Annotated in this window: 106 protein-coding genes and 4 pseudogenes (2 of these 110 running past the window's edge); 56 read left to right on the forward strand and 54 right to left on the reverse strand. The window is 62.3% G+C overall.

What is annotated here, in order from left to right:
• Positions 1-1,364: the 3' portion of a phage integrase family protein gene (locus ACOCMH_RS12560; RefSeq protein ID WP_427308497.1), read on the forward strand. 505 nt of this gene lie to the left of the window's left edge; 1,364 of the gene's 1,869 nt are visible here — the last part of the coding sequence; the start codon falls outside the window, past its left edge; the stop codon is at positions 1,362-1,364.
• A 1,982-nt stretch (positions 1,365-3,346) separates the two neighbouring features.
• Here the strand turns inward: ACOCMH_RS12560 and ACOCMH_RS12565 are convergent.
• The gene (locus ACOCMH_RS12565; RefSeq protein WP_183300929.1) at positions 3,347-4,318 is read right to left on the reverse strand and encodes a ParB/RepB/Spo0J family partition protein; all 972 of its coding nucleotides are present in this window, start codon (positions 4,316-4,318) and stop codon (positions 3,347-3,349) included.
• Positions 4,315-5,526, reverse strand: coding sequence for a ParA family protein (locus ACOCMH_RS12570; RefSeq protein WP_183300930.1), 1,212 nt, complete (start codon positions 5,524-5,526; stop codon positions 4,315-4,317). Before ACOCMH_RS12570 ends, ACOCMH_RS12565 begins: the two co-directional genes overlap by 4 nt.
• 1,159 nt (positions 5,527-6,685) lie before the next feature.
• On the opposite strand from ACOCMH_RS12570, the gene ACOCMH_RS12575 reads away from it, so the two are divergent.
• Positions 6,686-8,086, forward strand: coding sequence for a replication initiation protein (locus tag ACOCMH_RS12575; protein WP_427308500.1), 1,401 nt, complete (start codon positions 6,686-6,688; stop codon positions 8,084-8,086).
• A 65-nt stretch (positions 8,087-8,151) separates the two neighbouring features.
• Here the strand turns inward: ACOCMH_RS12575 and ACOCMH_RS12580 are convergent, their stop codons facing one another.
• The 13 genes from ACOCMH_RS12580 to ACOCMH_RS12640 all read right to left on the reverse strand — a co-directional run bounded on the left by ACOCMH_RS12580 (position 8,152) and on the right by ACOCMH_RS12640 (position 21,691).
• Positions 8,152-9,879 (reverse strand): ATP-dependent helicase, encoded by a 1,728-nt coding sequence (locus ACOCMH_RS12580; RefSeq protein ID WP_427308502.1) that lies wholly within the window; start codon positions 9,877-9,879, stop codon positions 8,152-8,154.
• A 374-nt stretch (positions 9,880-10,253) separates the two neighbouring features.
• Positions 10,254-11,120 (reverse strand): ATPase, encoded by an 867-nt coding sequence (locus ACOCMH_RS12585; RefSeq protein WP_354673980.1) that lies wholly within the window; start codon positions 11,118-11,120, stop codon positions 10,254-10,256.
• Positions 11,121-11,181: 61 nt separating this feature from the next.
• Positions 11,182-11,799, reverse strand: coding sequence for a DUF4400 domain-containing protein (locus ACOCMH_RS12590; protein WP_427308504.1), 618 nt, complete (start codon positions 11,797-11,799; stop codon positions 11,182-11,184).
• Between the two features lie 3 nt (positions 11,800-11,802).
• Complete coding sequence (locus ACOCMH_RS12595; protein WP_354673978.1) at positions 11,803-12,093, reverse strand: hypothetical protein; 291 nt, start codon at positions 12,091-12,093, stop codon at positions 11,803-11,805.
• Entirely contained in the window at positions 12,068-12,574 is a 507-nt protein-coding gene (locus ACOCMH_RS12600) for a hypothetical protein (RefSeq protein ID WP_354673977.1), read from the reverse strand. The genes ACOCMH_RS12595 and ACOCMH_RS12600 overlap by 26 nt, the downstream gene beginning before the upstream one ends.
• Positions 12,575-12,582: 8 nt before the next feature.
• Positions 12,583-14,439 carry a conjugative transfer system coupling protein TraD gene (gene traD, locus ACOCMH_RS12605; protein ID WP_427308507.1) on the reverse strand — a complete coding sequence of 619 codons (1,857 nt, stop codon included), beginning with the start codon at positions 14,437-14,439 and terminating at the stop codon, positions 12,583-12,585.
• Entirely contained in the window at positions 14,439-15,695 is a 1,257-nt protein-coding gene (locus ACOCMH_RS12610; protein ID WP_427308509.1) for a TraI domain-containing protein, read from the reverse strand. Before ACOCMH_RS12610 ends, traD begins: the two co-directional genes overlap by 1 nt.
• Positions 15,695-16,744 (reverse strand): type IV secretion system protein, encoded by a 1,050-nt coding sequence (locus ACOCMH_RS12615; protein WP_427308511.1) that lies wholly within the window; start codon positions 16,742-16,744, stop codon positions 15,695-15,697. The genes ACOCMH_RS12610 and ACOCMH_RS12615 overlap by 1 nt, the downstream gene beginning before the upstream one ends.
• Complete coding sequence (locus tag ACOCMH_RS12620; protein ID WP_427308512.1) at positions 16,741-17,478, reverse strand: conjugal transfer protein TrbJ; 738 nt, start codon at positions 17,476-17,478, stop codon at positions 16,741-16,743. The genes ACOCMH_RS12615 and ACOCMH_RS12620 overlap by 4 nt, the downstream gene beginning before the upstream one ends.
• A gap of 10 nt (positions 17,479-17,488) precedes the next feature.
• Positions 17,489-19,945, reverse strand: coding sequence for a VirB4 family type IV secretion system protein (locus ACOCMH_RS12625; RefSeq protein WP_427308514.1), 2,457 nt, complete (start codon positions 19,943-19,945; stop codon positions 17,489-17,491).
• Entirely contained in the window at positions 19,939-20,268 is a 330-nt protein-coding gene (locus ACOCMH_RS12630; RefSeq protein ID WP_115666829.1) for a VirB3 family type IV secretion system protein, read from the reverse strand. Before ACOCMH_RS12630 ends, ACOCMH_RS12625 begins: the two co-directional genes overlap by 7 nt.
• 2 nt (positions 20,269-20,270) lie before the next feature.
• Positions 20,271-20,618: a TrbC/VirB2 family protein gene (locus tag ACOCMH_RS12635; RefSeq protein WP_427308516.1), complete on the reverse strand. Its 348-nt coding sequence runs from the start codon at positions 20,616-20,618 to the stop codon at positions 20,271-20,273.
• A 20-nt stretch (positions 20,619-20,638) separates the two neighbouring features.
• Entirely contained in the window at positions 20,639-21,691 is a 1,053-nt protein-coding gene (locus ACOCMH_RS12640) for a CpaF family protein (RefSeq protein WP_427308518.1), read from the reverse strand.
• 414 nt (positions 21,692-22,105) lie between these two features.
• Here ACOCMH_RS12640 and ACOCMH_RS12645 point away from each other — a divergent pair, with 414 nt between their 5' ends.
• The 10 genes from ACOCMH_RS12645 to pilO2 are packed head-to-tail and all read left to right on the forward strand — an operon-like array spanning position 22,106 to position 31,612.
• Positions 22,106-22,813 (forward strand): VirB8/TrbF family protein, encoded by a 708-nt coding sequence (locus ACOCMH_RS12645; RefSeq protein WP_427308520.1) that lies wholly within the window; start codon positions 22,106-22,108, stop codon positions 22,811-22,813.
• Between the two features lie 16 nt (positions 22,814-22,829).
• A complete protein-coding gene (locus tag ACOCMH_RS12650; RefSeq protein WP_427308522.1) occupies positions 22,830-23,726 on the forward strand; it encodes a TrbG/VirB9 family P-type conjugative transfer protein in 897 nt (298 codons plus the stop codon).
• On the forward strand, positions 23,726-24,955 hold the full coding sequence (locus ACOCMH_RS12655) for a TrbI/VirB10 family protein (RefSeq protein WP_427308524.1): 1,230 nt from the start codon (positions 23,726-23,728) through the stop codon (positions 24,953-24,955). Before ACOCMH_RS12650 ends, ACOCMH_RS12655 begins: the two co-directional genes overlap by 1 nt.
• Positions 24,948-25,742: a transglycosylase SLT domain-containing protein gene (locus ACOCMH_RS12660; protein ID WP_258874814.1), complete on the forward strand. Its 795-nt coding sequence runs from the start codon at positions 24,948-24,950 to the stop codon at positions 25,740-25,742. The genes ACOCMH_RS12655 and ACOCMH_RS12660 overlap by 8 nt, the downstream gene beginning before the upstream one ends.
• Positions 25,739-26,959 carry a pilus assembly protein PilL gene (locus ACOCMH_RS12665; protein WP_427308526.1) on the forward strand — a complete coding sequence of 407 codons (1,221 nt, stop codon included), beginning with the start codon at positions 25,739-25,741 and terminating at the stop codon, positions 26,957-26,959. Before ACOCMH_RS12660 ends, ACOCMH_RS12665 begins: the two co-directional genes overlap by 4 nt.
• Complete coding sequence (locus ACOCMH_RS12670; protein WP_240990378.1) at positions 26,956-27,396, forward strand: lytic transglycosylase domain-containing protein; 441 nt, start codon at positions 26,956-26,958, stop codon at positions 27,394-27,396. The genes ACOCMH_RS12665 and ACOCMH_RS12670 overlap by 4 nt, the downstream gene beginning before the upstream one ends.
• Positions 27,397-27,424: 28 nt before the next feature.
• Positions 27,425-27,931, forward strand: coding sequence for a toxin co-regulated pilus biosynthesis Q family protein (locus ACOCMH_RS12675; RefSeq protein WP_427308528.1), 507 nt, complete (start codon positions 27,425-27,427; stop codon positions 27,929-27,931).
• On the forward strand, positions 27,928-29,586 hold the full coding sequence (locus tag ACOCMH_RS12680) for a type II secretion system protein GspD (protein WP_427308530.1): 1,659 nt from the start codon (positions 27,928-27,930) through the stop codon (positions 29,584-29,586). The genes ACOCMH_RS12675 and ACOCMH_RS12680 overlap by 4 nt, the downstream gene beginning before the upstream one ends.
• Positions 29,587-29,602: 16 nt before the next feature.
• A complete protein-coding gene (pilP, locus tag ACOCMH_RS12685) occupies positions 29,603-30,349 on the forward strand; it encodes a type IV pilus biogenesis protein PilP (protein ID WP_427308532.1) in 747 nt (248 codons plus the stop codon).
• Positions 30,350-30,352: 3 nt separating this feature from the next.
• Positions 30,353-31,612: a type 4b pilus protein PilO2 gene (pilO2, locus tag ACOCMH_RS12690; protein WP_427308534.1), complete on the forward strand. Its 1,260-nt coding sequence runs from the start codon at positions 30,353-30,355 to the stop codon at positions 31,610-31,612.
• On the opposite strand, the gene ACOCMH_RS12695 is transcribed toward pilO2, so the two are convergent.
• Entirely contained in the window at positions 31,591-32,622 is a 1,032-nt protein-coding gene (locus ACOCMH_RS12695) for a hypothetical protein (protein WP_427308536.1), read from the reverse strand. The genes pilO2 and ACOCMH_RS12695 overlap by 22 nt on opposite strands.
• Between ACOCMH_RS12695 and ACOCMH_RS12700 the strand changes: the two genes are divergently transcribed.
• The 5 genes from ACOCMH_RS12700 to pilV are packed head-to-tail and all read left to right on the forward strand — an operon-like array spanning position 32,588 to position 36,757.
• The gene (locus ACOCMH_RS12700) at positions 32,588-33,415 is read left to right on the forward strand and encodes an ATPase, T2SS/T4P/T4SS family (RefSeq protein ID WP_427308538.1); all 828 of its coding nucleotides are present in this window, start codon (positions 32,588-32,590) and stop codon (positions 33,413-33,415) included. The genes ACOCMH_RS12695 and ACOCMH_RS12700 overlap by 35 nt on opposite strands.
• Positions 33,416-33,432: 17 nt before the next feature.
• Complete coding sequence (locus tag ACOCMH_RS12705) at positions 33,433-34,452, forward strand: type II secretion system F family protein (protein WP_258874813.1); 1,020 nt, start codon at positions 33,433-33,435, stop codon at positions 34,450-34,452.
• Positions 34,453-34,485: 33 nt separating this feature from the next.
• Entirely contained in the window at positions 34,486-34,986 is a 501-nt protein-coding gene (locus ACOCMH_RS12710) for a type 4 pilus major pilin (RefSeq protein ID WP_116342907.1), read from the forward strand.
• 36 nt (positions 34,987-35,022) lie between these two features.
• Positions 35,023-35,502 (forward strand): hypothetical protein, encoded by a 480-nt coding sequence (locus ACOCMH_RS12715; RefSeq protein ID WP_427308540.1) that lies wholly within the window; start codon positions 35,023-35,025, stop codon positions 35,500-35,502.
• Positions 35,503-35,509: 7 nt separating this feature from the next.
• Positions 35,510-36,757: a shufflon system plasmid conjugative transfer pilus tip adhesin PilV gene (pilV, locus tag ACOCMH_RS12720; protein ID WP_427308542.1), complete on the forward strand. Its 1,248-nt coding sequence runs from the start codon at positions 35,510-35,512 to the stop codon at positions 36,755-36,757.
• 534 nt (positions 36,758-37,291) lie between these two features.
• Here the strand turns inward: pilV and ACOCMH_RS12725 are convergent.
• The 5 genes from ACOCMH_RS12725 to ACOCMH_RS12745 form a co-directional block, all read right to left on the reverse strand.
• Entirely contained in the window at positions 37,292-38,512 is a 1,221-nt protein-coding gene (locus ACOCMH_RS12725; RefSeq protein ID WP_427308544.1) for an ISL3-like element ISRta1 family transposase, read from the reverse strand.
• A 148-nt stretch (positions 38,513-38,660) separates the two neighbouring features.
• Positions 38,661-39,689: a CAP domain-containing protein gene (locus tag ACOCMH_RS12730; RefSeq protein WP_427308546.1), complete on the reverse strand. Its 1,029-nt coding sequence runs from the start codon at positions 39,687-39,689 to the stop codon at positions 38,661-38,663.
• A 178-nt stretch (positions 39,690-39,867) separates the two neighbouring features.
• Positions 39,868-40,203 (reverse strand): hypothetical protein, encoded by a 336-nt coding sequence (locus ACOCMH_RS12735; RefSeq protein ID WP_116386364.1) that lies wholly within the window; start codon positions 40,201-40,203, stop codon positions 39,868-39,870.
• A 16-nt stretch (positions 40,204-40,219) separates the two neighbouring features.
• Positions 40,220-41,395, reverse strand: coding sequence for a FlhC family transcriptional regulator (locus tag ACOCMH_RS12740; RefSeq protein WP_427308548.1), 1,176 nt, complete (start codon positions 41,393-41,395; stop codon positions 40,220-40,222).
• Between the two features lie 12 nt (positions 41,396-41,407).
• Positions 41,408-42,616 carry a hypothetical protein gene (locus tag ACOCMH_RS12745; protein ID WP_427308550.1) on the reverse strand — a complete coding sequence of 403 codons (1,209 nt, stop codon included), beginning with the start codon at positions 42,614-42,616 and terminating at the stop codon, positions 41,408-41,410.
• A 654-nt stretch (positions 42,617-43,270) separates the two neighbouring features.
• Here ACOCMH_RS12745 and ACOCMH_RS12750 point away from each other — a divergent pair.
• The 6 genes from ACOCMH_RS12750 (at position 43,271) to ACOCMH_RS12775 (ending at position 47,134) form a co-directional block, all read left to right on the forward strand.
• Positions 43,271-43,576, forward strand: a complete 306-nt coding sequence (locus ACOCMH_RS12750; RefSeq protein ID WP_427308552.1) for a hypothetical protein — start codon at positions 43,271-43,273, stop codon at positions 43,574-43,576.
• 97 nt (positions 43,577-43,673) lie between these two features.
• The gene (locus ACOCMH_RS12755; RefSeq protein WP_115683965.1) at positions 43,674-44,102 is read left to right on the forward strand and encodes a hypothetical protein; all 429 of its coding nucleotides are present in this window, start codon (positions 43,674-43,676) and stop codon (positions 44,100-44,102) included.
• Positions 44,103-44,104: 2 nt separating this feature from the next.
• On the forward strand, positions 44,105-44,896 hold the full coding sequence (locus ACOCMH_RS12760; RefSeq protein ID WP_240990376.1) for a hypothetical protein: 792 nt from the start codon (positions 44,105-44,107) through the stop codon (positions 44,894-44,896).
• 12 nt (positions 44,897-44,908) lie between these two features.
• The gene (locus ACOCMH_RS12765) at positions 44,909-45,430 is read left to right on the forward strand and encodes a single-stranded DNA-binding protein (protein ID WP_427308554.1); all 522 of its coding nucleotides are present in this window, start codon (positions 44,909-44,911) and stop codon (positions 45,428-45,430) included.
• Positions 45,431-45,751: 321 nt separating this feature from the next.
• Positions 45,752-46,825 carry a primase-helicase zinc-binding domain-containing protein gene (locus tag ACOCMH_RS12770; RefSeq protein ID WP_427308555.1) on the forward strand — a complete coding sequence of 358 codons (1,074 nt, stop codon included), beginning with the start codon at positions 45,752-45,754 and terminating at the stop codon, positions 46,823-46,825.
• Positions 46,826-46,924: 99 nt separating this feature from the next.
• On the forward strand, positions 46,925-47,134 hold the full coding sequence (locus ACOCMH_RS12775) for a hypothetical protein (RefSeq protein WP_427308557.1): 210 nt from the start codon (positions 46,925-46,927) through the stop codon (positions 47,132-47,134).
• A 64-nt stretch (positions 47,135-47,198) separates the two neighbouring features.
• On the opposite strand, the gene ACOCMH_RS12780 is transcribed toward ACOCMH_RS12775, so the two are convergent.
• The 3 genes from ACOCMH_RS12780 to ACOCMH_RS12790 all read right to left on the reverse strand — a co-directional run bounded on the left by ACOCMH_RS12780 (position 47,199) and on the right by ACOCMH_RS12790 (position 50,342).
• A protein-coding gene (locus tag ACOCMH_RS12780) for an IS3 family transposase (RefSeq protein WP_427308559.1) occupies positions 47,199-48,568 on the reverse strand; the annotation gives its coding sequence in 2 pieces (ribosomal slippage) (positions 47,199-48,085 and positions 48,085-48,568; 1,371 coding nt in all).
• Positions 48,569-48,654: 86 nt separating this feature from the next.
• On the reverse strand, positions 48,655-48,780 hold the full coding sequence (locus ACOCMH_RS12785) for a hypothetical protein (RefSeq protein WP_260154515.1): 126 nt from the start codon (positions 48,778-48,780) through the stop codon (positions 48,655-48,657).
• A 560-nt stretch (positions 48,781-49,340) separates the two neighbouring features.
• A complete protein-coding gene (locus ACOCMH_RS12790; RefSeq protein ID WP_115666855.1) occupies positions 49,341-50,342 on the reverse strand; it encodes a PRTRC system protein D in 1,002 nt (333 codons plus the stop codon).
• A 1,109-nt stretch (positions 50,343-51,451) separates the two neighbouring features.
• Here ACOCMH_RS12790 and ACOCMH_RS12795 point away from each other — a divergent pair.
• A complete protein-coding gene (locus tag ACOCMH_RS12795) occupies positions 51,452-52,603 on the forward strand; it encodes an integrase domain-containing protein (RefSeq protein ID WP_427308561.1) in 1,152 nt (383 codons plus the stop codon).
• A 124-nt stretch (positions 52,604-52,727) separates the two neighbouring features.
• Positions 52,728-53,006 (forward strand): HU family DNA-binding protein, encoded by a 279-nt coding sequence (locus ACOCMH_RS12800; RefSeq protein WP_427308562.1) that lies wholly within the window; start codon positions 52,728-52,730, stop codon positions 53,004-53,006.
• Between the two features lie 56 nt (positions 53,007-53,062).
• On the opposite strand, the gene ACOCMH_RS12805 is transcribed toward ACOCMH_RS12800, so the two are convergent.
• The 9 genes from ACOCMH_RS12805 to ACOCMH_RS12845 all read right to left on the reverse strand — a co-directional run bounded on the left by ACOCMH_RS12805 (position 53,063) and on the right by ACOCMH_RS12845 (position 60,029).
• Complete coding sequence (locus tag ACOCMH_RS12805) at positions 53,063-53,977, reverse strand: DNA/RNA non-specific endonuclease (RefSeq protein WP_427308564.1); 915 nt, start codon at positions 53,975-53,977, stop codon at positions 53,063-53,065.
• Positions 53,978-54,028: 51 nt separating this feature from the next.
• Positions 54,029-54,619 (reverse strand): hypothetical protein, encoded by a 591-nt coding sequence (locus ACOCMH_RS12810; RefSeq protein ID WP_427308565.1) that lies wholly within the window; start codon positions 54,617-54,619, stop codon positions 54,029-54,031.
• Positions 54,620-54,674: 55 nt separating this feature from the next.
• A complete protein-coding gene (locus ACOCMH_RS12815) occupies positions 54,675-54,947 on the reverse strand; it encodes a hypothetical protein (protein WP_115683957.1) in 273 nt (90 codons plus the stop codon).
• 41 nt (positions 54,948-54,988) lie between these two features.
• Positions 54,989-56,023: a phage Gp37/Gp68 family protein gene (locus ACOCMH_RS12820; RefSeq protein WP_427308567.1), complete on the reverse strand. Its 1,035-nt coding sequence runs from the start codon at positions 56,021-56,023 to the stop codon at positions 54,989-54,991.
• A complete protein-coding gene (locus ACOCMH_RS12825; RefSeq protein ID WP_427308569.1) occupies positions 56,020-56,319 on the reverse strand; it encodes a hypothetical protein in 300 nt (99 codons plus the stop codon). Before ACOCMH_RS12825 ends, ACOCMH_RS12820 begins: the two co-directional genes overlap by 4 nt.
• A 137-nt stretch (positions 56,320-56,456) precedes the next feature.
• The gene (locus ACOCMH_RS12830; protein WP_427308571.1) at positions 56,457-56,891 is read right to left on the reverse strand and encodes a DNA translocase FtsK; all 435 of its coding nucleotides are present in this window, start codon (positions 56,889-56,891) and stop codon (positions 56,457-56,459) included.
• Positions 56,881-58,119, reverse strand: coding sequence for a DUF1173 family protein (locus ACOCMH_RS12835; RefSeq protein WP_427308572.1), 1,239 nt, complete (start codon positions 58,117-58,119; stop codon positions 56,881-56,883). The genes ACOCMH_RS12830 and ACOCMH_RS12835 overlap by 11 nt, the downstream gene beginning before the upstream one ends.
• 9 nt (positions 58,120-58,128) lie before the next feature.
• Positions 58,129-59,589, reverse strand: coding sequence for a 3'-5' exonuclease (locus ACOCMH_RS12840; protein WP_427308574.1), 1,461 nt, complete (start codon positions 59,587-59,589; stop codon positions 58,129-58,131).
• Complete coding sequence (locus tag ACOCMH_RS12845) at positions 59,586-60,029, reverse strand: hypothetical protein (RefSeq protein ID WP_427308576.1); 444 nt, start codon at positions 60,027-60,029, stop codon at positions 59,586-59,588. The genes ACOCMH_RS12840 and ACOCMH_RS12845 overlap by 4 nt, the downstream gene beginning before the upstream one ends.
• A gap of 162 nt (positions 60,030-60,191) precedes the next feature.
• On the opposite strand from ACOCMH_RS12845, the gene ACOCMH_RS12850 reads away from it, so the two are divergent.
• The 6 genes from ACOCMH_RS12850 (at position 60,192) to ACOCMH_RS12875 (ending at position 63,243) form a co-directional block, all read left to right on the forward strand.
• Complete coding sequence (locus tag ACOCMH_RS12850) at positions 60,192-60,704, forward strand: hypothetical protein (protein WP_427308577.1); 513 nt, start codon at positions 60,192-60,194, stop codon at positions 60,702-60,704.
• A gap of 159 nt (positions 60,705-60,863) precedes the next feature.
• Complete coding sequence (locus tag ACOCMH_RS12855; RefSeq protein ID WP_427308579.1) at positions 60,864-61,073, forward strand: hypothetical protein; 210 nt, start codon at positions 60,864-60,866, stop codon at positions 61,071-61,073.
• A 77-nt stretch (positions 61,074-61,150) separates the two neighbouring features.
• A complete protein-coding gene (locus tag ACOCMH_RS12860; protein WP_427308580.1) occupies positions 61,151-61,510 on the forward strand; it encodes an AbrB/MazE/SpoVT family DNA-binding domain-containing protein in 360 nt (119 codons plus the stop codon).
• Positions 61,510-61,875 carry a type II toxin-antitoxin system PemK/MazF family toxin gene (locus ACOCMH_RS12865; RefSeq protein ID WP_427308582.1) on the forward strand — a complete coding sequence of 122 codons (366 nt, stop codon included), beginning with the start codon at positions 61,510-61,512 and terminating at the stop codon, positions 61,873-61,875. The genes ACOCMH_RS12860 and ACOCMH_RS12865 overlap by 1 nt, the downstream gene beginning before the upstream one ends.
• 311 nt (positions 61,876-62,186) lie before the next feature.
• Positions 62,187-62,447, forward strand: a complete 261-nt coding sequence (locus tag ACOCMH_RS12870; RefSeq protein ID WP_427308584.1) for a hypothetical protein — start codon at positions 62,187-62,189, stop codon at positions 62,445-62,447.
• 10 nt (positions 62,448-62,457) lie between these two features.
• Positions 62,458-63,243: a hypothetical protein gene (locus ACOCMH_RS12875; RefSeq protein WP_427308586.1), complete on the forward strand. Its 786-nt coding sequence runs from the start codon at positions 62,458-62,460 to the stop codon at positions 63,241-63,243.
• Between the two features lie 127 nt (positions 63,244-63,370).
• Here the strand turns inward: ACOCMH_RS12875 and ACOCMH_RS12880 are convergent, their stop codons facing one another.
• Positions 63,371-64,531, reverse strand: coding sequence for an IS30 family transposase (locus ACOCMH_RS12880; protein ID WP_427309210.1), 1,161 nt, complete (start codon positions 64,529-64,531; stop codon positions 63,371-63,373).
• 50 nt (positions 64,532-64,581) lie between these two features.
• Here ACOCMH_RS12880 and ACOCMH_RS12885 point away from each other — a divergent pair, with 50 nt between their 5' ends.
• The gene (locus ACOCMH_RS12885) at positions 64,582-64,752 is read left to right on the forward strand and encodes a hypothetical protein (RefSeq protein WP_427308587.1); all 171 of its coding nucleotides are present in this window, start codon (positions 64,582-64,584) and stop codon (positions 64,750-64,752) included.
• A 22-nt stretch (positions 64,753-64,774) separates the two neighbouring features.
• Here ACOCMH_RS12885 and ACOCMH_RS12890 read toward each other — a convergent pair whose 3' ends face one another.
• Entirely contained in the window at positions 64,775-65,404 is a 630-nt protein-coding gene (locus ACOCMH_RS12890) for a hypothetical protein (RefSeq protein WP_427308589.1), read from the reverse strand.
• Positions 65,405-65,792: 388 nt separating this feature from the next.
• Between ACOCMH_RS12890 and ACOCMH_RS12895 the strand changes: the two genes are divergently transcribed.
• The 3 genes from ACOCMH_RS12895 (at position 65,793) to ACOCMH_RS12905 (ending at position 67,927) form a co-directional block, all read left to right on the forward strand.
• Entirely contained in the window at positions 65,793-66,161 is a 369-nt protein-coding gene (locus ACOCMH_RS12895) for a hypothetical protein (RefSeq protein WP_427308590.1), read from the forward strand.
• 99 nt (positions 66,162-66,260) lie between these two features.
• Positions 66,261-67,682, forward strand: coding sequence for a helicase-related protein (locus ACOCMH_RS12900; protein ID WP_427308592.1), 1,422 nt, complete (start codon positions 66,261-66,263; stop codon positions 67,680-67,682).
• Positions 67,679-67,927: a hypothetical protein gene (locus tag ACOCMH_RS12905; RefSeq protein ID WP_427308594.1), complete on the forward strand. Its 249-nt coding sequence runs from the start codon at positions 67,679-67,681 to the stop codon at positions 67,925-67,927. The genes ACOCMH_RS12900 and ACOCMH_RS12905 overlap by 4 nt, the downstream gene beginning before the upstream one ends.
• Before the next feature lie 211 nt (positions 67,928-68,138).
• Here ACOCMH_RS12905 and ACOCMH_RS12910 read toward each other — a convergent pair whose 3' ends face one another.
• The 8 genes and pseudogenes from ACOCMH_RS12910 to ACOCMH_RS12945 form a co-directional block, all read right to left on the reverse strand.
• Complete coding sequence (locus ACOCMH_RS12910; protein WP_427308596.1) at positions 68,139-68,960, reverse strand: tetratricopeptide repeat protein; 822 nt, start codon at positions 68,958-68,960, stop codon at positions 68,139-68,141.
• Positions 68,957-69,850: a Ku protein gene (locus tag ACOCMH_RS12915; protein WP_427308598.1), complete on the reverse strand. Its 894-nt coding sequence runs from the start codon at positions 69,848-69,850 to the stop codon at positions 68,957-68,959. Before ACOCMH_RS12915 ends, ACOCMH_RS12910 begins: the two co-directional genes overlap by 4 nt.
• A gap of 32 nt (positions 69,851-69,882) precedes the next feature.
• Positions 69,883-72,414: a DNA ligase D gene (gene ligD, locus ACOCMH_RS12920; protein ID WP_427308600.1), complete on the reverse strand. Its 2,532-nt coding sequence runs from the start codon at positions 72,412-72,414 to the stop codon at positions 69,883-69,885.
• A gap of 67 nt (positions 72,415-72,481) precedes the next feature.
• The gene (locus tag ACOCMH_RS12925; protein WP_427308602.1) at positions 72,482-72,703 is read right to left on the reverse strand and encodes a DUF2188 domain-containing protein; all 222 of its coding nucleotides are present in this window, start codon (positions 72,701-72,703) and stop codon (positions 72,482-72,484) included.
• Positions 72,704-73,230: 527 nt separating this feature from the next.
• A complete protein-coding gene (locus ACOCMH_RS12930; RefSeq protein WP_427308604.1) occupies positions 73,231-74,217 on the reverse strand; it encodes an acetoacetate decarboxylase (ADC) in 987 nt (328 codons plus the stop codon).
• 170 nt (positions 74,218-74,387) lie between these two features.
• On the reverse strand, positions 74,388-75,203 hold the full coding sequence (locus ACOCMH_RS12935; RefSeq protein WP_427308606.1) for a type 1 glutamine amidotransferase domain-containing protein: 816 nt from the start codon (positions 75,201-75,203) through the stop codon (positions 74,388-74,390).
• 54 nt (positions 75,204-75,257) lie between these two features.
• Positions 75,258-76,493: an NADH:flavin oxidoreductase/NADH oxidase family protein gene (locus ACOCMH_RS12940; protein ID WP_427308608.1), complete on the reverse strand. Its 1,236-nt coding sequence runs from the start codon at positions 76,491-76,493 to the stop codon at positions 75,258-75,260.
• Positions 76,494-76,812: 319 nt separating this feature from the next.
• Positions 76,813-77,647 (reverse strand): annotated as a pseudogene (locus tag ACOCMH_RS12945) (alpha/beta fold hydrolase).
• Positions 77,648-77,859: 212 nt separating this feature from the next.
• On the opposite strand from ACOCMH_RS12945, the gene ACOCMH_RS12950 reads away from it, so the two are divergent.
• From ACOCMH_RS12950 to ACOCMH_RS12990, 9 genes and pseudogenes are all read left to right on the forward strand, one after another.
• Positions 77,860-78,312, forward strand: coding sequence for a MerR family transcriptional regulator (locus tag ACOCMH_RS12950; protein ID WP_427308610.1), 453 nt, complete (start codon positions 77,860-77,862; stop codon positions 78,310-78,312).
• A gap of 369 nt (positions 78,313-78,681) precedes the next feature.
• A pseudogene (locus tag ACOCMH_RS12955) lies at positions 78,682-79,924 on the forward strand (saccharopine dehydrogenase family protein).
• A gap of 80 nt (positions 79,925-80,004) precedes the next feature.
• Positions 80,005-81,071: pseudogene (locus ACOCMH_RS12960) on the forward strand (phosphotransferase family protein).
• Positions 81,072-81,073: 2 nt separating this feature from the next.
• Positions 81,074-81,265 (forward strand): annotated as a pseudogene (locus tag ACOCMH_RS12965) (histidine phosphatase family protein); the annotation flags it as partial.
• A 76-nt stretch (positions 81,266-81,341) separates the two neighbouring features.
• Positions 81,342-81,662 carry a histidine phosphatase family protein gene (locus ACOCMH_RS12970; protein ID WP_427308612.1) on the forward strand — a complete coding sequence of 107 codons (321 nt, stop codon included), beginning with the start codon at positions 81,342-81,344 and terminating at the stop codon, positions 81,660-81,662.
• 125 nt (positions 81,663-81,787) lie between these two features.
• Complete coding sequence (locus tag ACOCMH_RS12975) at positions 81,788-82,540, forward strand: SDR family oxidoreductase (RefSeq protein WP_427308614.1); 753 nt, start codon at positions 81,788-81,790, stop codon at positions 82,538-82,540.
• 58 nt (positions 82,541-82,598) lie between these two features.
• Positions 82,599-83,081, forward strand: a complete 483-nt coding sequence (locus ACOCMH_RS12980) for a MerR family transcriptional regulator (RefSeq protein ID WP_427308616.1) — start codon at positions 82,599-82,601, stop codon at positions 83,079-83,081.
• 92 nt (positions 83,082-83,173) lie between these two features.
• Complete coding sequence (locus ACOCMH_RS12985; protein ID WP_427308618.1) at positions 83,174-83,641, forward strand: (2Fe-2S)-binding protein; 468 nt, start codon at positions 83,174-83,176, stop codon at positions 83,639-83,641.
• Positions 83,638-85,935: a molybdopterin cofactor-binding domain-containing protein gene (locus ACOCMH_RS12990; protein WP_427309211.1), complete on the forward strand. Its 2,298-nt coding sequence runs from the start codon at positions 83,638-83,640 to the stop codon at positions 85,933-85,935. The genes ACOCMH_RS12985 and ACOCMH_RS12990 overlap by 4 nt, the downstream gene beginning before the upstream one ends.
• A gap of 112 nt (positions 85,936-86,047) precedes the next feature.
• Here ACOCMH_RS12990 and ACOCMH_RS12995 read toward each other — a convergent pair whose 3' ends face one another.
• Positions 86,048-86,674, reverse strand: a complete 627-nt coding sequence (locus ACOCMH_RS12995; RefSeq protein ID WP_427308620.1) for a tyrosine-type recombinase/integrase — start codon at positions 86,672-86,674, stop codon at positions 86,048-86,050.
• 334 nt (positions 86,675-87,008) lie between these two features.
• On the opposite strand from ACOCMH_RS12995, the gene ACOCMH_RS13000 reads away from it, so the two are divergent.
• The 10 genes from ACOCMH_RS13000 to ACOCMH_RS13045 all read left to right on the forward strand — a co-directional run bounded on the left by ACOCMH_RS13000 (position 87,009) and on the right by ACOCMH_RS13045 (position 97,812).
• Positions 87,009-89,012, forward strand: coding sequence for an AMP-binding protein (locus ACOCMH_RS13000; RefSeq protein ID WP_427308622.1), 2,004 nt, complete (start codon positions 87,009-87,011; stop codon positions 89,010-89,012).
• Complete coding sequence (locus ACOCMH_RS13005; protein WP_427308623.1) at positions 89,012-89,800, forward strand: enoyl-CoA hydratase-related protein; 789 nt, start codon at positions 89,012-89,014, stop codon at positions 89,798-89,800. The genes ACOCMH_RS13000 and ACOCMH_RS13005 overlap by 1 nt, the downstream gene beginning before the upstream one ends.
• Before the next feature lie 190 nt (positions 89,801-89,990).
• Complete coding sequence (locus ACOCMH_RS13010) at positions 89,991-90,881, forward strand: HpcH/HpaI aldolase/citrate lyase family protein (protein WP_427308625.1); 891 nt, start codon at positions 89,991-89,993, stop codon at positions 90,879-90,881.
• A gap of 20 nt (positions 90,882-90,901) precedes the next feature.
• The gene (locus tag ACOCMH_RS13015; RefSeq protein ID WP_427308627.1) at positions 90,902-91,357 is read left to right on the forward strand and encodes a MaoC family dehydratase; all 456 of its coding nucleotides are present in this window, start codon (positions 90,902-90,904) and stop codon (positions 91,355-91,357) included.
• A 23-nt stretch (positions 91,358-91,380) separates the two neighbouring features.
• Positions 91,381-92,574, forward strand: coding sequence for an acyl-CoA dehydrogenase family protein (locus ACOCMH_RS13020; protein ID WP_427308629.1), 1,194 nt, complete (start codon positions 91,381-91,383; stop codon positions 92,572-92,574).
• Between the two features lie 59 nt (positions 92,575-92,633).
• Positions 92,634-93,776 (forward strand): CaiB/BaiF CoA transferase family protein, encoded by a 1,143-nt coding sequence (locus ACOCMH_RS13025; RefSeq protein ID WP_427308631.1) that lies wholly within the window; start codon positions 92,634-92,636, stop codon positions 93,774-93,776.
• 54 nt (positions 93,777-93,830) lie between these two features.
• Positions 93,831-94,403 (forward strand): AraC family transcriptional regulator, encoded by a 573-nt coding sequence (locus ACOCMH_RS13030; protein ID WP_427308633.1) that lies wholly within the window; start codon positions 93,831-93,833, stop codon positions 94,401-94,403.
• A gap of 69 nt (positions 94,404-94,472) precedes the next feature.
• On the forward strand, positions 94,473-95,657 hold the full coding sequence (locus ACOCMH_RS13035; protein ID WP_427308634.1) for a CaiB/BaiF CoA transferase family protein: 1,185 nt from the start codon (positions 94,473-94,475) through the stop codon (positions 95,655-95,657).
• 230 nt (positions 95,658-95,887) lie between these two features.
• On the forward strand, positions 95,888-96,679 hold the full coding sequence (locus ACOCMH_RS13040; RefSeq protein WP_427308636.1) for an SDR family NAD(P)-dependent oxidoreductase: 792 nt from the start codon (positions 95,888-95,890) through the stop codon (positions 96,677-96,679).
• A gap of 113 nt (positions 96,680-96,792) precedes the next feature.
• Positions 96,793-97,812, forward strand: a complete 1,020-nt coding sequence (locus tag ACOCMH_RS13045) for a Bug family tripartite tricarboxylate transporter substrate binding protein (RefSeq protein WP_427308638.1) — start codon at positions 96,793-96,795, stop codon at positions 97,810-97,812.
• A 41-nt stretch (positions 97,813-97,853) separates the two neighbouring features.
• Here ACOCMH_RS13045 and ACOCMH_RS13050 read toward each other — a convergent pair whose 3' ends face one another.
• From ACOCMH_RS13050 to ACOCMH_RS13065, 4 genes are all read right to left on the reverse strand, one after another.
• Positions 97,854-98,804: a LysR family transcriptional regulator gene (locus ACOCMH_RS13050; protein ID WP_427308640.1), complete on the reverse strand. Its 951-nt coding sequence runs from the start codon at positions 98,802-98,804 to the stop codon at positions 97,854-97,856.
• Between the two features lie 161 nt (positions 98,805-98,965).
• Positions 98,966-100,108 (reverse strand): CaiB/BaiF CoA transferase family protein, encoded by a 1,143-nt coding sequence (locus ACOCMH_RS13055; protein ID WP_427308641.1) that lies wholly within the window; start codon positions 100,106-100,108, stop codon positions 98,966-98,968.
• 16 nt (positions 100,109-100,124) lie between these two features.
• Positions 100,125-101,450 carry an acetyl-CoA hydrolase/transferase family protein gene (locus ACOCMH_RS13060; protein WP_427308643.1) on the reverse strand — a complete coding sequence of 442 codons (1,326 nt, stop codon included), beginning with the start codon at positions 101,448-101,450 and terminating at the stop codon, positions 100,125-100,127.
• A 6-nt stretch (positions 101,451-101,456) separates the two neighbouring features.
• Positions 101,457-102,533 (reverse strand): porin, encoded by a 1,077-nt coding sequence (locus ACOCMH_RS13065; RefSeq protein ID WP_427308645.1) that lies wholly within the window; start codon positions 102,531-102,533, stop codon positions 101,457-101,459.
• Positions 102,534-103,348: 815 nt separating this feature from the next.
• Between ACOCMH_RS13065 and ACOCMH_RS13070 the strand changes: the two genes are divergently transcribed.
• Both ACOCMH_RS13070 and ACOCMH_RS13075 read left to right on the forward strand, forming a co-directional pair.
• Positions 103,349-104,284: an alpha/beta hydrolase gene (locus ACOCMH_RS13070; RefSeq protein WP_427308646.1), complete on the forward strand. Its 936-nt coding sequence runs from the start codon at positions 103,349-103,351 to the stop codon at positions 104,282-104,284.
• A 531-nt stretch (positions 104,285-104,815) separates the two neighbouring features.
• Positions 104,816-105,256, forward strand: a complete 441-nt coding sequence (locus ACOCMH_RS13075; RefSeq protein ID WP_427308648.1) for an acetyltransferase — start codon at positions 104,816-104,818, stop codon at positions 105,254-105,256.
• A gap of 160 nt (positions 105,257-105,416) precedes the next feature.
• On the opposite strand, the gene ACOCMH_RS13080 is transcribed toward ACOCMH_RS13075, so the two are convergent.
• From ACOCMH_RS13080 to ACOCMH_RS13105, 6 genes are all read right to left on the reverse strand, one after another.
• Positions 105,417-106,547: an ATP-binding protein gene (locus ACOCMH_RS13080; protein WP_427308650.1), complete on the reverse strand. Its 1,131-nt coding sequence runs from the start codon at positions 106,545-106,547 to the stop codon at positions 105,417-105,419.
• Between the two features lie 298 nt (positions 106,548-106,845).
• A complete protein-coding gene (locus ACOCMH_RS13085) occupies positions 106,846-107,274 on the reverse strand; it encodes a hypothetical protein (protein WP_427308651.1) in 429 nt (142 codons plus the stop codon).
• A 599-nt stretch (positions 107,275-107,873) separates the two neighbouring features.
• Positions 107,874-109,061, reverse strand: coding sequence for an adenylate/guanylate cyclase domain-containing protein (locus ACOCMH_RS13090; protein WP_211983472.1), 1,188 nt, complete (start codon positions 109,059-109,061; stop codon positions 107,874-107,876).
• Positions 109,058-110,539: a hybrid sensor histidine kinase/response regulator gene (locus tag ACOCMH_RS13095; protein ID WP_427308653.1), complete on the reverse strand. Its 1,482-nt coding sequence runs from the start codon at positions 110,537-110,539 to the stop codon at positions 109,058-109,060. Before ACOCMH_RS13095 ends, ACOCMH_RS13090 begins: the two co-directional genes overlap by 4 nt.
• Before the next feature lie 297 nt (positions 110,540-110,836).
• Complete coding sequence (locus ACOCMH_RS13100) at positions 110,837-111,475, reverse strand: c-type cytochrome (protein ID WP_211984284.1); 639 nt, start codon at positions 111,473-111,475, stop codon at positions 110,837-110,839.
• A 6-nt stretch (positions 111,476-111,481) separates the two neighbouring features.
• A protein-coding gene (locus ACOCMH_RS13105; RefSeq protein WP_427308655.1) for a flavin monoamine oxidase family protein crosses the window boundary here: on the reverse strand, positions 111,482-112,269 show its 3' portion. The gene runs 778 nt beyond the window's last position; the window shows 788 of its 1,566 coding nt (coding positions 779-1,566); its start codon lies off the right edge, out of view — the gene reads right to left on this strand; the stop codon is at positions 111,482-111,484.

Raw genomic sequence — 112,269 nt, forward strand, 5'->3', positions numbered from 1 at the left:
AGGGCCATGCCGCCACCCTGGGCCCGCTCGTGGTCGCTGACGACACGCCGCAAACAGCGTTGGTTGAACTGGACCCGGATCTCGGCCGCAATCTGGTGCCGCTGGAGCAGGTTGGGCGGGTGGTGTCTGCGCTTGACGGCAGCCAGGGCCGCAATCGCGCGCCGGGCTTTTGTCTCATCGCCGCGCGCAATGATCTGGAGGCCATCCACGCGTACCTCTACCGGTTCCGCGACCGGGACAAGACGGCCCGTGCCTATCAGAAGGAATTGGAGCGTTTCCTGCTCTGGTGTGTGGGCGTGCGCCGCACCGCGCTCTCCAGCGTGAGCGCCGAGGATTGTGAACGCTACAAGGATTTCCTGGCACAGCCGGATCCGTCCTGGATCGGCCCCAAGGTCCCTCGGACCTCGTCGCGTTGGCGCCCCTTTGCGGGCGTGCTTCAGCCGCAATCCCAGCGCTACGCGGTGCTGGTACTGCGGGGTTTTTTTTCCTGGCTGGTGGGCGTGCGCTACCTTGGGGGCAATCCCTGGCTGCTGGTGCAGGACCCATTGACGGCGCGCCGCGAGGTACCGCTCGCGGTCGAAAAGGCGTTGCCAGCGCGCCTCTGGGATGCGCTCGCTCGGCCGGATGGCATCCTTGATCAGCTCTGCGCCAAGTGGCCAGCGTCGTTGCTGGCGACGACGCTGGCCGCTCCACTGACCGCAAACGATGCCGACGCACCGGGAGCGCAGTACCGTCTGGCACGCGCGGCGGTGCTGCTGTTGGGGTCGACCGGCGCGCGCCGGGAGGAGGCCGCCCGCGCGCTGCGTTGCCACCTCAAGCCTGTGCCGGAGCACGCCGGCATGCCCACCGGGCTTTGGGAGCTGGCGCTACTCGGGAAGCGCAACAAGTGGCGCACGGTTTTTCTTCCGCAGCGAGTCATTGCGGCATTGCGCGCCCACTGGAACGACCGAGGTCATGATTTCGAGGACGGAACTCAGTCGCTGTCGCTAGTGTCGCCCGTGGTGGTGCCCTCCACTCCCACGGCACAGGCGAAGCACCTCAGCCTGGAAGACAGCCAGCCGGCTTTGACGGGCAAGGGATTCTCGCCGGACGGGCTGTACCAGGTGCTGACCGTAACGCTGCTGCGCATAGCCGATGATGCCACGCTGCCACTGGTAGATGCTGAGCGTATTCTGCTGCGCCAGGTATCGCCCCATGCGCTGCGGCATACGTTTGCCACCCATGCGGTCGCCAACGACATGCCACCGGATGTCCTCCAGCGGCTGTTAGGCCACGTCTCGCTGCAGACGACGTCGTTGTATGTGCGTGCGGAGCGGGCCCGCAGCCTCACGGCCGTAGCAAAACTTTTCCCAGATTCGGAGTAGGCACGGCGCCGCGGTGTCCCGATTTGGGAATCGGCACCCACCGCGATTTCCGTCGAGCGACTGTCCCAACTTGGGACAACCCCCTGCAGCAATTCATTCAGAAGCGCCTCTCAGCCTTGCGCACAAGGGCCCGAGGGGTCCTTGCGCGTGAGCCCCGGACGCCTTCTATAGACGCGGTGCAAGTAAGCGCGTATTAAAGGGAAGGCGGCATGTCGGTGAGAAGGGCTCAAGCTCATCGGAGTGTCCCAACTTGGGAAAACTGGCCCATGGATGATCAGATCTCTTCTCCCCGGCGGCCGCGCGTTGAGCGGCCCTTCCGCAGTGGGCTATTGGAGAATGCTTCTCCACGCGGCCTCGCCGCGACGCCCGTACAACTTGGGACGGCCTTGACCGGAGTCGTTTGCCCGCAACTGTCCCAAGCCGGGACACCGCGCCCCTCAAATTCGCCATGATTCTTCCTTCAGAGGCGGGGTGACTGTGCGGATGGTAGGCCTCTATCTTGGCTGGCCCAGGCTACCGTGCACTGTTGTTGATGCGAAGCTATCCCGACTTGGGGCAGTGTCTCCTCGGCGCCGCCGAAAGCGACGCCATAACGGTACGCCGGTGGCAACTCCAGAGGTTGGCCCACTGCACTCAAATCTTTGTCCTTTTCCGCGCGCGACGGCCTGGCGGCACTGCTGACATAAAGACGTGGGCGCGGAGCGTTATCGTCATATCCGAGACTCGACATCGCGCCGTCCCAACTTGGGACATCTGAGGCTCACGACCCCTACGGGGAGCTCCTCCCAGTAGTGCCCACGTCGATGCGTTGATTTGGGGAGATTGCCGCAGTCATGAGGGCGAGCTCAGGGGCTTCGTCCCAACTTGGGACAGTCTTACGGCGACGCACTCGTCCGAAAGTGCCGCAACCAACCAGGGAGAGGAGGATGGCGCGGCACAATGGCCTCATGTCATCGACCCGGGGCGCCGCGCTCTCCAAATTTGGGACAGTCGCTGGCGAAGCCCAAGCTCCTCCCATAGATCCTCTATGCCAGGCCGCCAACACCGGGCACCGCCCGTGCACTAAGATTCCTGGCTCTTCGCCCACTCACCAAGATCTGTCCCAGCTTGGGACAGATTCGCGCACGCGCGCCTGTCGCCCCGTCCGCCGACACGCCTGCCCGATAGTCAAAAGCCTCCGACCAACGGGGGGCCGACTCTGGAATGCCCGCGCAAAGCGTTTGGGAGCTGACAATGCAAGCCGTCAGTTACACCGTCGGACTGCGGTCTCCGACCGTAGCCTCTGGATAATTGCCTCGTCACGATCGACGGTCTGGTGTGCTTAACGGAATCCGGGCAACGACGCCGGGTAACGATGCGACTGTCCCAAGTTGGGACGGTCGGGAACGAGCGCCTTGTGACTGCGCATTGAACGCGCCACGGCGCACCAGACAACGACGGAAGGTGTCACTGCGGACGAGTGTCAATCCACAAGCGGCGGAGATCTCTCTGGGGCAATTTGGGCGCTGACCGCTCAAGACTAGGGCGCAACATGGAGCAGCCCCGCCCTTAACTCACTCGCCCTGAGGTGTCCTAGCGTTAGCAACTACGTGACACTGTCCCAAGTTGGGACGCCTATACCAAGTCGATGCGCAATTCCGGCGACATCCCCGTGAATCTTCCGCGCGGGAACATGGAAATAAGGCAATGCTTCTGCCCGTCTCGAGCTTCAGGCCGTCTGCTGGGCAATGCGTGAAGGAGGCATGGGTGTCCAACGCCTGCTGCGTTCGCCCCCTTGAATGCGGGTGAGGACACCACTTTTTCCCTGCTGCTTAGGGCGCCGTGGTACACACCGGTCCCGACTTGGGACACTCTGTAGGCGACCCTTTTCAACATTACGCCGGAAAAGCCGCTCGACCGAGCGTTGGAATTGGTGGTCGATGCGTCAAGCGGTCAACAAAAAACCCGCCTTCGGCGGGTTTTTCTTGTCACGTTCGCAGCGCTTACTTCGGCTGGTGATGGAACGTCTCGCTGATTAGTTGGCGAATCTGGGTCTCGAGGGCTTCGCTAAGAACATTGCCCTTGATCTTAACAGTAAAGCCATTGACGTCCTTCGTGATCGAGCCAGCATGTTCCTTTCCGGAAAAAAACTTGTCAATGCTGCGCTCGCTCGCTGAACTCGCAGCCTCAGCCCGACGGGTTGCTAGCGCCTTGATCGCACCTGCCGCCTTGCCCTGATCCATCTTGCCCGACGCCACCAGCGGCCAGATTTCCTTCGCTGCGGCATCGCCGGCCTCGCCGTACTTGCGAATCGTCATGACGATGGCTTCGGCAGCTGTCCCACCAAGCAGGTTCGGCTGAAGGTCGAGATCCCGAATGATATAGTCAGGCAGCTGTGCGAAGCTAAGGAAACGATAGAGGCCGCTTCGCGAAAGCCCAAGGGCTTCAGCCAGGCGGGCACGAGAGGGAAACTCCTTCTCCGTTTGCCGAATGGATAGCGCAATCTCATAGTCAGACAGATCATCACGGCTGACGTTTTCCACGAGCGCCAGCACCGCCATATCAGCGTCCGACGGCTCGGCGACTACCGCCTTGATGGTATCTGCGCCGAGCATCTTGTGAGCTCGCCACCGACGTTCACCCGCGACGATCTGATAGCCTGATTCGGCGCGGCGTACCACGATGGGTTGCATCAATCCCACTTCCCGGATCGACTCAGCCAGGTCCGAGAGCTTCGAATCGTTGAACACCCGTCGGGGTTGCCAGGGGTTCGGGCCGATCTCAGCGACAGCAATTTGCGAAGCGACCCCGGCGGCTTCGAGTTCCTGCACCCGCATCTGTGCGACAGCCAGCGCTCCGGCCAGTCCCGGAGCCGTTTGGGTACGCTCGTTGCGCTTGATCTCGTCCTTCTGAATCGCCGACGTCTTGCGGATACCAGCGGTCTTAGCCAATAGCTGCTCTCGCATATTGCTCATTGCGCGCTCCTCCATTTTTCTGCATAGATTTCATCCAGCCATCGGCAATAGTCCACAATCGGCTGGCGCACCCGCTGCAGCGATTTCGCAGCGCTATGGGTACTGCTCACATCAAATACGGTCGAGAAGGCCAAAGCCCCGGTGCTCATCACGGAGCTGGCGGGCACTTCAATCGAATGCAGCCAGCTTTCATAAGCGCTCTGGGCCCATGCCCGAACTATGGGCGCAGACGATGTGCGCCCATAGTCGACTTTGGAGAGCAGCAGCGACACGAAGTCGTATTTCTTGTCTGCTTCGTACTTGATAAAGCTCTTGGAAACATCCGAGAACAACCGCCAGAACGACAGCGAACTAATGAAGTCGAGGTTCTCCGGGACCATCGGCATCACCATCGCGTCGGCCGCCATGAGCGCATTCAAGTTCAGATACGACAACGAAGGCGACGTGTCCATCAGGATATAGTCATAGTGCTTTCGTAATGGCTCCAGCCCTTCCCTCAGCACTGTCCAGAAACGGAAACCCGGCTTTACCTTTTGCATGGCAGGCAAATGGAACTCTGCTCCGATCAGCTCGGTATGTGCCGGAATCAGATCCAGACCGTCCCAATAGGTCGACTGCACCTGGCCCAGCAAGCCACCTTCAATTTGCTGGTCATAGATATAGGGCAGCACGGAGTCGTCCGGTGAAACGTCCTTCTCGGCGTACAACCCACACAGCTCCGAGAGCGAAGCCTGCGGATCCAGGTCCACCACCAACACTTTCCGGCCGCGCAGCGTCAGCCCTTGGGCGAGGCACATCGTGGTCGTGGTTTTGGCCGACCCACCCTTCAGCTGGGCCGTGATGATAATCTTGCCTTGGGGCTCCCTCGTTCCAGTGACCAACGGCGTCTGATACACGTCCGAGACCTTCTGCACCCAAATGCGCGCCTCTTCGAGCGTAAAAGTCCGCGTGCGCCCGGTCCCCGCGGCAGTGCCTGGCGGCAAGTCACCATCTCCCTTGGTGGCGAGGTACTGCACCTGGGAATGCGAGATGTTGCACATCTCGGCAATCTCCCCGGTTTTATAGACTGGAGCGGTTTTTCTTGGGCGGGGCGCGAGTATCGTCTCGCGAAGCTCATCCGTGAAAATCGTGACCTTTTCCGCGAACTGGGATATCTGCTCAAGCGGAACAGTTCGATCAACGGCAGGAAGTTGGCTTGTTTTCACCATTCTGAGGTTTTTCCACAAAATTCCGGAAACCTCAGAATACAGGAAACGGTTGAGCAACGCCTTATAAACCGCTGTTTTCTAAGCCAACTTTCCCAAAAAGCTACAGTTTTGCTGAAATCTTAGGCAGTTATAAGGCGTCTTCCCCTCCACAAGGACCGCAAGGTGCCTACATATCTTCCCTTGCGACGCAGGACCCTGCACAAATGACCTCACCATCAGAGGCGCGAAGACCCGACACCGTCGCCCGTATGCCGTAAAGCCGGAAGCACCATTGCAGAATTCTGCACAAGCAACCTCACCTTGACCTCTGCCAGATCGGCGATGGCGTCCGCGCGCAAGATTTGCGGAACCCGAGGCAGGGTTTCCTCACCAGATGCGTTAATCGTGCTGGCTCCGCCAATGCAGCGGCCTTCCCATAAAGGTGAGGTTGATTGTGCTTGCGAAAGCGGTGCGCACAATTAACCTCACCAGTTGTGCCCGCAGGTCTTGCACAATGGACCTCACCTATACGGCCGCACATAGAACCTCACCTTCAATTGCTGGCGGAGGTTTGGCATTGCGGCATGCGAAAGGGCATCAATCGAATTCATGCAACGGCCATTCGCGCCCCGTGTTGACGTCCGAGAGTAGTCCCTGGAATCCCCCAACATGACGGATGGGCGGTGGTTCTGCCGAGCCGTCTCCTCGGCTTCAGTTCCGGGACCTCTGAAAGCTCATGTTTGTTTGGTTTTTTTTGAAGTAAACAACCCAACTAACAAACAGGAAAAACAAATTCCCTTTGGGGTCAACCGCTTAGGCCCAGTAAGGTGAGGTGCAATGTGCCAAAAGTGAGGTTTGTTGTGCCGCAGATGTGCGGTTAGTTGTGCTGCGATGGTGAGATGCATTGTTATCCAAGGTGCGGTTCCTTGTGAAAGCGCGGCGATGGTGAGGTAAGTTGTGCGCAGCCTGTGGATATGTCTGCTGGCCCTCGGCTACAAGCTGAGCGCAGCAATCGACCCGGCCGTGCCCTGGTGAGATCCTTTGTGCGTGAGGTGAGGTTCATTGTGTTAGCGTCGCAACGGTCCCGCTAACGGACGACTAAGGTGAGGTTCATTGTGTTGAGCCACCTCACCATGACGTGATAGAGTCTGCCGAGCCTAAAACAAGCGGGATCACAAGTATGGCGGCCGAGAATCCAACGGAGGTGAAAGCGAGGACCACGCCTCGGCAAATGGCGCTCGCGTTGTTCGAAGATATGTTTGACCTCGGCACGTCCATTAGCGAGGCGAACCGAGAAATCGGATATCAGCGCAACAATTTCTTCACGGAAATTGTCAACATGGGCCTCGCGGCGCGACGTTTCCTGGATGCCGCCTACTTTATCGTTGCGCAAGAACCCGAGGCCGTTGACCAGTACGACGTTGAACTGAACTATTTCAAATGGCTGATGCGGTATGACAGCCGTAACCTGAAGCATCTGCGCACCATCGCCGATGAAGCCCAAAACGCGAAGATTCGCGTGACCAACACGCCGTCGGACCGTGAACCGGCAGCGGATGACATTTGGGTGCAAGTGCAGTTGATCGGCATGGTAGCGATGCATCGTGGTCGTATCCGCTTCGATGTGCACCACAGCCTCATCCCGCATATACGGGATCCACGCAAGTCGCACTGGCTAAGCTTGCGGATTTCGACAGCTTTCACCCGCAGTTTGGCGCGAGCCATCTACGACAAGGTATTACCCAGCGTGCCAGCAGGGCGCACCGACTGGATCAAGCTTGACGAGATGCGAACCTGGCCGGGGAAGATGGGCGCAAACGCCAGCATCTTCAAATACTTCAAGCGCGACTGGCTCGAGCCGGCAGTCAGGGAAATCAACGAGATCTCCGACATTGAACTGTCCTACGAGACCCGGACGGAATCGACGTCATCGAAGAAGGTGGACCGTATCCGGTTCCTCCTCAAGCGTAAAGACACTGCCGATGCAGTGATGGCCAGCCTGTCGGACGCGAGCCAGATCTACAAGATCCTGAAGGACGAGTTCAACCTGTCCACGCGACAGTTCACCGAGATCTCGGATAACCGGGACACATGGAACGATGACCGCATCCTCCAAGCGATTGAATACACGCGCTTCAAGCTCAATCGCGGGCAGGTAAAGAAGAGTCCGTCGGGCTATCTGATGAAGGCCTTGCGTGACAACTGGCGCATGTCCGAAGCCGAACGAACCATGGTTCAGGTCCAGACGAAGCTGCTCACCGACGAAACGGAGAAGGCCGCTGCCAAGGCCGCAGTGCAGACATCTGTCGAGCGCAGCGTGGCATCACGAGACGATGAAACTCGTGCGCGTATGAACGAAGAGTCGCGTCAAGGGAAGGAGCATTTCGCGGCTTCTGATGCTAAAGCGAAGCGCGAGCATATTCGAGCTTGGCTTGCATCTAGGGAAGGCAAGCTGGTGCTGAGGAGAATGAAGTTAGAGGCATCCTCTATCACCGAAGACATTATCCTTACTACGCCTGATCTGGCTTGGTACTTGGGACAGTTTGTGTTCGGCAGACTCAAGGCCGAAGTTGCCCAATGAGCGACAACGCGGATTAGTTGGGCTCGCTAAGCGTTGACGGGATTCAACCTCTAGGTACCTTCAGGCTATGCCAACCCCGCCTCAACAACGAAGCGAGACGTTGGGTTCTTCTTCGCCGTCGACATCCGCATGAGATTCTGCGCCCTGGTCATTCCGACGTAGAACAGCCTGCGCTCCTCGGACTCGACGCTGTTGTCGTCCGGGATAATCGTCTCTTCACAACGGATCAGCACGGTGGCATACCACTGCAATCCTTTGGACGCGTGCATTGTAGTCAAAACGATCGCATCGGACGCCGGTTCGTTATTTCGGCGTTCTAGGAAGCTCAGACGCTCTTCAAAGGCTCCCCTTAGATTAAACACAACGTCATAAGCGGTGTTGATGGCGCGCTTGGCGCGATCAACAGTCGCCAAGCCGAGCATCCACTCACGGACCCCATCCAACACGAGGGAGTGAAAGCCTCTAGCAGTGAGCGAGCCCCATTCGGACAGTCGCTTAAGGAAGTCCCGGTATTTGTCGGCAGAGCGCTCCGAAAGACCCAAGGCGACCAGCGGTTTCTTCTTCACCTCCTCGCGTGTCTCGTTCATGTGAAGAGAATCATGCAACAGTTGCCGTTCAGATTCATCGAGTCCTGCGAATGCGAGAAGGCTCTCTAGGCTTGCATCGGCTGGTCGCTCAAGCATACGCAACAGGCTAGCAAACAGAGCGGCTTCAGGCTGATCCAGTATCGACTTGCCAGCGGCCCGGTAGTACTTGATCCCATGGGAGCGGCATATTGCTTCTACCGGATCGAGTATCCGATTGGTCCGCGCGAGGATCGCCGCGGTGTATCCGCCTCGCAGTAGTGGCACCAGGAACTCGACTGCTGCAACCGCCTCCTTGTACTCGTCGTCGTATCGGAAGAACTCAACGGACCCGCCGGGCCCGCGATGTGCCACAAGTTCCTTGTCGATCCGATCGTTGTTATTCCGAATGACCCGGTCAGCCAAGCTTAGAATCTCGGACGTCGATCGGTAGTTCTTTCCCAGAATGACCTGGCGTGCATCAAATTCGGTCGCAAACGCGCTCATACCGCGATAGCCCAGCGCAGACCGCCACGCAAAGATGCATTGGTCATCGTCTCCGACGATGCAAGTGACCGCACCGCTGCGGGCGTGTATCGCGGTCCAAAGGCACTGAAGCTCATCACAGTCCTGAAACTCGTCGACGAGCAGGTAATTGAGGCGATAGGGTGCAATGGTGCCGCCTTCCATCCCTTGCACGGCAAGGCGCATCAAATCCTGGAAATCCAGGCGCTTGCTTCGCCCCAGCACTTTCTGATACGCATGGTAGAGACGGCTTTCAGTACTTCCGTCTGCTGGCTCATGCAGGTTCATCTTGAGGCGATCGATCAGTGCGGTAGCCTCTTCAAGCTTCATCTCCAGCCCAAGGTCGTGGAGCACCTGACTGACCATTGCAGCACGATGTCCTTCTGACGCAATGTCCGGGCGCTTGCCATCGGGTGTCGCCAACTGGCGATAAGCGAGAGAGTGGAACGTGCCGGCGAGCAGCCTACTCTTTGCGGTCCCGCCCGCGAGAGCAAGAATGCGCTCACGTAGCTCAATAGCAGCGTCCTTGCTGAAGGTTACGGCTCCGACCGTTACGCTAGGGTCAGCGAGCAGCACAGCTGCCTTCGCCGCAATCGTCGCCGTCTTTCCGGCGCCTGGCACGGCCACCGCGACGCAGTGCTGACGCAAGTTGACCACCTCGCGTTGGGCAGGGTTCAGTCCTTCCAATACCTTGTCGAGCGACATGGCAATTAATTGTGGCAGTAAGTGGCACGTGGTGCCGGTTCAAGACCGCAAGTCCCTCGAAGTGGTACCTCGGGACAGATTGTCAGCGGCTAACGGATCGTTAGAAGTGGCACATGGTGCCGGTTCGAGACAGCAAGTACCCCGAAGTGATACTTCGGGACAGATGTCGGCGACTAAGGAAACGTTCGAAAGTGGGAGCAGGCCCCAGTTGGCCGGACTAAGTTTCAGGGCGTTGGCTGACGCAGGATGCTCCCCGACACCGTGCTACAAGGTGGCACTTGCCCTTTCAATGGACCTTGATGCCACTTGGCCCCAGATGCCAAGGGCAGGGCGCGCTTGGCGTCTCGGCACCACGACGAAGACTTGCGTGAGAGTCACACACCGCGAACGGTCGTCATGAGCTTCAGATGCGTCGTGTAGCTACGCAGCCCCAGCGGCTGGAACTTGCGAAGAAAGCGTGTCACTTCCTCGTTCACGTCGGTCATATCACGAATGCCATTCCAGACCATGAAATCGAACTGATCCATGGCCTGGTCGAACTTGATCAGCACCTGTAGTGCACGAACAGCGAATCGCGAGAAGGCCTGGACTTCGATATCGACGGAAGGACGGGTGATGGTCGGCTGGAAAATGATGTCGTCCTTGGCACGCATCTCATTCTCCCGCTGCTCCCGGTAAGCGGCCGCTACGCGCAGCTGTTCATCGACATAGTCCTCCAACTTGGCGAGTTCGCGCTCCAGGAAGGTCTCGATCGTCGTGAGCTCACTTCGGGAAAACGTCGACTGCCCGAAGCGCTGCAGGTTGAGCGACATGCGGTTCATGTACGGCCACCATTGCTCGAAGAGCGGACGTAGGCGGGTATGGTTGAGCTTCAGGCTGACGGCAACCACTGCCGCGCCGGCGAGCTCGCGATCGAGGATCTGCCGACCGAGTTCACGCCGGCGGCGCACGATAGCCTGGCGGTCCTCCGGCGACAGCTCACGGAACAGCTTGCGTGTCCGCTCGACTTCAGCCTTCTTCCTTTCGAGGTCGGCCGTCGAGATCAGACCCTCCTTGCGCAGCGCGTTGGCCGACGCCTCCATCTCGAACAACTCATTTTCGACGTCGTCGACGCGGTCTGCAGCGCCTTCGGTGCCGCCGTCAGAATGCATCGGTGCACCGGCAGGGGCTTCCGTCGGTACAGTGGGCATATCGGCCGCAGCAGCAGGCGACTCGGCAATGGACAGTTCTGTGGTGGTCATTCATTTCTCCTGGAGTGGCCAGCATTCGAGGCCATTGAGGGTCATAGAGACTGGGTGTCGGCTACTTGCCGACATGGAAAGACGCCGCAAGGCGCCAACTGAAGAGGCCCACGAGGCAGACGGCCAGCGTCCACCAATGGGCCATCAGGGAAACCGGTAAGAGCAGGGCGGTGGCGCCAAGGCCGAAGCACAGCAGCAAGCCGTGGGCCGCCACGTGGAACGTGACGGGGTTGGCGAATCCGGCGCCCGCGGCGCGAATCTTGCGCGACACCGCCCCATCGTTAAGCAGGGCGGCGAATAGGATGAACCCGCCGAGAAGCCAATGATGGGCGACGGTCGCGCGATAGACAGCCCGGTATACGGTCAACCAGAATCGACGCATCCAGCCACGGCCGAACTCGGATGCACCGGCATCCGGCAGCGCTGTGTCGGCATCGGAGCCGGCGAACGAGGCCTGCAGGGCGCCGGATTGGACAAACCAGCGATCGAACCGGGCATTCGCCAAGGACGCGGCCTCGCGCGCGCTGGCCGGGCCGATCCAGTCCGAAACCGAGGCCTGTTCGGCATCGCTGACTTCGAAGGCAGCATCGTTCTGGATGAACGGAACCAGCGCGCAGAGCATCAGTGGCGACACCAGCAGCCATACGCGGACGTGGGAGACGAATCGGGAGCTGGCCATGGTTCAGGCCCAACGCAGCAGAAGCAGCAGCGGGAGTGCCGGGATGGCGATAAGCGCGCCCCAGAAGACCACCGGCTTGCGCGCGGCAATGCTGATCAGGGCGAAGCAAGCTGCAGCATTGCCATGCCTGAAGTGTTCGGGCACCGGCCCGGATGCGGGTTGATTGAGCCACGCCTGCATCTCGCGTGCGAGCGCGAGATCGACGCGGAACATCCGCGCCGTCCACCGGACCGGGGCCTCGCGCAGGCGTGCCAAGGACAGCGCGGCCTTAGTGTGAATAGTCTCGAGCGACATCGTAGGTCTCAAAGTAGCGGGTGAAGCTGTAGCCAGTCAGGACGCGAGCGGCAAGTTGGAATGCGGCGCACCGCTGCGAGATGTTTCCCGGCACGGGTTCGTCGACGACCTGGCAGATATAGCCAGCGGGCTGGCGTTGCTCGAACGCGGGGATGGATTCATGGTACGGATACCAGACGTTGTATTTTTCGCCCTTGAAAGCGGCGTAGCGCTTCGCGTAAAGATCATGGGCGCGCGCGAACAGACCCTGCATAAAGGCGACATTTGCATCGCCGTGCTTGCGTGCCGCGCGCCACGCAGCGATGGCGTCCGTCAGCATCTCCTTCACCAGCGGTTCGTCGCGCACCCGGAAATTCACGCCGATGTAATCGACCACACGGGTGCAGACGTCATCCAGGTCGGGAGACACGATGAACATCGGTGAGAGCTTCGCCGAGAGCTTGTATTCCTTGACGATTTGTCGGAACAGGGTGGAGGGCATTGACCGTATTAGTCCTGGATAATTGGAATTCGACCCTGGTAGACGGAGCCACCAGAGATGCGCAGGAAGTACTGCAGGTTTGGCAATTGCATGATCAGCTCATGCGGAATGAGCGGCGCCTTCTCGAGCTGCATCGAGCGGGAGACCGAACCGCTGAACTCGCCGACATGAGCCTCGGTCCCGGTGCTGGTGCTGCTCGACACGACGATATTCCGAATCGCGGTCGTGCCGGCCTTCTCGGAGAACCACTGTGCCGTGTCGATATCTTCCAATCGTAAGACGATCTGGTTGTTCAAATTGCCCAAAACCTGCTGCATCTTGGCGACGTTTCCGAGCTTCGCCGTCATATCGGAGCGTGTCTGATAGGCGACAAACGCCTTGAAGCCTGCTCCGCGCCCCTTGTTCAGGATCTGCAACATCTGCTCGTTGATCGCCTCGGCCGCCTCGTCAATGATCAGCACAACCTCGGGCGGCTTGGCGTAGAAGTTGTAAATCGCGCCGGCTACGGAAGCGATGTCCGCCAGCAGCATCGACATGACCGCCTGAGCCACCAGGGAATTCGAGAGCGAGTCCGCGCCAACATAGAGCACGGCCTTCTGCTTGATGACCTTGTCGATGTCCCAGATCTCTCGGTTGTCGTCGAAATCATCGGCCTTCGGGGCGAGCATCAGGCCCGTCTCGCCGGTGGACAGCATCTGCAGCAAGGGCAGGGCGGAGGCGATGATCCGGCCGTAGTGATCCCGATCGTGTTGGAACGTGGCGATCAGGCCGTCGATGGCCTCATGGCCTTGGCCCTTGTTCGAGAAGCGCTCGATGTAGAGGCGGACCATCGCATCGAGCTTCGTGCCGCCGGCGCGCTGACCTACCTGCTGCATGTAGCCAGTGACCTCTTCTTCCCAATCTGGCTTGCCGGCCTCTGGAAAGAAGCGCTGGAGGGCGCTGTCCAGCAGATTGTTGATGCCGTTCTGGGCGTACTGCAGGATCGAGCGGAGGTTCGGCTTGTCCCCGACGTACAACTCGCCCTTCACCGCGCGGTCGATGAACAGGAAGGCGAACTGCCGGAACGGGCCTTCCTCCATCAGTTGCGCAATGCGAGTGGGGATCTCCGACGGCTGCGACCAGTTTTCCAGCGGATTCAGGCGGATTGATTGCGATGGCGCCGCCTGCTTCCAATAGAGGAACTTGCGTCCCGCGCGCTCGCACTCCCGCTTCACCCGAGCGGCCCACTCGGCGTCGTTCTTCGGGTCCACCACGATCAAAACGTCGTTCGGATTGTGGATCACCTGGGTCGAGATGACCTCATAGGTCCGGGTCTTGCCCGCGCCCGTCGTGCCGCTCACCGACGTGTGGCCGGGCATCGCCTTGTAATGGAAAGGGATCGCTATCTTCCGTGGCTCCATGCCGTGAATCCATGACTTTCCCTGCGGAGACTGGTCGGCAATGCTTCCAGGCGGGGCAAACAAGGACTCCACTCGCCCCACCACGGACTGCGGCAGCCACCGAGGCAGCCCCGGAATGTCGCTCGAGGGCATGCGTAGGATGTCGTGTGCGATCTGGCAATGCTTCTGTGTCCACTCGAAGCCCGTGCCGAGATACATGGCGTTCTCCGTTTTCCGCATTTGCACGCTGAGTGCCAGCAGCTTGCTAACAGGGATCACGGCGAGCCACTTGGTCGAGATGGCAAGGCGGAACTTGAGCGCCCGCCAGACCTGGACCGAGCGGAACAGGAACATTGCCAGGCAGAACAGGGAAAAATACCCCGCTCCCGGCATGCCACTGGCAAGCATGAGCACCGCGGCCAGCAACCATCCGGTCGCCGCGCGGAACTCGTAGATTGGGCGGAAATGATTGATGTAGTGGTGCATCAGGCGTCCACCTCGTTGCCGGCGGATTGCGGCCGCGTCGCGATCAGGTTGGCTACCTTGTCGACCAGCAGGATGTCCTGTCCGACGATCTTGTAGAGCAGCTGGAACTTGCGAAGGTTTCCGATGAGCGTTTCCGAGGCGATGCCGTAGTTGCTCAACATGCGCTTGCTGATGGCGAGCCGGTCGTCGACCCAGGACACCTTCACCTTTCCCGCCGCCACGTCCTGGGCCAGGGCCCGAAAGAACTCGCGCATCAGGTTCGATGCCCCGGCCAGTGCCTCCTTGAACGGATCTGCGGCCTGTTCTGGCCGGAGCGATCGCGAGCCGTCGAGCTGGACGGCGCTGGGCGCGGCGTCGCGCGGCGCTTGTGCTGTCGCTGGCGCTGCCGGTTGCGCGGGAGAGGGGGGCGCGACCTGTGTCAGGGCTTCGGTCGGCGCCTGGGGGTTGACAGGCACGGTCGCTGCGAGCTGTTCGGTTGCGGTCGTGACAGGCGGCTTCGCTTGGGCCGTGGCATCGGCAGCGGCACTCAGCAAATCCGCCTTCGGCGTTGGCGTCGAATCCGGCGCGAAGGCAGCGCGCCGCGCCTTGACTTCGAACTGCGTGACCGTGTCGATGGCTTGCCGCACAACCTTGTGCAGGAGTGTCTCGAGTCCGCTGGGTCGTTGCTCGGGATTGATGGCGCCGAACAGTTCGGCGAGGACCTGGCCGTCGAATCCGGCCAGGCGCTCAGCGCCAAGGATCTCGCGCGCGAGCAGCGCAGTGCGCATGCGCTCGATGGGAAGCGCGGTTTCTCGGCGCGTGACACCATACGTACCGCCCCCGAGCCATGGACCAAATGCGCCATGAATGGCGGGAATCCATTCAATGCCATCGCTATCCCGATGAAACTGAAAGTGCCGGCATGGCTCATCCAGCCGTGAGCAGCAGGCGGCGAGGAACAGGGCATACAGGTACTGGGGTTCCAGCCGCCTGCGGCGTTCCGACGTCTGGTCGGCGGCGAACTTCTGTGCACCGGACAGGCGCATGGCGAAGTAGGCCGCTTCCACGGTGGCGCGGAACGCGCCGCCCGCCTCAGCGTGCTCGCCGGGACGCAGCGGCATGCTGGAGAACCACGTGGCACAGCGTTCCAGCACATTGAGCCACTTGCTGGCGAAGTCAGCGCTTTCCGCCTCATTTGCATACTGGCGGATCAGCGCAACACGATCGGCGAACGACGCCAGCAGCGCATCTGTCGGCAGGTGGGCGTGTGTGTTCATCATTTTCCAGCGAGCTTGTTGCCGAGGTTCCAGGCGCCGCGGCCCAGCATCTTCATGCCGCCCGTGGCACCCACGCCGCCACCGGTCCCGAAGAGGGAGCCTGCGATCTTCGGGATCTCCATGGCAACGAAGACCAAAATGATCGCGGTGCTCAGCGCATAGCTGGCCGCGATGGTCGTGTCCGTGCCGACCTTGCCAACGTCCGTCACCATGCTGATCAGCGACTTGCTCACCAGCTGCGAGATAATGGCTGCCACCACCATGTACATCGAACCGGTGACCATGTAGTCGAGCCAGGCGTTAAAGAACCGCCGGGAGATGTCAGCCATGCCGAAGGCCACGGCAAGGGGACCGACGACAATGCCGATTGCCACCAGCAGATGCCCGACAAGGATGAACCATGAGTAGATCAATGCGGCGATCAAGACGGCGATGAAGGCGAAGGCAAACAGTATTGCGGCGACGAGGGCGTCAACCAGGGACAGCGGATTGAGCAGACCAGCTTTCAGCGTCGTCACGATGGAGTCAACAAACTTTCCGCCAGTGTTCGCGAGGGATGCCGGAAGGTTATAGACGCTCACGCCGCCGTTGATCGAGTCGGCAAGGTGGGCAAACCAAAGGAACAGGCCGGAAGAGAAGCTGGTGTAGCTGGCAAAGAGGGCGGAAAAGATCCCGAGTACCAGCAGCGTCTCGAAGAGATCCGTCCAGGCGCTGACGGGATCCGAGGTGGCTGCGAATCGTAGCCCGGCCAGGACCAGTGTGATCACTCCCAGCCCGAACGCGATCTTGTTGGCGTCCTCCACCGTGGTCTGGCTGAGCGATGCGGCGGCCTGAATCAGGCTGCTGCGCATCCCGTCAAGTCTGGTCAGCGTCTTCATGATCCCCGTGGCAATATCCCCCGGTTTGCCAGCAGTTGCCGCTGCCACGGGCGGATTGCCGCCGGTCGCTTCCTGGGCATTGCCTGGCTGCGGCAACAGGCAAAGCGCGGCGAGAAGCAGCGCTACAAAGCGCAAGCGCACCCAGACTCCCATGGTCGACATCCCGATCATTTGAGGTTCAGGATCTTCTGACGCTGCTGGTCCCGCTCGGCTTGCAGGCGCCGCGCCGTGTCGAGCGACTCGGTTTCAACCGCCAAGGCCTTCTGGTCCTTGTCGGCATCCGACTGCACCTTGGCGCTCATCATCTGCAGCAGGTCGGAATTCTGGTTTGCAAGGACGTCGAGCATCTCGTTGGTCGCTTCCGCCGCGGCCTGCGCCGTGCCAGTGAGCTTCATTTCCTTCTGGATCTTCTGGCGTCGCTTGGCCTGCGACTGGACGTTCTTGACCACCGAGTTGCCCAGGTCGAACAGGTTCTTTGCGGTCTTGTCGCCATTTGCCAACAGGGTGCGTTGATCCTCGAGCCACTGCCCGCTTGGCTTGCCGGAAGCCTTGACCATGCTGCGCACCTTGGACAGGTAGTCCGCGTTATCGGAAACGGCCCCGTAGAGGTCGTTCAGAGTCACGCCGTAGAGATCGAACTTGCCGATCTCGTCCTTGATTGCATCGAGCTGCTCGGTCAGATGGGCCGGGTCCATGCCAGTTGCCTGCAGCAACTGGTTGGCCATCATGCGGTACTGGTAGGCGATGTTGGTGTTCTCGTAGATCTCGGTCTTGAGCGACTGCAGTGCCGTCCTGGTCGTTTGCACCAGGTTCGCGACGTCAATGACCGGAAGCCCGCCGGCGTGAACACTCGTGGAAACTGCGAGGCTTGCCACCAAGGCAGCGCGGACAATCCAACTTTTCACGGGTCTCTCCTTATGCTGAACGCGCGAGCATCTCGCGCACGTAGTGTTGTTGCCAGTCGGGTGCGCCAGAGGCGTAATGGCGGTCGAGGATCGATTGCGCGACGCCGTCGGACCTGAGCATCGCAACCATTTCGTCGGAGAACGTGCTCTGCAGCATCCGGGTCTGTGCGCGCGTGATCCACAGATAGTCCCGGTTCGGGACCGCGTCGTTGATCATCTGGATCTGATCGTCGGTCAGGCCAAACTTGTCTTTGTAGAGGTCCTTGCTGGTATTGGCCTGGCTGTTCGGCAGGTAGATCAGATTCCCGACGTTGTCCTTGAGAATTTCGAAGTCCGGTACACGTTCGAGTTGACGCAGCGACTGCGTAGCCATCCAGACAGCGCCGTTGAGCTTCCGGATGGTGGTAATCCAGGTCTCCAGCCGCTTGTAGAACCGGGGGTGCTGGAAGAAGAATCCAGCCTCTTCGACTTCGATGATCGTGTACCTGAGGCCGTCCATCGACTGGCTGATCCGATAGAAGGCGTAGTCGGAGAACAGCACGGCCGCGCGTGGATACTTTTCGAAGAGGTCGCCCATCTCGACCGAGAGGTTGTCGCTGACGTCGAACGCGTCCTCCGCGTGGTCAAAGAAGTGCCCATACTGCCCGCCACGCAGCCAAATTTGCAGCCGTTCACGCAGGCTGTCGTGCAGCAGCGTGGCCAGCCGCCCGAGGGTCCAATGCTCACGCGGGTACTCCGCAAGAATCTTCACGGCTTCGAAGATGTCTTGCGACTGTTGGGGGCTGAGCGAGAAGTCCTCGTCCTCGAGGGCCAGCGTCACCCATTCGGTGACGTAGGTGAAGTTCGCGGGGCTGTTGAGTAGCGAAAGCGGGTTCACGTGTGTCGCCGCCTGGAACTTGCCGGTGACGTCGACGAACGCGCCGCCGCCGAGCAAGGTAGGAATGCGGGTCGAGCGGTCCTTGTCGAAGCGGATGCGTCGCGCGTCGTGACGCCCTGCCTGCGAAACCAGGAAGTTGAGGAACACCGACTTGCCCGCGCCGATGGGGCCGATGATGAGCAGGTGTCCGTTGCCACCCGGCTGGTGCAGGTCAACACGCTGCGCCGTGCGATGACGCGTGGGCAGACAGGTGAGGGGAGGGACTTCCTTGCCGGCCTTGTCGGACAGCCACGCATTGCGGGTTGGGCCAGGCATGACGGAGCGCACGGGCGCCAGGTCGGACACCGCGGGTGTCTCGACGAACTGAAGTCGACGCTGCTTGTCCCATCGGCCGGGCAGGGTGCTGTTCCACGCGGGCATCAGGTTCGCCTTCTCACGGATGGCGCCAAAGCCGGCGTTGGTGAGCGCGCCGACCACCTCGCCGACCGAATCTTCCAGGGCCGCTTCGGTATCGCCATAGACCACAATGGAGATGTTCGCGAAGCCGTGCTGGGTGCCTTCGGCCGTCAGACGCTTAAGTGCCCTGCCCGCTTCCTTGGCGAGTTCTTCGCGCCCTTCGTCGTTCTCGGCTTCTTCCTTGGCAAAGTACTGCTTCAGGATCGCTCGCACATTGAGCGCTGCCATCTTGTAGAAGCGCCGGACCTTCTCGATGTAGGCCGCCGCCCGTGCCGTATCGAGGAACCGGTACATGATGCAGACGTCGAGCTCGGCGTCGATCTGCATGAGGCTATCCAACGCCGCTTCCTGGAAGCTCATCCATTCCTTGACGGCAACGATTGCGGCGTAGCGTTTCCCATGGGCGGATTCGAACAGGAGCCGCTCGGAACCGACGGTGACTTCGGATTCCGTCAGATGCGAATCGAGAAGGGTCACCGGGTATCGGATGCGGCGGGACGGCACGCTTGGGTTGGCAGCCTGGTGCAGGACGGCGTAGCTGTCCTGCATGACCAATCGGCGCGTACGCAGGCGCGGCACGCCCCCTGCGAACGCATCGAGCATGGATTCGAACCGGCGCGCGTCCGTCGTCAGCTTCTCCATGTCGAAGGCGAAGGCGCTGCGTGCAAAGAGGGTGTCTTTCGTCGCCTCGAAGATGGCGGCGATGACCGACTTGCCCCCCACTGTCATGTGGTAGCCCGTCTTGTCGAAGAACTTGGCGATGCCGCTCTCCGGGGTATAGGCAAGCGCCAGGGAGTGGCTATTGTGAAAGTACTTGCCGGTCGTGATGTGCGCGCGGTTCAGCGCATCCAGCCGGGCGTCCGCCTGCGCGGAGAACTCGCCTTCGATATAGTTCCGCGCGCGCCGGTGGCTGACCTTCCACCATGCGGTGATCCGGTTGTCGAACGATCGGCAGGCCTGGTCCAGCTGGTTCCGGGCCGACGTAATGTCGTTGCTGTCGGGGCTGTCGGCATCGACACCGAGGAATTCGTAGGTCGCAAGCAGCGACCCGTCCTTGTTGAGGATCAGCTCCGGGGTGATCGAGGTCAGCCACGGCGCGATCTCGTAGAGCGGGCGGCGTTTCAGATTCAGCATGGCAGATCGCTGTCGAATCCGTAGGGGCGGCGGAAAAGCGTACCCAGCTTGCCGTGCCAGGGAATCGATTCGTACACGTCGCCGTAGTGGTTGTAGACGTTCAGGATCTGGTTCCACCAGGGATCACGGCTGGTGAGCCAGCGCAGGAGCGCGTGAAAGGCCATGCCCATCACCACGACGGCCACCGGGATCTTCCATCCACTGCGGAAGGTCACGTACACCAGCAGGGCGACAACAGTGCCATTGGCGATCGCCAGGCCGCGCACGGCCCCGCCGATCTGGCGCGGCCGGGAAAGACCGATGCTGACGTGGTGTTCGCGCATGCTCAGAAGCCAGTGCACTGGGCCGCGACGCCCAGCGTTTTCATGATCGCGGGCGCCGCAGCAGCCAGGCCGATGCCGATACAGATCACCGAGACGAACTTCATGATGGTCGACTCGGAGTTGGCGATACCGATGGCGCCAAGCACGATCAGGATCAGGCCGGCCACGAACAGGTACTTGGTGTTAATGAAGGTGGCGATCCCGCAGATGAACTCCCCGAGGTTGCCGAGGAAGCCGAAATCGGCAGCCGCGGCTGAGGTGGCGACGCCCATCAGGCTGACCATGACAAGCATCGAGGGCAGGGATTTTCGCGCCGTCGTGGCAGCACGTTGGATGAAGGGGTGGGACATGGGAGAGGCTCCTGGTGTGGTTAGAAAACGCGTTCGATGTCGTAGTCGTTGTTGCGAAAGCCCTTGATCTCGATGATTTCCGAGATGTGGCGCATCTCGCCGGTGCGGCGCATGTGGACAACGTAGTTGAAGCACTCGGCGATCAGCTTGCGCATGTCGTCGAGCTCCCAGCGCGAGCCTTGGGGGATGCCGAGCATTGCAAGGCTCTCCATGCGAGACAGCGCGGAGCGGGCGTTGTTGGCGTGCAGCGACGCCATGCCGCCGTCGTGGCCGGTGTTGAGCGCCTGGAGCATGTCGAAAGCCTCGCCACCGCGGACCTCGCCAACGAGAATGCGGTCGGGGCGGAATCGCAGCGCCAGCGCCACCAGCTGCTGGGTGGTGACGTTCTTGTCGGTGTTGGAGAGCAGGCGCACCGCATTTGGCACTCGCGTCTTGAGCTCCATCGTGTCTTCGATGGTCAGGACGCGCTCGCCGTCGGGGATGTTCTCCACGAGCGCATTCAGGAAAGTGGTCTTGCCGGAGGAGGTGCCACCGGCGACGAGGATGTTCTTGCGCTGGCGGACCAACTCGATGAGGGCATCCTTGAGCGCGTCGTCTTCGACCGCGCCTTTGAAGATGGGCTGATCCGTGTGCTTGCTGCGGGCATGCCGGGACGAGAAGGCGCCGGCCTTGACATAGTCGGTCAGGGACAGGTTCGTCTCACGATGCCTGCGGATGCTGAGGGCGTGGCCGTCGATGGCGGTGGGTTGCATCACTGCAGCGATGCGCAGTCCCTTATGGCCGGCGTTGATGATGCCCTGTGCTGTACCACGCACGGCGGACTTTTGCACCGATGAGGCCAGGGATCGGACCGCACCTTCGAGCTTCGCGGGCTCGAGCCGGACGTCCAGGCGCGTCATCTCGCCGCGTCGCTCCACCCAGATGCTGTCATGGCGGTTCACCATGACTTCGGCCACATCCGACGCCTCGATATATGCGCGGATCGGCGACAGCGACTCAAAGAACATCGCAACGGCGCTGGCTTCGAGTTGGCTGAGCTGCAGGACGGGATGGGTCGGGTCGGTGGATTGCATGCCCGCTATTGTTGGCGGGCCGCGAATGCAATTGGGCGCCGAAAGACGTGCGATTTTTGCGAGTTTTCCAGAAAACTCGCGCGAGCAACCGCCTGCCGAACCGATCTCATGCGGCGGATACCGTGCTCGAAGCCTGAGCATGCTCACGCTGGTTTTCCGGAAAGCTAGGTCAAAACTGAGAGCTTTCCGCTCTATTGTTGCAGGACAGCTCTCCGATTGAAGGCAGTAGCTGCACCGCCAGAGCTGGTTAGCAACCTGGGGCTCGTTGCGGCTCCGTCTCGTGGGGATCCAACACGGATGTGCACTGGGTACAGGGAAAATCTCAGAAAGCCGCGCAAAATCGCGCCGCTTTCTTCGATCCTCCCGTGACGGTTCACTGCTTCAATTAGCGGCATCCCAATGGACTGCCGCAGCATGCCCCTCTTCCGCAAGAACTCCAGCAATGCCAAGACCCTGGCGGTAGCCCCGGGGATGTACGGCAATGAGAGCCCTGAACAGGTGATCTTCGACCGTACCACCAGGATCGCCATCGAGCGCAATCACTGGAAGGTGGCCACGCTCGGTCTGGGTTGCATTGCGCTGGCGGCAATCATGACGCGTGAGCCGCCACCCTCCGTGGTCAAGGCGGTTGGCGTGTCAGCCGACGCGAGCGGCAAGCCCATCGTGCGCGAGCTGGAGGCCTTCCAGCCGGAGGGGATCCAGTTGCTGTGGGCCTTCAAGGATCTCGTCACGCGCTGGTTCACGATCGAGCCAATTCTGACCACGCAGGTCGAGGATTCGCGGATGGCTCGGAACCTGCGGTCCGTGCGTGAGCAGATGATCGGATCGTCGCGCAAGCAGTTCGAGGACTGGGTGACCGAGGACGAGCCGTTCCGCCAGGTTGGCGCCTCCGCGACGTTGGTGCGGGAGGTCAAGGTCACCAATATCGCCGTGCTGCCCGACAGCACGGTTGCGGTGGAGTTCATCACCACCACGACGGAGGACGGTTACAAGCCGCGCAGTATGCGCTACGCGATGACCTTCCGTTACCAGGTGAAGCCGCCCACCAGCGATGCCGTGCTGGGTACCAATCCGTTCGGCGTCCATCCCGTCTTCTTCAGCCTTCAGAAATCGCCGGCCTGAGGCCGCGACACCGCTCATGGACATTCGCAAGTCATCCCCCCTGAGTGCACTGGCTGCCATCTTGGTGGCGCTTAGCATCGCCGTGCCGCACGTACATGCTGCTGACAAGCCCCAGCGCCGGCCGGGCGCGGGCGTGGCAGGACTGGGCATCGGTTACCTCAGCGATGCGATGAACCCAGCCAATCCGTTCAACGGTGGCGTGGATCCCATAGCGCTGCCCGGCGATTCGCGGCTAGTTGTCTTTACCTACAGTCGTGACCAGATCTTCCGTGTCCTTTCCGCACCGCTGAAGATGACCACCATCGAGTTTCCCGACGACGAGCAGATCGTCGGCGAACCCGCGTGGGGTGAGAGCGTGCGCTGGGATTACGAAACCGATGGCCAGAATCACCTGTACGTAAAGCCGCAGGCGGCTGGTCTCGTAAACACGCTCTCGGTGAACACGAACAAGCGCAGCTACGAGTTCACGCTGGTGTCTTCTCCCCTGGGCGGGATCTTCTACCAGAAGGTGCGCTTCCGCATCCCGACGTCGTTTGCGGCCAAGGTGAAAGCGCGCAATGAAGCGCGCGCTGACAGCGCCGAAGGGCTGTCCGTCGATGCCGGTGGCCGCAACGCGGATGTGGTCGCTGTCGCCCCCGAGCAGCTCAACTTCGAATATTCCATTTCCGGCAGCGCGAGCTTCCGGCCCGACACGGTCTTTGACGACGGCAAGGCGATCTGGTTGCGCATCCCGAAGAGTGCCGACTGGCCTGTTGCCTTGGTCAAGGACGGCAGCGATTTCGTGGTGGTGAACTTCATTCGGCGAGGCGAATTCCTTGTCGTCCAGCGTCTGGCCGAAACGGTAGCGCTACGCTCGGGTTCGGAGGAAGTGAAGATCGAGCGTGGCCGCCGGCGCATTCTGGGGTTGTTCTGATGCGCGATCGGAAGTCGTCCAACAACGTTTCCGACGTGACGGATGCGCAGGAGCGCACAGTGAAGGGGAAGCTGCCGCGCAACATCGTGATGGTGCTTGGCGTCGTTGCGGCCTTTCTCGTCGGCGGGCTCGGCTACTACTTCCAGTCGGTCAGCGAGGAGCAGTCCGATGCCAAGGCGGAGCAGAACCGCGCGGAGCAGCTGCGCCAGCGGGCCAGTAGCGGCGACAACGGGCAGACGCTCGAGGCCACGATCCGGGAGCAGGCCGCCAGGGCTCGGGAAGAGGCTGAGCGTCAACGCGCCCTCGCGGAAAAGCGGGACAGCGGCACGGCGCCGGTCATGACGGCCGGCGACCTGGTTGCCACGGCCAAGCCCAGCACTGCGGACGCCAAGAAGAACGAGCAAGACGACATCTTCACCTCTTCGATCTACAAGAAGGGCATGCGCAAGTCGCAGATGGGCGGCACGAAGATGCCGGCTGGCATGGCGGACCTGACCGACCCCGCGCAGATGCGCGCCCTGCAGCAGGCGGCGGTCGCGCGCGCCAGTGCAAGCAACGGCCTCCCGGAGCAGCCTGAAGCGCCCGTTTCCTCCGACAAGCAGTTCCTGCGTGATGCAACCGCTGCTAGGACGTTGCGCACCGGCTTCGACGGGAGACTACCGAAATGTACGGTCAGTCGGGGCTTCGTCATTCCCGCCACCTTTGCCGGTGGCCTCAACTCGGACAAGCCGGGTGAATTCCGCGCGACTGTCTCGCAGGACGTGTATGACACGGTGACGGGCCGGTGCAAAGTCATCCCGGCGGGCAGCACGCTGGTTGGTGCCTACAACGCGGATATCGCGGTGGGCCAGGAGCGCATCCTTGCGGCCTTTGTGCGCATGCAGCTGCCGAACGGCAAGACCGTTCCGCTGATGGGCATGCAGGGTGCCGACCCCAACGGATATTCCGGCATCAGCGGCGACGTCAACAATCATTTCCTGAGGATCTTCGGCTCTGCCTTGGTTATCGGCTTGCTCGAGCACGCCTTTAAGGACAACAACACGGCGACCACGGTCGGCGCGAACGGACTGACCACCTACGGCAATGCCGCCGGTCAGATTGCCGCCCAGACCGCATCCACGATCCTGAGCCGCAACCAGGGCATCCGGCCGACGATCACGACCGAACCGGGCCAGAAGATGGTGGTGCAGGTCAAGCACGACATGGTGCTGGAGGCCTACCGTGATTAAGACGCTGGCAGCCCTCGCTGCGTGTCTGGTATCGAGCCACGCACCCGCCGCCACGATCCAGGCGGTCATTAGCCCCACGGCGGTAGTCGTGCACGCCGACGGCAAGGACTTGTTGCACACGATCGCAGGAAAACCGGTGCTCTACTGCGGGCTCGATGCGTTCCTTGCTTGGTCCGCCCGGTTGATCGGTGCATCGATCGAACCGGGCGCGGAGGCTGGGCCTGTCGTTCAGATCGGCGGGAAGGCGCTGCCGATCTCGGTGCTGTTCGCCCGCGAGGGCTGGCTGCGCCCGGCCGTACTGACCGAGGCCGCCCAGGAAGCGCTCGCCGAGCGCCGTGGCGGATGGGCATGCGCGCCGAAAACCGAGCCGTTCGCGCAGATGGGCCAGCGCGTGGATCCGAAGATCACCGCCGGCATCGCGATGAACGAATCGGCCTATCGCGGGCGGCCCTGGCCCTGGACCTTGAACGTGGCTGGCCGCGGCATGTTCTTTGCCACGCGGGAGGAAGCCTACATGGCGATCAATCGCCTGCTGGCCAGCCAGCGGTGCGATTTCGACGTTGGGCTAATGCAGGTGAACTGGTGTTACCACGGCAAGCGCTTCACGTCGCCATGGGATGCGCTGGCGCCGGCAACCAATATCCGGGTCGCCGAAGACATCCTGACCGAGAACCTGCGGCGCAGCGGCTCCACGATGAAGGCTGTGGCCTGGTACCACAGCGCCAACCCGGAGCGTGGTGGTCCGTACTTCGCCCGCTTCATGAACCACGTCGCACAATTCCGATGATCAGGCCGCTCATTCTCTCCGCTTTGGTATTGACGGCGAGCGCCAGCGCCATGGCGGCCGATACCGACCCTCTCGACTTCGATTACCAGATCGTTGCCCGGGCCGTCGATCGTCCTGCGCTTATCTTCAACGACGGGCTCTCTACGTATATCCAGCCTCGGCCCGGCCAGGCTGTTCAAGCCGATGGCGCCTTGCAGACCGGCCCATACTGGGTGGTTGATGGTGTGCCGGATGTCGTCCGCTATACCGTCAACGGGCAGCCAGTGCTTGCGCGCTGGAAGCGCGCGAACGGCTTCACCTCGGAGCCCGCCAATCCAGCGGGCGACCTGCCGCGCAGCCTGGCCGGCATTTCCGGGCGTCTGGCGCTGATCGGCAGCTACACCACGCTTGCGGTGGTGCGTCCTGGGCGCTCGTCCCTGCCTCTGGCCCAAATGATCAAGTCCATCGCGCCGGCTGGCTGGACGGGAACGGCGCAGAAGGACATTCCGCTGACCGAGGATGTCGCCGTGGAGCTTGGCGATGGGGAGAACTGGCTGCAGGCGCTCGCCCGCGTGCTGGAGCGCCGCAACCTGTATGCGGAAGTGGACTTCATCCGACGCAACATCGCGCTGCGGGCCGCGCCGCCGAAGGGCTTCTCCGTGGTTGCCGAGCCGGCGCGGCAGGATGGTCCGCTGCAGGCGGCCTCCCTGCCGGCTGCTGGCACGCCGCTGCCTGAAGGACCGACGCTGGCGTCGGCGTTCGGCGCGGTGGCGATCCGCGACAACAAGCAAGGCCGCATCGAAATCCGATTCGAGAAGGAACCGAAGGACCTGGTGCTGCGCGACGATTCTGGCAGCAAGATCTGGACGAACTGGGAGGAGGCACAGCGGGTGCTGTCGTTCTCGACGGTCGACCGCTTCACCGCGATGGCGGACGGGAAGTCGGTGCAGGTCGATCGCGCCCCCGAGATCGAGTATGTGTTCCCGCGCGAAAACGCTGCAGGGCTCGAAATGGTGTTCGAGAAAGACGGCGCCACCTATCTGAGCTTTGCCAAATCGATGGTGAGCGTCTCGGTGTTCGGCGACGAGCACAAGCGCAACGGCGAGCAGAAGGACCGCTACTACAAGTTCGACGGGATTGCCGCGCGGTTGACGGTGATCGCCGACGGGAACGTGGTCTACGTGGACCGTGTGCCGCAGGTGCGGTTCAAAGAGCAACCGGGGAAGGTCGCGCTATGAAGATCCGTGCAGTTGCAACAGCGTGCTGTCTGATGTGGCTCATAGGCGGCTGCGCCCGTGCGGACTGTCTGGACGATGCTGCGGCTTTCCATGGCGTGAGCTCGACCTTGCTGCGCAGCATTGCCTGGCAGGAGTCCGGCATGCGGCCATGGGTCACCAACCGCAATACCAACGGTTCGGAAGATATCGGGCTCATGCAGATCAACTCCATTCATCTGCCGCGGCTGGGGCGATATGGCATCACGCGCGCCCACCTGTTCGATGGATGCACCAATGCGTACGTCGGCGCGTGGATTCTGCGCGAGAACATCCAGCGCTTCGGACCGACGTGGAAAGCGGTTGGCGCCTACAACGCTTCGTCGCCTGACAAGCAACTGCGGTACGCCAATCAGATTCATGCCCGGTGGCAAGCGCTGCAGCGCGCGGCCCTGCGCTAGTCCTATCCGTTCAATCGAGACCATAGCTATGTCCCACCCCAATCGAACCGTCCGCATAGTCCTGACTGCGGCCTCGCTTCTGAGCGGTTTGTTCATCGCGCCGGCCTTGCACGCCGCCCAGCTGCTGAACGACGGCTGGCAGTCGCTGCAACCCGCTCGCGCGAATCCAGCGGCGATCGACCGCACGCTGGTGGCGGCGAACAGTGCCTCGCCAACGGCCGGTGCCGGCCCGTCGACGGCAGCGGCTGTCGGCGCGCCCCCGGCAGTCGCGGTGGTCGGTGAGTTATACCGCCTCGTCAAAGGCGAGCCCCTGCAACAGCAGCTGCAGAAATGGGCTGCCCGCGCGGGTTGGACGGTGGTTTGGAATGTCCCCGATGGCTGGATCGTTCCGGGCGACAAGGACTACGGGGATGACTTCGAGCTCGCCGTCAAGCGTGTGGTTGAAGAGCTGGCCAACAACGGCGCCGACGTGGTGGGCGACAGCTGGCGCGGCAACCGCACCGTGATTATCAGCCAAAACGGAGTCGTGCAATGATGAAGCAAAGCAAACGCTATACCGCGGCCGCCGTGGCGGCGGCCACACTGCTCTCCGGCTGCGGCGTGATGGAGACGCGTCAGGTTCAGAACACCATCAACAGCGAGGCGCATGCGCGCTACGCCGACGCACCGCGCAGTCGGCCGGTGTTCCGGGTGCATGAAGGCGCCTGGCTGTTGGGCGAGAAGATCCGCGCTAGCAAGCCGCAGCCGGATATCTACGGCAAGCACGTAGTGTTCAAGGGAACCCTTGGTTCCTTGACCGAGGCGGCCAACTGGATTGCGCAAAGTGTCGGCGTACGCTCGACAGTCGATCCGTCGGCCGTCGCCTCGTTGGCGCCCAGCGCGGCCCCGGCGGTGCAGCCCGCAGGCGCAGTCCGCCCGGGCGGGCCGATTCCGATGGGCGGCACGGCACGGGTGGACCTGGCCGCTCCGCTTAGCGTCGCGGCTGGCCCGGGTGCTTCGGTCACGGCGATCCCGCTGACCCTGCGATACGAAGGCAATTTCAAGGGCTTCCTGGATGCCGTGGAGGCGCATTTCGGGGTCTGGTCTCGCTACAACGACGGCACGGTGACGTTCTTCAAGACGGAGACCCGCACTTTCATGCTGCCGAGCCTCGCGGATTCGTCCTCGATGAACGGATCGATCACCACGACGGATAGCAGCTCGAGCGGCATGGCAGGGGCGGGCGCGACCGGGGCAGGCAATGGCGGCAGCGGCGCGGGGCGCAGTGGCCAGTCGATGAGCATGTCGGTCGAGATGAAGCCGTGGGAGACCCTTCAGGCTACGGCGAAGGCCGTTGCTGGCGCCAGCGCCGAGGTGGTTGTCGACAAGAACCTGGGCACGCTCACGGTAACCGGCGATCCGGCCCAGTGCGATCGAATCGAACAGTTCGTCAAGAGCCTGGCTGCCATGTATGGGAAGCAGGTGGCTATTGACGTGCAGGTCTATGAGGTGCGCGTAACGCGCGAGGACAACTACGGCCTGAACCTGTCACTCGCGTACCAGAGTTCCAGCGGGCAACCCGGGGTCACGTTCAACTCGGCCAGCATGCCGAATGTTTCGGGCGGCGCATCGCCGATGAATCTCGGTGCGACCATCATGAGCGGACCGTTTGCCGGCAGCAAGGCCGTGATCCAGGCGCTCTCGACACTGGGCAACGTGTCGCAAGTGGTGTCGCGCTCGGGCGTCACGCAAAACGGGAAGGTCCTGGCGCTGCAGACCGCGACGCTGCAGGACTATGTTGCACAGGCGCAAACCACGCTGGCTGCGAATGTCGGCTCGACCAGTTCGATTCAGACCGGGACCGTTACCTATGGCTTCACCAGCAACTTCCTGCCCAAGGTCGTCGATGGCCGAATCCTGATGAACTTCGACATGACGCTCTCGGACCTCCTGCCACTGCAGCCGTTCAACTCGGGCGGCTCTGCCAACCAGACCACCGTGCAGCTACGGACGATGCCGACCAACCGCTTCACGCAGTCCATCACGCTGAAGCCCGGCGAATCCCTGGTGCTCACCGGCCTGCGCAACCAGAAGGCGGCGACCACCAACAACGGTGTGGGTGAGCCGTGGATGGCGGCGCTCGGCGGCGGCGTCGGTGCGACGCGAGGCGACACCGTCATCGCGATCATGATCTCGGCCCGCTTGCTGTAAGACTTCGGACTTTCCCATGCAGAATCGCCCATTCAAACTTCGTTCCACTCAGTTCAGGGTGGCCATCGCGGCAGTGTTGCTGCAATCGGTGGCTTGTTCGGCCAACGCGGCTTCTTCGATGTCTGACCCGATTTCCGCTGCGATCGCGGCGGCCGGTCGTAAGCCGGCCTCGCACTCGGCAACGGAGTCGGCGCCGCAGCAGCAAGCGCGGCCGGTGACATCGCGACAGGAAGCCGCGCCGCCCGCGTCCACGCCGGCTGCGCAGCCGTCTGGCGCCAGCGCTGTAGCGCCGGCAGTAGTGAGTGCAGCGGCGTCCGCCACTACTGCGGCGGCTGCCGACGCAGCCACGTCGCCGCGACATACCGAGGCATCGGAACTCGCGGCGTTGCAGTCGCAGATTGCGTTATGGAAGGCCCGCGCCGAGATTGCAAAATACAAGGCGGAAGTGAAGCGGGCGGAAGAATCGCTGTTGTCGGCCTCCCAGGGCGCGGCACCCGCCGGAGCGGCGCCGGCTATCTCCCTCTCCGGGCCGGTGCCGACGGCGGGTGTTGCAGAACGGATGCCGCGTCAGGCGGGCGACGCACACAGGCTAGTGTCGTTGCGCGCGTTCGACGGCCAGTTCAACGCGGTGGTCGATGTCAACGGGCGCACTGTGCCGGTCGTGGCCGGGGACGCGCTCGATGGTGGCTGGAAGGTGGTCAGCATCGACGACGGGGGCGTCAAGATCGCAAACGGCAAGCGCGTGCGTACGCTGAGGCCCTGAGTCATGGCTCAGATCCTGTCGTTTCCTGGGCTGAAAGGCGTCTTCGCCATTGGGCTGACCTGGCAGCACGAGGAGGTTCAGCCAAGCAAGAGCGCCGTGCGCGCGAGCGCGATTGCACTGGGCCGCCACTTCCGCTGGGGGATCGTGCACCAGAGCGCCGAAGGCGCCGTGCAGAGCGGCTTTTGCGAACCCATGGCGGGTGTCAAGGTTTCCGCCGTCAAGCCGCTCGCCGCCATCGTGGCCGGCCAGCATCAACAGCCATGGATGGGCCTATTTCACCTGCAAGACAGCCTCTACTGGTACGTCGCAGTTCGTCAGGGCCACGCCATCATCTCGGGTGGTGATCGGGTAGGCACCATCGAAGAGCTGGACACAATCCGCGCCCGCCATCGTGCGCTGGGCGATTGGACCGAGGTCGAGGGCACCCTGCGCGACCTCGCCGCGATGGCGCGCGCGAGCAAGGGCGTTTCCGCAATGCACGATGTGCTGACGGGGCCCTGGCGCTCAACCGCCTATGCATTGGCCGCGGTGAGCGCGGTCGGTGCGATCGCCGGCGGTGGCTGGTATTGGTATGACATGCAGCAGGAAGCCGAGCGCGAGGCCCAGCGGGCGCGCCAGCGTGCCATCGCCGCTGCGCAGCGCCTGAGCGAAGCCGCCCGCCCGCGAACACTGCCGTGGGTGGAGGAAGCATCGCCGTCGGCTTTCCTGCAGGCATGCCGGCGGGCATGGGATGGGCAGACGCTTGCCGAGAGTGGCTGGACGATGGCTGCCTGGCGCTGCAAGCCAGCGACGGCGACCACGCTGCATATCGAGACAAGCTGGAAGCGAGAGGGTGGCGTGGCTGCCAACGCACCCGGCTCGTTGTCGGCGGATGGCAACCAGGCGAACGCAACCGCCGTTGCCCGGGCGGCTTTCCTGCCGTCCCCGTCCGAGATCGCCGCCATTGGCGAGGCCCAGCGCGCGATCTGGACCTATGCGCAGGCGCGCGGCATGGCGCTGCAAGTCACGATGCCGCCGGCGTTGCTTCCCTCGGATGGCAAGACGCCTGTCGATCCATGGCTCGTGATGACCGCGGACATCAATTTCGGCACGCCGCCGTGGCTGGGCATGGGCGCTGGTCTCGATAACGTGGCTGGCTTGCGGCTGACCGAAGTCAGCTACGAAGCGGCGACGCAGACATGGAAAGGGGTGGGGAAGCTGTACGCCCAACGGAACGGAAATGCCGCGCCCGCTGCGGAGCCTCAACACCAAGGAAAGCCATGATGACCGGGACACTTTCGCGCCTGTGGGGCGGTGCCGCTCGCAAGGGCGACCGCGCCGCGACCGTCGCTACGCGAGCGGAGCCATCGGTCAAGTCCGACATGCTGACGCTGCCGCCCCCGCCCGAGGTGCTGGCGCCGCATATCCTCTATCCCCGCACGCTCGCGGGCAGTTTCGAGAAGGTGGCATGTACGTTGAACCTGCTTGCGCCGGACGAGGCTGCAGCGCTGCGCCAACGCGTAGCGGACACGGGCCTCTACGTGGAAGACCTCGCCTTGGACCATGGACTCACCAGCGAGACCGTCCAGAAGGCCCTTGCCGTGCACGCATGTGACATATACGTGGATGCGCGCCACTTCGGCACCCCACGCTTTCTGACGTGGGAAGCCAAGGTGCGGCGCAGCGGTGCAGCGCCTCAGGTGCGCAAAGTCTCCGCCCAGGAACTGGCGGTTCTGCGCCAGCAGCGCGGCTCTGGCCAGCAGCAGGATGCGGACCTCCAGACGCTGAGCCTCGCGCGCCAGCTGGTCGCCGACTGCGCGGCGCTGATCGCCTCGGATATCCACGTTCTGGTGCGTGAGCACCATACCGAGATTCAGGTACGGGTGCAGGGCGACCTGCGCACGGTCGGCGCGCTGTCCATGCGACGCGAGGAGGGGGAGCGGCTGGTGCGTGCCATGTATACCGGTCTGGCGACCGTGAAAGCCGCGACCTACAACCCTCTGGACGTGCAGGACGCACAGATTGCGGGCGATGCACTGCCTGGCACCGGCCTCTCGAGCGTCCGGATCGTCCGAGGGCCGGCCTATCCAGTGGAGAGCGGCGGAGGCTTCCTCGTGGCGCGGCTGCAGTACCGCGAGCACCACCAAGGCGCACGCAAGGCTGACGCGATCGACGCGGCGAAGCGACTGGACCTGAGCACGCCGAATAGCCCTTCGGGCGACTTCATGCTTGGCCAGATGGGATATACGCCCGCTCCAGGTGGAACTGATCTCGCAATTGCTGCGACGGCCCATGGGCGTGGTGGTTGTGACGGGACCGACGGGCAGCGGCAAGACGACAACGCTTTTCGAGTGCACGCGGCATCAGGCCAGGATGTTCCCCGAGAAGCGTCTCGTCACGATCGAGAACCCGACCGAGTATCCGATGGACTGGGCGATTCAGCTGACCACGGAGAGCGAACGCTTCCCCGAGATGCTGCGCATGACGCTGCGAATGGACCCGGATGCCATCCTGCTCGGCGAAATCCGTGGTGTCGAGGAAGCGGTGGCCACGCTGCAAGCCGCGGCGACTGGTCACCTGGTGCTGACCACCCTGCACGTGACGGATCCCTTCGAAACATTCTCGCGTCTGGTGATGCTGGACCACGTCCGTCTGGCCATGGAGGTGATCTGCAACCACAACCAGATCATCGGCCTGATTGCACAGCGCGTGGTTCCGTTGCTTTGTCCGCATTGCAGCGTGAAGTTGGAAGACGCGCCGGAACGCCTGCCGGAATACATGCTGCGTGCCATGCGCACGTGGGGCGATCTGTCGGAAGTGCGTGTGCGCGGCGCAGGTTGCGACCATTGCCATGGCGATGCCATCATCGGCCAGCAGGCCGTGGCCGAAGTCGTGGTGACAAGCGAGGCCCTGATGCAGGACTGCATCAAGGAAGGGGTGCTGGTGGCCCGCCGGAAGCATCGTAAGCGCGCCGGCGCCGATAAGCCCATGATCGCCCATGCGATGGATCTGGTGCTGGCGGGCCGCCTCTCGCCGGTCGATGCCGAACGCAGTGTTGAGGCGATACCAAACAGGGACGAGCTATGAGCGGACTATCTTGGAGCATGCGCCGACGCCTGTACCAGCAGGCATCGAGCCAGCTTGAAAACGGACTCGGCCTCGCACAGATTCTGGAGGATTTCCGCGAACGGCTGGTCCGACGGGGGCGTGACCGAGCGGCCGAGGCAGCGCATGACGTCGCCCGAAAGGTCCGGGACGGCATGACCCTGATGGCGGCGATGGGCGCGGGGCTCAGCGATCTGGAGCGCAGCGTGCTGGATGCCGGCGAACGCGCCGGGCAGTTGCCGGAAGCCATGCGCCTGGTCCTTGACGTGCGCGAGCAGACAACGCGGCTGCGTCAGAAGTTGCAGGCCAGCTTCTTTGCTCCAACGGTCTACCTGCTGACGCTATACGCGGTGCTGCTTCTGATCGGCGCCCAGATCGTGCCGCAGTTTCTGGATTTCGTGCCGCTGGACCAGTGGACGGACTGGGCCTATGCCATGTACTGGATGGGTCAACTGGCGGTGGGGTGGCCTGCGCCAGTCCTGTTCGGGAGCCTGGGTGCCTATGCGATATGGAGCTGGTGGGCGCTACCCCGATGGAACGGCTCGGGCAGGCGCTTCCTTGACCAGCATGTCTTTCCCTTTACGGTGTATCGCGAGATCAACGGATTCACCTGGCTCAGGTCGTTTGTAGCGCTACTGCGGGCGAACGTGCCTGACGTGGTCGCCTTGGAGGGGCAGATCCAGACCGCTTCGCCATGGATGGCGTCACGGCTCAAGCCCATCCGTCTGGGACTTACCGACGGCCTGGACCTGGCGGAGGCGATGCGGCAGACCGGGTATGGCTTCCCATCGATGGACTTGATTGACGAAATCGGTGCGTATGCTGGGTTCGATGACTTCACCGAAAAGATCACGGTCGCCGTGCGGCAGAACGCGGAGGTCATCGAGCGGCAATTGCTCGCCAAAGGCATGTTCATGTCGGCGGCCTTCACCGGTCTGATGTTCCTCGCCTTCGTGGTGCTGCAACTGGGTTCCAACTCTCTCTCATCGATCCTCACGTCGTCGATGGGCAAGTTCTAAATCTTGGCGTGTTCAACAGCATAGGAGTTTCACATGGATGGCATTCTCGGGCGCGTCGTCGCCATTGTCTTGGGCCTGCTTGCACTGGTAGGCATCGCTTATGCCGGCTACAACGGCTTCCAGAACCACAAGGCGAGCGTGGTGGCAACCAATATCACGCAGCTGATTACTAACGCCCGTGCCGGGTTCTCCCAAGGCAACAACGGCTATACCAACTTCACGACGGCCAACATCGCAGCGATGATCACCGGCGGCATGTTTCCCACCGACATGGTCCGCGGCAATGCGCTGGTCGATCCCTGGGGAAATGCGGTCACGCTGGCTTCGGCGAACAATGGCTCGCGGGGCGTGATTACCTTCGGTGGTGGCAACGCGCAAACGGCAAAGCAGTGCGTTAGCGCGGCACTCGGCCTTAAGGACTACGTGACCTTGACCGTTGGCACGACGACGTTCGACCAGAGCAACCTGCCGGACCAGGTTACCGCTGGCGCAGCCTGCAGTGCCACCGCGGCCTTTGCGCTGACCTTCCAGTGATGATCGCGGCCTGACGCCGGGATCTTGGAGACGAGCATGGGATACCTCATCCTGCCGTTAGTCACGGTGCTGTTTTGCATGGGCATCGTTGCGCAAAGTCGACAGCTGTCGCAGGCAGTCCCCGGCGCCGGTGTGCCCGGGCGCATGGAGTCCGTTGCCGCGGTGACCGCGCAACAGGCACAGGCCTATGGTGCCGCGTGTGTCTCGACCGCCGGCGCAACGCCCGGTCTCGTCGGGGCGAGTGTGGCACCAATGCTACCGGCCGGGATGGCGGCGCCTGCAGGCGCGGGCTGCATGGCGGTGGCCAACCCCGCTGGCGGCAGGGATGTCTATGGATTCGTGCGCGTCGCCCCGGGCGCAGGCGCGGTGCTGCTGAACAGCACGGAAGGCAGCGTGGCGTGGTTCCGGGTCCGCAGTCAGGGCACTGCCGTCAATCTCGCGACCGGCACGGCATACAGCGTGCCGGCGTCAATTCCTGTTGGGACGCTGGTCCACTGGGTCCAGCTGAATACCTGAGACTCGAATGGAAGCCATACTGGGTTATCTCGTCGCGCTGATGTTGTCGATGCTGAGCATCGCCGGCTTCGCGACTTGGGCAAAAGCCGGCGTCACCAACGTGCAGACGGCGGCCGCAGCCACCCAAATGCTAGTCTTCGACAAGGCAGCATTGCAGTTTGTGCAGGACGAAGCCGCGACGCTTGCCGCGCAAGCCACTGCCAGCGTACCGGTCTCAGTCACCCCGGCGATGCTCGCCAACGGCGGTTATCTGCCGGCAGGGTTCTCTGCGACGAACGTATTCGGGCAGACCTGGCTGCTCCAGGTCCTTCAGCCTACGCCGAACACGCTGCAGGCACTGGTGACGTCGCAGGGCGGAAGGCCGATCTCGGACACGCGCCAGCTGGTCCAGATCGCGGCCCAGGCCGGCGCACAGGGTGGGTTCGTGCCGTACCCGGGGCAGAACGGGGACCCGACGATGGTGGCAAGCAATGCCTATGGAGCCTACGGCGCCTGGCAGGTGCCGCTGGCCAACTACACCAACCCCGGAAGCGGCCGGCTGGCTTCGTTGCTCGCCTTTACCGGCACGCAGGCCAACAACGGCTACCTCTATCGGGTTCAGGTGCCGGGTCATCCCGAACTGAACCGGATGCAGACCTCCCTTGACATGGGCGGCAACGACGTGAACAACGCAAGGCGCGTGACTGCCACAACGGCGCTGACGAGCAATGGCGAGACCTACATCACGAACACCGCCGCGTCCGGCTCGGCGTGTAACGTGGAACCATCGACGCGCAGGAGCACCACCGGCACGGGCTTCGTGATCTGCTTCGGCGGCGTCTGGCAGCCGATCGGCACCGCGGTGGCGAACGTCTACGAAGGGATGGCGTGCGCAAACAACGGCCAGTTGGCAACGGGTTCGACCAATGTCGGCTACATCTGCAAGGGCAATCGTTATGTGGCGATCAACAATGCGCTCGGCAATATGTCCGTTACGCGAAAGTACGACAACGTGACCGATGGAATGACAATCGGCAAGGACTACTGCCCGGGCGGCACCGCATGGGCGCTCTACACGCCGAAGCAGCAGATGGTGAATATTACAGGGAACGTGATGCCCCCCATTGAGGGGACTTACTTTGCGATGAACGATTACGGCACGTACTGGTATGCGCAGGCGAGTGCGATTTCTCCAGCCGCATGGTATAGCGGCAACGACGTTGGTGCAATTGGGGGGCAACTTGTCGGGACGGTCACAACCGGATGCATGTTCTAGAACCTGGATGGATCGATGAAAAGAGTTCTATTGGCATACATACTAATGACCGAGTTTTCTGCAGCGAACGCGCAGTTGTACTCGTTCCCAGCACCGCCGATGACGGTGGCAGACTGTAGACCTGGACACCACTGGTATCGGGAGCCGGGAAAATTGCCATACTGCAGGGTGGATGATCCGCCCCCGCCTCCGCCGCCGCCGCCGCCACCTCCGCTGACATGCCGATTTCTGTACCCTACCATTGGGATCACTATCGGGCCAATGGGCAACTGCTCAGCCGATGGTGGGTGTGCTGGGCATGGAATTGCCGTCTACGATGGTGGCTATACACCAGTGTGGTCCAGATTTTGGTCGAACTCGGAAATCACCGATCAGCAGGATTTCTTCAATAAGGCGATGGCTGCACTTGCAACGACTCAGTACCGCTTGGGTGCCTGGAAGAGATCGGAAATCGGCAACGGCAACTACGGTAATTCGTCTGCTTACGAGGTTTGCAAGTAGCGGCGAGCGACATTCCCGGCGTAAAAAAAAGGTTCATCGAGGAATTCCGGGGAAGGCTGCGCGGATTTTGAGGAAGAAGTATTCCTCGTCGCGATAGCCGTACGCGCGGCGCTTGATGACCTTGATGGTGTTGTTAATGCCTTCGACCACGCTGGTGTTCAACGGGTGGCGGCAGCGGGCCAAGATGCCATGCCAGTAGCCTTGCAGGCGCTTCGCAAACAACTCCAGGGCAGGTATTCGGCTCTGCCGAGCCTGCTCGCACCATTGCTCCCAAGCCTTTTGCGCCCACGCCGGGCGGCGGTAGAACCATAGCCGCTTTAGCTCGTCGCGCAACAGATAGACTGTCAGCAATGGCCGGTTCGCCTCCAGGACCTCATCCAGATGAACCGCCTGGGGGGCGCTCAAGTTCTCCCGATTCCGCAGCAGTAGCCAGCGTGTGGACTTGAGCACCCGTCTGGCCGGCCGATCGTGCCGCAGCTGATTGGCCTGATCCACCCGTACTCGGTCGATGACCTCACGCCCGTACTTAGCTACCACGTGGAACAGGTCGAAGACCACCTCTGCTTGCGGGCAATGCGCCCGGATCTCCAGCTCATACGCGGTCGTCATGTCGATGGCGACGGCCTCGATGCGCTGCGCAACGCCGGCGGGGAGCTGCTCAAAGAAGGCTCGGGCGGTCTCGCGTGAGCGTCCCTGTCCGATCCAGAGCACCTGCCGCCCAATGGGATCGACTACCACCGTGGCATATCGATGCCCCTTGTGTAGTGCAAACTCATCCATGGCCAGGTAGCGGATATTGGACCAGTCCGGCTCCGCCACGGCCTCACGCAAGCGGGCCTTATCGATCGATTTAACTGTGTGCCAGCCCAGATCGTAGAAGGCCGCCACCGCCTGCACCGTGCAGTGGCGCAACAAGTGGCCGCAAGCCTGGGCAAGGCGGGCCGTCACGCGTTGATAGCGCCCAAGCCATTCCAGCCGCTCCAGTCTCGGACCGCCGCAACGCTCGCACCAAACGCGCCGGCGCGGCACGTGCAGTACGACCCGATACTCGAAGAGCGGAAGGTCCCGGACTCGCCTGACCATCGTCTCATGCACCTGATGGCAGCGCGCGCCACACTCCTCGCAATGCATGACCTTGCTGACCGGCTTCAAGTACAACGACAGCGTACGGCTCTCACCCTCCGGCCATACCACGCGCTCCAGCCGGTAGCCCTTCCAGCAACCCAACGCTTGCAGCGTCTTGCGATCCAGCACACATCCTCCTGATACCTGAAGAAACAGGCATCAGCATACAAAATGTGCTCTTTCTGGCCACGGTTTTCTGCGAAGAACCAAAAAAAAGCCCGCAATCGCGGGCTTTTGTTTTACTGTGCATCTTGCGCAGTCGGTGCGGCTCGTAAGCTCAGAAAGCCGTGAAACTCCAGGACTTGCTGATAGCGACACCATTGCGAGCACCAGCGAATGTCGCGGTGTAAGTTCCAGCCGTCAGAGGTTGTGTCGGCAGCATGAAGACCACACCAGCATAGATACCAGTGTCCTCGATCACACCTGCGACAGAGCCAGGCTTAGCGTTAGACGGAACGAGAACGCGAACAGGAACAGAGGTACCGCCGGGGCCAACCAGTGTGAAAGATGACACTGTGAGGACATCGGATGCTGCCGGTGCCGGCACGCGGAACATGATCGGATGTCCTGCAGAGGCAAGGTCGGGCGCCGGATTGGGATTTTCCGTAGCAGGGAAGAAAGTGCCAAATACGGCGTCATTGTCTGCGGGATAGTAGGCCACCGCGTTTGCCGACATTTGTTGCCCGCCCCATTGGGGCAATCCGTACCCGCCACCGTTGGCACCCGTAACTACCCCGAAATTGATGACGCAGCGACTATCCCGTACTGACAACCCCACAGCTTCTTGGTTTCCGGTGATACCTTGCAGATGATATACGGAGCGCTTAAGACCCGAGACGCAAGCATCCGCGTCAGGCGCTCCACTCGAAACGGCTTGACCAATCCACTGGTTCTTGGAACCGCCTGCAGCAACTACCTGGTCATAGGGGGTGGTACCAGTGAAACCAACATTTCCGCTAACTTCTAGGTGACCCGTTGCACTGTTAGCCTTCATGTAGGCAAGATGGTTATCTGCGGCGTTGTCAAGCTTGGCGTCTTGGCTTAGGGCGCCAACACCCAACTTAAGACGGAGCGCGTTCAAGGCATCATAGGCCGCGAGCCGCTGATCCCCACTGGGATACGTCGTCGCCGGAGCAGTGGTAGCAGGCGGAACCGATGTCGGGTCCTGGGGTGTCGTCGGCGTGGTCGGGGTGCTGGGGTCTTGCTTGGAGCCACCGTCATCACCTCCGCCACCACCGCCACACGCGGCGAGAGCGAGCGTCATGGCCGTGACCAGGGCCGAGAGAGCGAGTTTGGATTGTTGCATGTTCTTTTCTTCCTCTGACTTTGGACCGGCCGGGGATCGACCGTTACTTTTAGCTTACCGGCTTGCGCAAGAAGTCAAGTGCCGCCAATCCCCAGCCGGGCGTGAGAATACACGATCGGACAGGAGATAGGACGGCAAGCTTAGCGAGAACTTGACCCCTTGGTTGGGGGGTATCTGATCAGGTGGTGTAGAGCGTCTGGCCGCAGTGGTTGCAGACGTGGTACTGCTTCACCGAGAGCATCCATTGCTTGCGCCAGATGCGAATGCTGCGGGAACCGCAGGAGTTGCAGCACATCCCGTGCTTCGTTGCGCATTGAGGATTTGCAAGCCGATAGTTCTGAAGCGTCGGCGTCGCCTTTGACGGCAGAAGAATGAGTAGGAGCAGGCCGAAGTAGTGCGTGCAAAAGCAAATCACCGCCCATTTGAAGCCGCTCCTGCCCCAACGACGAGCCAGTCGGTAGGCCAGAATCGGGGGTACCACAAAGAGCAAGACGAAAAGGATGAAGGTGTGCATTCCAAATTTCCTTCGCTTACTTGCGACGACGAAGAGATCCACTGTGACCACCCAACGTTCCGCTACAGCCTGGGCAGGAGAACGCATGGCTGAGTTCAATGCGCGGCGCAGTATTCGCAATGAGATAGGGGGTCCTGCAGACCCTGCAGGGTGCGAGTTCCAGCTGTGCGTCGGTGGACATGGTCCGGCAAATGTGGCACGCACGGTCCGCTGAGATTTTCGAGGTAGTTCCGAAGAACTTGTCGAAGAGGTTATAGGCTGAGATGAAGGCCTCGGGGACGTTGGCTCCGAAGGCCAATGCGATGCGGTATAGCGAAACCATGATGGTCGCCTGGAGCCGATGCGTCGGATGCTCGAAGTACCATGCGGTCGAGGTAGGCAGCTGCCCCGATGGCGAGGACCTCCCATGGATCTGCTGAAAGAGCGTTCGCGTGCGCGTGGAGGTAATCCCCAGCAGGGACGTGATTGTGGAAGCTCGGCAGTGACTACGAACCATCATCTCGCTGTACACCTTCTTTTGAAACGGCTCCAACCTGAGATTGGTCCAGCTATGCTTCGTTGCCATACGGTCGGCGCGCATCGGCGTAGAGGCGAGGAAGTGATGGCCATTGGAATCCGGTCCCAGCCGTTTCGAGTCGAAGTCGACCCAGAAGGTCTTGCTATGCAAGCGCCAACGGAAGATCGGAAAGTCGACCCGTGCGATGGCCATGTCGAGCACATGCTGCGGGAGAGATCGCAGGTAATCTGCCAGCTCCTTGGTGATTCCGAGAAGCGGCGCGGCCAGAATGCTGACGTGCAGCAGTTCAACGATCAGCCAGATGTAATGGCGATTGTTGTAGAACAACCGGAGCTTGTCGTCGTTGCTCCAGACGGGCATCTGCGAGCGCAATGCGTCGACGGCCAGGGTCGTTGTAGTATTTTCGGCCAGGCACCGCCAATCCTGTACCTCGGACAGCGTGGGCACGACAACGAGGAACGGCGTGCCCATCAAGTCCCGCTGTGTCGCCTCAGCTTTGCGCACCCGATCGACGGCGGCTTTGCTGATGTACAGGGGTTGCTCAAGCTCGGGATGCGCCCCCAGGAGTTCGGCCAGGTGGTCGGTGAGGTGATAGTTTGCCGAGCGAATACGATCGCACGTCATCCGGGTAAGTTGCAGGCGCTCGAACTCAGCGGTTGGGGAAAGCGGTTGCATGGGTCGTTGCTCCTATTTTGCTTTGATCGCAGAGCGAATTTCGGATTGGAGACGGCCGACGATGCCGTCGAGGACTGTCAGGGTCGGGCGGAATTCGGAAATGTCGCCGGCCATCTGCACCGTCAACTGGGCCGACGCAAAGCTCGAGACCGCCTGCCGGAACGCATCCACTAGCTTTGCCAGCTCGTCATGGGCTCGGGCTCGCTTGTCCAGGACCGCGGTCCGCTCGGCTATCTCTTCTTCAATCCTGTGCCGCTGAGAGATGACGTTGTTCAGTTCGGTCTTGGCGGTCGCAAGCTCTTCGTTCTTGGCTGCCAATGCGTCTTCCAACGTTGCATAGCCTGGGGGAACGATGGGCACTTCGATTGATTCAGGGCGGTCGTTACCCTTCGCAAATGCGATGCGCTCCTGAAGCTCGCGCTTCTCCCGCTCCAGGTCTGCGACTTGCATGCCGAGCGCGCTGTAACTGGAGTTTTGTCTGGTCATCTCCTCCCGCAATTGGGTAAGTGTCAGACGGTCGGTATCGCGCTCGGCCGTCAAGCGGGACAGCTCGGTGTTGAGACGTCGAATCTCGTGGTCTTTGTCCGCATTCTCCGAGATGGTGCTTGCCAGTTCGGCTGTGGCGACGTCGAGCTTGGACTGCACATCGAGAACTTCCTCCTGTTTGCGGCGAAGTCGTTCAACGAACTCACGAATGTCCTTGCGTCGATACGCCGGATCGTTCTCTTTGAACTCGATCACGGCGTCGATTTCCTCCGCGGTGTAGTCACTACGGCGAAGAATCATCAGCTCACCGATGTTCAGTTTCGTGAGTGCGCCGTTGTGTTGCAGAAAGCGCCTGTACAGGTTCAGCTGTAAATGGGCCTGGCTGCGTGTCAGGCTCAAGACCTCTTCGGCGATCGTATAGAACATCTCCCATGCACGCGTGCGAGCGACTCTGGTGTCGCCATACATACCGAGGGCAATCTCGGTGGTGTGGTCATGCATCTCTTGGAGATCGGCGCCCTGGTCGCGAAGTAGCCGCTCGATCTTGTCCCTTGTCCGCTGCAGATTACGCACGCATTGGAGTAGCCGGCTGAACGAATCCTCGTTCACCGCTGCGCCACCTAGCGCTCTACGCAGTGCAAATTCGGCACGTGAGGCGTCGGGTTGCAAAGGGAAATTGACGATGTCCGCCTGTACGGCCGGATTCTCTTTGGGCTTGTCTTGGCTTTGCGGCATTCTTTGCTCTCGGAAATGGACCCTGACAACCAGCGTAACGACCCTAAAACGTTGTCAAGTGAACTCGAGGAGCTTACGAAACGAGACAGCCGGATTGTCCGGAGAAAGCGCTTCTTTTAGGGGTGGCTTTCGTCGGAAGTGGCAGAAAGCTGGTTGCTTATGCAGTCCATATCGGCCTCGACGGCGATCAGATGTAGAGGTTTACCCCTAAGGTGAGGGGTCGAATTAAATAACGCTTACAACAGAAATAAGAGAGGTGAATATCTGCGCGTCATGGTGCGTTTGCCGCGACACGCCCGTTCTAAGAGCGCAGGGTTGCGGTGGCGAGGCCGAGCAGCGATGAGCATGCTCAGGCCCAGTTTTCAATAAGCGGGGTGTTTTTGGTGAGCTTTCCGCTGCTTACCGACAGCAAAGTCCAATTAGGATCGGAGGGACTTCAGCGTTCACCACGCATCGACATGAGCCTAGGGTTACCCAGCGCTCCAATGCAGCAGCCCCTCATCCACGCCAGCGCGCTTCCGCCATGCACTACCGCATGACGCAAGTACGTTGAAGCGCTGCAGCTTCCCTCCAGAGATTCCTTGCTCGCCCGAGCATCGAATAATCGCCTGGCATCCGCCAGGAATTCCCTTTTTTTGTTTCTGGAGAGAAACCGTGGAATCCTTTGTCACGAACCTCATCAAGCGCCCGTTCCAACTCTTCATGTTCTGCATGGTGCTGTATGTGGCCTCGCAGTCGTTCATCGTCGGTGCCTTTGTGTCCGTCGTCGGGCTCTCGTTCCTGTATCACAGGGGTGTTGCCTGGTCCAAAGCAATTCCCGCTGCACCGAAGGTTTCGATGCCGGACAACCTGTCCAAATTGAAGCCCGAAGCTGAGGAGATGCCGGAGCCCGAGCGCCAGTACGAGCGCTCGGCCGTGGTAACGCCTATTCGCCGGACAGGAACGCACGACCGTTCCTAATTCCCATGCCGCCCCTCTGGGCGGCGCTTTTCACCTGTCGCGGGTATCCGATACCCGCCGCCAGGTGGGTCTGTCGGGTGCCTACCCGGAGACCATCATGGAAACCACAACCGCCGGATGGCAGCTGGACTTCTTCGGTGAAGCAGCCGCTATCGAGGTGCCGCCCCCCAAGCTCGACCCCTTGCCTGACCCGTCCCTCTGGAGCGAGTCGGTGCGGGAGAAAATGGTCGACGCCCTGATCAGCCTGGCCTGCGACAGCAGGCGCGGCGACAACATGCCCGAGTCCCTGATCGATTGCGCCGAGATGCTGCGTGCCCGCATGCGCAATCGCACGCTCGACCGGGAGGAGTACTCCATGACGCTGGGCTGGATCTTTGGATACTGGAACGGCGCACTGCCCTATACGTACGTCTGCGCAGTATCGGGGGTCGACCCCGAGACGTTGCAAGACGTGATTCTGAACCACCGCCGCCTGCGCGAGGACCTTGAAGCGGTCCGTCGCTTGTGCTGCGGCTCACTTCTCTAAACATGTCCTGGCTCAATTTCATCAAGCGCGTTGCCGCTGTCCTGAACCCTGAGCAACGAGGGGACAGCACCGATCCGATTCCCGTTGGGAGAGGGGACGCGAACGAACGGCAGTTCTATGTTCACGGTGTCCCGCATCTGCTTCGGAAGGAAAGTGATCGTGTGGTTCACTTCGTTGGTGTGTTCGAACACCGGCTCCAACGCACGCCGTATGGCGACAAGCTGCTGCCTGAAGTCTTCCCCCGGTGGAAGAAGGTCAGCGAGCATGTCGACATGTCGCTGGAACACGTTGCTGCGAGCGTCATTCAGGACGGCAACCCGCCTGATTACCCGGCGCCTGCGCAAGCTGCTGTGGAGCCGGAGCTCCGCCGCCGCGAGCGGCCGACTCGTTCCGCGCCCAGTGCGGAACGTGGTGGTCGACAGGAGGTGGCCAGCAGCGGTTCCGGAAGTGTGGCGCCGGCGCAAGCCTCCTCGCAAACCTACACCGTAGGTGAGCTGCTCGAGTGGGGCGAGATGACGTTCCCTAACCGAAAGCAGGGCGGGCCTCGTTCCTACACGTCGTTCGCACTGAAGCTGTCAACGACCACCGGCGAGAAAATCCTTCAAGGCGAAGGCCTTAAGGATGCGCTGGCCGACGCTCGTTGCAAGCTTGGGGACCGGATTGCCGTCAGAAGACTGCATCGGGAAAAAGTGCCGGCCTTCGACAAGAAGAGCGGTGCACCCATCATGGACCGCGCAACCGGAGTGCAAAAGCTCTGGGATCGTTGGGTCTGGTCAATTAACCTCGTACATTAAATTGGAAGGATCATGGCATCCGTAAACAAGGTCATCCTCGTGGGCAACCTGGGTGCAGACCCGGAAACCCGATATATGCCCAGCGGCGATGCGGTCACCAACATTCGCATTGCCACCACCGATCGCTACAAGGACAAGCAGTCCGGCGAGATGAAGGAAGCCACCGAGTGGCATCGTGTAGCGATGTTCGGCAAGGTGGCCGAGATCGCAGCCCAGTACCTGCGCAAGGGCTCGTCGGTCTATATCGAAGGCCGCATCCGCACCCGCAAATGGCAGGATCAGTCCGGCCAGGACAAGTACTCCACTGAGATCGTTGCCGACCAGATGCAGATGCTGGGTTCGCGCCAGCGCAGCGGCGGCGATGAAGGCGGCCACGACGGTGGCGGCGGCGGTTATCAACGTGAATCGTCGGGCGGCGGCTATGGCGGCCGTGGCGCGCAGGGCGGTAGCGGCCAGCAGCGTGGCGCCGCGCGCCGTCCGCAGCAGCCGGCCTCGAACGGCTTCGAGGATATGGACGACGATATTCCGTTCTGAGCGAGTCGAAAGCTGCTCAGTGTCTTGCAGGTGTGAGTCCTGCCGCAGTAGTTGGTTAGTTTGACTGCGTAGCGATGGCGTACATGTGGAGGGCGACCGAAACATGGGAGCAACGCCGGATACCTGTATCAGTCAGCTGAACTCTGCCTTCACAACTGCGATCGCTTCGGCGGTCGCAGTTCTCCTTCCGCGGCAATCCCGCCGGCATTCTCCCCTCGCCACGCTGAAAAGACCTTCTGGCCAACGCCGGGATGTCCTTTGAGCAAGCGTCTTCACGCCTGTCTCAGGCATCGACCCATCCTCCCATACCGGAGCCATCCCATGAAACATCTGAGTGACATTGTTGGAAGCTGGACGCCCGCTCAATGGGAAGGTCTGCTCAAGCGGTATCTGCCCGCGGAAGTCCTGACGGACAGCTTCTGGCAGGGCCGCCCTGGTCCTTGCCCCCTCTGTGGTGGCCACGACCGTTTTACGTATGACAACAAGCGCGGCCGCGGCGACTGGGTGTGCCGCAAGTGCAATGCAGGAAGTCCGAAAGCAGGCGACGGCCTGGAGCTCGTACGCTGCTTCACCGGCCTTTCGTATCGACAGCTGCTGCTTGAACTGAACGGAGGGCCTGTCCTTCCGATCGACGCTGGAGCAGTACGAAGTCCAGCGCCTCATCACAAGATCAATGACGCGGCAGCAAAGCTGCGCCGCATCGCCAGGAAGTGGAACGCGGCAACGGAGCTGTCGCCTGGCGATCATGCCATGCGGTATCTCGCTGCCCGCGTGCCAGGGCTGCGGGCGCCAAAGCCAAGCGCGCTGCGTCTTGCGGTGCAGGATTACTGGCATGACGGTCAGATCATCGGTCGCTATCCAACAATACTTGCGAAGTTCACGCTGCCGGATGGGCGCATGGCAACGGTGCATCGTACCTCGTTGGATCCTTCGGCACCTGCCAAGGCATTGATTGTCGCGGAGGATGGAGAAATCCTGCCTTCCAAGCGCAACGATGTGTCAGCCCTGCCGGTTTCCGGTGGTGCGGTGCGGCTAATGTCGCCGCGCGCCGGCGAAGTGGGTGTGGCCGAAGGTCTGGAGAATGCGTATGCCGCCTACATGCTCTTTGGCGTGCCGACCTGGAATTGTCTGAATCGCGTGCTGCTTAGCCAGTTCGAGGTACCCCCAGGCTTGGGCATTCACACGGTCCACATCTTCGCGGATTTCGACCAGATTGACCCAACGACTGGAAAATCGCCCGGCATGGCCGACGCATTGAAGCTGGACAAGCGCTTGCGCGCTGCCGGGCTGCGCACCGTGATGCATCGCCCCAAAGTCCGGGGCACTGACTTCTGCGATCAATGGCGTACCGAATACCAGCTGCGCCGCATGTCTCGCCAGGCGATCGCAGCCTGACTTAACCGCCACCTCTCGTGGCGCCGTACTCAACCTCTGCCCTGTGGGTCCTTCCCACAGGGGGAGCACCCCGTGGCAGGCTCTCTCAGGAGATTGACAATGCCACAGAAGGGATTCACCGCCATCGTCAACAAGCTGCATATCCACGCGATGCGCAGCTCGGCCGCGACTGACGTCAAAGCCGGCCAGTCGGAAGCGCAGTTCTTTGATGTGTATCGCCGTGAGCCGTCGGGAAGCATGACGTTCCTCGATCGGCTGCTGTCTTTCGATTCCGCCCTCGACTACTGCCTTGCGCCGACGCTGCATTGAGCGCGCCAACCCTTAACAAGAAGCCCAGCGATGAACTGACCCCAAAAAGTTGGACAGTGATTGGCTAGGCTTGAGAGGGCTGAGTCCTGTACTTCACGGGACTCAGCCCTTTTAGTTTGAGTTTGATGCGGTCGTGATTGTAGTAGTGAATGTATTGGGCCAGGCCTTGCTGTAGTTGCTCGACGCTGGCGAATTTGTTCAGGTAGAAGAATTCGGACTTCAGGGTGCCGAAGAAGCTTTCCATGGCGGCGTTGTCCAGACAATTGCCCTTGCGCGACATGCTGGGACGGACGCTGCGCTTTTTGAGCATTTGCTGATAGGCCGGCATCTGGTACTGCCAGCCCTGATCGGAATGCAGTATGGGTCGATCCTTCGGGCCGAGGCGGCGGAACGCCTTCTTCAGCATATTCCTCACCATCTCAAAGGCGGGCCTGCGGGCAGTCTCGTAGGCGATGATCTCGCCGTTGTACAGGTCCAGCACCGGGGAAAGGTAGAGCTTCTCGCCGGCCACGTTGAATTCGGTCACGTCGGTTACCCACTTCCGATTCGCGCGTTCGGCGTGGAATCGCCGTTGCAGAACGTTGGGCGCGACACGCCCCACCATGCCCTTGTAGGATCGGTATTTCTTTGGCCGGACCAACGACTTCAATCCCATCTCGCGCATGAGCCGCTGAACCGTCTTGTGGTTGACGACCGTGCCGGTTTGCCGGATCGCCGCTGTGATGCGGCGGTAGCCATAACGACCCATGTGTCGGGCGAAGAGTTCGCGAATGCGCGTTTTCAGCTCCGCATACTTGTCCTGGGCCTGGAGCACCGCCTGCTGGTAGTAGAAGGTGCTGCGCGCCAGCTCCGCCACCCTCAGCAAACCGGACAATGGAAACTGCTGCCTCAGCTCAAGCACTATTTGCGCCTTTTGGGTTGCGCAGAGGTCTTGCTCGCTTGAACCAAGGCGTCGAGCTTTTTTAGGTACGCGTTCTCCATGCGCAGGTAGTTCAACTCTTCAAGGAGTTCCTCGCGTGTGCGCGTACGGTCGTCTGAAGACCGCGATGGCTTTGTCTTGGGAGTCCGTTGTGGCATCTTGCTGGGCCGCCGTCCCTTAGGCCGAGGCGTCAGAGCTTCTAAACCCCCAGCATCATACTGGCGTTCCCACACGCCAATGGCGCCGATATTGCGAATGTCGAACAGCGCCGCCACTTCCCGATGCGACAAGCCTTGGCGGCGCATCCGCTCGAGCACCGAGAGCTTGAACTCGGCGCTGTAGGTCTTGTACCTGCGCTTGAGGCTGGCTTTGCCGTGCAGCCGATAGGCTGCCACCCAGCGTCGCACCGTGCCGTCGTCTATTCCATGGCGCTTGGCAAGCGTACTGGCGCCTACCTGCCCGTCCAGATATTCCTTGATGACCGACAGCCTGAACTGCTCGGTGTACCTATACATGAAAACACCCCAAAAGTTGGTGTCCAACTTTTGGGGTGCAGTTCACGATTGCTGGGCTTTTTTTTTTGTCCGCGTGGATCAGCGAGTCAACGTCGCTTGCGGGTCTTGACGCCCTTGTAGACCACCAGAAGGGCTTCCCACACGCACCAGCCGATGAGGACCGTGAAGACGAAGCGGTTGATATCGTGATTGGTGGAAAGGTATTCGAACATTGTTCGGTTCCTCGTTGTTGTTGCCGACGAGACAAGCTTGCCATCGGAAGGGCGCTTGTCAAGCTTGCTCAATGGGGATATCGATTACTCGAATCGTGCCATAGCCTCATTGAGGGCGCCAAGATCGAGACCCGCAAGGGGGTCCGGGCTACCCGTTGTGGGGATCGCTACGGGCGTGGCCACCGATCCCACCGCAGGTGCCAGTGACGCGGGCGCCGGCGGCGGTTCAGCAGGTGGCGTTCCCACAGGGGCTCCCAACCCAATAGGCCTTTCCGGGGGCGTCTGTATCCGAGCCGCCGGCACACGGTCAGGTTGATCCGGTCTCCAGCCGCCCGGCGGCGCGGCCGGAGTACCGGTAGACGCGGGGGCTGGCGATAGCGGACGCAGCAGCGCATCCGGGCCAGCGCTGAGAACCTGCTGCAGCCCTCGTTGCGCGAGCAGCCTGAGCATGAACGACCGCTCCCTCGCTCCCGTGTACTGCCGCAGGTATGCAAGCAGATCTGGAGCCGAGTCGGCGGACAGTGTCACGGTCATCTGTAGCTTGTCCATGGCCGCTGTCCTCAGGCCGCCTTGGCAACTTGCTTGGCGGAACCGATGGAGAAGAAGCCGCGGACGTTGGCGAAGCAAGGGGCGTCCATGATGTGGATGACATTCAGCGGGAATGCAGCGCGGATTGTCGGTGCGTAGAGCTGGGCACCACCACCAGTCAGGATGATGGCCCGAATATCCTCGGTGCGGCCGACGCGCGCCTGGATTTCCTTGACCGGCTGATGGGTGACGGCCATCGCCTCCGCGAGATAGGGCGACACGTCGAGATCCTGGCCATAGAACACCATCGGCTTTGCGTCCCGGATGGCCTTGTCGATGCGTTCGATGCTGTCCGTGGGCTGCCCACGGTCGGCAGAAATCAGGCTGGCCACCTGCTGGTAGATGCGGGCCGCACCGCCAGGCGCACCCCCGCTGCGGGTGTCGTCCATGGTGTAGCCGCGGGCCACCACCCAGTCGGTCGTAAAGTAGCCGACATCGATGACCAGGTAGGCGTTGTCCGGATCGTACTTGTTGCCGCTTTGCTGGATGTAGGTGATCAACGTGCCCAGGGGCTGCGGTAGCGGCAGCACGCTGTTGATCTGAACATTCCCCCAACCAAAATTGTGGGTGCCGGTGAAGCGGTCCTTGAGGAACGCAGCGTACTTGTGCGTGTTATGCACCGGCAGGCCGAGGACAAGGCGGTCCACTTCGGAGGCGTTGGCGTAATGCAGCGAGCCGGCGAGCAGTGCGGCATAGTTGGGCGTCGTCACATAGTCTTCGGACAGCGAGCGACCGGTATTGACGTGCGCGGCGCTTAGCGAAACATCGGGGCCGACCTCGTACCGCGCGCCGTCGATCTCGACGTTGACGACATTGCGCGCCCGGAACATGCCGCCGGCGTGCGCAGTGAGAGAGGAGGTGGCCGCAACCGGAGCCAGCGAGGGAAACATATTGGTTGCGATCTCCGAACCGAGGGGAAAGGCGGACTTCGTGTTGCCATAGCCAACGTCGATAGCGACGGTCGAGATCTTCATTGCTCTTCTCCTAGAGGAAATGGGTGATGGGTGGCTACGATGTGCTGCTTAGTCCCATGTCCCAGTAAGTGGCACTTGGTGCCTGATTCTGGGAGACAGTCGATCTTGGGCGCGCCATGTGCCAATGACTCGCTGCAAGGCGCTGGAATCATCTGGCACTTGGTGGGACTTACTCGGTCTCGCGTCAACTGAGTCGGACGTCGTGGCACATCGACATAGCTGACTCTACCTTCGCCAAATCAAAGTCAAGTCGCCAAAATCTCCCGAATTTGCACCCTCAAACATTGCAACGCTGCAGGTCGCTGGTTTATGCTTCGAGCACCTACCGCGTCCCCGACGCATCGACCTCGCCGCCATTTGCGCGGCAATGAAAGTCCCAAAACCTCCTTAGCGAGGGCTTGCGGACACCTGTTGTCCAAGCCGGAAATTTTCCCGGCATTTTTTTCAATCAAATCAAGTGGACCGTGTCGGATAGTGAGGACACCGGACACCGCGATACCAAGCCGATTGGCGGTCTGTTCGTCAAAATAGACCGTAGTGCGGACAATTCCGAAGCCGGACATCGGACAGGTGCTCTGTGGAATCGACGCGAATGCACGACGCCCTTTCAGCCGCTTGGCTGGGTGCGGATCACGAAGCCCGACACACTGCGGCGGGGATGATCCGGCTTTGGGGCGGGGAGCCATGTGCGCACCGAAAGAAGGTGGACAGCAGGCTTCTGAGCAATTTCGAACCGGAGGGCGCTACCGGAACCAGAACAGCGCATCAGGTAATCACCCATCACGGCGGGCCCGCCAGCATCAGGACGCAATCCTGGCGCGGCATGGCCTCTGCATCGCGAGATGCATCCGGATAGGGTGGCCGCGCAGCGGCGTGTGGGCGAAAGCCGGCGCGCTTCGTGCAGCGGACAGTCACGACGCATTGCTTCCATGCTCAGGGCTGATCGGTTTGGCATCGCTAAAGGACAGGAAGGTGGGGGGTAGGACCGGCCAGGGTGGGCCGGAAAGCCGGGGGTGGTATCCCGGCGCACTCGAGGGGCATGTCCGAATCGGGGTCGGTGATTGCCCGGGAAACCGCGCCGTGCACTGTGTGGCGCCTTAGGGCTCAGAATGAGAAAGACTATCAACCTCCGCGCTGTCGTTAACCAATACGAGCTACCGGAGCGGTTCAAGGACGAGTTCGCCGTTCTTGCCGCGGACAACCTCCATTTTCCGCACAGCGGTACGCGCGTGAGCGGACGGTTCCTGTCGCAGATGTCGCAGCGCCAGCGGATTCAGGCTCTCCTGGCCATGTTTGTGGAATTGCGACGGGTTGGCGGGATGGCCGTCACATCGCCCTACAGCATCAGGCAGAAGCACATCGCCTGGCTGGTGCGGCATTGGGTCGAGGCGCGGAAGCTGAACGTGGGGACCGTGGAACTGCGCTTGACTCATCTGCGGGCCTTCGCATCCTGGATGGGTAAGGCTGGCATGGTCGGCAGGATCGACGATTACATCGTCAGGCCCGACGGTTACGTGCGCGGCTACGTGGCACGAGAAGACCGGTCGTGGGAGGGGAAGGGAATCGACGCGGCGGCACTGATCGCGGATATCGCGCGGACCGATGCGCATGTCGCTTTGCAACTCAAGCTGGAAGCCGCCTTCGGGCTCCGCGCGAAGGAAAGCTGGCGCTTGCGCCCGGCTCACGATGTACTGCCCTCAGGGAACCTGCACGTTCATGACGGCACAAAGGGCGGTAGACCGCGGCGTGTTCCCATCGAGTTTGGTTGGCAGTATGAAGTGCTGGGCCAGGCCGCAACGCTGGCTCATGCGACCAACCCGGAGCGGGGCACGCTGATCCCAGCTTCGTTCACGCAGAACCGCTGGCGCAGGCGCTTCTATACCGTTCTGGAGAAGCATGGCGTCACCAAGAGCGGTGCTGGTGTGACGGCACATGGCCTGCGCCACCAGTTCCTGCAACAGATGTACGAGCGAGAAAGTGGCCAGGCGGCCGCTGTGAAGGGCGGCGGCCGGGTAGTCGATGTGGCGGCACACAGGGAAGCGATGCAAAAGGTCGTTGAGGCAGCAGGCCATAGTCGGGCGACAAAGGCGAATGCCTACCTCTCAACCTACTCGACACAGTTGAACCTGGGCCAGAAGGACCCGACGCTGGACGAGATCAAAGCCGCGATTGTCGCGGCAGATGGCAACAAGGCGATGGCAGCACGGCGTCTCGGGATCTCGCGTGCGAAGCTCTATCGGCTACTTGCCAGCCTTGGTTGAGAGGAGCTCAACTCAGTTTTCCCAAAAGCTTGCTGCATTTGCGACACTCTTGCCGGGAAACTACATGTCGCAAAATGGTAAGTTGCCCCTTCAATCCTACGTAACGCATCCTTAGGAGAAGCGCATGACGAAATCTGAACTGATCGACGCTATCGCGGCGGGCGTGGAAGGCCTCACGAAGACCAAAGCCGAGCAGGCCCTGAACGTGACACTGAACTCGATCATGGAGGCAGTGGCCCCGGGCGATACGCTGAGCCTTGTTGGCTTCGGCTCTTTCAGCAAGGGCGAGCGTGGCGAGCGCATCGCGCGCAATCCGCGTACAGGTGAGGAAATCAAAGTCGGGGCTGCCAAGACCGTGAAGTTCAAGGCGGGCCAGAAATTCAAGGAGGCGTTGAATTCCTGATTGTGCCTCGCATGCCAGCCCAGCGAACCGATGCTTCGCGTGCGGGCGTGGAGAGGCTATCGTGCGTAAGCCGCCGCGAGCGCCAGCATGGTGCTCGCCGTGCGAGCAAGCTTGTGCAGCGGATCTACCGCCGGCACAGCTGTGGCAGACTCGGCGCCGGCCAGCCACGCGAATGAGACCTTCCTGGCTACACGCTCGCCCGGGTGCGGCGTAGGCGGCGGCAAATCCAACGCTGTCATGCGCATGGGCGCCGGCAGCGACGGAAACGGGTCCACGCCGACGAAGTGAGCCAGCTCCGCGATGCTCACGACGCTGTATGCCGGGGTCGCGTCATTGCGCGCGATGTAGGCCGCGGCGCCCCTCCCGGGCACGTAGATGGCCTTCCACACGAAGTCCGGGATCTGGATGCGGCCTCGCAGCGTGCCGGCGTCCCGGATAAACGCAGGGCCGGTGACGACGTAGGCGGTGCCGACCTTGCGCACCAGGCGCCGGGTCGATGTCTCGAGGTGGCTCCATGTGCGCCGGTTGGAGAACGGGTGCTGTGGGATGACGTTCGCCAGGCTGAAGCTCTCCGCCTGGGATGCCTTGTCGCCAAAATCGCCGCTGGGCGCCAGGTGCCCCCGGTCGAACCCGGCGCCGCGCCCGTAGTCGTTCAGGCTGGCCCGCTCGTTGCGCGCAAGCCTCGGTTCCTCGTAGAAGTCGCTGTCGCGCGGCAGGTCACGGGCTGCGTCGACCGCCGCGCGTGTCAAATGCTCGGCCGACCAGACAGCCGTGCGCGTTCGCGCGGAATGCATAACCGCATAGGCACGAAAGCAGAGAAGACGGTTATCGGCATGCCTGCCGACGGCAGGTGGCCGGCCATCGGCGAAGACCTGGAGGCATGCGGATTGCGATGAATCCCTGGCGCTCGCTTCGCCGGCTGAGAAGCACAGGACGAAAGCAAGGGTGGAAGCGGCTATGGTGCGCAGCATGGAATGTTCTCGAGCAGGTAGAGCTTCCAGCTTGCCGCGGACGGCGGGAAGTCAAGGCTGGGCGCTATCCGGCAGACTGTCCACGGCGCGCGCGACAAACTCCTCGAGGATCGGGAATGGCCATGGAGCGTCTTCCTTGGCTTCCTCGGCGATCGCAGCGGCCATGGCCGGGACGTGGTCGAATCTGACCATGGGAGCGCCATCTATATAGATGACCTTGGAGCGGCGCACCAGCTTGCGGTACCGTCCCGCATCCTCGAGCACCGTTTCGGGCGGAGAGACGTACCTGAAGTCAACGCCTGGCCGTGCCAGCGCCGCGGCCATGGCCGCGAATTTCGGGCCGTTCGACGACCAGTCACCCGTGGTGGAGGCGAGCAGGTTCAGGAAATAGGGAATATCGGAGGCGCTCAGTTCCCGCCGGGCAAGCATGGAGATCGTCTGCTCATCGGCTGGGCGGTGTTCCATCCGCGTGTTCCAGATGGCCTGCAGTTGTGCGAAGGCCTTATCGCTGTCGGTGGATTCGAGGCGGACCGGCGGCGTCGAGACGCCGCACTCCTCGCAAACGACGACGGCCTGGAGACGGCCGGCGATGAATAGGGGGGCGCCATCGCAGTGGGCGCAGTTCAGCAGGCCGGTTGGCATGGCGGGATCCGGGATGGAGAAAGCCGGAATTATGACCTGCGCCGACGGCCGGCCGTCATGATTGGTCGTCGGGCTGTTCGAACATCGGCTCGTTGATGGCCAGGTACCGTGTTGAGGTGCTGAGCAAGCCGCGGCGAGCCGTGCCCTGGAAGCCCTGGAGCATTTCGCTGTGCTCGCGAAGGGCCCGGCCGATTTGCCAGAACTCGTTGAGCCAGTGACCCGGCTCGCCCATAGGTCCCCCCATCCTGCCGGTGGCGATCGCGCCGCGGATCGCGAGAACGGTCTCGGGCTCGGGATACTCGGATGGGTCGTTGTCAAAATGCTGCATTGCTTCCTTGGTTGAGTGCACTGATTTTTCCAGCCGCCAGCTCAGGCGGTCTCCTTGCTGAGGGCTTGTCGACAGGCTTGTGCGATATCCGCCCTACTGATCGGAAATTCGTCGTGCTGAACGCCATCGAGCAGACGGCCGGCATGGCGCTTTCCCGCTCGGTGGATCATGGACCAACCATCAGCCCTGGAGGCGCCGGCAGGATAGCCGGCAGCGTCAAATCCACCATGCACCACGCGGCCGTCGCGCGCCACCGCCGCAGTCTCGTAACGACCTGCCCCAAAATCCCCCGACCCGGGGGCCCATTCGCCATGCTGCTTGAATAAGAACGGGACGCCAGCTGCGGCGCACTGGTCCCGCAGAGAGCGGGGCCAGTCCGGATGCATCGGGCGTGCGCCAGGTCCGCTCTCGCCGCCTGCAATGACCCAGTCGATCATGGTTGGCGCGCTGGCGACGGAGAAGACATCGACGTGGCCCAGCAGCGGCTCCATCGATAGGAACCGCATGCTGGCCGGGACCCGCATCAGCTTCGGGATGTCACGGTCGGCCTCGCACTGATTGACCACGGTGGCGCCGAGCCAGATATCGGCGGGAGCGTTACCTTCCAGCCAGCTGGCCAGCCACTGCGCCGTCGAGCTGCTGTCGCGGTCGCGGCTTGCCAGGAGGTGCTCCAGTGCTGCCTCGAGCCGACGTGTAGCGTTACCGATACGCTTGGACAGGACCAGCTTGTCGAGGTTCGGGGTTCGGCGCCAGACTTCCAGCGCATCAATGAACCATTCCAGCGGCACCGTGTTGTCGAACATGTCCGCCAGGCTCGCACAGAAGACGCGTTGCCGGCGGCCATGGACGGCGGCAAACGCCACGTGTCGGGCATCCCATAACAGCGGCTTGCGCCAGTTGGCTGCCGACGTGCGCCGGCGCGGCGCGCCAGCGCCCCAATTGATGGCGATGCCTCCGGCAAACCTGGCGTTGCGGGCCTCGGCATAGCAGTGGTCGCAGCCCGGGCCGACCTTCTGGCAGCCTTCCCACGGATTCCATGTGTGGTCTGCCCACTCGATGCGGGTGTAATCGCTCATGCCGGCATGCCTTCGAACATGTCGATCGTACGGGTGTCGCGGTCTGGCTGCCACTCTGCGGCGAGCAACAGCTGGCCGATGGAAGTCGCTCCGTCGCCACCGTATGGGGTATCGGACTCGGTCCAACCATCCTTGAGGTCGGCAGGTGCGCGCACTTGGCCCGCCAGGTCGTAGCGCGGCTCGGCGCAGTCGCTCTCGATGTCCCGGCGCTCGCGCCTGGCGGCCGACAGCGCTGCCTCGGCGTCGTCGGCTTGGATGACGGCGCGGTAAACGAGTTCTATGTTGAAGAGGGGCATTATCGAATCTCCTCGCCTCGCAATGCCTTCATGGAGGGGAAGGCGCGGTTGGGTTGCTTGAACTGGATGCGATCCAGCGTAGCGCGCGCAGAGGCAAGTCAAGGAAAGGGAAGCCGGCTCGCCTTGCCGATGGCCCGTCAGCGCCCGGCCACATCAGTACTTGGCCTGAAGCACACGACGGGGAACTCGAACAGCGTCGCGCAAGCGCAACTGTCGCCACAACGCGCGGAGACTGTCGCCTCTTTAGCAAGCCCGTGCCGTAGAGCGGCCGCGCGCAGTTGGTCCGCATCGATCCGATCCGTGGTCAGCGCGCTCAACACCTCCTGAGCGAAGGCGGTAAGGCGCGCCAGTTCCTCGCCAATGGGGCCGTGGATGTAGAGGTACAGGCCGTTCTGCATCTTGCGCACGGCCATCGTCTCGGCGGCCATGCGTTGCAGTAGTGCTTCTGCAGCTCTCCAGCCGACCCGCAGATGGCGCTGGATGAGTGCAGTCGACGCTGCGCGGTGCTGGTGGACCAGCTCGACGGCCTGGTGGAACAGCTCGTCGTTGAGGGATGCGTCGTCACCCTTCATGGGCTGCCCCAGATCGCTTCGCCGCCGGCGGAAGCTGGACGGAGTCCAGCGCCTGGGTGGGCGCTTCCCATTCGACCACGGACATGCCGGCGCTTCGGTAGTGCTCACGCTTGGACGCCGTTCTGGCGTCGTACTCCGGGTTGCCGGTGAGCCCAAGGACTTCGACGATGACCTCCGCTGCCGTATCGGTCAGCACAAAATCCGGGTGGACGGGCGCGTTGCCGAGGTGGCGCAGCGGCTTTCGGAATGCGCGGCGCAGCGTGACCAGGTGATCGGCCATCGCCACTTCGTAGGTGGAGTCGCAGGGCAGGAATTGCGCATTCGTCAGCATCGCGGCGCCGTCCACGATCGTGAGGTAGTTCCTGTCAACCGGCTTTTCGACCAGGAACACGGCGACACATCGCAGATTCGGCTGCCCAGCCCCGGCCAACGCAGGCCCGTAAGAGCGCTGCAGGCGCTCGTACAGCGCGCTGCTCATGAAGCACCGCAGCTGCGTTTGCCGGAGAGCGAACTTTGCTCCGAACTGCGACGGCTCGTGCGACGCAACCTCGGCGATCAGCAGGCCTCGCCGGCTACCGGCGGCGGATGGCGTGAGCCTGGCCAGCCACGCATCCAGTTCCGCCAGGATTTCTGCTTTGCGCGCGGGCTCCCATCGCTCGAGGATATGGAGCGTCTTGTCGGCGGGCTGGCTATTGATGCGGCAATCCGCCAGCTCGGCGCTGAGTTGTGACCAGCAAGCGCTCCACCCCCGTCCGCCCGTGCCGGGCCAGAGGTTCAGCCCGGCCTGCTCCCACGCGAACTCGAGGAAGGCAAGCAGGCCTGCGGTGCACCGCTGTGGCTTCTTCGATTCTCCCTCGGGGTTGGATTGAACCGGTTTTGCTGGGGTGCGGCTGCTGATCCGCAGACTCGCGTCAAGGCGGATATCCAGCGCGCCGTTGCGGAAGCGGAATGGGTCCAGTTCGGTGCCGGCACCACCTTTGCCGGTGTTGCGGCATTGGAAGGGGCACCTATCGCCGTGCAGTTGAGCCTGTTCGGGCCAGCGCGCGAGCAGGAAGATCTCACGGTGGCGCCGGATGACCAGCTTCGGCCGTGGCCGTCCGGAGGTGCAACCGCACTCGGCAAAGCCTTGTGTGGTCTTCGCGTGTTCAAGCAGGCGGGAATGCCGACCGGGATTTTCCAACACATCTTCAAGTGGCAACTCGTTGTTGCCAACACGCACGGTGATCATGGGCTTCTCCTAAACTCCGGCGTCGCGGAACATGGTGTACAGGTCGCGGCGGATCTCGCTGATGTCGAGCAGTTGCTTGGCCCGGGTCATCGCGACATACAGCAGCCGCATTTCTTCCGGCGACATGCTCAAGTCGCCTTCATCGTTGGTCTTGAACTTGAAGTCGCCGGCGAGGTGAACTCGATCCCACTCCAGGCCCTTGGCCCGGTGCACGGTGCTGACGATGTAGTCGGCGTCGGCTTCGGGCGACACCCGAGTGAGGATCAGGCGCAGGTAGTCCACCCCCTCGTTGTCGATTAGCTTCACCAGCGGCTGCAGGTCCCGCCCGGCGAACGATTCGGCGTGCTCCTGGACCTCCTCCCAGGACTCGAAGAGTGCAAGGGTGGCGGGGTACCCAATGCGCTGGCCGCGCATCAGCAATTCGGCGCCGTCGGCGAAGGCCTTCAGTTCCTCGACATTGGCGCGTACGGCGACTTTGTCGCCGCGGGCAATACCTTGGGCGAGATGGGTCAGCACTGTGGCGTTCTTACGGCACAGGATGGCGTCGAAACGATCGTGTCCCGGCGTGGAGTCCTGCAGAATCCGGGACTCGATGTGATCCTGGCCACGGACCGGCACGTCTTCGTCCATCAGGTTGAGCACCCGGCTTGCCAGCTGGGCGATCGCCGGCCCAAACCGAAACGATTCGGTGAGCGAACGCTCGGGCGCCCGAATGTGGTCCATCGCATTGACTGCGCCGCGCCATTCGTAGATCTGTTGGTAGGGGTCTCCCACATAGACCACTTGCGCCTGCTGGGCGCGCAGCACCGACAGCATCAGGCCGTCGGCATCCTGCGCCTCGTCGAACAGGATGAAGTCGGCGCCAATTATCGGGCGGCTTCGCTCCCATAGCTTCACATACACGTCATGGGTGATGGCAGATGGCGTCGCGGGATCGCAGTATTCCTGCCACAGCCGATGGACATGCGGGAGCAGGGATTCGCGTAGGTGCTCGGCTTCCTCTTCCCGGATGATGGGCTCGACGGGGATATGCCAGGCGAGCGGCTCGCCCTGCGCGGAGCGGCAGAAGCGCGCCGCGCCGTCCATCACCATCCGGGCGACCTTGCTGGCGCTCAGTTCCAGATCCTTGCCGATGGTGGTGGGCAGGCGAACGGTGCCCAAGCCGTAGCGCAGGGCCAGCTGATGGGGCGGCTCAACCGGATTCTTGAGCTTGCGGGTGATTTCGGGGCGGGTGGCACCGTAGGCGATCGAATGTACGGTCCGGCAGCGGGTGTTGGACGGGAACTTGCTGGCGGCTTCGGTCGCAATGTCCTTGTTGAATGCGAGATAGAGGCCCCGGGCGCGGCCGCGGGCCTCTGCGGCCATGCGCAACGTGGAAGTCTTGCCGGCGCCGGCGTACGCCCTGATCTTGACGGCACCACCGGCGCGTACCGCCTCGACGACACGCTCTTGTTCGGCGGTAGGAGTCATGCCATCTCCAGTTGTTCCGGCAGGCTCGCAAGGACCCGTCGTTTGATGGTCAGCGCGTGTGCGCGGGAGGGTGCGGCGCGTTGCGCAGCCTCGCCACTGACGGTGTCCACGATGTAGGCGAAGTAGAGGGCGGTGGTGGGGCCGGTCCACGCCAGCCACTTGGTGCGAATATCCGCCCGCTGCTCCGCCGTCAGCGAGAAGTAGACAGCGCGCTTCTCGCGCCAGACGCGGGCGTGTAGTGCGCGCATCGCCGTTTCGAGCCTGTTGGAGCGCCGTTGGCGGCGGGCCAGCTCCTCGTCGGCCGAGTGCTGTTCGGCGGCCACGTGTTCCGCGAACAGCGGATATCGGTCGCGCTCGCGCTGCTGCTTGCGCGCGAAGGCGGCCACGCGGCGGGCGTTAAAGTCGATTGGGGCGTGGCGTTCGAGTCGGGTGAATCGCATGGGCGGCAAGAAATTGGATGGTCTCAGACCAAGATACCGGCCCCGCACCGAAGTCAAGGCGCCCGACGGACGAGGTTTACCAAAACGCTATTCTCCCGGCCCGGCCGGCAGTAGTTGTCAGTGAAAGCTATAGAATTGGGGCCATCTTTCACGGAAAACGTCATGGCGTCCCCCACCACCAGCTTTCGCGAAGTGTCCCTCGGCACCCGGCCTGCAGGCGAGCGCGAGTTCATCCCTCCGGGGGACCCGCAATACGGGGAGATTGCGCGCCTGGACGCCTTTACGTTCAAACGTTATCTGGATCGGGTGTTCTGGCATCCACGGCCGGAGGTCGTTCGCTTCGAGGTCAGGGCGCTTCCCTCGTCGACAGGCAGTGTCTATGACGTCGTCGCTCTCGTTGCGACGGGGGAGGGCGACGACTGGTTCTCCGAAGCCGCGGTGCCGCAGCGCTGGGACTACGTTGCGATCAGCGAAACCAGCCACGGGCTGTCAAAATTGCAGGCCGCGCGGCTGAAGGAGGAGGGCAAACTGCCCAAAGACTACACGCCGTTTGGCGATGAGGGTCCGATACTGGATCACTCGAACCTGGAGAACCCGGAAGAGGTTGATCTGCGCCGCTGGGATGTCATCAACCGCATGCGAGAAGCGAGCCGACGGCGGCGCGCTGCAGGTTGACCGCGCCCCGGGGTATTGTCCACCGGCGTCAATTCGCTGTAAGATCCGCCCGATTCTCCGCGCTTTCAGCGCATCGACCTTGCCGGCGTACCGGCCATCTGCTTTTCCACCCATTGGGGCTTTTCCCAATGGGGAAGGCTCCATTTCCGGAGCCTCTCCATGCTTATCTCCTCCCGTACCAGCACGCTGGCCGTCCTTGCGACGGTTATGAACCTGTTCGCGGCGCTGTACTTCGTTGTGACCACCGGTGACGATCGTCTTGCAGCAATGCAATTGCACATCGTTGCTGAAATCGAGTTTCTGGTTCTGATCAGCTGGCTTCTCGCGAAGCTGCTGAATCTGGATCCGAAGCCTGCCACCGCCGGCTGACCTCTCGTGTCAGCAGCCAACGCTACCCACCGGGAGCCGTCCCGGTGGGGCGCTTCCCTCGATTTGTCAGGAAACCTATGAATCCCTTTTCCTTGGTCGCCCAAGAGCGTAATAGTAGAGACGTGTTGAAACGTGCCTCAAGCATGTATAAACTTGTTTCTACATTTAACCAGGTGGTTTCCATGTCCAAGTCCGCAACGTTGACGATCCAGAAGTGGGGCAATAGCCTCGCCGTGCGCATTCCCTCGAATGTGGCACGCGCTGCCCATTTCACCGAGGGCCTTACCGTTGAGGTGGCGTTGGATGACGACGGGCTCACTGTGAAGCCTGTTGGTCAGCGTACCTTGACCCTCGCGGAAAAGCTCGCATTGTTCGATCCCGCAAAGCACAGCGGGGAGGCAATGGCCGTATCGCCCATTGGGACGGAGGCGATGTAATGGCGGCGCGCAAGCTATGGGTGCCCGAGCGACGTGACATTATTTGGATCGACTGCAATCCGCAGGCCGGAAGAGAGATGAAGGATATGCACCCGTTGCTTGTCCTCTCCCCTCAGGCGTTCAACGAGCGCACCGGTATTGTCATCGGCCTCCCAATGACTACGGCGGCGTACAACGAAACGAATCCGTTTGCAATCAGCTTCGCGGGGCCCAGGGGCAAGGTAAGCTATGTACTGGCCCACCAGCCTAAGTCGTTCGACTGGCGCGCTCGGCGTGCGAAAGCACACCCGTGGAAGCAGGCGCCTGCTGAGGTCTTTACTGCCGCATGTGAGCAGTTGAACCAAATCATCGCCATCGGCCAATAAAGCCAACCATCCCGATCGCAACGAGCGGGTCTCTATCACCCACCGGGGAACGCCCGGTGGGGGCGTTCCCTTTTCTAAGGCAACGCCATGTTCAAACTCCATACCATCAGCATAGAAGTAGGACCGGTTCCCGCCGAGGAATCGTGTGCACAGGTCGGCCACGCCGACTACGAAACCCATCGCGCCTTGAGTGCGCAGTCTTCATACGCCAACTGAAACGCGTCTTTGGCAATCCAGATCCGGTCGCGCTCACATTCGAGCGCCGCGGATTTGCGCATGAGCTTGGCCGCTACCACGAGGTGGTCGCGATCATGACGGCAGCAGGGGCGGACCTCTTCGATGAGGCGAGAATCCCCACGTGTTGGGATGCGATTGCACCAGCCGAGCTCACGTGGCTGCGCCTGCAGGCACAGTGGCGAGCGCAGGTCGTTGCTGGCACCGTTGAACTGGCGGATGTACCTGCCAGCTTCTGCCGCAGCGCCATTCCGGACTTCCCCGATTATCCGGTCGCGGCTTGGTGGGCGATGGGCTTCTCGCCTCTGCCCGCGGGTCCTGCAATTTCCCTGCACTGAGGGAGGTCGCATGTACAACGAGATCATCGAGCGCTTCGTCAAGGCGCAGGAAGCGGCCGACGCTGCCTATCGCTCTGCGGCGAACTTCGAGCGCGATTGCCTGGCGGGTATCCCTGAACACTCCCACGCTGTGGAAGTCCGGTCGGACTACCGTACGCATGCGGAACTGGAGCGCTTTTGCTCCTCGCTTGCCGGCAACGTGATCAACCGTGCCAGACGTGAGTTCGCTCCGGCGGGGACTCGGCTGGACATCGACGATGCCACAGAGCGCCAGCAGGCCGGGCTGGACATCGGCGAGGCACTCAATGCTGGTCGGGTTCCTGACATCGATGGACTGTGGGCATCGCTTCGCGCTCGCTATGGCGGCGATGGCGGCAAGGAGCTGGCGTATCAGCAAGCTGCGCAGCGCGTCATCAAGGGCTTCTGGCTGAACCGGAAAAAAGAGGTAAAGCGGACCGCTTCCGCGGTGGTGCTTCGTTTGCGGGCGACATCGGAAGGCTGCTACGGACGATCCGCACGCAAGCTGGGCTATTACAGCTGTCAGCATGCCGCGGATTGTCTGCAGGGTCTTATCGCATTTGCCGCCAAGGCGGGGCATGCGGCCCTGGCCAGCGGCCCCGGGCGCATGAACGTCCATACCCTCGAGTACAACTACCGCGAGAAGCGAAGCTATCCCGGGCTCGACATCGTCTTTTTTAAGGACGCATGGGAGTTCAAGTTTTCGCACCAGATCGCGGAAGAATTGATGCTCTTCATTCGCGAATACGGTGCCGTGTTCATGGAAGACCAATCCTGACACAGCAAGAAAGGGCGCCATCGATTGGCGCTCGCCTATCGTCGTATATCCACCTTCATGCCCCGCTTCAGAGCGGGGCATTTTCATTTTCGAGACCTATCATGAACGACTGGTACGAGCTGCGGATTCAACCGGTCAACGCAACGGATTGATGGAATCGTTCTGCCGGCGTATCGAAACCTAGTGTCTTTCGAGGGCGTTCATTGAGTTGCCGCGCTACGGCATTGAGCTTGGCTTGCGAGTAGACAGAGAGATCGATACCTTTGGGGAAGTACTGTCTCAGAAGGCCGTTGGTGTTCTCGTTCGAGCCGCGTTGCCACGGATGCTGAGGATCGCAGAAGTACACCTTGATGTCCGTGGCCACAGTGAAACGCTTGTGTTCCGCCATCTCGGATCCCCTATCCCAGGTCAGCGATTTGTAGAGTTCCTGCGGCAATTTGCACGCATGCTTGATGAGCGCATTGACAACTGTCTCACTGTCTTTGCTGGCAATCTTCACCAGCATAAGGTAGCGCGTCTGGCGCTCGACAAGCGTCACGATCTGGCTGCCCTCGCTACCACACAGCAGGTCACCTTCCCAATGACCCGGTATTGCACGGTCCTCGGCTGTGGCAGGTCGTTCACTGATCGACACCGTGTCACAAATCCTGCCGTGGTCGTCCGTCTTTTGTGTGTGATGGCGCGAACGACGCATGGCTCGTGAGCGCCGAAGGTGCTCCAGCAACTCCTTTTTGAGCGCGCCGCGGGCCTGTATGTAAAGGCTACGATAGATCGTCTCGTGTGACACCTTGTAGTCCTTGTTGACCGCGTACGCATGCTTGAGCCACCCGGCAATCTGCTCGGGAGACCACAGCATCTGCAGCTTGTCCGACACAACGCGTGCCAGCGCGCGGTTCCTGACGAGCTTACATACTTTTGGCCGACGGGCCCGCTCCCAGGCAAGCTGGTCGGCCTGGCTCGCCCGATAGCCCTGACCGCCACCATTGCGCGTGAGCTCCCGACTAATGGTAGAGGGCGCGCGTCCGAGGCGGGTTGCTATGGAACGGATTGAAAGGCCAGCAACGATTGAGCGAGATATCTCCTCGCGCTCAGACAGCGTCAACGCCAGCCTGGAACGATGTCGTTGTGCGGGCTGGATACCGCCGGTTTCCGCCAGAATCCGTTGTACGGATGAGTGGTTACGATCGAAAAGTTGCGCAATATGCTGAAGCGATTCGCCCTTCCTCCAACGCTCCCACATCAGCGCCTTCTGGATTTCCGTGTAGTAGATACGCCGCCTTTGCTTCATTTGCAACACCTCCACTGCTCACGCAGTCTCCAGTGTGTTGCATCGACCGGTTGAATCCGCAGCCCTTGCCGGCGATCGTCAGCCTCGGCTCGCAGGCCGAAAAGCTCGCCCACATGGGCGAGTTGCACGCGGCGCGTCAGCGCCATCTTTCGCAATTTTTCACGCCGGATGCCATTGCTCGGCTGATGTGGGGGTGTGGTGGCGGACTGGCGTCCGGATAGAAAGGTGTCCGTCCTCGACAGTTCAGTCGGTTCCGCTCGACTGCTGCAGTTCGCAGACCCGGCACGGCACAGCCTGTTCGGCGTTGATGTGCACGAGCCCACGATTGCAGCTGTCCAGCAGGCGATCGAGGCCGCCGGCTTCGATGGCAGCCTTCGGCATGCAGGAATGGAGGATATCCACCCGCGCAGGTTCGATATCGCCCTCATCAACCCGCCATTCTCGATTCACCTTGAATCGCCCCACCTCCAGCCCTACAACTGCACGTCCTGGGGCCGCTTCGGGCCCAGCACCAGCGCGTTGAGTCATGAGTATGCGCTGGCGCAGGCACTGGACGCCGCGCAGGTCGTGGTTGCCCTGCTGCCAACCACGTTTGTCGACAAGTTCGCCCACGCGTGTATGCAGCACGATGAGCCATACAGTGACGCAGCGAGCCGCCTGGTTGGGATCTTCGACCTCCCGGTGAGCGCCTTCCGCAAGGAAGGCGCAGAAGTGCGTACCTCCATCGCCGTATTCGCTCGCTATCGCCTGGGGAGTGGAATTCTGCGCGAGCCGGTCAAGGATTTGGCCGCGCCGCTGCCACGCCTCGAGCTGCAGTGGGACGAGCGGCGATATGCTGAACCGGAGCTGGCTCACCAGTTGCTGGGCGATCATGGACCAGCTGTCACGCGCCCGGTGACTTCGCAGAAACGGGTACGGATCTCGCACGATGGACGGCGAATTGTCCTGGGTTCGAGTGCGTATTTACCGAAGCAATGGTCCTTAACCGTGTGTTGGAGCGCCGCATCGTGTCGCTGGAAGGGCAGCGCTTGCCGAGCGGCTTTCGTTACGCGGGCACCGGCCGGCTGGACTTGGAGGGCCTACCTGGTACAGGACGATCCGGTCCGTACCTTGGGCAAGCTTGTGAGCCTGGTGAAGCACGCCGGCGGCGAGCCCGAGTTTGCTCCGGGTTTTCTGGAGCATTTCCGGCGGCGGATGCGACGCAGTTTTCGGCAGGCCCTGCCGTTGCGGCATGCCGTCTGGACGGATCGGTGTCGGCGCCGTGGACCAGCTGGCTGCCGTCGCGACCAAGACGCATTTGGTGGACACCACCGTGTGGGGCAGCCCGGTAGTCAAGGCTGGCCAGGCCGTTCAGTTTGCTCGACAGGCGGATGGCCGATACGCATACGAGGTATGCGGCAAGCGCTACGTGGTTTCGTTGGACGAAATCACCAGCCTGTACAGTGTCGCGAGGTCTGCGCAGGCCTGGGAGGTCGTTCATGAAGGTCTGGAACGCCGCTATCCCGGGCAGGCTGCACAGTTGCGCAAACGCCTGCTGACCTTGGGCATCGACAAGTGGCTGGATTGGCAATTCCAGCAGGATGACCTGGTTGAGCTACTGCTGAAGCCCAACGGTGCGGTCGCCGCATAAGAGCAAGGCTGCGGCAAGTCGCGGCTCGCCGCGGCGCTGATCCTGCTGTCCGGTGTTCGGCATGGCCTGATAGTGGTGGAAGCCAGGCTGGTACCCGAGATGCGCGCTGAGCTGGCGCAGATCCTGCCCGCCTCAGACGTTCACGTGATCGAGGCCCCCGAAGACCTGGGAAGGCTGGGGCGCATTAACCTGATTGCCTATGAACGCCTGCGCATGCCTGTACGCCGGGACGCGTCGTCGCGCATCACCTATGCGCATCGGCTTCGTCGCCGCATCGGGCTGCTGGTGGCTGACGAGGGTGAGCGGCTGTCTAACCCGAGCAGTGACCAGAGCAGGGCGTTGTGGCAATTGTCAGCCAGGCGCCGCTATGTGCTGACAGGCAGCCCGATTGCCAACTACCCTCGCGACATCTTCGGACTGATCGCGTTCACGGGCGGTGATGGCACTGCGGCGCAGCCGTATGGCTATCGGCGTGGTTATCTCGAGGCGAACTGGCTTGCGACTGCCCAGCATGCCGAACGGGGCATCGATCGCTTCCGCAACGACTTCGTGGTGTTGGAGTGGGTGACCTGGGAGTTTGCCGAAAACCTGCAGGACGGGGCAAAGCGCGAGGTCCCAAAGATCGGCAACTTGCCCATGTACCGCCAGATGTTGGCGCCGCACGTCAAGCGACGCCTGGTCTGCGAGCCGGATGTGTCACGGTACATCCAGATTGACCCACCGGCTGTAGAGGTGGTGGAGACAGACTGGGACCCTGCCCACCTGTCGCTCTACCTGCGCACAGCAGATGAGTTTGCCGACTGGTACCGAGAAGTTCGCAAGGAAGGCCGCCCAAACAATCTCATTGCGATCCTGGCCAGGATTCGTGCCGTGCACTTCGCCGCGAATTACCCGCAGCATGGGGTGGAGGGAGTCGGAAGGTTCGGGCCACTCACCAGCAAGCAACGGGCCGTGATCGAGCGGCTCGAGGCAATTGCCGGGGAGGGGAAACAAGCCATTCTGTTTGCCGAGAACCCGGGCGTCATTGATCTCATCGCCGCGCAACTGAAGGCGAAGGGCGTAGAGGCAGTGGCGTTCCATGGTGGCATTCCGATCGCGAAGCGCGTGGCCGCGAAGGACAGGCGGTTCGTGGCCGGTAATGCCACGGCGCTCCTGTGCACGAAGGCGTCGGGCCGGGCCGGCTACAACCTGCCCAATGCCGACTATGTCCTCTTCTATGACCGTTCGTGGACGTGGCGCATCGAGTATCAGGCGATGCGGCGCGCGCTGCGGTGGAACCGGAAGGGGCAGTTGAAGGTCGTGTATTTCCAGCTGCCGGGAAGCATCGACACCCACCAGGACCAAATGGTGGCGCACAAACGGGACGCCATGGAGGCAAGCCTGGACTGGGCGACGCCGGAACTGGAAGACGAGGCGTTCCTGCACATGGACACGCTGCTAGATCATTTTGTTGAAGATCTCGCCAAGCTTCACGGCCGCCAGGCCCGGGATCAACGTGAGCTGCTCAAGGAGGCGGCATGAAAACTGAAGACTGCAAAATCGCCATCGGCGATGGCCTCGCGACCATCAAGCGCCGCGGCACCCGTGGCACCACCGTGGCAAGGATTCTCGGTACCGTCGAGGCAGACGGTATTGAGGTGATTTGCCTGGACCGGCTGGTGCATGGAATCTTCGAATCGGAGTTGGACGGCTGGCAGGTCGCCGGCGCAGTTACGACGCTGCTGTCGCGACCAATCGGTCCGCGGCAGAGTGCGCGTAGTTCATAGAATGCATGGTCGTACGGAGGATGGGCTGGGATGTTACTCGTTCCAGCCCATCCTCCCGTCAAAAGACGTCGAAATTGGCGAGCTTTTGGGCGTCAGCCAATGCGGCATGGCCCTTATGATTGTCTCCGTAGTCCCCGCTACAGAAACTCTCTCGGATGCACTCAGCCCTCCTCGTGAGGGCATTTTTTTTGTTCGTCGCCGGCGCGTTCATCTACGTGGAGCGGTTGAGCTTCCGATACTGATTGAAGTGCCGGATCGCCTTCTGCATGTGGCCGAGCTCCTGATGCAGCCGCGCGGCGTTGTAGTGCGCGTCGGCGTCCCTAGGCGCCAGTTCGATACTACGCTCGTAGGCGCTCAGCGCGGCCTGGGTGGCACCGGTATCCTCGAGGGCGACGCCAAGATTGAAATGCAATTCCGGCTCGTTGGGCAGCATCGCCAGTGCGGCTTCGTAGAGTGAAATCGCTTCGCCGAGCCGCTGCTGGTCGGCGAGCAGGCAGCCGAGATTCAGATAGCCCTCCAGCATACCCGGATGAAGTGCCACGGCTCGCCGGTACGCTGCCTCCGCATGCCGGACATCGACAGATTCGAGCGCCCTGCCCTGTGCCAGGGCTGCGTCAGCTTCGGCATACGGCGGCGGCTGCCGGGTGAACTCGGTGATCTGGCCAGCCGCTTCCTCGCTGGCCTCAAAGTCCATGAGCCGCTGGCCCGATTCAACGATCCATGCGCCATGGTGGTCTCTGGCAGATACCTTGCCCCCGCATGCCCCAACGCGGACGGCCGCCAGATGCCGGTTTGGCTTGAGCCGTTCGAGGTGGCGCAGCGCACGCAGGATCTGCGTCGGGGCAACGCACGCCCTAAGCAGCGAACCTGCAGTGCGTATCAGCACGGCGTCCTGGAAGGAAAAGACGTATTCGCCGTGGCGGCCGCGCATGGGTGTCACCAGGCCGGCGGCCACCAGACCGGCGACCAGGCGCCGCGGCACCCCCAGCCGGGCTTCCAGCTCCCGCGTGGTCAAGCCTTCGCCGCGGTTCACGCTGATTTCTTCGTGGTGCGGCGGATCGGCGTCGGCTCGGCCGGCGCCGCGCCGCGCTTGGCAGACTTGCGGGCGGGTGGGGTCTCAGCGGCTTTGCCTTTTGCCGCCGGCGTTGCCTTTTTCGAAAGGCTGGCACGCAGGGCATCCATCAGGTCAATGACCTGGCCGCCGGCGCCGGCTTCCACCGGTTCGGGCGCGACGATATGCTTGCCGGCGATTTTCGCGTCGATGGCGGCGAGAATTCTGATCTTTTCTTCATCCTGATACTGGGTCGGATCGTATTCCTCTTCGGAGGCCTGCTCGATCAGCTGGATCGCAAGCTTCAGTTCGGCGTCGGAAACCGCCGCCTCCTCGATATGCAATTCGGCGATATTGCGGACTTCGTCGGCGAACAAAAGTTGCTGGAACACCAGCCCGCCCTCGATCGGGCGGATCTGCACGATATGCGATTTGCCTTTGGCAGCCCATTTGGCAATAGCACAGCGTCCGGTTCTGGACATGGCCTCGCGCAGCAAGCTGTAGGGCTTGCCTCCGCGCTTGTCAGGCGCGATGAAATAGGCCTTGTCGTAGTACAGCGGATCGACGCTGCGCTCGGGAATAAATGCGACGATATCGACCATGTGGCTGGCGCTTTCTTCCAGCGCCTTGAGCTCGTCCGGCGAAAACGTGACAAAGCGACCCTTCTCGAACTCATAGCCCTTGATCATGTCGGCTCGTTCGAGCACCTGCTGGGTCTGCTCGGAAATGTACTGCTGCTTCACACGCGAGCCTTCCTTGCTCAACAGGTTGAAGCGGACCGCGGAGCTGGTCTCGGTGGCCGTGTAGAGCTTGACGGGGATCGACACCAGGCCGAACGACAACGACAGGGAGGCGAGGGATCGGGCTGCCATTGGATGTCTCCCATAAGGCGATGCACGTCAATTCAGCTTAACTGTTCGATTGCCTGCGTCAAAGTTTGGCGTGTTTGCCAGTACGATTGCCATGGATCCGCCACTTGGAAGCTGAGGTGCTCACGCGCGTCGCGGATTGTCCATTGCGCGCCACTTTTGAGCTTCGGAAGTTGCTCCCACGACACCGGCATCGAGACCCCCAAGCCCGGCCGGGCCCGCGCGGAGAAAGCGGCCGCCGTGGTCTGCGAGAAGCCGTTGCGCAGGTAGTCGACAAAAATGAGCCCTTTGCGATTGGCGGCGCCCGAGCGTGCGGTGAAGCGCTGCGGCAGGATGGCGGCCAGATGTTTGACCGCGGCCCGGGAGAACGCTTTCACTTCGTCGTAGGAGCGCCGCGGCGCGAGCGGAACGACGACATGGAGCCCTTTGCCGCCGCTTGTCTTCAGCCAGCACTGGAGGCCCAGTTCGGCCAGCAGCGTGCGCACCAGCATCGCAGCCTCCAATATGGTTTCCCAGGCCACGCCTTCGCCCGGATCGAGGTCGAAGATGACGCGGTCGGGGCGGTCGATGTGCCGGGTGGTGGAATTCCAGGTATGGAACTCCACCACATTCATCTGCGCGGCCGCGACGATGGCCTCTGGCGTGTCCGCCGTCAGCAATGCCGCGTGGCCGGGCCACAGGGAAGCGGGACGCTCGGTCAGCCCCGGCATCGCTGTCTCCGCATGCTTCTGGAAGAACGTCGCGGCGTCGATGCCGTCGGGTGCGCGGACCAGCGAGAGCGGGCGCTCAACCAGGTGCGGCAGCATCGCGCTGGCGACGCTTTCGTAGTAGCGCACCAGTTCGACCTTGGTGATCCCTCTGGATTGGTCGATGACCCGGTCCGGATTGGTGACCTTGATCGTCGAGATGCCTTGCGGGGTCACCGCAGTCTGCACCGCTTCACGGCGAATCGATTTTGCGGCATGGTCGGTGCGCAACCCCTTGAACGACGCGTGGCGGATTTGCCCGTCTGGCGTCCACTCGGAAAACTCGACTTCCGCGACCAGCTTCGGCTTGACCCATTGCACCGCAGCGGGCCGCCGGCCACCCCATCGCCTGCTGGCACGCGCCTCGGTGGAGAAGGGGTTGTGGTCGATTGCCAGCGCAGCCAGGCGCTGGGGCAGTGTCGCCGCGGTTGCGCTGTCCCAGCCAGTGCCAACGCCGCCGGTATAGACCAGGTCGTCATCGGCGTAGACGCCGAGATAGAGCCTGCCCACCTCGGCGACCGCGCCTTCGCGAACGGAGAAGCCGCCGATGACGAATTCCTGGCGCAGCTTGCACTTGGCCTTCAGCCAGGTCTGGGTGCGAGCGGAAACATAGGGAGCGTCGCCACGCTTGAACATCAAGCCCTCGAGGCCGAGCTTGCACGCCGCCTGGAACATGTCGGCGGGTGGCGCGTCGAACGCCTCGCTGAAGCGCACGCGCTCGGAACGGTCGGCAACCAGCGTGGCTAGCCTGGCCCTGCGCTGCACCAGCGGCAGGCTGCGCAGGTCGCGGCCCTCCCAATAGGGCAAGTCGAATGCGAAGTAGACGATAGCGTCGTGGCGATCCCCGTCGATGGCGTTCTGCAACGCGTTGAAATCCGGCATGCCATCGCGCAGGACGACGATCTCGCCATCGAGCCATCCTTGCGAGATGTCGAGCTTCTCGATCTCCGACGCCAGCGAACTCAGCTTGTGGGTCCAGTCGTGGCCATTGCGGGTGAACAGCGCGGCCCTCGCATCGTCGATCCGCGCCAGGATGCGATAGCCGTCGAACTTCGTTTCGATGATCCAGTTGCTGCCAGACGGCAGGATGGAGGAGAGGGTGGCCAGCTGTGGCGCGAGCTTCGCCGGCAGGCGCACGCGCGGCGCGCGTCGGACTGCCGAGTCAGGGTCTCCCTCCATGACCGGACCCGTGTCCTCGTCCGGCGGACTCAGTGGCTTCGCGATAACGCTGTCCGGAAGCGCTGCCAGCACATCGAACTCTGACAACGGGCGTGCCCAAGCGTCGCGTTTCTTGAACAGAATCCACTGCTCCGATTTGTCGCCCGGTTTGGCGATGCGCACCAGTTCCCAGCGCCCCATAAGCTTCTGACCATTGAGGTCGAACAGCAGCTTGCCCGCGGCCATGCCGTCGCGCGGATCGCCCACGGGCGTCCAGGTACCGCGATCCCACACAATGACCGCCCCTGCGCCATATTGTTTCGGCGGTATTTCGCCTTCGAAATCGGCATAGTCCAGCGGGTGGTCTTCGACATGGACGGCGATGCGTTTCTCGGCGGGGTCGTAACTGGGACCTTTCGGTACCGCCCAGCTGAGCAGCACGCCATCGAGTTCAAGGCGGAAATCGTAGTGCAAGCGCCGGGCCCAGTGTTTCTGGACCACGAAGTTCAGCGGCCGCGCCTGCCCGCTGCGGCCCTTCGTTCGTCCTGTCGGCTCAGGCGTAACGCCGAAGTCTCGCTTTCTGTTGTAGCGGTCGAGCGGCGCATCGGGCTCGACGGTGACGCGCTTGGTCCTGGGCTTGCCTCCGGTGGTGCGGACAGCCATGGCCGTGACCCGATGTCGCTGGCGCGCGCCAACTCGAAAAGCGAGAGGGGGCCGCGGGCGGCTGACACTATCCTCGGATGTTGCGAGGGTCGTGGCCGAATGAATTGCGCTCGCGTATTTGCCCGTCGCGGCCATGAATCAGCAGTTCAACCTTCTGCTGCCTGGCTGCTTCGGTGCCGGCGGCGATGGCGTCCTCCCGGGATGTGAAAAGCTGTCGGCCACCGCCACCCTCAGTTTCGATCGCCCAGCTGGTGTCTACGGGTACTACATGGATGTTCTTTCCGGGCATGACAGACTCCTGAAGTCCATGGCGCCAGCATCCGCCCCCGCGGCATTGGATGGTATCGGTTGCCGTCTGACAAGGATGTCGCCTGTGTGCTTCATGCGCCATGTGGCAATGGGTGGCAGCGTACCACCTCACGCGTTGTCCGCGCTTACGTAGGCATGCCGTGATGGTCTCCGACACATGCGGGGCCGTGCGTCGTCGAGTCGAAGACAGTTTGTGGGCACACCGGCCCATCGCCAGACCGACCGTCCCTGAACGACCCTTCTCAGCCATCCCAAGTCCTTCGATGATCTGGCGGCTTCTTGGCATAGAACCGCCATTGGGGACTCGCTGACGGCTCGTCAAAGTCATATCAGGACGCGTTGCACATCCCGATCTAGCCGTCCATGCGAGCTTCGCCCGCTCGTCTGCAAGTGCCACGCGCCAAGTCGGGAAAATCTGTGGGGGACTGCCTCGGAAAGGATAAAAGGCGGTAGCCCCCAGACATGCCTGTGTGGGGCTACCGGCGTCGACGCGACGACAAGAAGGGATCACAGCGGCTTGGGGGAGTAGAGCGCGCTTTGGAATTCGGGCACGTACTCGTACTTGACCATCTTGCCAAGGTTCAGGGACTTGATGAACGTTGATAGACTTCCTTCAGTCAGACTGAGGCTTACCGCCTCCGCACTTGTGCTGGAGGTATGACTGAGCTGACGGGAAGTTGCATAGGCCGTGGTCAATTGCCCTTGCTGATCGACATTGGTAAAGCTATTGGTCACCATGGAGATCTTGCTCGAAAGGTTGGCCAGCTTCCTGGTTTCCATGGTGACATCGACTTTGCCCGTCTGACTGTCAAAGATCTCGACGACAACCGACTTGTCGGTCTCGCGGTAGTTAATGCCCGTCAGCCATTTCGGCAGGTTGTAGCCAACCACACCACGCACCCTGGCGAGCTCGGTATTAACCGGAAGCTTCAGTACGTAGCCCCAGAAGTCGTTCGACATCGCCTGACTCATCAAGGTGAGCGGTCCAAAACTGGAGCTGCCCGGCCGATTCGTGATGACGGAGAGACCAATCTCGTTGTAGCTGTCGTTGTCGCAATAGTCATAGGCGTAGGCAGTGAGTGCGACAAGGCCTCTGCCCGGCCAGACCTGGAGCGGTTGAACCTTCTCCAGGACTTGGGCAGGCATCAATTCCCGAAGCTTGTTCAAGTCCGCGGTGAAGATGACTGTCACCCTGCTGTTCTTGTAGTAGAAGTTTGGCGAATAGGATTCAAAGCCAATATCCACCTTCTCCTTCTTGAGCCCCTTGAACCAACTCAAGTCAACGTCCGGAGCTTCAGATGCAATGACGGAAAGGGGAGGGTTGGAGCGATAGCGGTCATACAGCCCGCCTTTAACCACAGGGACGTCATGGCCGGCGATGCCGATTGTTGTGCTTTCGGTTTGCCTGGTTTCCGATGTGCCATCGGCCCATGCAGGATTCAAGAGGAAACTCATGATTACCCCTGCTGTAGCTGCAAGATTGCTGATTTTCATTTTGACGATACTTTGGGTGCTTAAGTTGAGAAAGGTCCGGTTCGGGAGTGATTGATGCCGTGAAGCATCCTAAGCTCCAACGTACCTTGAAGGTCCAGCGCTTGGCCTGCATTTCTGGCCTCACATGGCGGCGACGCGCCGGGGGGATGGATACGGGCCGAAGGCAGGACCTACCTGGCTGCAGACTCGGCCTTCGGTTGCAGTAGCGACAGCACCTGCCTTGCTACAGCTTCGCTCGACTGAGGGTTCTGCCCCGTGACAAGACGTCCATCGGTGACGACATAGGAGGTGAAGGGCAGGAGCGCCTTCTCGTACTTCGCACCAGCGTCCACCATGGCGTCCTGCAGATAGAACGGAACTTGATCCCGGGTGCCCGACAAGCGCTCCTCGAAATCGGAGAAGCCCGTGACGCGTCGACCGCTGATGAGCGGCTTGCCATCCGCTCGCTGAAGTTGAATCAGTGCTGCGTTGCCGTGGCAGACCGCTGACACGATGCCTCCCTGCTGGTAGATCGCCTCCGCCACGCGCTTGAGGTCCGGGGCGTCACGGAAATCCCACATCGTTCCATGGCCACCGGTGAAGTAAATGGCGCTGTAGGCCCTCGGGTCAACGTCAGTGGCCGGCTTCGTGTGATTGAGTCGATCCATGAAGGCCGGGTCGCGCAAGTGGGAGCGGGCGGCATCATCAAGATAGAGCCTCCCCAGGCTTCGCTCATCAAGCGGACTAATTCCACCCTTCGGGCTGACGATGTCCATGGCGACCCCGGCTACCTGGAGCACGTCCCAGAAATGCGTCAATTCCGTCAGCCACAGCCCGGACTTGTCCTGGCGACTCGGGTAGTCCGCATGATTGGTGACGACAACCAGCACGCGCGCACCTTGTGCGGCAACTTCCTGTGAACCAGGGGCCTGTGCTTGCCCCAGCAGGGGAAGCATAAGCACGGATGTCATCACGAGGGTGAGCAAGTTCTTCAGCAGTGCGTTCATGGATGCATGGGGTCCGAAAGGTCTCGACATCAGCTTGCAGCATTGTCTGGCCGGTCAGGCATGGACGCGCTGAGCCACCCAGCGCCGGTATTGGCGGACGCGGCATGCGTTGGACACCTGCTGCAGGATCAGCGCGCGCAGCGGTGACACCCTGGGATCCGTGGCCTTGCCTCGGCTGAGCTGGCGCAGTTGAAACTTGACTGCCGCCATGTTGGCCAATGAGGCCAGCGGCTTGTTCTTCCAACTGATCGGCAGCAACGCAGGCGCACTGTCTTTGCCAGCACGCCAGTCGCGCGGCAGATTGGGGTCGATGGCCAGGGCAGTACCGATGCCAACCATGTCCACGCCGCTCCTGACCACTTGCTCGGCCACCGGCCGACGGCGGATGCCGCCTGTGACCATCACTGGCATCTTCGCCACCGCGCGGATGTCGCGGGCGAACTCGACAAAGTAGGCCTCGCGGGCGAGCGCGCTGCCGTCGCGGGCTTCACCCTGCATGGCGGGAGCCTCATAGCTCCCTCCCGACAACTCGACCAGGTCGACGGCAAGCTCGTTGAGCTTATTCACAACCTGGCGGGCCTCATCCGCGGTGAAGCCGCCACGCTGGAAGTCGGCAGAGTTCAGCTTGACGGCAACTGCGAATCCGGGCGAAACCACGGCGCGTACGGCCTTGACGATCTCAAAGAGCAGGCGAGCGCGGTTCTCCAGCGGGCCACCCCACGCATCTGTTCTTTGGTTGCTCAACGGCGAGAGGAATTGGCTCAGCAGGTAGCCGTGTGCCGCGTGAATTTCGACGCCTGTGAAGCCTGCCTGTTCCCCCAGTTGTGCCGTACGGGCAAAGCGCTGGATCACGTCCTCGATGACCTCCTGCGTCATCACCTGCGGCGTGTTGAAATGCCTGGACATGTTGCCCAGGTTCATCGACACAGCAGAAGGAGCCCAGGTGGGCTGCCCCAGATTGGCAGGCATCTGCCGGCCGGGATGGTTGATCTGCAGCCAGAACTGCGCCCCCTTGGATCGGCCGACCCGTGCCCAGCGCCTGAACCGGTCCAGGTGCCTGGCGTCTTCCAGCACGACGCCGCCGGGCCCCGTCATGGCACGGCTGTCGACCATCACATTGCCGGTCATCAGCAGGCCGGCACCCCCCTCTGCCCAGGCCTTGTACAGCCGCATCAGCGCTTCGGAGGGCGCGTGGTCGGCGTCCGCCATGTTCTCTTCCATGGCGGCTTTGGCGATGCGGTTCGGAACGGTTGAGCCGTTGCGAAGGATCAACTTGTCGAACACGTTCATGGGGGTCACCTCGTTTTGATCGTGGTTCGACTTTAAGGTTAAAGTCAACTTTAATGTCAATACCTTTTTTGAGGTGATGTATGAGCGTCGCGGGACACGGCTGTGAGGACCGGACGCCGAGCAGCGGCCGTGCGGCTATTTCAGGCTGAGGCTCCCGCTTCGCAATGACGGGAACCCCCAAATGAAAAAGCCCGCCACAAAACTCGTGGCGAGCAGAATTGCGTTTTCTCCACTGCAGCGCGGTCGAGCGTCCGGAAATGCTTCGCGAAGGGGGAAGCAGCCAGGTGCCAGAAGGCTATGCTTCTGGCACCCGTGGCTGTCAGCCGCGCACGAACGCCAGCAGATCGGCATTGATGGCTTCGGCGTTAGAAGTGGGCATTCCGTGCGGGAAACCCGGATAGGTCTTCAGGGTGCCGTTCCTGAGCAGCTTCGCCGACAGCGGGCCAGAATCTGCATAAGGGACGATCTGATCGTCGTCGCCGTGCATCACCAGAACGGGAATCGTGGCGCTCTTCAGGTCTTCGGTGAAGTCGGTCTGCGAGAAGGCAACGATGCCGTCATGGTGGGCCTTGGCGCTGCCCACCCATCATTCCCTGCCGCCACCAATTCCAGATGACGCCTTCCGACGGCTTTGCGTTGGGGCGGTTATAGCCGTAGAAGGGGCCCGCGGGAATGTCGTAATAGAATTGCGCACGGTTCGCCGCGAGCTGTGCCTGGAGGTTGTCGAACACTTCCTTGGGCAGGCCGCCTGGGTTCTTCTCGGTCTTCACCATGATCGGCGGAACCGCGCTGATGAGTACTGCCTTGGAGACGCGGTCCTCCCCATGGCGGGCGACGTAGTGGATGACTTCGCCGCCGCCTGTGGAATGGCCGACATGGACAGCCTTCTGCACGCCGAGGTGGTTCACGACCGCGGCCACATCATCCGCATAATGGTCCATGTCATGGCCGTCCCAGACCTGACTGGATCGCCCGTGACCACGGCGATCATGTGCGACGACCCGATAGCCTTGCGCTAGAAAGAAGAGCATCTGGGCATCCCAGTCGTCAGCGCTGAGCGGCCAACCGTGATGAAAAAAAATCACCTGTGCATCACGTGGCCCCCAATCTTTGTAGAAGATCTCAACGCCATCCTTTGTTGTCACGTATCCCATTTTCGCTTCTCCTGTGTAGTGCATAAGCCTTCAATCGGCGATGTGCGCGCTGATATTTGCTGCGCGGAGGTCCTGCTCCTTTCCAGATCGGTAGATGAGGGGAGGAAATGTGGCCGGGGACGCCGCGCTAGCCAGTTCGGCCTGCCTTGCCGGGCCAAGATTCACTGTAGGATTAAAGTGAACCTTAATGTCAATGCTTTCTTAGGTGCCGTATGAGAATTGGAGAACTGGCTAAGCTCAGCGGTCTGACGGCCTCCCGCATTCGCTTCTACGAGGCAGCCGGATTGATCCTGGCGGTCGAGCGCCAGGCGAATGGCTATCGCGACTACCCGCCGGAGGCGGTATGGATTCTGGAAATCATCGCCAGCGCGCAGAGTGCGGGGTTCTCGCTCGATCAGATCCGCCATCTGCTACCCCTCGGTTCGGGGAACTGGCAGCATGATGAGTTACTGGATGCCCTCAAGCGGAAAGTCGCCGAAATCGAGGACATGCAAAAGCGCCTCAAACAAAACAAGGCCCATCTGCTCGCCACCATCAGGAACATCGAAAACCGGCCTGCGGATATGCCCTGCTCTGACAGGACGAAGTGGGTGCTGGACCGCCTCCGCGAAGAAGGCGCCGTCGTGCCGGCCCGGGGTAAGACCCGTCGCCCTGCAGCGAGCTGACTCCGGAACTTACTGGTAAGGCCAGAAACTGCCGGCGAACGCGTCTCTCAATGTGTCGGAACGTCTGTTTTTTGGTTCCGATCCCATCAATACCCCCGTTGGGATTCAGAAGGTGATCGGAATGAGTCCAACCTGAACTATCCGCACTGGATGCTTGACCTTCAAGTTGAGTTTAACCTTAAAGTGCTGGCTGCCGGCTGAATCGGCTTGCCTTGGGCGCTGCCTCAGGCACGCATACAGGGTCAATCATCGAGAAAGCTCAATGAATATGGATAGGCGGTGTGCACAAATCGAATTCGGACCGCTGGAAGGTGAGCCGGAAGGCTTGACTTCCAGCCCCTCGGCTATCAGCGCCGCAAGGGAACGTCCATGACCGCACCAGACTATGACGTCGTCGTCTTTGGCGCCACCAGCTTTGTTGGTCAGATCGTGACGCGGTACCTGGCCGAATACCTCTCGGGTCAGGCCGAAACCATGCGCTGGGCCATTGCGGGCCGATCCGAAGCGAAGCTCGAGGACGTCAGGCGCTCGCTGGGCGCGGCGGGGCAATCCCTGCCCATCATCGTGGCGGACGCTGCTAACGAAGCCCAGTTGCGAGCCCTGTGCGCGCAGACCCGGGTGGTGGTGTCCACTGTCGGCCCCTACGCGCTGTATGGCGAACCGCTGATCAAGGTGTGCGCTGCAAGTGGCACGGACTACTGCGACCTCACCGGCGAGACCCAGTGGATCAAGCGGATGATCGAGAAATATGAGGCCACGGCCCAGCAGTCGGGGGCGCGCATTGTGCATTGCTGCGGCTTCGATTCGGTGCCCTCCGACATGGGCGTCTATTTTTTGCAGCGACAGGCGATGCGGAATTTGGGTGCCCCGGCCGCCCATGTCAAGATGCGTGTCAAGACACTCAAGGGTGGCGCTTCAGGCGGCACGGTGACCAGCATGATCAACGTGGTCAAGGAGGCCGCTGCCGATCCTTCCTTGCGCAAGGAGCTGGCCAACCCCTATGCACTTTGCCCCAGGGGCCACGGTTTTACGGCACGCCAGCACTACGTGAGAGCCGCCGAGTTCGATACTGACTTCGATGCCTGGATAGCCCCCTTCGTCATGGCGGCGATCAATGAGCGCGTGGTTCACCGTTCCAACGCCTTGTCTGGCAAGGCCTATGGCAACCCGTTCACGTATGACGAAGCGATGCTGACGGGGGGGGTTCAAAGGCCGCTTGACTGCACTGACGATCGTGGCGGGTCTCGGTGCGTTCATGGTGGGCGCCGTCATCAGCCCCATACGCGGCGTGATGGAGCGCTTCTTGTTGCCCAAGCCCGGTGAAGGGCCCAGCCCTGCGGCACAGTTGGCCGGTCACTACGATCTGCGCCTCCTGGGTCGAACCGAAGGGGGGCACACCTTACGTGTGAAAGTCACTGGTGATCGCGATCCGGGTTATGGCTCCACCAGCAAGATACTTGTCCAGGCGGCGGCCAGTCTGGCACTGGACCACGTTAAGAACGGTATCAAGATCGGGCGCGGTGGCGGCTTCTGGACACCGGCGACGATATTCGACGAGCGCTTTATCGACCGACTGGCGCGCCATGCTGGTTTGCGCTTCGAGGTGATATAACGAAGCACCTGACAGGCGCGCTCATTCCGCCTGCAAGCCAGGATGGCGCTGGCCAAACGCTGAAATCGGGAAGCCAAAGCATGACCGTAACAGATCAAGCCGGAGCGGTTCGTCCGGGAGAAGAGTTCGACATAGCGGCAGTAGATCGATGGCTTAAAGCACAGGACCGCAGCCTCTCGGGGCAGCCGACTATCACGCAGTACTCCGGCGGTGCTTCCAATTGGACCTACCGGCTGGAATACCGCAACCGCGATCTTATCCTTCGGCGTCCGCCAGCAGGCACCAAGGCGGCGGGTGCGCACGACATGGCACGCGAATACTACATTCAGAAGAATCTGAAGCCGGTATACCCGATGGTGCCCAACACGGTCGCCCTGTGCCAGGACCCTTCAGTGATTGGGTGCGACTTCTATGTCATGGAGCGTATTGCAGGAATCATCCCCGCGCGAACCTGTCCCGTGATCTCGATTTCACGGCGCCGCGTGTGCGCGAACTGTGCCTGAACGTGCTGGACCAGCTCATCGCTCTGCACCAGACGGATTACCAGGCGGCTGGTCTGGATTCACTGGGTAAGGGAGCAGGCTACTGCAAGCGTCAGGTCGATGGCTGGGACGCCCGCTACGAGAAGAGTCTTACCTGGAACGTGCCACGCTTTCGCAGCGTGCGCGCGTGGCTGCGGGCAAACACCCCCGAGGACAGCCGAACCTGCATCATCCATAACGACTGGCGCTTCGACAACGTCGTCCTGTCCATTCAGGAACCCACGCAGGTGATCGGTGTGCTGGATTGGGAGCTTGCCACGCTGGGCGATCCTCTGATGGACCTTGGCACCATGCTGGCCTATTGGGTGCAAGCCGATGACAACTTCATGATGCGGGCGGCGCGACGTCAACCGACGCACTTGCCGGGCATGCTGAGCCGAACAGAAGTCGTCGACTACTACTTCGGCAAGACTGGCCTCAAGGCCGACAACTGGGCCTTTTACGAGGTCTTCGGACTCTTCCGGCTGGCAGTCATCATTCAGCAGATCTACTACCGCTATCACCACAAGCAAACGAAGAATCCGGCATTCAGGCATTTCTGGCTGATGGTATATGCGCTCCATCGACGCTGTCGGCGTCTGATCCGGCGAAGCGGGAGGGCTTAACCATGACTCGCGTCATTCTCGTACGCCACGGTCAGGCCTCATTCGGGGCGACAGACTATGACTGTCTCTCCGACAAGGGGCACGAGCAGGCGGCGCACCTCGGCAAGGTACTGCGCGAGCGCGGCGAAACTATTGATGCTCTCTGGTGCGGAAGGCTTCAGCGCCATCGGCAAACGGCAAAGGGATTGATCCAGGGTGCCAACCGCGACCTTGAGCCGCACTGTCTCGCAGGTTTTGATGAATTCGACCACCAACAGGTGATTGTCCGCTATGAGCCTCGCTACAACTGTGGTAATGATGAGAGAGCTCGCCACCGCGGAGAATCCACGCGATGCATTCTTCGGTATGTTCAGTGCGGCACTGGCGCACTGGTACGGTGGCACTGCGGATGGGGACTATGACGAGCCCTGGCGCCAGTTCCAGGCGCGCTGCCAGGCTGCACTGGAGCAGGTGCTGAAGCTGGCCAGGCCGGATGAGACGCATCTGGTAGTCACATCGTGTGGGGTGATCGCGGTGATTGTCCAGGCCTTGCTTGGCCTTGGCGATGCAGCCGCGATGCAGGTCAACTGGCACTGGCCAATGCCAGCATGACGTCATTGCAGGTGAGCAGCCAGCGTAAGCGCAGGCTCATGACCTTTAACGAGTACTCACACTTTCACGGCGATCGCAGTCATCTGCTGACCTGGCGCTGAATGATCGGGCAAGACGAGATCGAAATGACAAATCAATCCAAGACCGTCCTGATTACCGGGGCCAGCTCAGGACTAGGCGCTGGAATGGCGCGGGAATTCGCTGCACGCGGCTACAACCTTGCGCTGTGTGCGCGGCGTACCGAACGTCTGCAGGAGCTGAAGGGCGAGCTATGCGGAGCATTCGGCGTGCGAGTCGAGGTCAGTGCCCTTGATGTCAATGATCACGAAAAGGTTTTCGCCACATTTGGCGAGTTTGTGCAGATGTTTGGCCGGCTGGGTCGGATTATTGTCAATGCCGGCATTGGCGAAGGACGGCGCATTGGTACCGGCCATTTTGCCACCAACCTGCGCACCGCCGAGACAAACTTCGTAGCAGCCCTTGCCCAATGCGAAGCGGCTGTGGAGATCTTCCGAAGCCAGAACGGCGGTCATCTGGTGGTTATCTCGTCCATGAGCGCGAAACGCGGCCTGCCCAGGCACCTGACCGCCTATGCAGCAAGCAGGGCAGCAGTGGCCCATCTGGCGGAAGGCATTCGCGCCGAACTACTGAACTCACCGATAAAGGTCAGCACCCTCTTCCCCGGCTATATCCGTACGGAACTCAACGCAGCAGCGAAGAAGTTGCCGTTTGAAGTTCCGGAGGACCTCGGCTGCCAATACATGGTCAGAGCTATCGAGCGCGAGCCAGATGAGGCTTGTGTTCCTGGCTGGCCGTGGGCATTTGTGGGCGTGCTGATGCAAGCCCTGCCGCTAGGTTGGGTAGCGCGTTTTAACTGACATATAGAGCCAGAGATTCTTGAGGGCAATTTCAAGCTGGTTGAGGAGTTTGGCGAGCATGAAGATCGGGGAACTGGCGGAGCGCACTGGCCTTGCCCCGTCGCGCATCCGCTTCTATGAAGGCATCGGACTGTTGAAGGTCGAGCGTCAGCGGAACGGCTACCGGACCTATGCACCTCAGGCGGCGCTGGTGCTCGACCTGATCGCGACTGCGCAGCAGGCCGGTTTTAGTCTCGACGAGATCCGCACGCTGCTTCCGCCCGACCTGGCGCAGTGGAAGCATGGCTCATTGATTGAAACGCTCCGCAGCAAGGTGCAGGACATCGAATCGCTGGAGGTGCGGCTTGCGCAGAGCAAGGCGCACCTCGTTGCACTCCTGGCGGAGATCGAGGCGAAACCTGAGGAAATTGACTGCGCCACCAATGCGAGGAGGGTGTTGTCGCGGATACGATCAGGGGACTTGGAAGGCCCAGCCCTGGGGACCGGCGATGTCACTACCCTTCGCAAGGCAAGCCGGCGCCGGTCGGTCAGGACTGGCTAACGGACCGTCGATGGTCTGTGCACAGCGCCGCCAAAGCGCTTGGCATGCGCGACAAGCCAGCATGAACTTCAGTAAGGGCAAGGAGATAACACATGAATCTTGACGTAAACCACCAGCCGGTCAGCGTCGAATGCGACCCGGCCACCCCCTTGCTGTGGGTGCTGCGGGACCACCTGAACCTGACAGGCACGAAGTTCGGCTGCGGCGTCGCGGCATGCGGCGCGTGTACCGTGCATCTTGATGGCGCGGCGGTGCGGTCCTGCGTCCTGCCCGTGGCGGCGGTGTCCGGCAAGCGCATCACCACGATCGAAGGGCTGGGCAACGCGCCGGGCAAGCGCCACGCGCTGCAGCAGGCCTGGATTGACGAACAAGTGCCGCAATGCGGCTACTGCCAGTCGGGCATGCTGATGGCGGCGGCGGACCTCCTGGCCCGGCAGCCAGACCCTAGTGATTCCGACATCGACGCGGCCATCACCAACCTGTGCCGCTGCGGCACATATCCGCGCGTGCGCACCGCCATCAAGCGTGCCGCGAAGGCGCTGCGGGAGCGCCGCGCATGAACGCCAACGCAATGACCCCGAGCCGCGGACGGCGCCGATTCCTGCTGGGGGCGCTCGGCCTTGGCGGCGCGCTGGTGGTGGGCTGGGGCGTGATGCCCCCGCGCAGCCGGCTTGGCGGTCCCGCGGTATTCCCTGAAAAGTCCGGCCAGATTGCCCTGAACGGCTGGATCAAGATCACGCCGGAAGGCAACGTCATCCTCGCCATGCCGCGGGTGGAGATGGGACAGGGCATCCACACCGCGCTGTCGATGCTGGCCGCCGAGGAACTCGATATGCCGCTGACGCGGGTGAGCATCGAGTCGTCACCAATCCAGCGAATCTATGGCAATGTCGTTACCATGGGCGACAGCTCGCTGCCGCTGCATCCGGACGATGCCGACAAGACCTGGGCGCGCGCACTGCACTGGATCATGGCCAAGAGCGCGCGAGAGATCGGTCTCATCATCACCGGCGCCAGCAGCAGCTTGGCCGACGGCTGGCAGCCAGTGCGTGAGGCCGCCGCGACCGCGCGCGCCACCTTGGTGGAAGCTGCTGCACGCGAATGGGGCGTGCAGGCGGCACAGGTGACGGTGCGGGAAGGTCAGCTCATTGGCCCGGGCGGCAAGCAGATGCCTTTCTCCGCGGTCGCGCGGAAGGCGCGCGACGTTGCGCCGCCATCGAGCGTCACGCTCAAACCGGCTGCGCAATATCAACTGATTGGCAAGCCTGCACCGCGCAATGACATCGCCGCCAAGACGGATGGCAGCGCACGCTTTGCCATCGATGCGCGGCCGCCCGGCATGTTGTATGCGGCGGTCGTCATGTGTCCGGTGATTGGAGGCAAGTTCAAGACCTTCCAGTCGAAGGCGGCGCTTGCCATGCCCGGCGTGCGGTATGTCGTGCCGTTCGAGGGATCGACGGGTGGCGCACCGGGCGTGGCCGTGGTGGCAGACCACTACTGGCAGGCACGCCAGGCCCTGGAAAAGCTCGAACCGCTCTGGGACAACGGGCCGCATGCCTCGCTCGATTCCGCGGACATCCGGCAGCAGCTCGTCGGCGCGCTCGACAGCGACAAGGGCGGTATCACGTACCGTTCGATGGGCGATGGCCTGAAGGCCTTTGACAAGACGGGTGGCGCAACCATCGTCGAGGCCGAATACAGTGTGCCGTACCTGGCGCATGCCGCCATGGAGCCCATCAACTGCACGGCGCAGGTGACCAGGGATGGCGTGCAGCTCTGCGCGCCCACCCAGGTGGCCACGCTGGCGCAACTGGTCGCCGCGCGCGCCGCAGGTGTGAGCCGGGACCAGGTGCAGATCGACATCCCGCTCATTGGCGGCGGATTCGGACGGCGGCTGGAGTCGGATTTCATCGGCCAGGCCGTGTCGATCGCCACCAAGACCGAGGGCCGCCCGGTACAGGTTATCTGGGCGCGCGAGGATGATATCCGCCACGACTTCTATCGCCCGCAGGCAATCGCACGCCTGAAGGCTCGCGTCGAGAATGGCAAGGTGACGGCCATCGCCTCGCGCAGCGCCGGGCAGTCGATCCTGGCCGGCGAGCTGGAGCGCCTGTTCGGCGCGCCGTCGCTCGGTATCGACCGCTATGCAGCCGAAGGCCTGTTCGACCTGCCGTATGAGATCGAACACGAGCATATTGCGCACCTGGTGGTCGATTTGCCGGTGCCGATCGGATTCTGGCGCAGCGTCGGCCATTCCTACACGGGGTTCTTCCTGGAAGGCTTCCTGAACGACGTGGCGGCCGCTGCCAGTCTCGACCCGCTGGCGATGCGGCGGGACTTGCTCAAGGCGCATCCGCGTGAACTGAAGGTGCTCGACACCGCAGCGCAGGCGGCAGCCTGGAACCGGCCGCTGGCACCCGCCGCGGACGGCGCACCGCGTGCGCGCGGGCTGGCGCTGCACAACTCGTTCGGCTCGATGGTGGCACAGGTGGCAGAGGTGTCGCTTAAGGACGGAAAGCCGCGCGTGCATCGCGTCATCTGCGCCGTGGACTGCGGCACGGTGGTCAATCCGGATATCGTTGCGCAGCAGATGGAAAGCGGAATCATCTTCGGGCTGACCGCGGCGCTGTACAGCCAGATTCAGATCAAGGACGGGCGGATCGTGCAGACCAACTTCCCTGACTATCCGATGATGAAGATGGCGCAGACGCCGGTAATCGAAACCCACCTCGTGCCCAGCACGGCCGAGCCCAGCGGCGTCGGTGAAATTGCCGTGCCGCCGATCGCGCCGGCCGTAGCACATGCCGTCGCCCAGCTTACCGGCAAGCCGGTGCGGCAACTGCCAATGGTGTAAGTCAGCAGGCTCCCGCCAGAGTCCGCTTACCGACCTGCTTCGGCCGCCCGACGGCGTAAGGGTGGCTGGCCGAAACTAGCCGGCAAGCGACTACTTGCCGGCTGCGGGGTTGTCACACTTCAGTTTGCTCCGCCATTTCGAGTGCATCGTCTACTTCGATGCCGAGATATCGAACGGTGCTTTCCAGCTTGGCGTGCCCAAGCAGCAACTGGACGGCGCGCAGATTCTTCGTGCGCCGGTAGATCAACGAGACTTTGGTGCGTCGCATTGTGTGCGTGCCGTACGCCGTATCGTCGAGACCGATGGACGCAACCCAGCGATGTACGATTCGCGAGTACTGTCTGGTCGAGAGATGCGGGGATGAGTGCAGCCGACTTGGAAACAAAAACTCTGGCGCTCTCAATCCACGAGCCTTGATCCAAGCCTCCAAACTCTCACGGGTCGGAGCCGTGATCTCAAACTGTACCGGCCGCTGAGTCTTCTGCTGCAACACGGTAGCCCGGATGGCGACCAGACTACCGTGGCAGACGTCTTGCACGCGGAGTCGTGTGAAATCGCACGCTCGCAGCTTGCTGTCAATCGCGAGGTTGAACATCGCTAGCTCGCGTATGTTTGACGTCATCTGCAGTCGCGTACGTATGGCCCAGACCTCGCTGAGCTTCAACGGCGGCTTTTGTCCGGTGAGTTTGCCCTTGTTCCATGGGACGTGAGTTCGGGGAGGGAAGTATAGCGGTTCCATGACGATCTCCTTTCTACAAAGGGAGATCAAGTCTGCACTTCTCCAGATAGTCGCTGACCGACCCATCAGATACGTTCGATTCCAAAGCGCCGAAAGGCCGTATCCGATGCCAATTCGGCCATTCGCGGGGAAAGCCATCCAGCCAAGGAAGTACGAAGCACAGACACAGCCGGCCGCACGTGCCCCCTTCCGCCGGCCTGCCGCCGAGCTCGCGAGAGGATTCGCGTATTGCGAATCTTCGCTTCGCCAGTGACGCCTTGAGCGCGAGAGGCTCTCTCCACTAGCATCCATTCAAAGCAAACCGAAGCGGTAACAACCAATACGGGAGACATGGATGGAAGCAACGTGGCAAGCCTACGACGTGGCATGGCGCCCCGACCCGGAGGCAGCGAAAGCCAGCTCTCTGGCGGCCTTCATGTGCCGACTTGGCGTCGGCAGTGCTGATCCCAGTGGCTACCAGGCGTTGCTCGATCTGGCGGCCGAGCATCCCGCGACCTTCTGGAATGCGCTGATCCAGCACATGGACCTGCGCTTTTACCAGCCTTACGAGTCAGTGGTCGATACCAGCGAGGGGATCGAGTGGGCAAAGTGGTGCACTGCCGGCACCACCAATGCCGTGCTCAACTGCCTGGATCGCTACCGCGGCACTGCGCGCGATGCGCAGGAAGCAGTGGTGTGGGAAGGCGAGGACGGCAACGTGCGCCGCTGGACCTATGCCGAGCTCGATTCACGGACCAGCCGGCTTGCCGCCGGACTGCGCCAGATTGGCTGCCAGCCCGGCGACGTCATTGGCGTCTACATGCCGATGGTGCCCGAGGCTGCCGCGGCGCTGCTGGCAATCGCCAAGATTGGCGGTGTGGTGCTCCCGCTTTTCTCTGGCTTCGGCGCACATGCTGTCGCCGGCCGACTGCGCGACAGCGGTGCGGTCGCGGTGCTGACGGCAGATGCCAGCACGCGGCGTGGAAAGGCCAGCCCAATGAAGCAGACCGTCGATGTGGCCCGAGCGGAGGTACCGACGCTGAAGCATGTAGTGGTGCTGCGCAACCGGGACGTCGAGGTGGCATGGCAGGAGGGCGTTGATCACTGGTGGCATGAGTTGGCCGAGGGACAGCCCGACGACGCGCCCACTACAGAGATGCCGGCCGAGGCGCCAATGATGCTGATGTACACGTCGGGCACCACTGGCAAGCCCAAGGGTACCGTGCATTCGCACTGTGGCTTCATTGCCAAGCTGGCGCTGGACATGGGACTGTGCGCGGACATGCGCGCCGGTGACCGCATGATGTGGCTGAGCGACATGGGCTGGCTGGTTGGTCCAATGCTGATCTACGGCACCACGTTGCTGGGCGGCACCATCGTCATGGCGGAAGGCGCGCACGATTTTCCGGATCGCGGCCGCTTCTGGCGCTTGATGGAGCAGCATGGCGTCAGCGTGCTTGGCATTGCGCCGACCATTGTGCGCAGCTTCATGTCGGTGGGCGGCGCGGACGTTGAGCGTTATGACTTGTCGTCGCTGCGCGTGGCGCTATCGACCGGCGAGGCTTGGACCGTGGACGCCTGGCGCTGGATGTTCGAGAAAGTGTGCGGCAGCAGCAAGCCCATCATCAACTACTCGGGCGGCACGGAGGTAGGCGGCGGCATCGTTACCGGCACCGTGATCCATCCGCTCAAGCCTTGCGCCTTCGCGGGTCCCGTTCCGGGCATGGGTGCCGATATCGTCGACGAGAACGGCAAGTCGGTGGGTCCGGGCGGTGTTGGGGAGCTGGTGTTGCGTGCACCCTCGATCGGCCTGACCCGTGGCCTGTGGCGCGACCGCGAGCGTTACCTGAGCAGCTACTGGAGCCGACTGCCCGGTACCTGGATGCATGGCGACCGCGCCGCGATCGATGACGACGGCTTCTGGTATGTACTTGGCCGCTCCGATGACACGCTGAAGGTGGCCGGCAAGCGTACTGGGCCATCGGAGATCGAGACGCTGGTGATGGCCACCGGCAAGGTGGCAGAAGTGGCCGCCATTGGCATGCCTGACCCGGTCAAGGGCGAAACCGTCGGGCTTGTGGTAACGCTGATGCCGGGCGTGGCTGCCGATGCGGATACCGAGAGGCTGCTGTCCGCCGCCGTGGTAGCGGGACTGGGCTCGGCCTTCCGTCCGACGGAAATGCTGTTCGTCGACGATCTGCCCAAAACCCGCAACATGAAAATAATGCGCCGTGCCGTGCGCGCGGCCTGCCTGGGCCTGGATGCCGGCGATCTGACGTCGCTGGCCAATCCAGACACGCTCGGCGCCATCGCGCGAGCTGCCGGCGCGCGCGGACTTTCGCAAGCTCAGGAGAAATGATGAAGCAGCCCTACGAGGACATCGACCTGGAAGTCTCCGGGCGTGTCGCAACCATTACGATCAACCGCCCGCAGGTCATGAACGCCATGCGTGCGCAGACCGTCGACGAACTGATCGATGCTATTTCCGCTACAGGCTGGGATCGCGCGATCGGCGTGATCGTGCTGACCGGTGCCGGCGACCGTGCGTTCTGCACCGGTGGCGACCAGAGCGCACACAGCGGCCAGTATGGCGGGCGCGGCTCCATCGGCATGCAGGTCGAAGCGCTGCAATCGGCAATCCGCGACGTGCCTAAGCCGGTCATCGCCCGCGTAAAGGGCTACGCCATTGGTGGTGGCAATGTGCTGGCGACAGTATGCGACCTGACCATCGCCGGTGAGTCGGCGGTGTTTGGGCAGGTCGGGCCGCGCGTGGGCTCGGTCGATCCGGGGTTCGGTACGGCCTATCTCGCTCGAATCGTAGGCGAGAAGAAGGCGCGCGAGATCTGGTACCTGTGCAAGCGCTATCCGGCGCGCGAGGCGCAGGCGATGGGCCTGGTTAATGCCGTGGTACCCGATGACAAGCTGGATGCGGAAGTCGCTGACTGGTGCGCGCGCATCCTGGAGCATAGCCCGTCCGCGCTTGCGATTGCCAAGCGCTCTTTCAATGCCGACAGCGAGAGCATCCGCGGCATCAGTTGGATGGGCATGCAGACGGTGTCTTACATGTACGACACCGAAGAGTCGGGTGAGGGAGTGCGGGCCTTCCTGGAGAAGAGAGCACCGGATTTCCGACGTTACGCGAAATGATCCGATCCCCTGGAGGCCAAACGTCACGCATGTGGCGGCGGTTCCGCTGGATGGTCTGAGCCACGTACAGCGCCGGATCAGCCAGAAATCCGACTTCATTAACTACGCAGTACAGATCCGCATGTTGAATCATCGAATTTAATCTTTAAAACTAACGTTTTTTAGATAGATAAGTAGAGAGGAGAGAAACATGAGTATGGGTGTCATGAAGCCGGTGCGGTCAATGCTGTTCGTACCGGGCAATAAGGCGGATTGGATTGAGAAGGCGGTCACGTCCAATGCGGACGCGCTCATTCTGGACCTGGAAGATAGTGTGCCGCCGGACCTTAAGGTCGAAGCGCGCGGCATCGTGCAATCGAAGCTGGCGTGGCTGGCGCAGCGGGGACAGCGCATCTTCGTGCGTATCAATCGCGGCCCGCACTTGTATGACTTCGACGACATCGTCTCTGTGGTCGGCCAGCATGTAGAGGGCATCGTGGTCTCGAAACCTTGTGGGCCGGAGGATGTGGACTGTGTGTCGATGATGTTGTCCGAGGCGGAGTACCGCAACGGCGTGAGACTTGGTTCGACGCGCGTCATTCCGCTGCTGGAAACGGCGCGCGCGCTGGAGCTAGCCTATGAGATTGCCACGCGTGAACGCGTCGGGGCCATTGTCGGTGCCACAGCCAAGAACGCGGATGTGGCGCGCGCTCTGGGCTATGTCTGGACCCCGGACGGTCGCGAAAGCCTCTACTTCAAGTCCCGTGCAGTGATGGCAGCGCGTGCCGCCGGCAAGCTGGCCATCGGTGGTGTGTGGCAGCAAGTGCGCGATCTTGAAGGCCTGCGCAAATCGTCGTTGCTGGACCGAAATCTGGGGATGACCGGCGAGCTGGCGCTCCATCCGTCGAATGTCGCCACGATCAACGAGGTCTACAGCCCCTCACCGGAACAGGTGACCTATTACGAAGGCATGATCGCCGCCCTTGACGAGGCGCAGGCCAATGGACGTGCCTCGACCATCTACGACGGCGAACACATCGACATCGCCCACGTCAGGACCGCGCACGAAATCGTCGCGCTCGCCAAGTCTTTCAACGCCTGATTCCCCAAGGAGAGAACAAAGTGGCTGGAATGTATTTTGAGGATTGCCGTGAAGGACTGGTGGTCGAACATGCCATTCGCCGCACCGTGACGGAGACGGACAACGTGCTGTTCTCCGCGCTGACCTACAACTGCGCACCGCTGCATATCGACGCTGAGTACAGCAAGGACTCGATCTATGGCCAGCGCCTCGTGAACAGCATGTTCCTGCTGGCGCTGGTGGCCGGCGTGACTGTCTACGAGACGACACTGGGCACCACGTTGGGCAACCTGGGCTTCCAGGAAATCAAGTTTCCTAAGCCGACGTTCCATGGCGACACCATTCGCGTACGTACCGAGATTGTCAGCGCCCGCTTGTCCAAGAGCCGCACTGATTCCGGCATCGTTACCTTCCGCCACGTCGGTCTGAATCAGCGCGACGAAGAAATTTGTGTGGCCGTGCGCACCGGCCTGATGAAGCTGCGCCCGCAGCAATAAATATGCAATTCCGGAGACTGAACATGACAGAGCTTCTTTCCGCATCCTACGCCGCGCAACTGCAACGCGAACAGGAATTGGGCGAGGTCCGCGACGCGGCCCGCACGCTGGCGAACAAGTTCCCGTTGTCGTACTGGCGCGAGTGCGATAAGGACGGGAGCTATCCCTGGGACTTCGTGAAGGCGTTCGCCGGCGCCGGCTGGATGGGCATCATGATGCCCGAGGAGTATGGCGGCATGGGGCTTGGGCTCACCGAGGCGGCGGTGATGCTGCAGGAGATCGCTGCTTCGGGTGCCGGCATGAGCGGCGCGTCGGCTATTCATTTCTACGTCTTTCCGCCGGCGCCAATCCTACGCCACGGATCGGAAGAGATGAAGAAGCGCTACCTCCCGGCGCTGGCGCGCGGCGAGATGCTGATGGCGTTCGGCGTGACGGAGCCCACGTCGGGGGTGGATACCTCGCGCATCCGCACCCGTGCCGAGAAGAAAGGCGACCGCTGGGTCATCAATGGCCAGAAGGTCTGGAGCACCAACGCGCAGAACGCCACCAAGTACCTGATTCTCGCCCGCACCTCGCCGCGCGACGAAAAGCGCCCGCTCGACGGCATGTCGCTGTTCTTCGCCGACATGAACCGCAAGCACTGCGACGTGCGCGTGATCGACAAGCTGGGCCGCGCTGCGGTGGACTCCAACGAAGTCTTCATCGACGGCCTCGAAGTGCCCGAAGAGGACGTGGTTGGCGAAGTCGGAAAGGGCTTTTACTACTTGCTCGATGGGCTGAATCCGGAACGGATCGTGGTAGCCATGGAGGGCGTGGGCATTGGCCGTGCGGCACTCGGCCTTGCCGTCAATTATGCCAACGAACGCGTGATCTTCGACCGTCCCATCGGCAAGAACCAGGCCGTGGCCCATCCGCTTGCTGAGTGCTGGATGCGCCTGACCGCGGCCGAGGCGGTCGCGCTGAAGGCCGCCGAGCTGTACGACAATCGCCAGCCCTGTGGCGCCGAAGCCAACACCGCAAAGTACCTCGGTGCCGAAGCCGGCTTCCTCGCGTGCGACCAGGCGATGCAGACACACGGCGGCTACGCCTACGCCAAGGAATATCACGTCGAGCGGCTGTGGCGCGAGGTGCGACTGCTGCGCCTCGCGCCGATCTCGCAGGAGATGGTCTGCAACTTCATCTCGACCAAGGTGCTGGGCTTGCCTAAGTCGTACTGAGGCGTAATGAAGTCAGGCGTCTTGCTACGGCGCCGCTTACACAACAGGAGGAAACTGCCTTGGGACCGCTAGAGGGTGTGCGGATCGTTGAACTCGCAGGAATCGGGCCTGCCCCGTTCTGTGCCATGTTGCTGGCCGACCTTGGTGCGACCGTGATCCGGGTCGATCGCAAGGTGCCGTCCGGGCTGGGCCTCTCCCGGCCGCTGCAGTTCGATCTCGTGCTGCGTAACCGAAAATCCATCCGTGTCGACCTGAAGGACACGACCGGACTCGAGATGGTCTGTTCGCTGATAGACAAGGCCGATGCGCTGATCGAGGGATTTCGCCCGGGTGTCACGGAGCGCCTCGGCCTGGGTCCCGACACCTGCCTTTCCCGGAACCCAAGGCTCGTCTACGGCCGTCTGACGGGATGGGGGCAGGACGGTCCGCTGGCGCAGGCGGCCGGTCACGACATCAACTACATCGCCATCACGGGACTGCTGAGCGCGATCGGTCGTAAGGGGGAGCCGCCCACAGTACCGCTCAATGTCGTGGGCGATTATGCCGGCGGATCGGTGTATGCCGCGCTCGGTATCGTCAGTGCCATTCTGGAGGCGCGGTCTTCCGGGAAGGGGCAGGTGGTCGATGCGGCGATCGTCGATGGCGTGGCATCTCTTCTGACGATTCACGCGGGGCTCCGCGCGGCCGGGCTGACAGGGCCGGAGCGGGGCACCAATTTGCTGGATTCCGGCGCGCCGTTCTACGACGTCTACGCTTGCGCCGACGGGGAGTACATCTCGATCGGTCCGATAGAGCCGAAGTTCTACCGGCAATTGCTGGAGCTTATTGGATTGGATGCCCCCGAACTGGCCAACCCCTCGGACCGTGCAAGCTGGCCTGCCGCGCGACGGCTGTTTGCCGACCATTTCGTGACCCGGACACGCGCTGAATGGAGGGGACTCCTGGAAGGCAGCGATGCCTGCTTTGCGCCCGTGCTGGACCTGGATGAGGCTTGCGAGCACCCGCACTTGAAAGCCCGCCGCACCATGGTCGAGATCGCGGGCGTCAAGCAACCTTCGCCCGCCCCGCGCTTTTCGCGCACTCCCGCTACTGACCCAAAACCCCCAGCCGCGGCCACGGCGGAAAACGCCGCCGCTGCGCTAGCCGAATGGTTCCCGGAAGAGGAACTCGCTGCCCTGGTGGCAGCCGGCCTGGTTCAATAGGCGCGATGGTGCGCTAACTGTTTTCCTACAATGCGCGTCCACCTGCAATCAAGAATGCACGTCAGCCTGCAGCGGTTATTGCCGGCGTTCCCACTTTCCGTGGCGGGCATACAGGGGAGACAGATCGTCAAGCGGCGCGGGTATGAGCGTCTGCTGACACCGGGGCAGGAGATCACTATCGAGCCATTCGACAGCATCGACCTGTCCCTGGACGGGACTCCAGCGCAACCTTCGGCTTGTGTCCTGTTGATTCATGCCGCAGGGACGGTAGCGCTGTCGACCTCTCTGCACCAACGCATCTGCGAGCGTGTTTTCCTGCAGCCCCAGAACGCATGGAGCGCAGCATTCATTGCTGGGCGATGGAAGATGTCAACCGCCCAGTTGCGCCGCATGCTCTTTTCGCAAGGAACTGCGCTCACCGACCTTTGCCGAACGCAACGGTTGATGAGGGCGCTGTTCTGGGCGATGGCAAGCGACATAGCGCTCTGCGATCTGGCGCGCCTTGCCGGCTGGCCTCCAAACGGCGACCTGCGTTCTGCTTTCTATGATCGCTTCGGTTTGACAATCGAGGCTGCCAGACGGCTGGCGAACCACCAATCACCGGAGCGCCGTCAATCGGCGGCCTGAGGCCAACGATCAATTCGATCAGTCGTCGTCCCAGACAACGGGTCAATCTGTGAAGAGAAGGCTAACGAGATGTCCAAGGTTCTTGAAGGTATCCGCGTCCTCGATTTCGGACGCTTCATTGCCGGCCCCTTCTGCGCCGCACTGCTGGCAGACTATGGGGCCGACGTCATTCGCATCGACCGGGTGGGTGGCAGCGAAGACCGCTTTATCGTGCCTGTCACCGACACAGGAGAAGGAGCGCTGTTCCTGCAGTGCAACCGCAACAAGCGATCGATCACACTGGATATCGCCAGCAAGGAGGGGCGAGAGGTTGTGCACCGGCTGGTCAAGACCGCCGATGTGGTCGTGGCCAACATGCCGCCAAAGACGCTGACCGTCCTGGGTCTGGACTACCCCGCGCTGAGCGCTATCAATCCCGGCATCATTCTTACCGCTTCGACAGCCTTCGGTTCGCATGAGGGGGCGGGCCACCGCGTCGGCTTCGATGGTACGGGGCAGGCGATGAGCGGCGCGATCCATCTGTCCGGTACGCCTGACAAGCCAACCAAGGCGATGGTGCCGGTGGTCGATTTTTCCACCGCGTTGTCGTGCGCACTCGGTACCGTGATGGCGCTTTATGAACGGCGTATCAGCGGGCTCGGCCAGTGTGTCGAGGCGTCGCTGCTGCAGACTGCGTTGAATCTGTCGAGCGGCGCGCTGATCGAGGAAGCGGCGCTGGGCGTCAACCGGCAGGCAATCGGCAACCGCAGTCCCTCCTACGGACCGTCGGACATTTTCCGCGTGACCGACGGCTGGATCATTGCGCAGGTGATTGGTCAGCCCCTGTTCCGACGGTGGGCCGCCCTGGTCGGTGCGCCGGGACTGGTGGATGATCCGCGCTTCAGCGACGATCTCTGCCGCGGCGAGCAGGGAGGGTTCCTGAGCGAACTCATGGGCAAGTGGTGCGCCAGCCGCACCCGCGCCGACGCGCTGGGAGAACTGGAGCGGGCGAAGATCCCCGCGGCGCCGATCTACTCCCCGCGCGAGGCACTAGACGATGAATCGATCCGGGAGTCCGGCGCATACATTTGGCTCGATTACCCCGGACTGCCGCGCCAGGCCCCAATCGTGGCGCCGCCAGCAATGCTGTCGCGCACGCCACCCGATGTCGCGCGCCGACCGCCCACGGTTGGCGAACACTCCGACGAAGTGCTGGCCGAAGTGGGTTATGACCCCGAACAGGTTCAAGCGCTGCGTCGAGCTGGCATTGTTTGAATGCGTAGCGGCGTGGGCCACCGCCGGGCGGGGCACGCCAGTGAGCGGGGAGGGGGCGACATCGGTCACGGCTGTGCCGCACGAAGCGCCCTCGGCGTTCACGCAGCGGTTCGCCATACACGAATCCCGTCCTTCTTCAGTCGCAAATTGCAACGCCGCACCCGCGCTCCTAGAGTTGCGGTGAAGCCCGCCCGGGCTTGAGCATCGAATCGAAGACACAGGAGAGGCAATTGCAATCCACGGAATACATGAATCTGAAGAACAAGGTGGCACTCGTCACGGGATCGTCGGGAGGGCTGGGCCTGCGCGTGGCACAGAAACTTGCGGCCAGCGGCGCGACTGTCGTGATCAACAGCCGCTCGGCGGAAAATGCCGGCAAGGCGGCGGCGGAGCTGCGCGGGATTTCGGAGGCGGTCAGCATCGCCGTGGGGGACTGCGGTGACTACGAACAGGCGGCCAGCGTGGCACGACAGGCAGCGGAAGCCCACGGCGGCATCGACATTCTCGTCAGCGCCGGCGCACAGGGCGCGATCCGCCCCATGCCGTTCGCCGAGATGTCGGGGGCGGAGCTCGTCACCGCGTTCGAATCGCGGTTCTTTGCGCGCATCTTCCCCGTGCACGCCGCGCTGCCATATCTCCGCGAGCGTGGCGGGTCCGTGGTCATGGTTGGGACCGATGCCGGCCGGCATCCGACCCCGGGCGAATCCATCGTCGGCGCGGCGGGGGCGGGCGTGATCCTGATCACCAAGGCGCTGGCCAAGGAGTTTTCGCGCTGGAGCATCCGCGTCAATAGCGTCGCGCTGACGCTGACTTCCGACACGCCATCTTGGGACCGCATCTTTGCGGAGGAGCACTTCCAGAAGCGGCTCTTTTCCAAGCTCGTGGAGCGCTTCCCGTCCGGCCGTCCACCGACCGCCGAGGAAGTGGCCCGGGTGGTCGTGTTCCTGGCGTCGGATGAGGCGGCGCAGGTCACGGGACAGACCATCAGCGTGAACGGCGGGCTGTCGTTCGGCGGCTGGTGAGGGCACTGCAGCACGAAGCCACCGCGACGACGAACACCGCACAACGATAGCGGCAACCGTAATCACAACGACAACCACAGGCGCCGGCACACGGTGCCCACAGGAGACCTTCGATGACTTTCCGCCTGCTACACACGCCCGGCCGCATGCTTTCTGGCCTATCCCGCCTCGCCGGCCCGCTAATGGGCCTTCTGATCGGCCTCGGCCCCGCCTTGACGACGCACGCGGGCACGGCCGTAAACCTGTATCCCAACAAGCCCATCCAGCTCGTGATTCCCAATGTGGCCGGAGGCGCCGTGGACGTCTCGGCCCGCGCCCTCCTGCCGCGCATGTCGGCGTTGCTGGGCCAACCCATCGTGCCGGACAACCGGCCCGGCGCGGGCGGGCATCTCGGCAATGCCATCGCCGCGCGGTCGAGTCCCACGGGCTACACGATCCTCGCCTGTTCGGGCAGCGTGCTGCTGTCGGGCGTGTATCGCAATCTGACGTACAACCCCATCGCCGACTTCACCCCCATTGGCATGTTCGCCACAGGAGCCTTCCTGCTGGTGGTGCCGGCGAGTTCACGCTTCCATACCGTCGCCGATCTCGTCGCCTTCGCCAAGGCCAATCCTGGCAAGCTGAACTATGCGTCAACGGGCACGGGCAACTCCTCCCACATCGCCGGAGAAATGCTGAATATGTTGGCTGGCGTTTCCACCACGCACGTCCCATACAAAGGCAGCGCGCCCGCCTTGACCGACGTCATCGCCGGGCAGGTTGACTTCCTTTTCGACAACAAGGCGTCGTCGTTGCCGCAGGTGCGCGCCGGCAAGTTGCGCGCGCTAGCGGTCACGTCGGCCGAGCGCATGCCCGAACTGCCGAATGTGCCGACGGTCGGCGAGACGCTGCACGGCTACCAGATGGAAGGATGGATCGGCCTGTTCGCGCCGGCCGGCACCGACCCGGCCATCGTCGGCAAGTTGAGCGACAGTCTCAGGAAGTCGCTGTCCGACCCTGCCGTTGCGGCAAAGGTGGCCGAGCTGGTGGGCGATGCGCGGTACATGCCCCCCACGGCCCTTGCGCGCTTCATGCGCGAGGACCAGGCGCGGTTGCAGAAAGTGGTGAAGGCCGCCGACATCTCTGTGCAGTAAGCTGACGCGCCGCCGGCGAACGTGTCGTGCGGCAGTACGTTCTACGCCTGGGCAGCGGCTTTGTGATGCCCCGTGAGCTGGTGGATGAAGGCCATGCAGGCAGGCCCTAGAGACTTGCCGCGCAGCATGCCGACGCGATGGCTGCGCATGGCCCATTCGCCGTCCAGCGGCACGCTGCACACCGGGCCGGTACCCATCTGGCCGTGGTCCTCCGGCGACAGCATCGACTCAGGCTGGATCGTCACCCCAAGCCCGGCCGCGACCATGCTGCGCGCGGCTTCCACCGTATTGACATTGAATTTCGAGTGGACTTCGCGTCCAAGCGCTGCGGCCGCGCGGCGCAGGTTCGGCAGCAGCGTGGTGCCAGCCGGGCTGACGATGTCCGCCTCCAGCAATTCTTCCAGCGTGAGTTCCTCTCGCCCGCACCAGTAGTGGCCACGGGGCACCACGGCCACCAGCCGGTCACGGCCGCACTCGAAGCTTTCGATGCCTTCCGTGGGCAGGTCCGGTGAAGCGACGAACACGGCGAGATCTACTTCTCCCAGATTCAGTGCGCGCACAGCGCCGGCGTTGTTGTCCTCGCGCAGGTCCACCTGCGCCTGCGGATAGGACTGCAGGAACTCCGCCACTTCGCGTGCGAGAAAATGCACGATCAGCAGGCGCGGCGCGCACACGCCGATATGCCCGCGCACACCCTCGGCGAACTCGCCGATCTCGCGGCGCATGGCCTCCAGGTTGTTCAGCATCATGCGGATGTGCCGCGCCAGCACCTCGCCGGCGGGGCTCGGCACCACGCCCTTCGGATTGCGCTCGAACAGCTTGAGGCCCGCGAGATCCTCCAGGTCCTGGATGCGCTTGGTGGCGGCGGAAGGCGCGATGTGCTCGCGCGCGGCGGCCCGCCCGATCTGGCCTTCCTCTACTGCGCTGAGGAATAGCTTGAGGGTGAATAGGTCTACCCGGCGGACCAGCGCCTGGAAGCTGAGGCCGTTCATCGCCTGTCCTGGTGAATGTCTCGTGACGCGGGAATTGATGCCACGCTAGCACGAGTCATATAGTGGGTCAATGTGGCGCATGACATACATGTCGCGGCGGCCGCCAAATGAATACGGCATCCATTGCGGATGCCGGGAAAGTGAAGCTGCAAGACCGCGTGTCAGGCGTCGCGGGCCTGCAGTTCGGCGAGAATGGCGTCGCGATGTTCGTCCAGCACGGGTGGGGGGCGCACGGCGCTGGGCCGCTCGCCGTCGTAGCTCACCGGACTACGCACGGTGCGGAACGTCCCCATCTGCGGATGCTCGGCCGACACCAGCAGCCCGAGGTGGCGCGCCTGCGGGTCTTCCAGCGCCTCGCTGGCGTCGTAGACCGGCGCGTGCGGCACATCGCGCGCCTCCAGCAGCGCGCACCACGCCTCGCGCGACCGGCTCCGGAAGATGGGCGCCAGCAGCTCGATCAACGCCTCCTGGTTGGCGATGCGCTGGTCGCGGCTGGCGAAGCGTGGATCGTGCAACAGGCCAGGCTGGCCGATGGCGTCGGCAAGCGCCTGCCAGAACTTTTCAGGCGATGACATGTGCAGCGCCACCCGCTTTCCGTCGGCGCATGCCAGCACGTACGACTGCGACACGCTCGCTCGCGTAAACGGTCCCGGCACCTGCTCCCCTTGGTAGAACTGCGTGAACGCGTCGACATTAAAGTGCGTCATGGCCTCCAGCATCGACAGTTCCACTTTGCGTCCGACGCCGGTGCGCGCGCGCTCTACCAGCGCTCCGAGGATGCCATAGGCCGCGTAGAAGCCGGTAACGGCATCTGCCAGCGCCGGGCCCACCACGCGCGGGTTGTCCGGATGAACCAGCAGGCTCAGGAAGCCGCTGGCGGCTTGCGCCACGTTGTCGTAGGCGGGCCGCCCCGCCGCTGGCCCGGTCGCGCCGAAGCCGCTGATCGAGCAATAGACGAGGCCGGGGTTGATGGAACGCAAGCGTGCCTCGCCGGCATTCAGCCGTTCCGCCACGCCGGGCCGGAAGTTCTGGATGTAGACGTCGGCCGAGCGCACCAGCGCGTCGAAGGCTTCAAGGTCGTCCGGCTTCCTCGCGTCCAGCGTCATGCTGCGCTTGTTCCGGTTGTATGCCTGGAAGTGTGGTGCGTAGTAGCTGCCCTGGTAGGCGCGGAAAGGGTCTCCGCTGCCAGGCTGCTCGATCTTGATGACGTCGGCGCCCAGGTCGCCCAGCAGCATGCCGGCGGCCGGGCCCGTGATGAACGTCCCCTGTTCCAGGACGCGAATGCCCTGTAACACATTTGCCATGAAAGGTCTCCTGCTGCTATGCGTTGGTGGCGGCCGCCGGCATCGTGCCGGCATGGCGGCCCTTGCCCGCCGCCATGCCGTGCGCGGCGCGGCCCAGTTCTTCCCGAAAGCGGGGATGGGCGATGGCGATCATGGCCTCGGCGCGTTCGCGCAGGCCCTTGCCCCGCAGTTCTGCCACGCCCCATTCGGTGACAACTACGTCGACGTCGCTACGCGGCGTGGTGACCACTCCGTCCGCCAGCAGCGGCACGATGCGGCTGATGGTTCCTCCTGCTGCCGACGACGGCAACAGCATGACCGACCGCCCGCCGCGTGACTGGTTGGCGCCGCGCACGAAGTCGAGCTGTCCGCCGACGGCGCCGATATAGCGCCCGTTCAGGCTCTCGGCATTCACCTGCCCACCCAGATCGACCTCAATGGCGCCATTCAGCGCGATGAAGTTGGGCAGTGCACGCAGGGCGCCCACGTCATGTGTCTCGGCGGCCGGGGCGAGGCGGATGGCCGGGTTGCAGTGGGCGAAGTCCAGCAGCGCGCGGCTGCCCATCAACAGCCCCGCCACGCTGGTGCCCCTGTCCACCGGCTTCGCGGCATTGGTAACCACGCCCGCCTGCATCAGATCGGCCACGCCGTCGCCGATCACACCGGAGTGGATGCCGATGTCGCGATGGCCGCGCAGCGCCTGCAGCACCAGTTCCGGCAGCGTGCCGATGCCCAGTTCCAGCGTCGCGCCGTCGGGAATTAACCCGCTTACCCAACGCGCGATCTCGCATTCCTCGAAGGAGGCCTCGTCGAGGCTGCGCCTGGGCAGCGTCAGTGGCTCGCGGCCAGTGCGCACCACGATGTGCGGGCGCACGTCGGGCGGCAACTCTGCGCCGAACACCCAGGGCACGCGGTCGCTGACTTCGGCAATCACCAGCCGGGCGCGGCGAGCGGCGTCGACGATGTAGTCGTGAGTCAGCCCAAGGTTGAAGCCGCCGGCGGCATCCGGCTCCGAGCAGGTGAGCAGCACGACGTCGGCAGCCAGCATGCCCCGGGCGAACAGGTGGGGCAGGTCGGAGTAATGGGCGGGCACGATGTCGAGCACCCCGGCCGCATGCAGCGCCGCGTTGGCGCCGGTTCCGCAATAGCTCTGGAAGCGGACGGTGTCACCGTGGCCTGGCTTGAAGGTGTCGGAGAACGTGGGGCCGATCACCATCCGGAACGGCCCGATCTGCGCGCGTTGCGCCATCAGGCTGCGGGTCAGTGCCACCGGCTCGGCGAGCCCCTGGCTGCAGACCACGCTGTCGCCAGGGCGCACCAGCGCGGGGAAATCCAGGACGTCGGGGTTGTCGATCTCGATCATGGGACCTCAGAACTTGTGGCGGATGCTCAGCGACACCCCGGTCTGGTTCTCGCCCGGCTTGATAGTGCTGCCGAATCCGTTCAGGCCGAGGTTGGAGTCATCCTTGTTGTGCACGTAGCCCACAGTCAGGAAGGCGTCGGTGCGCTTGGAAAACGCGTAGTTGGCGGAGGCGACCAATTCCCACGGGTCCTGGCCATTGCGGCGGTTATTGAAGACGTAGCCAGCGCCTGTCAGCGTGAGTGCGGGGGTGGCCTGATAGCGATAGCCGAGCCAGAACAGGTCGTTGCGGCGCGCGCCGCCAATGTCGCCGTTGAACCAGCGGTAGCCAGCGAGGATCGTAGAGCTGCCGAAAGCAAAATTGGCCGCGGCGGCGATGCGGCGGTCGGTTTGGGCTGAGTTCTGGCCCGCGATGTCGCGCGTGCCTTGCTGCTGGTCGTAAATGACGGTGGCGCCGAATGGGCCGCTGGCGTACTCCAGCCCGCCGCCCAGCGCACGATCACTCTTCAGGTCGCCCGGCGTCTCTCCTGCGATGCTGGAGACGCCGGCGGTTGTCACCGACGTGCCGCGCGCGAAGCTGTAGAACGCCGTGGCCGTCACCGGCCCGAACTTGCCGGTGTACTTGGCCGTGTTGTCGTTGCGGCCCACCAGCGTGGGGTCGAGGCCGAGGGCGGAATAGCGCGCGGCCAGTACCATTGGCTCGTAGTTGATCAACAGGTCATAGAGCGTGTTCTGCTGCCGGCCGAGCGTGAGGCGGCCCCAGGCGTGCTCTAAGCCGACGAACGCCTGCCGTCCGAACAGTCGCCCGGCCTGGCCCATCACGCCGGTGTCGAGGTCGAAGCCGCTTTCCAGCACGAAGATCCCCTTGAGGCCTCCCCCGAAATCTTCCGTGCCGCGCAGCCCCCAGCGCGAGCCAGAGACGTTGCCCGCGCTCATCCGCGTTAGGGTGTTGCCATTTGCGTTGGTTTGGTTCAGAAACTCCAGACCGATGTCGGCCACGCCGTAGAGCGTGACTGACGACTGCGCGGCGGCGAACGGCGCCGCCGCCAGTGCGAGCAGGGCGCTCGCGTAGTGCTTGTTTTTCATGGTCTCCTCCGTGTCGTTGTCGTTGCGCGTAGTGTTGTTTTCAGTGCGACAACGGGAATTTCCCCGGCAGCGTGCAGGTCGCTACGCGGACCTTGCCGAGATGCCGTTCCTGCGCAAGCCGAGCGGCGTATGAGGGGGAAAGGGTTGCGGTCAAACGATGTCTCCGGTTGGTATGGCAAAGCGGCTCCCTCCCGGCCATTGCGTGACGGCGGGATGGTGCGTGGTGCGTGGCGGATGTCTGGTGGCGCCTTCTGGGGCAGGGTCCGCGCTAATTCCAATAGCGGGCGCGGTCCGGCGGAGGCTCTTCGACTAGGGCGTGCACGCCTATGCGCGATTCGTGCGGTGCTGTGCAGGCAAAAATGCCCGTTCGACGAATGCCGCGGATGCCATCGCTGTCTCCATGTTCTGTATGGATCAGATGCTAGTGAATGGGGCACTTCCCATTCAAGTGGCAACTGGCGAAGCAGGCGCTTCGCGTCGCGCGAAGCGGGTGCAAAGCCAGTTCGCGCCGCCCCACCTTCACGATGCTCACGGTCAACGCCGAGAGGCATCCCGCAATGCATGCGCTGCGCTCATTGGGCGAAAGCAACGCGCGCCAAAGGATTGGCTAGCGCACTAGCCAAGGGCTGTCCGAATGCGGCTACAACGCCAGGCAGATCGCCGTACTGCCCTGCGCGGCGTCGTCAAGGGCAACTCACGCGGCAGGTTCGCGTAACGCGAAGTCGTGCTTCACGAGTCGCTACTTGCTGTGGACTGGCCGGGACGCCTAGCATGAATGCTGAATTGACCCGGTCAGGCCGGAAGGGAAGCCAACTATGACATCAAGCACGATCCGACACGTCACATACCGCAATCTTGGTTGGGACTCCGCGGCCGACATCTACCTGCCGCCGGACTTCGACGAAAAGCGGCACTACCCTGCCATCGTGAGCACGCACCCGATCGGTAGTTGCAAGGAGCAGACTTCGGGGGCCGTTTACGCGGCGGCGCTGGCGAAGGAAGGGTTCGTCGTCATCGCATTCGACGCAAGCTTCCAGGGGGCCAGCGGCGGATCGCCCCGGTTCATCGAGGATCCGGCGATCCGCGTGTCGGACATTCGCTTCGCCATCGATTACCTGGTCACGCTGCCATACGTCGACGAGAATCGGATCGGGGCGCTCGGTGTCTGCGGCGGGGGTGCCTATACCATCCAGGCTGCGATGACCGATCGTCGGATCAAAGCGTTGGTCTCGATCACGGGCGTCAACTTCGGCCGGTTGATCCGCGAGAGCTTCAGCAACTTCGACCCCGTTAGCGCGATGGAGGAAATGGGCAGGCAGCGGACGGCGGAAGCCAGGGGCGCGGCGCGGAACGTCATCAACTACCTGCCAGATTCGGTGGAGTGCGGCCGGAAGGCCGGCATGACCGATATCGACGTGCTCGAAGCCACCGAGTACTACAAGACTCCGCGCGGCCAGACGCCCAATGGTGCTACCAGTGGCTTGTATTCCTTCAACAGTGCCGCCATGGGTTGGGATGCGTTCCTGCACGCGGAGGTGTTGCTGACGCAGCCGCTGATGGTAGTGGTCGGCGACAAGCCGGGGGGCTTTGGCGCCTATCGCGACGGTTGGGAGATCTACGGCAGGGCGGCGTCGAAGGACAAGCATATCGTGGTGGCCGAGGGATGGTCGCACTACGACCTGTATGACAAGCCCGGAGCTGTGACACTGGCGCTAGGCAATGCCGTGCCGTTTTTCGGGGAACGCCTGTAGGGACTGTTCCGGTACGGCTTGCGCCTCAATCAGTTCGCAGATCAGATCACCGAAAGGTTGAACGTTGTTGAACGAGCTGGCCTGCTCAAGTGCTTTCAGGTACTCCGGACGCGCCTGGATCGTGACGATCGTCCACGGATAACCGCCTGACAGAGGGACTGGAGATTATCGACCCGACCGGCAGCTCGATCGCCTCACCAGATTTGGCATAACTCGGTGCTCATGGAAAGCGTCGATGCGTCAGGCAGGTATTCCTCGAACTCGAGATGCGTCGCCACGCAGCCGGCGCTCTGCACGCGTGGCAGGAGGCGCTTCTCCGGGCCACCTTGTGGCGGGTGTCCAAGGAACTGCAGACATTTGAGTGTCCAAACTATTCGATAAGCGAATGCCTGCTCCTGGCCAGCATCGGGCGTCGGGCTCTTTCTTCTTGGCGCCAGATGCAGCTACCGACCCGTTGCGGTCATTCTGGCGACAGGTCGAGGCTCTGAACCAGATTCAGCCTCCAAGCTTCGCAGTGCTTATGATCAAACAATGGTTACTATTCGAAATTCCCGTCCCGAGGAAGGCGCTCGCGCCTTTGAAATTTGGCGCCGTGCAGTTGACGCTACACATGATTTCCTGTCCCCCGAGGACCGCAAAGCCATTGATGATTTGGTCTGTGACTTCCTCCCGAAAGCTCCACTCTGGTTGGCAGTGGATGCCAATGATTACGCCCTGGCATTCATGCTCATCGACAACGGCCACATGGAGGCACTGTTCGTTGATCCAGCCTGCAGAGGGACTGGCATTGGTGCAGCCCTAGTCCGTCATGGCCTGAAGCTTCACCCCAAAATGACAACCGATGTCAATGAGCAGAACGGTCAAGCCGTTGGCTTCTACGAAAAAATGAGTTTCAAACGGACGGGCCGCTCTCCACTGGATGGACAGGGAAGACCATATCCACTCATTCACTTGGAGTACATCGGCGTCTAAGTGTATGCTCATGGCCGAAGGCAGCCGATCGTCGGTCGCCAGGCCGGCAGCGACCACGGATTACCGCTTCCGACCCCGAAGGCGCCATTTGAACTCTGCAGATGAATGGCGGCTTCCCACGCCGCATCGTGCCTCGCTGCAGCAACCTGTCGGTACCGCCTTACCGGCCGGGATCCCGCGGCAGTGACACTGAAAAGGTGGTCTCCATCCCATCGGATCGCGTTTCGATCGCACCGCGGTGAGCCTTGGCGATTTCGCTTGCGATATACAGACCTAATCCGAGGCTACCTCTTTGCTCATCTTCACTTCTCGGACGCGGTCCCCGCATTAGAGGGTCGAAGATGCTGGCCAGGGTTGCGGTTCCGATCGCAGCGCCGCGGTTGCTGACGTCGATACGGATATGTGTCGCATCGCCAGTCACCGTCACGCGTACCGGCGTATCGGGCGCCCCATACTGGATAGCATTGAGAACAAGATTGCCAAGCAATTGCTGGAGGCGAGAACCATCCCAATTCCCCTGCCCATCACCGCTCACCTGTAATTCGAGCTTCCTGTCAGGATGAATGGCGCGTAACGCGTCCAACTCATCAGCGAACACATCAGCCAAATTGACGTTCGAAGGTCTTACATTGACGCCCAAGCCAAGTTTGGTCCGGTTGAAATCAGTGAGGTCGTCAAGCAATGCTTGCATCCGGGCCCCGCTGCGTATCAGGCGCGCGGCTGCATTGGATACTTGCTCCCCGGCATTCAGTATCGCCAGATACGAAGCAGTGGCCTGAATTGCCTGGAGCGGGCTGCGCATGTCGTGCCCCAGCATTCCCAGCAGAAGGTTCCGATTCTGCTCAATCTGCGCGCTGAAAGACGTGACAGATTCGGCCAGTGCCTGATCGATCGCTTCATTAAAGCGAATAATGTCGTCCACAAAGGGAATTTCGGGCGCGCAGTCGTCCGTCCACAGGCGAAGCACGCTGGCACGCAGGGCGCGATACTCAGCGGCAAGCTGGTTCACGTTGAAGCCCTCCCGCGCCCGTAGAATGCCATGCTTTTGGGCGGCAGTTTCTCCAGCCGGATTGACAAGTCCAGCGCCCAGTCCCATTGACTTTGCGCGTTGGGCGTCCCGAGTTTGCGCTGTACGCAAGTCCGCTGCCACGTCTTTGAGCAGTTGTTCGACATGCTCGCGCAGTTCCGACGGTCCCATATGTTCCGCTGCCGGTACAAGGGTGGCCGCAAACGCCTCCCACTGTGCCGCAATCGGCTCAAGGTTTCCCAAGATAAAGTCTGAGAGCCGCATGGCTGCATCTCCGGACTGGTCAACGTTCCTGTGTTATAGGCATATAGTGACGGACTTCAATCGCAGAGTCTCGGTCGCGGCCGCTTGCCGTCGTGGCGCCGAGCCATGGAGCTGCTCAACTTCAGTAAGGTCAGCTTACCTTTTGCAATGCCACGATGTCCTAAGTCAAGCTCCACAGCCCGCGGTGGATGCCGTGGTGCCGAAGTAGGATGGTAGTGAGCTCCAGCGGGCTGTTCTCAAAGGTGGCTAGCGGCATGGTGGAGACCTGTAAGTGCTCGGGAGCGAGCAAGTCCCTGCGTTAAGCGCGTTCTTGGACTTCGGTTGCCTCCGCCCATGGGTCGTCGCTGTGAAGCAGCGCAAAATCATCGGGGAACAGCCCGCGAAAGGGCGGAGGGTATTGAAATGCCAGCACCGGTTCGAGTTCTCGCTGGTCAGTTACGACAAACACTTCAATGAGACGGCGTTGGCCGATGTAGTCCCGGGCATGAACGTAGTAGTACCTGACGTCCTGCCAGACCAATGACTCAGCAATGTAGGGCCCAACGATCCCCGGGATCAGGCTGAAGACCTTGAATTGCTCCAACGCCTGGTTGACATACTCGGCTTCGGATAACTCAGTCCCATGGCCGCTGCCGTGAGCCTGAGACGTCTGGCTTTCGTCATATTGTGATGTAAGGCGCCGTTGGAAAACCGCCTTCATTATTACGGCGACGTCCTGACGTGACAAGCCCACACGCCCGCATGATGGATTCTGTGGCTCGAAGGGCGGCGGCTCGGCCACTACACAGTCAGCTTTTCGGTGCCAAGGCGCTCAGGGCCGCAGATGCACCAGAACGGGGCGGTGCTGGCGGCGACAAGGAACCGGCAGCGTGCTCGACGTCGCCTACGTGGCAGGTGCGGGCGGGTGGCGTCCAGCCCGAACCAAATTATGTGGGTCCGGGACTTTTTCTGAGGGGCATTTGTCGGGGCTCTCCAACGGAGGTGATTGACGGTGTCCGACCCTTCTCGGTCAGCCGGCCTAATTGCAATTAAGGCCGGTAAGCAATCTGTAACGGCCATCCAGAATGATCTTCGTTGCAGCGGTGTACAGTAAGCGACCAGTTCATCTACTGCAATCGAGGGAGGGGATCTGGCGCTTCCTCACGAAGGAGGATCAGGGAAAGGCGTCGAAAATTAAGTGGGCGCGCTAGCGCGAGTACAGCACCGACTTCAGGCGAAGCTCCGGGCGAAGGACGAAACGAGCGTGAGCGGGGAATGGGCTCGAGCCTGTGTTAAGGCGGGCTGAAATCAATGGTGGAACCATGCGGCGTCGCGGCCAGCGGGCGATTACCGAGAGCCGTCAGTGGTTCGTCCAGCTACATACCATGTCCGTAGCTCGCCGATTCCCTTCGCGTTGATGGTTCCGCGCGCTTCCAGCAGGAAGGATTCCCCCAGCTGTTCCTTGGTGGCTTCCGATATCTGAACACGGCCGGCAATACCGTGGGACTCCATCCGGCTGGCAATATTGACGGTTTCGCCCCACAAGTCATAGATGAATTTTCGTCGGCCGATCACGCCGGCAACGACCGCGCCGCTGTGGATACCGACCCGCAGTTGCAAGCTGAAGCCGCTTTGCTGGTTAAACCGGGTCAGGAAATCCAGCATGTCCAGTGCCATGTGAGCGGCCCGGGCTGCGTGGTCGTCAGCAGGGACGGGAAGGCCGGCCGCTGCCATATAGGCGTCGCCGATCGTTTTGATCTTCTCCAGCCCGCGGTTCTCCGCGATATCGTCAAACTCAGCGAAGATCTCGTTTAGTACGGCTACCAGGCCTTCGGGGCTCAGGGCAGGAGAGAAGCAGGTGAACTGGACGAGGTCGGCAAACAGCACCGACACTTCCTCGAACCTGTCGGCAATGATTTCGGGCGGACCGGGGGCGATGAGATCGAATCGCAGCTTCAACCGTTCGGCAACGGGCGCCGGCAGTACATTAAGGAGCAGTCGTTCGGTGACCTGTTGCTCGCGAACAAGTTTTTCGTAGAGCTGCCTGAGTTCATCGCTTTGGTGAACGATCGTTTCCCTGCTCGCTTCCAGTTCACATACCTTGCGCTCGAGTTCCTCGCCGTACCGCAGGGACTCACAGTGGAGCAGGCGCACTTCCAACATGTTCCTTACCCGCATCAGCACCTCGCCGAGGTCGAACGGCTTGCTCACGAAATCTCTCGCTCCGGCCCGAAGTGCTCGCAGCTTGTGATCGGGCTGGGCGGTGATGACGATCACCGGCAGGTAGCTTTCCGGCTGTACGGCCTGGAGGTGCTCCATGACTTCGAAGCCATCCATGCCCGGCATCTGGAGATCCAGCACAATCAGGTCATAGTGATTCCTGCGGTGAAGCTCGCCGACCGTGCGTGGATCGGTGGTTGCCTCGACACGGGTGTAGCCGGCCCCATGCAGCATGGCCTCGAGCAGCAGGACGTTGGCCTCGAGATCGTCAACGACCAGGATTCTTGCAGCGAGGATATCCGCCGTGTCGATCATGGCAAGCTGGTTCGCGGCGGTTCCAGCGCAGCGTTCAGTGCGTCCATGAACTCCTGAATCCTGATCGGCTTGGTCAGGTATCGAAAGAATCCTGCCTTCACGCCACGCTCGATGTCGCGCGGCATCGCGTTGGCACTGAGGGCGATGACCGGGATATGCCGCGTCACTGGGTCGTCGCGCAGGCGCGCCAGTGCGTCGATGCCGTTGATGTCGGGCAAATGGATGTCCATCACGATCACCTCGGGCAGGGCAGTGCGCGCAAGTTCGACGCCGAGCGTCCCCGTGGCCGCGGACAACAAACGCACATCTGCCCGGCGCGCGACAAGTTGCTCAAGGAGCTTGAGGTTCGCCGGATTGTCTTCCACATACAGCAAGGTATGCATCGTGCTCGAAGATTCGACACGCGCCCGGACGGGCGCGGCGGTGTCCGTGCTTTCGCGAGAGATTGCCGGAGGGGCGGCGGCGGGCAGTTCGACCCGAAACACGCTGCCCACGCCGGGCGTGCTTTCAACGTCGATGGTCCCACCCATCAGCTCGGCCAGTCGCCTGGCTACCACGAGCCCGATCCCGGTGCCCTCCACGGGGCCCGCCTCATGTCCGAGGCGGTTGAACGGCTGGAATAGCTGAGCGAGCCGTTCCGGTGTCAACCCCGTGCCGGTGTCGCGCACGCTGACGCATACGCGATGTCCCGTCGTCGTCACCTGCACATCGACCGAGCCCCGGTCCCGGTTGTACTTGATGGCATTGGAAAGCAGGTTGAGAAGGATCTGCTTCAGGCGGGTCCGGTCGGCACGGACGAAGCAGGGTGGCGTGGCCGCGGGAAACCGCATGCGGACCGCGCGTTTCACTGCTTGCTGCTCAAGCATTGCCTGGCACTCGTGCAAGGTGTCGATGACCGAAACCGGCTCGGGGGACAGCGACGCCTGGCCGGCTTCTATTCTGGCCAGGTCAAGCACTTCGTTGATGAGCTCCAGCAAATGCCAGCCCGCTTTCAGGATCTGGTCGATGCTGGCCTGCTGCGACGCAGTCGGAGGCGGAGACTCGGAGGCCATCACCTGCGCGAAGCCAAGGATGGCGTTCAGCGGATTGCGCAACTCATGGCTCATGTTCGACAGGAATTCCGTCTTGGCATGATTGGCGCTTTCAGCGGACGCCTGGGCTTGCTTCAGCGCTTCGATATCCGTGCTGGATGCGAGCCATTTCACGATCTTGCCGTCGGCATCCTTCAATGGCGACCCGCGTTCGAGGTGCCACCGGTAGGCGCCATCGGATGCCCGTTTCAGGCGATATTCGATCTCGTATTCGCGGCCCTGCGCCACCGCGTCTGCCCAGCGGCCGAGATTGCGCGCGATGTCCTCGGGGTGGACGGCCGATTTCCAGGCGCCGGACCGGGTCTGGTCGAGGCCAAGGCCGGTATAGCTGGTCCACCGCCGGTTGCAGTAATCGATCTGACCATCCGCATCGGCGGTCATGATCATGTGAGGAATGCCATCGGCTAGCTGCCTGAAGTGCGGCTCGAACTGCCTGAAGTCGAGGGCGGAAAGGCGATCCTTTCCCGCTCCGCCGTGAGTCTGCCTGCGCATGATCTACCCCCGCAGTCCGCGGGCTGGCGCCTGGCATGCAAGCGGCGATGGCAGGCCGGCCGGAATCCGCGTCTCAGGGAAAGAATACGCCCAGCCACTGCCGGTGCAAACCGGCCGGGGCGGTGAAGTCGCTGGTCAACTCGTAAGTCGATAGTGCACCACTCCAGGCAGCTCAACCGAGGCTGGATGCCACTACATCCTGGCGAGATAGCGGGCCACGGCCGGGATGTCTTCGTTCGACAAGGTGGCGGCAATGCCGTCCATCGCGCCGGTCGCGTCATGGCGCTTGCCGCTCTTGTACGCCGCAAGTTGGTGAGCTAGGTAATGCTCTCCCTGGCCGGCGAGACGCGGTGCCAGCGCCTTGCCCGTCAGTGCTTCCCCATGGCAGGCCTGGCAGCTGCGCGCCTGGACCACGGCCTTGCCGCGCGCTTCGAGCGCGGCGCTCTCCATCGCGTCCGTGCTGTCGGCCGGTGCCTGCCTTGCGTAGTAGGCTGCCAGTGACCGGATCTGCTCGTCGGTCAGGCTCCTGGCAAGTGGCCCCATGGTCGGGTTGTCGCGCTGCCCGCTGGCGAACGCGCGCAGCTGCGCCTCGAGATACGCTGCCGGCTGCCCGGCCAGGGCCGGGTACTCTGCGTTCCGGGATTGCCCTTGCGGACCATGGCAGGCAAAGCAGGTCTCCGCAAATTGCGGCCAGGGGCCGCCATTGGCCTGGCTTGCCCTGGCCTGATTGTCCAGTGCCGAGCCGAATCGATGGTAGTCCACCAGTTCGGGAACGAGGAATGCGGCCGCTGCCGCCACTACCGCGGCCGTCGCGAGCATCATGCGCTTCATCTTCATTTATGCCTCCGGGACGGGAGAGGGCAGCGGCGCTTGCAGCGCGCCGAGTGCCTGCAGGGCGGCACGGTGTCCCGAGCGCACGGCGCCGTCCATGGCGCCGGCCCAGATGTCGGCCGTCTCGGTCCCCGACCAGATCAGCCGGCCCAGCGGTGGATGCAGGTGTTGGCCGAGTTTCGTCCAGAAGCCGGCGGGCATCGGGTTGATGCAGCTCATCGACCAGGGGTCGATCTCGCCCCAGTCAAGGTCGTGGTATTGCGTGGGCTTCAGCGCCTGGTCTCCGAATGCCCTGGCATAGATGGCGGACAGGATGGGCTCGGCGGCGTTCGGGTCGGCCGGCAGGTAGCCGGGTTTGACGAAGGCGCTGAGCACGCCGACCGAGCCGTCCGGCGGCGAGTTGTCGACCGACCAGATCAGCGGGCCGTCGAGCGGCACCACCTGGCCGTTGAAGCCTTTCTCGCGCCAGAACGGCTGTGGGTAGACATGTGCGGCCTTGCGCATGGGCGCATGGGCAGGCCACGCCCGGTGCAACTGGGCCCGGCCGGGAGGCAGGGGGGGATCGAACACAATCTGCTGGCACAGCGCCGGATTTAGCGCGGCAATCACGTGACGCGCGCGCACCACGCCGTGATCGGTGTGCAGTTCGACGATCTCGCGGTCCCAGCCCACGATCTTGCGCACCGGGCAGGACAGCCGGACCTTGTCGCCGAGGTCTTGCGCCATCCGGATGCTGAGAATCTGCGAGCCGCCGACGAAGCGGGTTTCCTGTGCGCCGTCCTTGATCTTCTCGA

Source organism: Cupriavidus sp. H39, from assembly GCF_050271075.1.
GTDB lineage: Bacteria > Pseudomonadota > Gammaproteobacteria > Burkholderiales > Burkholderiaceae > Cupriavidus > Cupriavidus necator_B.

Excerpts from the sequence above, each read along its gene's own strand:
- ACOCMH_RS12565 (WP_183300929.1), bottom strand. The coding sequence starts at position 4,318 with ATGAGCAATATGCGAGAGCAGCTATTGGCTAAGACCGCTGGTATCCGC.
- ACOCMH_RS12570 (WP_183300930.1), bottom strand. The coding sequence starts at position 5,526 with ATGGTGAAAACAAGCCAACTTCCTGCCGTTGATCGAACTGTTCCGCTT.
- ACOCMH_RS12575 (WP_427308500.1), top strand. The coding sequence starts at position 6,686 with ATGGCGGCCGAGAATCCAACGGAGGTGAAAGCGAGGACCACGCCTCGG.
- ACOCMH_RS12580 (WP_427308502.1), bottom strand. The coding sequence starts at position 9,879 with ATGTCGCTCGACAAGGTATTGGAAGGACTGAACCCTGCCCAACGCGAG.
- ACOCMH_RS12585 (WP_354673980.1), bottom strand. The coding sequence starts at position 11,120 with ATGACCACCACAGAACTGTCCATTGCCGAGTCGCCTGCTGCTGCGGCC.
- ACOCMH_RS12590 (WP_427308504.1), bottom strand. The coding sequence starts at position 11,799 with ATGGCCAGCTCCCGATTCGTCTCCCACGTCCGCGTATGGCTGCTGGTG.
- ACOCMH_RS12595 (WP_354673978.1), bottom strand. The coding sequence starts at position 12,093 with ATGTCGCTCGAGACTATTCACACTAAGGCCGCGCTGTCCTTGGCACGC.
- ACOCMH_RS12600 (WP_354673977.1), bottom strand. The coding sequence starts at position 12,574 with ATGCCCTCCACCCTGTTCCGACAAATCGTCAAGGAATACAAGCTCTCG.
- traD (WP_427308507.1), bottom strand. The coding sequence starts at position 14,439 with ATGCACCACTACATCAATCATTTCCGCCCAATCTACGAGTTCCGCGCG.
- ACOCMH_RS12610 (WP_427308509.1), bottom strand. The coding sequence starts at position 15,695 with ATGAACACACACGCCCACCTGCCGACAGATGCGCTGCTGGCGTCGTTC.
- ACOCMH_RS12615 (WP_427308511.1), bottom strand. The coding sequence starts at position 16,744 with ATGATCGGGATGTCGACCATGGGAGTCTGGGTGCGCTTGCGCTTTGTA.
- ACOCMH_RS12625 (WP_427308514.1), bottom strand. The coding sequence starts at position 19,945 with ATGCTGAATCTGAAACGCCGCCCGCTCTACGAGATCGCGCCGTGGCTG.
- ACOCMH_RS12630 (WP_115666829.1), bottom strand. The coding sequence starts at position 20,268 with ATGCGCGAACACCACGTCAGCATCGGTCTTTCCCGGCCGCGCCAGATC.
- ACOCMH_RS12635 (WP_427308516.1), bottom strand. The coding sequence starts at position 20,618 with ATGTCCCACCCCTTCATCCAACGTGCTGCCACGACGGCGCGAAAATCC.
- ACOCMH_RS12640 (WP_427308518.1), bottom strand. The coding sequence starts at position 21,691 with ATGCAATCCACCGACCCGACCCATCCCGTCCTGCAGCTCAGCCAACTC.
- ACOCMH_RS12645 (WP_427308520.1), top strand. The coding sequence starts at position 22,106 with ATGCCCCTCTTCCGCAAGAACTCCAGCAATGCCAAGACCCTGGCGGTA.
- ACOCMH_RS12650 (WP_427308522.1), top strand. The coding sequence starts at position 22,830 with ATGGACATTCGCAAGTCATCCCCCCTGAGTGCACTGGCTGCCATCTTG.
- ACOCMH_RS12655 (WP_427308524.1), top strand. The coding sequence starts at position 23,726 with ATGCGCGATCGGAAGTCGTCCAACAACGTTTCCGACGTGACGGATGCG.
- ACOCMH_RS12665 (WP_427308526.1), top strand. The coding sequence starts at position 25,739 with ATGATCAGGCCGCTCATTCTCTCCGCTTTGGTATTGACGGCGAGCGCC.
- ACOCMH_RS12670 (WP_240990378.1), top strand. The coding sequence starts at position 26,956 with ATGAAGATCCGTGCAGTTGCAACAGCGTGCTGTCTGATGTGGCTCATA.
- ACOCMH_RS12675 (WP_427308528.1), top strand. The coding sequence starts at position 27,425 with ATGTCCCACCCCAATCGAACCGTCCGCATAGTCCTGACTGCGGCCTCG.
- ACOCMH_RS12680 (WP_427308530.1), top strand. The coding sequence starts at position 27,928 with ATGATGAAGCAAAGCAAACGCTATACCGCGGCCGCCGTGGCGGCGGCC.
- pilP (WP_427308532.1), top strand. The coding sequence starts at position 29,603 with ATGCAGAATCGCCCATTCAAACTTCGTTCCACTCAGTTCAGGGTGGCC.
- pilO2 (WP_427308534.1), top strand. The coding sequence starts at position 30,353 with ATGGCTCAGATCCTGTCGTTTCCTGGGCTGAAAGGCGTCTTCGCCATT.
- ACOCMH_RS12695 (WP_427308536.1), bottom strand. The coding sequence starts at position 32,622 with ATGGGCCGTCGCAGCAATTGCGAGATCAGTTCCACCTGGAGCGGGCGT.
- ACOCMH_RS12705 (WP_258874813.1), top strand. The coding sequence starts at position 33,433 with ATGCGCCGACGCCTGTACCAGCAGGCATCGAGCCAGCTTGAAAACGGA.
- ACOCMH_RS12710 (WP_116342907.1), top strand. The coding sequence starts at position 34,486 with ATGGATGGCATTCTCGGGCGCGTCGTCGCCATTGTCTTGGGCCTGCTT.
- ACOCMH_RS12715 (WP_427308540.1), top strand. The coding sequence starts at position 35,023 with ATGGGATACCTCATCCTGCCGTTAGTCACGGTGCTGTTTTGCATGGGC.
- pilV (WP_427308542.1), top strand. The coding sequence starts at position 35,510 with ATGGAAGCCATACTGGGTTATCTCGTCGCGCTGATGTTGTCGATGCTG.
- ACOCMH_RS12730 (WP_427308546.1), bottom strand. The coding sequence starts at position 39,689 with ATGCAACAATCCAAACTCGCTCTCTCGGCCCTGGTCACGGCCATGACG.
- ACOCMH_RS12735 (WP_116386364.1), bottom strand. The coding sequence starts at position 40,203 with ATGCACACCTTCATCCTTTTCGTCTTGCTCTTTGTGGTACCCCCGATT.
- ACOCMH_RS12740 (WP_427308548.1), bottom strand. The coding sequence starts at position 41,395 with ATGCAACCGCTTTCCCCAACCGCTGAGTTCGAGCGCCTGCAACTTACC.
- ACOCMH_RS12745 (WP_427308550.1), bottom strand. The coding sequence starts at position 42,616 with ATGCCGCAAAGCCAAGACAAGCCCAAAGAGAATCCGGCCGTACAGGCG.
- ACOCMH_RS12755 (WP_115683965.1), top strand. The coding sequence starts at position 43,674 with ATGGAAACCACAACCGCCGGATGGCAGCTGGACTTCTTCGGTGAAGCA.
- ACOCMH_RS12760 (WP_240990376.1), top strand. The coding sequence starts at position 44,105 with ATGTCCTGGCTCAATTTCATCAAGCGCGTTGCCGCTGTCCTGAACCCT.
- ACOCMH_RS12765 (WP_427308554.1), top strand. The coding sequence starts at position 44,909 with ATGGCATCCGTAAACAAGGTCATCCTCGTGGGCAACCTGGGTGCAGAC.
- ACOCMH_RS12770 (WP_427308555.1), top strand. The coding sequence starts at position 45,752 with ATGAAACATCTGAGTGACATTGTTGGAAGCTGGACGCCCGCTCAATGG.
- ACOCMH_RS12775 (WP_427308557.1), top strand. The coding sequence starts at position 46,925 with ATGCCACAGAAGGGATTCACCGCCATCGTCAACAAGCTGCATATCCAC.
- ACOCMH_RS12785 (WP_260154515.1), bottom strand. The coding sequence starts at position 48,780 with ATGTTCGAATACCTTTCCACCAATCACGATATCAACCGCTTCGTCTTC.
- ACOCMH_RS12790 (WP_115666855.1), bottom strand. The coding sequence starts at position 50,342 with ATGAAGATCTCGACCGTCGCTATCGACGTTGGCTATGGCAACACGAAG.
- ACOCMH_RS12795 (WP_427308561.1), top strand. The coding sequence starts at position 51,452 with ATGAGAAAGACTATCAACCTCCGCGCTGTCGTTAACCAATACGAGCTA.
- ACOCMH_RS12800 (WP_427308562.1), top strand. The coding sequence starts at position 52,728 with ATGACGAAATCTGAACTGATCGACGCTATCGCGGCGGGCGTGGAAGGC.
- ACOCMH_RS12805 (WP_427308564.1), bottom strand. The coding sequence starts at position 53,977 with ATGCTGCGCACCATAGCCGCTTCCACCCTTGCTTTCGTCCTGTGCTTC.
- ACOCMH_RS12810 (WP_427308565.1), bottom strand. The coding sequence starts at position 54,619 with ATGCCAACCGGCCTGCTGAACTGCGCCCACTGCGATGGCGCCCCCCTA.
- ACOCMH_RS12815 (WP_115683957.1), bottom strand. The coding sequence starts at position 54,947 with ATGCAGCATTTTGACAACGACCCATCCGAGTATCCCGAGCCCGAGACC.
- ACOCMH_RS12820 (WP_427308567.1), bottom strand. The coding sequence starts at position 56,023 with ATGAGCGATTACACCCGCATCGAGTGGGCAGACCACACATGGAATCCG.
- ACOCMH_RS12825 (WP_427308569.1), bottom strand. The coding sequence starts at position 56,319 with ATGCCCCTCTTCAACATAGAACTCGTTTACCGCGCCGTCATCCAAGCC.
- ACOCMH_RS12830 (WP_427308571.1), bottom strand. The coding sequence starts at position 56,891 with ATGAAGGGTGACGACGCATCCCTCAACGACGAGCTGTTCCACCAGGCC.
- ACOCMH_RS12835 (WP_427308572.1), bottom strand. The coding sequence starts at position 58,119 with ATGATCACCGTGCGTGTTGGCAACAACGAGTTGCCACTTGAAGATGTG.
- ACOCMH_RS12840 (WP_427308574.1), bottom strand. The coding sequence starts at position 59,589 with ATGACTCCTACCGCCGAACAAGAGCGTGTCGTCGAGGCGGTACGCGCC.
- ACOCMH_RS12845 (WP_427308576.1), bottom strand. The coding sequence starts at position 60,029 with ATGCGATTCACCCGACTCGAACGCCACGCCCCAATCGACTTTAACGCC.
- ACOCMH_RS12850 (WP_427308577.1), top strand. The coding sequence starts at position 60,192 with ATGGCGTCCCCCACCACCAGCTTTCGCGAAGTGTCCCTCGGCACCCGG.
- ACOCMH_RS12855 (WP_427308579.1), top strand. The coding sequence starts at position 60,864 with ATGCTTATCTCCTCCCGTACCAGCACGCTGGCCGTCCTTGCGACGGTT.
- ACOCMH_RS12860 (WP_427308580.1), top strand. The coding sequence starts at position 61,151 with ATGAATCCCTTTTCCTTGGTCGCCCAAGAGCGTAATAGTAGAGACGTG.
- ACOCMH_RS12865 (WP_427308582.1), top strand. The coding sequence starts at position 61,510 with ATGGCGGCGCGCAAGCTATGGGTGCCCGAGCGACGTGACATTATTTGG.
- ACOCMH_RS12870 (WP_427308584.1), top strand. The coding sequence starts at position 62,187 with ATGACGGCAGCAGGGGCGGACCTCTTCGATGAGGCGAGAATCCCCACG.
- ACOCMH_RS12875 (WP_427308586.1), top strand. The coding sequence starts at position 62,458 with ATGTACAACGAGATCATCGAGCGCTTCGTCAAGGCGCAGGAAGCGGCC.
- ACOCMH_RS12880 (WP_427309210.1), bottom strand. The coding sequence starts at position 64,531 with ATGAAGCAAAGGCGGCGTATCTACTACACGGAAATCCAGAAGGCGCTG.
- ACOCMH_RS12890 (WP_427308589.1), bottom strand. The coding sequence starts at position 65,404 with ATGATCGCCCAGCAACTGGTGAGCCAGCTCCGGTTCAGCATATCGCCG.
- ACOCMH_RS12900 (WP_427308592.1), top strand. The coding sequence starts at position 66,261 with ATGCGCGCTGAGCTGGCGCAGATCCTGCCCGCCTCAGACGTTCACGTG.
- ACOCMH_RS12905 (WP_427308594.1), top strand. The coding sequence starts at position 67,679 with ATGAAAACTGAAGACTGCAAAATCGCCATCGGCGATGGCCTCGCGACC.
- ACOCMH_RS12915 (WP_427308598.1), bottom strand. The coding sequence starts at position 69,850 with ATGGCAGCCCGATCCCTCGCCTCCCTGTCGTTGTCGTTCGGCCTGGTG.
- ligD (WP_427308600.1), bottom strand. The coding sequence starts at position 72,414 with ATGGCTGTCCGCACCACCGGAGGCAAGCCCAGGACCAAGCGCGTCACC.
- ACOCMH_RS12925 (WP_427308602.1), bottom strand. The coding sequence starts at position 72,703 with ATGCCCGGAAAGAACATCCATGTAGTACCCGTAGACACCAGCTGGGCG.
- ACOCMH_RS12930 (WP_427308604.1), bottom strand. The coding sequence starts at position 74,217 with ATGAAAATCAGCAATCTTGCAGCTACAGCAGGGGTAATCATGAGTTTC.
- ACOCMH_RS12935 (WP_427308606.1), bottom strand. The coding sequence starts at position 75,203 with ATGAACGCACTGCTGAAGAACTTGCTCACCCTCGTGATGACATCCGTG.
- ACOCMH_RS12940 (WP_427308608.1), bottom strand. The coding sequence starts at position 76,493 with ATGAACGTGTTCGACAAGTTGATCCTTCGCAACGGCTCAACCGTTCCG.
- ACOCMH_RS12950 (WP_427308610.1), top strand. The coding sequence starts at position 77,860 with ATGAGAATTGGAGAACTGGCTAAGCTCAGCGGTCTGACGGCCTCCCGC.
- ACOCMH_RS12970 (WP_427308612.1), top strand. The coding sequence starts at position 81,342 with ATGAGCCTCGCTACAACTGTGGTAATGATGAGAGAGCTCGCCACCGCG.
- ACOCMH_RS12975 (WP_427308614.1), top strand. The coding sequence starts at position 81,788 with ATGACAAATCAATCCAAGACCGTCCTGATTACCGGGGCCAGCTCAGGA.
- ACOCMH_RS12980 (WP_427308616.1), top strand. The coding sequence starts at position 82,599 with ATGAAGATCGGGGAACTGGCGGAGCGCACTGGCCTTGCCCCGTCGCGC.
- ACOCMH_RS12985 (WP_427308618.1), top strand. The coding sequence starts at position 83,174 with ATGAATCTTGACGTAAACCACCAGCCGGTCAGCGTCGAATGCGACCCG.
- ACOCMH_RS12990 (WP_427309211.1), top strand. The coding sequence starts at position 83,638 with ATGAACGCCAACGCAATGACCCCGAGCCGCGGACGGCGCCGATTCCTG.
- ACOCMH_RS12995 (WP_427308620.1), bottom strand. The coding sequence starts at position 86,674 with ATGGAACCGCTATACTTCCCTCCCCGAACTCACGTCCCATGGAACAAG.
- ACOCMH_RS13000 (WP_427308622.1), top strand. The coding sequence starts at position 87,009 with ATGGAAGCAACGTGGCAAGCCTACGACGTGGCATGGCGCCCCGACCCG.
- ACOCMH_RS13005 (WP_427308623.1), top strand. The coding sequence starts at position 89,012 with ATGAAGCAGCCCTACGAGGACATCGACCTGGAAGTCTCCGGGCGTGTC.
- ACOCMH_RS13010 (WP_427308625.1), top strand. The coding sequence starts at position 89,991 with ATGAGTATGGGTGTCATGAAGCCGGTGCGGTCAATGCTGTTCGTACCG.
- ACOCMH_RS13020 (WP_427308629.1), top strand. The coding sequence starts at position 91,381 with ATGACAGAGCTTCTTTCCGCATCCTACGCCGCGCAACTGCAACGCGAA.
- ACOCMH_RS13030 (WP_427308633.1), top strand. The coding sequence starts at position 93,831 with ATGCACGTCAGCCTGCAGCGGTTATTGCCGGCGTTCCCACTTTCCGTG.
- ACOCMH_RS13035 (WP_427308634.1), top strand. The coding sequence starts at position 94,473 with ATGTCCAAGGTTCTTGAAGGTATCCGCGTCCTCGATTTCGGACGCTTC.
- ACOCMH_RS13045 (WP_427308638.1), top strand. The coding sequence starts at position 96,793 with ATGACTTTCCGCCTGCTACACACGCCCGGCCGCATGCTTTCTGGCCTA.
- ACOCMH_RS13050 (WP_427308640.1), bottom strand. The coding sequence starts at position 98,804 with ATGAACGGCCTCAGCTTCCAGGCGCTGGTCCGCCGGGTAGACCTATTC.
- ACOCMH_RS13055 (WP_427308641.1), bottom strand. The coding sequence starts at position 100,108 with ATGGCAAATGTGTTACAGGGCATTCGCGTCCTGGAACAGGGGACGTTC.
- ACOCMH_RS13060 (WP_427308643.1), bottom strand. The coding sequence starts at position 101,450 with ATGATCGAGATCGACAACCCCGACGTCCTGGATTTCCCCGCGCTGGTG.
- ACOCMH_RS13065 (WP_427308645.1), bottom strand. The coding sequence starts at position 102,533 with ATGAAAAACAAGCACTACGCGAGCGCCCTGCTCGCACTGGCGGCGGCG.
- ACOCMH_RS13070 (WP_427308646.1), top strand. The coding sequence starts at position 103,349 with ATGACATCAAGCACGATCCGACACGTCACATACCGCAATCTTGGTTGG.
- ACOCMH_RS13075 (WP_427308648.1), top strand. The coding sequence starts at position 104,816 with ATGGTTACTATTCGAAATTCCCGTCCCGAGGAAGGCGCTCGCGCCTTT.
- ACOCMH_RS13080 (WP_427308650.1), bottom strand. The coding sequence starts at position 106,547 with ATGCGGCTCTCAGACTTTATCTTGGGAAACCTTGAGCCGATTGCGGCA.
- ACOCMH_RS13090 (WP_211983472.1), bottom strand. The coding sequence starts at position 109,061 with ATGATCGACACGGCGGATATCCTCGCTGCAAGAATCCTGGTCGTTGAC.
- ACOCMH_RS13095 (WP_427308653.1), bottom strand. The coding sequence starts at position 110,539 with ATGATCATGACCGCCGATGCGGATGGTCAGATCGATTACTGCAACCGG.
- ACOCMH_RS13100 (WP_211984284.1), bottom strand. The coding sequence starts at position 111,475 with ATGAAGCGCATGATGCTCGCGACGGCCGCGGTAGTGGCGGCAGCGGCC.